Here is a 113370-nt window from a genome sequence, read left to right as displayed (position 1 = left end):
CCGCCATGGCCAGCTTGATCACCAGCTCGTCGCGCGGCGGATTCGTGCGCTCCACGGGGCGGACGAACCAGGACCGCAGCTCGGCCCGGCCGTCGTCCGTCAGCGCGTACAGCACGTGTCCCGCGTCGTCCGCACCCTGCTGTACGACCAGGCCGTCCCGTTCCAGCCGGGCGAGCGTCGTGTAGACCTGGCCGATGTTCAGCGGCCGGGTCGAGCCGGTGCGCGCCTCGAACTCGGTGCGCAGCCGCGAGCCGTAGCGGGGGCCGCGCTCCAGGAGAGCCAGCAGACCATGGCGTATCGACATGACCGGTCTGTACCCCGGTACACGCGTCGAGGACCGAGATGCCGGTGCGGGTTCGCCGTGTGAGGCTGAAGCCGCTGATCTTGGATCCCCCATACCGGGAGGGGGTCACCGACGTGACTCCGTGGCTTCGCACCCTTTGCGTGACCGGCCTGCTGCTGCTCGTGCCGGCAGGCCCCGCGCACACGCCCCACGCCGCCGCGTACGAGCCCGTCCCCGCCGAGTCGCGGGCCGGCAGCCGCGCGGGGGAGGGGCGCGAGCGGCCGGGGCGGGAGGCGGCGCCGACGGCCGAGGACAGCTCACCGGCTCACTCGGACAGCCCAGAGAGCCACGAGGCTTCGGTCGCGCCCGAGGCCCCCCGCCGAACGGCTCCGCCGTCCGCACCGCCCGCCCGCCCGGTAGACGCACACGAGGCCGCGGACCGCCCCGTACGCGCCGCGGAACCCGTCCTGAAGGTCCTCCCCCTCGGCACCGGCCTGGTCCTGATCGGCCTGGGCTCGGGCCTGGCATTCCTGGCCCTACGAGTACGCCGAAGCTGAGGCGCCCTTAGGGGCGCGGGGAACTGCGCAACGAGCCCTCACCGGCCCCTCCTGAGGGGCGCGGAGAACTGCGCAACCAGCCCCACCGACCCCTCCTGAGGGGCGCGGGGAACTGCGCAACCAGCCCTCACCGGCCCCTCCTGAGGGGCGCGGGGAACTGCGCAACCAGCCCCACCGACCCGCACCCAAGAACGCACCCCCGGCCCTCGACCCCGGGCCCGGCCGGCGGCCTACGGCGCCGTGAGCAACACCTTCCCCATGTGCCCGCTCTCCTCCAGCACCCGATGCCCCGCAGCCGCCTCACTCATCGGCAGCTCCCGATCGACCACCGGCCGCACATGCCCTCCGGAGACCAACGGCCACACATGCTCCCGTACGGCCGCCACGATCGACGCCTTCTCCCCGGCCGGCCGGGCCCGGAGCGAGGTCGCCGTGACGGCCCCCCGCTTGCCCAGGAGCATCCCGATGTTCAGCTCACCCTTGACGCCGCCCTGCATGCCGATGATCGCGAGACGCCCGTTGACAGCGAGCGCCTGGACGTTGCGATCCAGATACTTCGCGCCCATGTTGTCCAGGATGACGTCGGCCCCCGCCCCGTCGGTGGCCGCCCTGACCTCCTCGACGAAGTCCTGCTCGCGGTAGTTGACCAGCACGTCCGCGCCCAGCTCGGCACAGAAGTCCAGCTTCGCCCGGCTGCCCGCCGTGACGGCCACCTTCGCGCCGACGGCCTTGGCGAGCTGGATCGCCATGGTGCCGATGCCGCTCGATCCGCCGTGCACCAGCAGCGTCTCGCCCGGGCGCAGGTGGGCGATCATGAAGACGTTGGACCAGACCGTGCAGGCCACCTCGGGCAGCGCGGCCGCCTGGACGAGGCCGACGCCCTCGGGCACGGGCAGCAGCTGCCCGGCCGGGACGACCACCTTCTCGGCGTAACCGCCGCCCGAGAGCAGCGCGCACACCTCGTCCCCGACGCTCCACCCCGAGGTGCCGGGGCCGAGCGCGGCGATGCGCCCGGAGCATTCGAGGCCGGGATACGGGGACGCGCCGGGCGGTGGGTCGTAGAAGCCCTGCCGCTGCAGCAGATCGGCACGGTTCACCGCGCTCGCCGCCACCTCGACCAGCACGTCGCCCTCGCCTGGCGCCGGGTCGGGGACCTCGTCCCACACCAACGCCTCGGGCCCACCCGGTTTCGGAATCGTGATCGCTCGCATGCGGGCGAGGCTACTCCCGGCGGCCCGCCGCGCGGGGGTTCAGTCCTGCGGCAGCGGTTTCATGTCCGGCGCGACCTGGGTGTGCGGGCTGACCCGCACGATGGTGATCAGGCGGTCCGTCAGCTGCACCTTCCCGATGGCGGGATCGTCGTAGCCGAGCACCCGGTGCCCTCGTACGACACTCACCACCAGGTCCTCGATCTCGCGGACGCCCTTGCCGACCTCCGCCTTTATGACGGGCCGTTCCACCATGTCGAGACCGCTGCCCTGCTGGATGAGGTCCTCCATGACCATGCCGGCGCTGGGGCTGAGCACGGAGAGCCCAAGGAGCCGGCCGGCCGCGCTGGCGCTGGTGATGACGGCGTCGGCACCGGACTGCTTCAGCAGCGGCGCGTTCTCCTCCTCCCGCACGGCGGCGACGATCTTCGCCTTGCGGTTGAGCTGCCGGGCCGTGAGCGTCACGAGCACGGCGGTGTCGTCGCGCTGGGTCGCGATGATGATCTGCCGGGCGCGCTGTACCTCGGCCCGCAGCAGGACATCGCTGCGGGTGGCGTCGCCGACCACACCCGCGTAGCCGTCCGCCGTCGCCGCGTCGATCACCTTGGAGCTGGGGTCGACGACCACCACCTGCTCCTTCTTCAGGCCCGTCGCGCACACGGTCTGGATCGCCGAGCGGCCCTTCGTGCCGAACCCGATGACAACGGTGTGCTCCCTCAAAGCGGTCCTCCAGCGGTTCAGTCGCCACTCCTCCCGGGTGCGTTCGGTGAGAACCTCGAGAGTGGTGCCGACCAGGATGATCAGGAAGAGCACGCGCAGCGGCGTGATCAAGAAGATGTTGGTGAAGCGGGCGCCGTCGCTGACCGGGGTGATGTCGCCGTATCCGGTGGTGGAGAGGGTGACGGTCGCGTAGTAGAAGGCGTCGAGCAGGTCGACCGGCCCGTCGGAGTTGTCGGTGTAGCCGTCCCGGTCGAGATAGACGATGAACGCCGTGCCGACCAGGACCAGAAGCGCTATGACGACGCGCTTGGTGACCTGGCGCAGCGGGCGTTCCACCCGTTGGCGGGGCAGCTTCACCCGATGGGTGACCAGGCGTTCGCCCGCCTGGCGGGCGATCGCGTCATGGCCCGGAAGTTTCACGTGAAACACACCTCGATCCCGGCCATGGCCCAGGGAAGGTCCAGAATCTCCAGTTCCTGACCCGGCCGCGCGCCGCCCGGTGGGACGACGGCCAGCGCGTCGGCCACGGCGATGCCCCGCAGCATGGCCGGTCCGTTGTAGTGCAGCGGCACGGCCCGGTCCCCGCGCAGCACGACGGGAATCAGCCGGGTGTCGTACGGGTGACCGTGCACGGCGTCCTGGAGGGGCAGCGTGTACGGCTCCGGGGTGGCGCGTCCCGCGAGGGTGCGCAGCAGTGGCTCGGCGAGCGTGAGGAGGCCGGAGACCGCGGCGAGCGGATTGCCCGGCAGCCCGACGAAGTGCTGGTTCTCCTTGAGGCGCGCCAGGAGCATCGGGTGGCCGGGGCGTACCTTGACGCCGTCCACGAGGAGCTCGGCGCCGAGGCGCCGCAGGATGGGGTGGACGTGGTCGACGGGGCCGGCCGCGGTGCCCCCCGTCGTGACGACGAGGTCGGCGTCGGAGTTCCTGAGCGCCCTGCGCAGCGCTTCGGCGTCGTCGCCGAGTCTGCGCACCGCGATGACGTCCGCGCCGAGCGCGCGCAGCCAGGACGGCAGCATCGGGCCCAGCGCGTCCCGGATCAGCCCGTCGTGGGGCAGCCCTCGGGTGAGCAGCTCGTCACCGAGGACCAGGACTTCCGCGCGGGGCCGCGGCAGGGCGGAGACGGCGTCGTACCCGGCGGCGGCGGCGAGCCCGAGGACGGCCGGGGTGACCAGCGTGCCGGTTGGCAGCAGGGGGTCGCCGGAGCGGCACTCCTGGCCGCGGGGGCGGATGTCCTGCCCGTGCGGGACGTCCCGGGTCGCGTGCAGCCGGTCCTTCTCGTCGGTGCGGCCGTGCTCGCTGCGGAGCACGGCGGAGGCGTCCTGCGGGATCCGCGCGCCGGTGGCGATCCGGACCGCCTCGCCGTCGGTGAGCGGCGCGGGAGCGTCGTGACCCGCGAGCACTCCCCGCGCGCGTACGTCCCACGGGCCGGGTCCGGCGACCGCCCAGCCGTCCATCGCGGACGTGTCGAAGGACGGGAGGTCCGTGAGGGCGGTGAGCGGGGCGGCGAGGACGAGGCCAAGCGCGGCGTCCAGGGTGACGGAGACGGGGGTGTCCGGACGGCGTGCGGCCCCTCCGGCGACGGAGCGGGCCCGCTGCCAGGGCGTGGCGGTGTGGTGCTCGGTGGTGGTGTCCTTCCGGTCGCCGTCCTGCGCGGCCGGGGAAGGGACGGAACGGGAGGCTCCGGCGGTTCCGGAGTCGTCGGGCACCTGGGCACCGCCTTCCTTGACCAGGGCGAGGGCCTCCTCGACGTCGAGGTCGACCTCCTCGTACTGCCCGGAGGCGGTCATCCGGCGTCCGGGTTCGCCGGGGCGTCGGCGTCGGACCCGGTTTCCGCGGCCCAGCGCAGCGCCAGTGCCGTCGCCTTGCGGACGGCTTCCGCGACCGCTTCCGGGCCTCCCTCGGCCCGGCCCGCCGCGTAGCCGACGAGGAACGTCGTCAACGGCGCCGCCGGACGGGCCACGCCGTGAGCGGCGTCGCGGGCGAGGTCGAGCAGGAGGCCGGTGTCGACGTCCAGATCGAGGCCCAGTTCGTCCTTGACTGCGGTAATCCATTCATCCAACACGTGCCCATGCTCCCTGATACGTGCCCGGGCGGCGGCGATGTCGTCCCAGGTGTCGCAGTCGAAGGACGCGACGGGGTCGGTGATACGGGTCACAGCGAGCGCGCCGGTGAGCCGTCGCAGCGGCAGCCCGGTCAGTTCGCCGTGCTCGGCACGCAGGGCATCCAGCTCCCGCAGCAGCGCCGGACGGCGGTAGGCGGCCACGAGGGGCTGGTCGCGGCCGTCCCGGTCGGTCAGCAACACGCCCTCACGGCCGGCCTTGTGAAGGGCGGTCAGCAGCCTGCGCACCGTGTCCCGGTCCAGGAAGGGCAGGTCGGCGGAGAGCACCACGACGTGTTCGGCGGTGGTCTGCCGCAGGCCGGCGTCCAGCGCGGCGAGCGGGCCTCCGCCGGGAGGGTCCTCGCGCGCCCACCGTACGGGGTGCGCGGTGGGCCGGGGTTCCGCGACCACCACGGTGGTCACCGCGCCCGAGCAGGCGGCCAGGACCCGGTCGAGCAGCGCGCGGCCGCCCACGTGGACGCCCGGCTTGTCCGCTCCGCCGAGGCGGCGGGCGGCGCCCCCCGCGAGCACGACGGCGTCATGGCCGTCCCCGCCGGGTGCGCCGCGGGAACCGAGCGCACCGGAGGAACCGAGTGCGCTGGGAGGCTCGAACGCGGTCACCCCCCGAGTATGAGTGCCCGGTGGATCATTTCCACCCCCGTGCACAGCATGTGGACGGGGGTGGTGACGGGACCGTACGGATCCTGGCGGTCACAGGGTCCGCAGCAGCACCGCCGGCTGTTCCACGCAGTCCGCCACATACCGGAGGAATCCGCCCGCCGTTCCGCCGTCGCACACCCGGTGGTCGAAGGTGAGCGAGAGCTGTACGACCTGCCGCACCGCCAACTCGCCCTCGTGCACCCAGGGCTTGGGCACGATCCGGCCGACCCCGAGCATGGCCGCCTCGGGGTGGTTGATGATCGGTGTGGAGCCGTCGACGCCGAACACCCCGTAGTTGTTCAGCGTGAAGGTCCCGCCGGTGAGGTCCGCCGGGGTGAGCGTGCCGGTCCGGGCCGCCTCGGTGAGCCGGGCGAACTCCGCGCTCAGCGACTCCGTGTCCCGGGTGTGCGCGCCCTTCACCACCGGCACGACGAGTCCGCGCTCGGTCTGCGCGGCGAAGCCGAGGTGCACCTCGTCGAGCCGTACGACCTCGCGGGCGTCCGCGTCGACCGTCGAGTTGAGCTCGGGGAACCGCGCCAGTGCGGAGGTGCAGATCCGGGCGAGGAGCGCGAGGAGGGAGATCTTCGGCCCGCCGGCCTCGTTCATCCAGCGGCGCGCCCGCGTCAGTTCCGTCGCGTCGGCGTCCACCCAGCAGGTCGCGTCGGGGATCTCGCGCCGGCTCCTGGAGAGCTTGTCGGCGACGGCTCCCCGGACGCCCTTGAGGGGGACACGGGTGCCGGACGCACGGGCGGGCGCCGTGGTGGCCGGTGCGGGCGCACCGGTCGGGCTCTGCGGTGGCCGCACGGCGGACGGGGCGGACTGGGCGGACGCACCGGTCCGCAGCGCGTGCTCCACGTCCGCGCGCGTGATCAGGCCGTCGGGTCCGGAGCCCGCCAGCTGTCGCAGGTCGAGTCCGTTCTCCCGGGCCAGTCGGCGCACGAGCGGGGAGATCACCGGTACGGGCCCGTCGGCCCGGCGGCCGGAGCCGTCCCCGTCCACGGGCGGCGGCTCCTCCCGTACGGGACGCCGGACGGGGGTGGCGGGGCCGGCGGGCGGCGCCGCGGCCGTCCGGTCCACGGGGGAGGGCGTGCCGGGTGACCGGTGGCCCGCAGCCGCACCAGGCGCGGGCGGCCGTACCCGGCGGCGACGGGCCGCGGGCGCCTGTGTGCCGTACCCCACGAGCACATTGCCGGAGCCCTCGTCCTCGCCGCCGGACGTCCGGGTGCCGGAGACCGCGGCGCCCAGGGTCGCGGCGCCCGGGACCGCGGCGCCGGCGTCCGGTGCCGTGGAGGACGGTGCTCCGACCGCCACCGTGAGCAGGGGGGAGCCCACGGGCAGTTCGGTGCCCTCGTCGCCGTAGCGGGCCGTGACCACGCCGCCGTACGGGCAGGGGACCTCGACCATCGCCTTGGCCGTCTCGACCTCGACGACGGGCTGGTCGACGGCGACGACGTCACCGACCTGGACGAGCCAGCGGACGATCTCGGCCTCGGTGAGCCCCTCGCCGAGGTCGGGCAGCCTGAATTCGCGACTGAACATGTCGGAGGCACGGGTCATCGGCTCTGCGCCTCCCACTGCAGGCGCGCCACCGCGTCCAGGACACGGTCGACGCCGGGCAGGTGGTGCCGCTCCAGCATCGGCGGCGGATACGGGATGTCGAAGCCGGCCACGCGCAGCACCGGTGCCTCCAGATGGTGGAAGCACCGCTCGGTGACACGCGCGGCGATCTCCCCGCCGGGTCCGCCGAAGCCGCCCGACTCGTGCACCACGACGGCCCGGCCGGTGCGCCGCACGGACGCGCAGACCGTCTCGTCGTCGAAGGGCACCAGGGAGCGCAGGTCGACGACCTCCAGGTCCCAGCCCTCGGCCCGGGCCGCGTCCGCGGCCTCCAGGCACACGGGCACGGACGGCCCGTACGTGATGAGCGTGGCGCTGCGGCCCGGGCGGCGGACCACCGCCCGGCCGATCGGCTCCACGGCCTGCGGCTCGTCCGGGTTCCAGGAGTCCTTCGACCAGTACAGGCGCTTGGGCTCCAGGAAGACGACCGGGTCGTCCGAGGCGATGGCCGCGCGCAGCAGACCGTACGCGTCGGGGACCGTCGCCGGGGTGACGACGTGCAGCCCCGGGGTCGCCATGTAGTACGCCTCGGAGGAGTCGCTGTGGTGCTCGACACCGCCGATGCCGCCGCCGTAGGGCACGCGCACGGTGATCGGCAGCGGCATCGCCCCGCGCGTGCGGTTGCGCATCTTCGCCACGTGCGAGATCAGCTGCTCGAAGGCGGGGTACGCGAAGGCGTCGAACTGCATCTCCACGACCGGCCTGAGCCCGTACATGGCCATGCCGACCGCCGTGCCGAGGATGCCCGCCTCGGCCAGCGGTGTGTCCGTGACCCGGTCCTCGCCGAACTCCTTCGCGAGTCCGTCGGTGATCCGGAAGACGCCGCCGAGGGCGCCCACGTCCTCGCCCATGACGTGGACGGCCGGGTCGTCGGCCATCGCGTCGCGCAGGGCGCGTCCGAGGGCCTGGGCCATGGTGGCCGGCTTCACCGCGACGGTGGTCATCGCGCGTTTCCTTCCGGCTCGTACGCGTCGTCGTCCTCGTGCCGGCCCGCCTCGGCGTCCAGCTCGGCCCGCAGCTGCGCCTCCTGCTCCAGGAGGTGCGTGGTGGGCTGTGCGTAGACGTGCGCGAACAGGTCCATGGGGTCGAGCACCGGGTCCTGGTTCATGCGCTCGCGCAGGTCCGCGGCCATCGCCTCGGCGTCCTCGCGCACGGCGCGCACGGTGGCCTCGTCGAGCAGTCCGCGCTCGGTGAGTTCCTGTTCCAGGAGGGCGATCGGGTCGTGCGCACGCCAGGCGTCGACCTCCGCGTCGTCGCGGTAGCGCTTGTCGTCGTCGGCGTTCGTGTGGGCCTCCATGCGGTACGTCACCGCCTCCAAGAGCGTGGGACCGCCACCCGCGCGCGCGTGGGCGATCGCCTCGGCGAGGACCTCGTGCACGGCGACGACGTCGTTCCCGTCGACCAGCCGGCCCGGCATCCCGTACCCGACGGCCTTGTGGGCCAGGGAGGGGGCGGCGGTCTGCTTGGCGAGCGGGACGGAGATCGCGAAGCCGTTGTTCTGGACCAGGAAGACCACCGGGGCCCGCCAGACGGCGGCGAAGTTGAGCGCCTCGTGGAAGTCGCCCTCGCTGGTGCCGCCGTCACCGACGAGCGCGAGCGCGACCACGTCGTCCCCCTTGAGGCGGGCGGCGTGCGCGAGGCCCACGGCGTGCGGGAGCTGGGTCGCGAGCGGCGTGCACAGGGGGGCGACGCGGTGCTCGCGGGGGTCGTAGCCCGTGTGCCAGTCGCCCCGCAGGAGGGTCAGCGCCTGGACGGGGTCGAGGCCGCGGGCGACGGCGGCGAGCGTGTCCCGGTAGCTCGGGAAGAGCCAGTCGCGCTCCTCCAGGGCGAGCGCCGCGGCGACCTCGCAGGCTTCCTGACCGGTGGACGAGGGGTAGACGGCGAGGCGGCCCTGCTTGGTGAGGGCGGTGGCCTGCGTGTTGTAACGGCGGCCGCGCACCAGTTCCGCGTACAGCCTGCGCAGCAGGTCCGGGTCCGTCCGTTCGGCCGCCCGGGTGCCGAGGACGCGGTGGGGCAGCGCGTCGGGCAGCAGCGGCGCGGGGTCGGTGCGGGGCTGCCAGGCGGGCGGCGGCGTCGGCCGGTAGGCGTCTCGCTGCTCCATGACCGTCATGTCGGCACCTCCTCGTGGGAGTCGCTTGGAGAGGCGCGCCGTGAGTGACGCGTCTCACCTACCGATTGTTCGGTCGTCGGCACATTTTGGCTACAGGCACCTCCAGCCTGTGGACAAACGGTTCTGCACAGCCTGAGATGGACGCAGTACGTCCATGGTAGGGAAGCGGGAGGACATGGCACCTGAACAAATGGCCGAGGGCCCGGACCCCCGGTCGGCCCTGCCGCCGCCGCGTCCGCTCGACTCGATCGACCAGGACATCCTGCAGATGCTCCAGTCGGACGGCCGTGCCTCGATACGGTCCGTGGCCGAGCGCGTGCACGTGTCCCGTGCCAATGCCTACGCGCGGATCAACCGCCTCGTCGAGGACGGCGTCATCCGCGGTTTCGGTGCCCGGGTCGACCACGAGCGCGCGGGACACGGCACCTCGGCGTACATCACCCTCAAGATCGTGCAGAACACCTGGCGCACGGTGCGCGAGCAGCTCAGGGTGCTCCCGGGGGCGTCCCACATCGCGCTGGTGGGCGGCGACTTCGACGTCCTGCTCCTGGTGCACACACCGGACAACCGTGCCCTGCGCGAGCTGGTGCTCACGCGTCTGCAGGCCATCCCGGAGGTGCTCAGCACCCGCACGCTGCTGGTGTTCGAGGAGGAGGACCTGGAGCCGCAGGGATGACCGGGGCCCTTCGGGCCCCTTCTCCCCGTGCGGCCCGGAGCTCCGGACTCAGCTCTCCTTCCGCAGGCCCCCGAAGACCATCAGCACCACCGCGTCGGCGACCTCGCGTGCGCCCATGCCCCGCCCGTCCGGGCGGTACCACTCGACCAACGAGTTGATCATCCCGAAGACCAGCCGGGTGGCCAGCCTGAACTCCACGTCGTCGCGTACGTCCCCGTCGGCGGCCGCGGCCTTCAGGAGCGCGGCCACCTCGTGGTCGAAGTCCCGGCGCCGGTCCAGGGCCCAGCGCTCCGTGTCGGTGTTGCCGCGCACGCGCAGCAGCAGGGTCACGTAGGGCAGTTCGGCGGTGAGGACCTCGACCATGCGCCGCGTCACGTACTCCAGGCGCTCCACGGCACGCCCCTCGCGCGCGTGCTCCTCGTCGAGGATCCCGAAGAGTCCGTCGAGGGCCCGGCTGACGGCCCGGCGCAGCAGCTCCTCCTTGCCCGTGACGTGGTGGTATATCGACGACTTGGAGATGCCCGCCGCCTTGGAGAGGTGCTCCATGGAGGTGCCGTCGTAGCCGCGCTCGTTGAAGACCCGCACGGCCACGGACAGCAGCGTCTCCGGCGTGTAGGTGTCGCGCTTGGCGGTGGTCATGGGGTGCCCTCACGCTTCTCGGAGGCGTACGCGTGGCGGTAGAGCGCGAGGGACGGCGCGTAACGCCCCGACGGATCGCGCATGTGCAGGTCGTCCAGGACGTCGTAGGCCCAGCTCCGGCCGAGCCTGCGGCTCCACTCGAAGGGGCCCAGGGGGTAGTTGACGCCCTGGCGCATCGCCGTGTCGATGTCCTCCTCGGTGGCCACTCCCTTGGCGACGGCGTCGTGCGCCAGGTCGATGATGCGGGCCACCGTGCGGGCGACGATCAGGCCGGGCACGTCCCCGATCACGCTGACGTCCTTGCCGAGCGCCTGGAAGAGCCCGGTGGCCTCGGCGAGGGTCTGCGTCTGGGTGTCCTGCGAGTGGGACAGGGCGATCCGGGTCGCCCTGCGGTAGTCGAGCGCCAGGTCGAAGTAGACGACGTCACGGAACTCGACGGCCGTCTGGCCGTCCGCGAGGGCCAGTTGACCGCCGCCCGGCAGCACCAGGCGCGTGCCGTGGTCCTCCTCGTCCTCGCGGACCTGGATGCCCGCCTCGCGGATCAGCGCGAGCAGCTCGGAGGCGGGGCCCAGATCGCCCTCGGCGACGACGTACGCGGGCGGCGGGACCCGCTCCGCGGTGTGCGGCTCGGGACGCTCGCCGCCGTCCCCGTGGTCGTACCAGCCGTGCCCGGTCTTGCGGCCGAGCCGCCCCGACTCGACCAGCCGGCGCTGGGCCAGCGAGGGCGTGAACCGCACGTCCTGGAAGAAGGACTCCCACACGGAGCGCGTGACGGACTCGTTGACGTCCTGGCCGATGAGGTCGGTCAGTTCGAAGGCGCCCATCCGGAAGCCGCCCGACTCCCGCAGGACCGCGTCGATCGTCGCGGGATCGGCGGCCTGCGCCTCGTAGACCGCGAATGCCTCGGCGTAGAAGGGCCGCGCGATGCGGTTGACGATGAAGCCCGGGGTGTCGGCGCAGGCGACCGGGGTCTTCCCCCAGGCGCGGGCCAGCTCGTACGCGCGCGTGGCCGACGTGACGTCGGTCGCGAACCCGGAGACGACCTCCACGAGGGGCAGCAGCGGCGCGGGGTTGAAGAAGTGCAGCCCGACGAACCGGCCCGGGTTGCGCAGGGCGCCGCCGATCGCGGTCACCGACAGGGAAGAGGTGTTGGTGGCGAGCAGGCAGTCGTCCGCGACGACGTCCTCCAGCTCGCGCACCAGCTGCTGTTTGACGTCCAGTCGCTCCAGGACGGCTTCGAGGACCAGTCCCGAGTCGGCGAGTTCGGCGAGGCTCTCCGCGGGACGCAGCCGGGCGCGGGCGGCATCGCGCTCGGCGCCGGTCAGCCGGTCCTTCTCGACGAGCCGGTCGAGGCGGGCGCCGATCGCTTCGGCCGCCGCCCTGGCGCGGCCCGGCGCGGTGTCGTACAGCCGCACGGGGTGGCCGGCGACGAGCGCCACCTGGGCGATGCCCTGGCCCATGGTGCCGGTGCCGACGACGGCCACGGGGCCGGCGAGGTCGAGTGCTGTCATGCTCGCGATCCTCCCGCACGGGGTTTTCCACAGGTTCAGCGGACCCCCTTGTCCCGACCGATCGTTCGGTTACTCTAACTCTGTCCGGCTGTTTCTGCCCAGGTCATGAGCTCGACGAAGAGTTCTTGAAACGAGGAGATGGTTCCGCATGGCCGCCGCCGCACTGACCGCGCACGAGCTCGTCGCCAAGCACCGGCCCACCCTCGACCAGGCGCTGGAAGCGATGCGCACGCGCGCGTACTGGTCGCCGCATCCCGAGCACCCGAAGGCGTACGGGGAGAGCGGCAGCCTGGGCATGGCCGAGGGCAGGGCCGCCTTCGACGCGCTCCTCGGCAGCCGCCTCGACCTCGGCCAGCCCGGCACCGACGACTGGGTGGGCGGCGAGGTCTCGCCGTACGGGATCGAGCTGGGCGTCACGTACCCGCACGCGGACATCGACGTGCTGCTGCCCGCCATGCGTCTGGGGCAGCGCGCGTGGCGGGACGCGGGCGCGGAGGCGCGCGCGGTGGTGTGTCTGGAGATCCTCAAGCGGATCAGCGACCGCACGCACGAGTTCGCGCACGCGGTCATGCACACCAGCGGCCAGGCTTTCATGATGGCGTTCCAGGCCGGCGGCCCGCACGCCCAGGACCGCGGCCTCGAAGCGGTGGCGTACGCGTACGTGGAGCAGGTCCGCACCCCCGACACGGCCGAGTGGACGAAGCCCCAGGGCAAGCGCGACCCGCTCGCGCTGACCAAGCAGTTCACGCCGGTGCCGCGCGGTGTCGCGCTGCTCATCGGCTGCAACACCTTCCCGACGTGGAACGGCTATCCGGGCCTGTTCGCCTCCCTCGCCACGGGCAATGCGGTGCTGGTGAAACCCCACCCGCGCGCGGTGCTGCCGCTCGCCCTCACCGTGCAGGTGGCCCGCGAGGTGCTCGCCGAAGCGGGCTTCGACCCGAACCTGGTGGCGCTGGCCGCCGAGCGGCCCGGCGAGGGCATCGCCAAGACCCTGGCAACCCGCCCCGAGATCCGGATCATCGACTACACCGGCTCGACGGAGTTCGGCGACTGGCTGGAGGCCAACGCCCGCCAGGCGCAGGTCTACACGGAGAAGGCCGGCGTCAACACGGTGATCGTGGAGTCGACGGACGACTACAAGGGGATGCTCTCCAACCTCGCCTTCTCCCTCTCCCTCTACAGCGGCCAGATGTGCACGACCCCGCAGAACTTCCTCGTCCCGCGCGCCGGCATCCGCACGGAGGAGGGCCCCAAGTCGTACGACGACGTGGTCGCCGACCTCGCCGGGGCGGTCGACGGGCTCCTCGGGGACGACACCCGGGCGAACGCCCTGCTGGGCGCGATCGTGAACCCGGACGTGAAGGCCCGCGTCGAGGCCGCGGCCGGTCTGGGCGAGGTCGCCCTCGCCTCCCGGGAGATCGCCAACCCGGAGTTCCCGGACGCGGTGGTCCGCACCCCGGTGATCGTGAAGCTCGACGGCGGCAAGCCGGACGACCAGGCCGCCTACATGAGCGAGTGCTTCGGCCCGGTCTCCTTCGCCGTCGCGGTCGACTCGGCGGCCGACGCGGTGGAACTGCTGCGCCGGACCGTCCGCGAGAAGGGCGCGATGACCGTCGGCGCCTACACGACGTCGGAGGACGTCGAGGAAGCCGTCCGGGAAGCCTGCCTGGACGAGGCGGCCCAGCTCTCCCTGAACCTGACGGGCGGCGTGTACGTCAACCAGACGGCCGCCTTCTCCGACTTCCACGGCTCAGGCGGCAACCCGGCGGCCAACGCGGCCCTGTGCGACGGAGCCTTCGTCTCCAACCGCTTCAGGGTGGTGGAAATCCGCAGCGAGTCATAACCCCTGCAAGAGGCGCGAGGAACGGCGCGCCCAGCCCCCACGGACCCGCACCCGAACACGCACGCCCTCAGGGACGCGAGGAACGGCGCGCCGAGCCCCAACGCACCCGCAGCCAAACGCGCCCTCAGGGGCGCGGGGAACTGCGCGACCAGCCACCACGGACCCGCACCCGAACACGCGCCCCACTCAACCCCACCTACGACGCACTCCAGTGGAACAGCGTCATCGCCACACTGGTGGCCAGGTTGTAACTGGACACCTGCGCCCGCATGGGCAGCGACACCAAGTGATCGCTGCGCCCCCGCACAGCCCCCGACAACCCGCTCCGCTCCGAGCCGAAGGCGAGAACCGCGTCGTCCGGAAGCTTCAGCCCCCGGATGTCCTCCCCCTCCGGATCGAGCGCGAACACCGGCCCGGCAGGCAGCTCGTCCACGGCCACCCGCTCCACGGCCGTGGCGAAGTGCAGCCCCGCCCCACCCCGCACGACCGTGGGGTGCCAGGGATCGAGCGGCCCGGTCGTGACGACCCCGGTCGCGCCGAACCCGGCCGCGAGCCGGATCACCGCCCCGGCATTGCCGAGGTTGCGCGGCTGGTCGAGGACGACCACGGGCGCCGTACGGGGCGTGCGGGCCAGCGCCCGCAGGTTGGCCTCGCGCGCCGGCCGCACCGCGAGCGCGGCCACCGCGGTCGGATGCGGACGCGGCACGAGCGCCCGGTACGCGGACTCCGGGACCTCCGCCAGGAGGCCGCCCAGCGCGTCCCGTACGTCCGGCGCGAGTTCGTCGGCGAGGGCGAGCACCGCCGCCCGGTCGGTGGTGACGGCCACCCGGACCTCGGCCCCGAAGCGCACCGCGTGCTTGAGGGCGTGGAAGCCGTCGAGCAGCACGGCGGTGTCGGCGAGCCGGTGCCAGGCGCTCACGGGCTCGGGGTCACGGGACGTCATGCCGTGAAGCCTACGTGCGGCTCCTCGGCCGTCTCCGCGGGGCGAGGATCCTCCTCGGCCGACCCCGGCGGCGTACGGCCGAGGCGCGGACGCCCGAAGCACGTGCGCGCGACGCGGGACGACAGCCGTCCACGCGCGCGTGCCAGGCGCCCACGCGCCCCCGTCGCCCATCCGCCGAGGCGGCGCAGGAAGGACGTCGGCAGGAAGACCGCGTCCGCGGCGATCATCGCGAGCGAGAAGAACGGCAGGCCCAGCACGAGGGCGATCACGGCGTGCTCGGTCATCATGGCCGCCAGCAGGACGTTCTTCACCCGCCGGTTGAACAGCGTGAACGGAAACGCGACCTGCGCGACCACCGTCCCGTACGTCACCAGCATGACCAGGGCGCCGCTCGACGACAGCAGGTCGGACAGGGCGGGCCAGGGGGAGAAGTAGTCCAGGTGCAGCGGGTAGTACACGGCCGTGCCGTCCTGCCAGCGCGAGCCCTGGATCTTGTACCAGCCGGCGGTCGCGTAGATCAGACACGCCTCGGCCATGATCACGAAGAGGGCCGCGTTGTGGACGAGGTTGGCGACGACGTCGAGGAAGACGCGCGGCTGGACGCTCCGGGTGTACCGGCCGGCCAGCCACCACAGGCCCTGGGCCGCCCACAGCCCCCAGTAGACCGTCCGCCAGCCGCCGAACACACCCCCGTCGATCTTCCCCGCGAGCGTGGCGGCCGCCAGAGCGAGGCCGAGCACGGCCCACAGGGCGACACCGACCCGGTCCGGGCGGGAACGCCCGTCACGCGCGCGTGCCCCCGCCGCCCGGCGCTCGCGCCGGGCGTCCAGCGACCACACCTGGCCGCAGCGTGTCAGGACCAGGTAGATCGCCATCAGGTGGATGACGTTGTCGCCGCCGTCCCCCATGAAGATGCTGCGGTTCTGGAGGGAGAGCACGCCGAGCAGGAAGAGCACCGACATGGTGCGGGTACGCCAGCCGAGCAGGAACAGGATGCTGGAGAGCACGGCGAGCGCGTAGACGGCCTCGAACCAGATTTGGCCGTCGGCCCACATCAGGGCCGTGAAGGCGTGGTTGCTCGCGGTGAGCTGCTGGGCGAGGTCCCAGCTCCAGGGTCCGTCGGGCCCGTACATCTCCTGTCGGTGCGGGAACTCCCGCAACAGGAAGAGCAGCCAGGTCCCGGCGAAACCTATGCGGATCACCGCGGTCTGATACGGCCCCAGGGCCCGGCCGGTGAGCCGGGAGACGCCCCGCGCCACCGCCCGGTCCAGACGCTGCTCCCGGTCGAACCGCCCCGCCCACCCGACCGGGGCACTGCCATGGTCCCTCGGGCTGTCGTGATCGCCCGTGCTGCCGGGGTCGCCCGGACTGTCGTGAGGGCGCACGCTGTCGTGGTCGCCCGGGCTGTCGTGGTCGCCCTGACTTTCATGGCTGCTCGCGCTGTCGTGGTCGCTCATCGGGCGCTCGCCGCCGTCCCCGTGGAGTTCGTGGGCCGCGTCCCGGCCGCCCGGTCGGTCTCCGACACCGGCCACCAGGGCAGCTTCCGCAGGACGGGCTTGTCGGACACCTGCTCGTCGCTCCACTCCGGCGGCGGCACATTACTGGTCCGCGAGCGGACCTGTACCTGCTGGACGACCGCGCCCGCGCCGCCCGCCTCCTCGCGGTCGAGGCGCAGGACCACGATCCGGCGCAGATAACGCTCGGAGAGGTCGCCGCGCAGGCCGTTCGGACGGTTCGCGTCGTCGTGCGTGGCCACGAAGAAGTCCCAGGCCCGGCGCAGCTCGTTCTGCTGTGTGTGGCTGGGCAGCAGGTTGCCGTCGATGGCCCGGCCGTCCATCGCGGAGAGGTCGTACCAGCGGGTCGTCCTGATGGCGCCGTCCGTGGCCTTCACCTCGGCGCGGACCTGGACCGCGATGTTCTGCTGCAGCGGGTTGGGGGCGAAGAGCTTCCAGTTCTGCTCGAACTCCGGGTAGACCCAGTCGTCGATCGTCCGCCCGTGCTGCTTGCTGACCGTGTTGGACGGCGCGACATGCAGGAACACCATGCCGAGGTGGACGCACGCGGCGACCACGACGAGTGCGAGTGCGAGCGCGGCGGCGATCTGGAAGGGGAGCGAGAGGGCGGCGATTCCCCCGGGCGGCGGGGCGGCCGTGGGCTCGCCCGGCACGGGCCGGGCGTTCGAGCCCTCGTCGTACGCGTCCATTGCGCCCCGTCTTTCCATGCCGCCGCATGCCTGTCGATGTCTGCCGATGTCTACCGATATGTGCCACATGCCTGCCGCAGGTCGCCGCCCGTCCCGCGACGGCCGCACCGGAACGGTACTCAGGCCCACCCGTCCGGCACAGCCCCAGGGGGCACAGCGGCCCCGGTCGTCCACAGCGGTGGACACCTTACGGCCCCGCCCCCCGGGCGGACCGACGGCACCGAACGATCGGTCGGCCACCCGCACGACCGGCGATCGGACCACCGCCGCCGTTCCCTTCTTGTAGAACCTGTTCTATCTTGACGCTCCGCCAGGCCGGCCCGGCGAGCGAACTGGGAGGACGGGACCGTGGACTTCACCTTCACCGAGGAACAGCAGGCGGCCGTGGAGGCGGCGAGGGGGGTCTTCGCGGGGGTCGCCCCGGACGGCGTGCCGAGCCCCGCGCTGACCGCGGGCGCCGTCGCGGACGACTTCGACCGCGCGCTGTGGACCCGGCTCGCCGACGCGGATGTGCTGAGCCTGCTGCTCGACGCCCGCCACGGCGGCGCCGGCCTGGACGCCGTGGCCCTGTGCCTGGTGCTGCGGGAGTCGGCGAAGGTACTCGCCCGGGTGCCTCTGCTGGAGAGCACGGCGGCCGCCGTCACCGTACAGACCTACGGCGGCGAGGACCTGCGGGCCGACCTGCTCGCACGGGCCGGCCGGGGCGAACTGGTGCTGACCGTCGCCGCGCACGGCCGCACCGGACACGACAGCGCCGAACTCGCCGTGTCCGCACGGCAGGAGGGCGACACATGGGTGCTGGACGGACTGCAGACGGCCGTCCCCTGGGCGCAGAACGCCGACTTCGTCCTCGTACCCGCGCTGAGCTCCGGTTCGGGCCGCTCCGTACTCGCCCTCGTACCGCACGGCCACCAGGGCGCCGCGCTCGCCGAGCAGATCTCGACGACCGGCGAACGGCTCGGCGAACTGCGCCTGGACTCCGTACGGCTTTCCGCCCGGCATGTCATCGACGCCGACGGCGCCTGGGCGTGGCTGCGGAACCTGCTGGCCACCGGCACGTGCGCGCTGGCGCTCGGGCTGGGTGAGCGCGTACTCGCCATGACGAGCGCATACACCGGCAAGCGGGAGCAGTTCGGCTTCCCGGTCGCCACGTTCCAGGCCGTCGCCATGCAGGCCGCCGACCGCTACATCGACCTGCGTGCCATGGAGGCGACCCTCTGGCAGGCCGCCTGGCGGATCAGCAGCGGGGCGGGCGGGGCGCTGCCCGCGTCCGGTGACGTGGCCGTCGCCAAGATCTGGGCCTCCGAGGGCGTACGCCGTGTCGCGCAGACCGCTCAGCATCTGCACGGCGGCTTCGGCGCGGACACCGACTACGCGCTGCACCGGTACCACGCCTGGGCCAAGCACCTGGAGCTGTCGCTCGGCCCGGCGGCGGCACATGAGGAGGCGCTCGGCGACCTGCTGGCGGCACACCCCCTGGGCTGAGGCTTCGCTACAGCACGAACCCCGGCTTGCCCTGCGTGTCCACCACCGGGCGCCCCTCCGCTGCCCAGACCTGCATGCCGCCGGCGACGTTCACCGCGTCGACGCCCTGCTGGTTCAGGTACATCGCGACCTGTGCCGACCGGCCGCCGGAGCGACAGATCACGTTGACCCTGCCGTCCTGCGGCGCCGCCTCGGTCAACTCGCCGTAGCGGGCCACGAATTCGCTGATGGGGATGTGCAGTGCCCCTTCGGCGTGACCGGCCTGCCACTCGTCGTCCTCCCGGACGTCCAGCAGGAAATCTCCGTCCGCGAGGTCCTTGACCTCGACCGTGGGCACACCAGCTCCAGAACTCATGGCCCCGACGCTACCCGACCGGCCCCGCGCACAGGGCCGCTCCGCCGGAGGTCGGCTCAGGCACCGCTGCCGAGCAGGCCCGCCAGCTCGGCCTCGCGCTCGCTCACCTGCGTCAGCAACTGCTCGGCGATCTCCTCGAGCAGCCGGTCGGGGTCGTCCGGAGCGATCCTGAGCATCCCGCCGATCGCGCTCTCCTCCAGTTCGCGGGCCACGAGCGCGAGCATTTCCTTGCGCTGGGCGAGCCACTCGAGACGGGCGTAGAGCTCCTCGCTGCGGCTCGGCCGCCACTCCTCGGGCACGGGTCCGGCGGCCCACTCCTCGGACAGCTCCCGCAGGAGGGCCTCGTCCCCGCGGCCGTAGGCCGCGTTGACGCGGGAGATGAACTCGTCGCGCCGCGCGCGCTCCGTGTCGTCCTGCGCCAGATCGGGGTGTGCCTTGCGGACGAGTTCCCGGTAGAGCTTGCGGGCCTCGTCGCTCGGCCGCACCCGCTGCGGCGGACGCACCGGCTGCTCGGTCAGCATGGCCGACGCCTCCGGGGACAGGCCGTCCGAGTCGAGCCAGTCGTGGAACAGCTCCTCGATGCCCGGCATCGGCATGACCCTGGCCCGGGCCTCCTGCGCCTTGCGCACGTCCTCCGGATCACCGGTGCTCGCGGCCCGCGCCTCGGCGATCTGCGCCTCCAGCTCGTCGAGCCGCGAGTACATCGGCCCGAGCCGCTGGTGGTGCAGCCGGGAGAAGTTCTCCACCTCGACGCGGAACGTCTCCACCGCGATCTCGAACTCGATCAACGCCTGCTCGGCCGCACGCACGGCCCGCTCCAGCCGCGCCTCGGGCCGCTCGGCCCCGTCACTCCCGCCCCCGGCCCCACCAGCGGCCCCGGCCTCCGCCTCGACACCCGACTCCGAGGACGACACGCCCGCATCGGACACCCTTGCACCGGACGCCTCCACGTCAGGCGCCTCCGTGCCGGGCGCTTCAACGCCGCCCGCCTCGGCGTCGACCGCTTCAGCATCACGTGCCCCTGTGCCGGGCCCCTCCACATCAGGCGACCCGACGTCACGCGCCTCCGCGCCGGACGCCTCAACGTCGCGCGCCTCCGCGTCGACCGCCTCGGCGTGACGCGCCCCCGTGCCAGGCGCCTCCACATCAGGCGCCTCAGCGTCACGCACCTCCGCCTCGGACGTCTCCTCGGTGCCCGACCCACCGGCGCGCGACGCACTGGCACCGCCGCCGGCGCCGACATCGGCACGCGATTCACCGGCGCCCGGCTCCGCGGAGGGCTCGGACGACGGCTCCGACGGCGGTTCGGACGGGGACTGCTCAGCTTCCGGGGTGGTCACCCGCCCAGCCTAGGCCACAGCCCCGTCAGCCACCGGAACCCGCCCGGACAAGGGCGGGCGCACCCTCCCGGTCGGAAACGAGGGCGTACGCCCTCCCCGGTCAGACGCCCAGCTCCCCCGCGATCCGTCCCGCGCGCACCGCCGTCACCAGTTCCGTATGGTCGGCCTCGGTCCGGTCCGCGTAGGCCACCGAGAAGTCGGCGATCGCCTCGTCCAGTTCCTCGTTCTTGCCGCAGTACCCCGCGACCAGCCGCGGATCGGCACTGTGGGCGTGGGCCCGCGCCAGCAGCGCCCCGGTCATCCGGGCGTAGTCGTCTATCTGGTCCGCGGCCAGCGCCGCGGGATCGACGCTGCCCTTGCGGTTGCGGAACTGCCGCACCTGGAAGGGGCGCCCCTCGACGGTGGTCCAGCCGAGGAGGTTGTCGCTGACGACCTGCATGCGCTTCTGGCCGAGGACGACCCGCCGGCCCTCGTGCTCGACCTGCGGCACCGGGAAGCCGACCGCGTCCAGATGCGGCACCAGGACGGACGCACGCGCCTCCTTCACCTGGAGGACGAGCGGCTCGTCACGGTGGTCGAGAAGCAGCACCACGTACGAGCGTGTGCCCACGCTGCCGGTGCCGACCACCCGGAAGGCGACGTCGTGCACCGCGTACCGCGCGAGGAGCGGGAGGCGGTCCGGGGAGAGCGTGCCCAGGTACTCCTCCAGCGCCAGCGCGACCGAGGTGGCCTCGCCGTCCGGGACGCGGCGCAGCACGGGCGGGGCGTCGACGAAGCGGCGTCCGCCGCCCTCGACGCTCTCCGTGGACTTGGCCGCGAACCGCCCGCTGGTGTTGCCCCGCGCCTTCTCCGAGACCCGCTCCAGCGTGCCGAGCAGGTCGTGGGCGTCGGCGTGCGAGACCAGCTCCTCGTCCGCGATGGCGTTCCACGCGTCCAGGGCCGGGAGCTTGGCGAGCAGCCGCATGGTGCGCCGGTAGGAGCCGGCGGTGAAGTGCGCGGCCGTGCGGCAGGTGTCCTCGTCCGCTCCCGCCTCACGCGCGGCGAGCACCAGCGAGGTCGCCAGCCGCTTGAGGTCCCACTCCCACGGCCCGTGCACCGTCTCGTCGAAGTCGTTCAGGTCCATGACGAGGCCGCCGCGCGCGTCCCCGTACAGGCCGAAGTTGCCGGCGTGCGCGTCGCCGCAGATCTGTGCGCCGATGCCCGACACGGGCGTACGCGCCAGGTCGTGGGCCATGAGGCCGGCCGAACCCCGCAGGAAGGCGAACGGTGTGGCCGCCATCCTGCCCACCCGTATCGGTGCGAGCTCGGGGAGACGGCCGCGGCTGGACTCCTCGACGGCCGTCACGGCGTCCGGGCGGCTGCCGCCCGTGTCGAGCGACGCGTGCGAGCCGCGCGGGACACGTGCCCGGATGGCCTTGCCCTCTTCCTTGGACGAGCCCTCGGCCGGCCACCGCGCGAACCCGCGCACCTCCGGAATCCGTACCGCTCCGGTCACCGCACCACCGGTCTCGCTCACCCGAACCGCCTCCGCCGCCGCCACACACGAACATCAATGCGTGACGACCGTACCCCCGGGCGTCGATGATCGTGAGCCCCTGTGGACAACTCCCCACCTGTGGAAAACATCCAGTTCAGCGCCGTGACCGTGGCCGTCGCTGCCACCGCCACCCCATCGCCCACCGAGGCTGTCCTCGTGGCCGCGGCCGCGGCCGCCCCCGGTGGCCCCGGCTACTTCCGGAACTCCTCCGGACAACGGCCGTCCGCGGACAGGTACTTCTCCGCCCACGCGCCCAGTTGCGTGAGCGCGGGCTCCAGCGCGGATCCGGCCTCCGTCAGCCGGTAGGAGACGCGCAGCGGCGGCCCCTCGTCGACCTCGCGCACCACCACTCCCACTCCGGCCAGTTCCGTGAGCCGGTCGGAGAGCATCCGCTCGCTGATTCCGGGGATGGCCCGGCGCAGGTCGGCGAAGTGCACGGGGGCGGGCAGCAGCACGGCCACGATCGGACCCGTCCAGCGCTTCCCGAGCACCTGGAAGACGCGGGTGATCCCGTCGTCGACCCGTCTGCACGACGCAGCGTCGTGGTTTTCCTGCACCGCCATGCCTTCAGGGTACTGGTCCGTCCGTATGGGGATGAAAAAAAGTAAGCTCCTGTGTTATTCATAGTGACGTACTAAAAAGCAGCCCCCTTCGGGCACCCTCATCTGGAGATCCCATGGCCACCCTGTTGCACCTGGACTCGTCCGTCCTTCCCGTCACGGCCTCGGCGTCCCGCGCCGTCACGGACGCCTTCCGCAAGGCATGGGAGGAGCAGCACCCGGAGGGCACGGTCATCTACCGCGACCTCTCCGCGCACCCTGTCCCGCACATCTCCGCCGACGCCCACAGCGCCGTCTTCGCCGATCCGTCGGAGCACACCCCGGAACAGGCCGCGGCCTTCGCCGCGCGTCTGCCGTTCATCGAGGAGCTGGAGCAGGCGGACGCCGTCCTGATCGGCGCGCCCATGTACAACTTCTCGATCCCGTCGACCCTCAAGGCGTGGCTGGACAACGTGATCGTCGTGGGCCGTACCGCGGGCGACACCCCCTCGGCCAAGGGCACCCCGGTCACCGTCGTGGCCAGCCGCGGCGGCGCCTACGGGCCCGGCACGCCCCGCGAGGGCTACGAGTACGTGCAGAACTACCTGCAGTCCGTTTTGCAGGACATGCTCGGCCTCGACGTCGAGTTCATCGTCCCGGAGCTCACGATGGCCGCGCAGGTCCCGGCGATGGCGGAGCTCGTCCCGCTCGCCGAGGCGTCCCGCTCCAAGGCCCTGGAGGACGCCGCCGCCCGGGGCAGGACCCTCGCCGAGCAGCTGACCTCGAACGCCGCCTGACGCCCCACCGCGCCGCATCGCACGGAATCACACGGACGCGCGCGCCCGCCGCCATCGCCCACCGGCGGCAGCGTCACCGGCGCGCGCATCCTGCCGAGTCTCCCAAGGCCGGACCGAGTCACCCCGAGGCGGCCGTCCGCCTCGTCCGCCCCTACGCCCCCGCCAGCCGGTTGATCCCCTCGGTCTCCAGCACCCGACCCCGCGTCCGATCCCGCACCCGATCCCGTTCGCCGGCCCCGTCCCGGGCCACCGCGATCATCGCGAGGCCGACCTGTTCGGTCGTGGTGATCCAGCGGGGCGCCATTTTCCGCAGCACGGGCAGCAGACGCCCGGTCAACAGGTAGACGACGCGGTACGCCCTCGTCTTGGACGTGATCCCGTGCAGCGGCTGGATGAGTCCCGGCCGGAACATGTAGGCGTCCACGCCGTCGAGCGCGAGCAGCGCGTTCTCCGTCTCCCCCTTGACCCGCGCCCACATCACCCGCCCGCGCGCGGAGCTGTCGGTCCCCTGCCCGGACACGTAACAGAAGGTCAGTCCCGGGCTCCGGGCGGCGAGGAAGCGGGCCACGGCGAGCGTGAGGTCGTACGTGACCTCGCGGTAGGCGGCCTCCTTCATACCGGCCGACGAGACGCCGAGACAGAAGAAGCAGGCGTCGTACCCGGAGAGTTCGTCCTCGAGCCCGGTGAGGTCCGTGAGGTCGGCCCGCACGACCTCGCGCAGTTTCGGATGCGTGACCCCGAGCGCCGTACGGCCGACCACGAGGACGCTCTCGACTGCCGCGTCCCGCAGGCACTCCCGCAGGACCCCGCGACCGACCATCCCGGTCGCCCCGAAGAGGATCACCTTCATCGAGCTCACTCCCGTCGCATGGTCCGGACCGGCAGACTACGACGTCCCGACCGTGAGATACCTCACCGTCGCGAGGCGCCGGTTCGACCGTCAGCCCAGGAACCGCCGGTCCAGGAGCCGCCGGTCCAGGAGCCGCCGGTCCGGGAGCGGCCGGTCCGGGAGTCGCCCTACAACGAGAAACGGGCCCCCACCAGAACCTTCGTTCTGGTGGAGACCCGTCTCCGGTGGTGCGCGAGGGGGGAGTTGAACCCCCACGCCCTTTCGGGCACTGGAACCTGAATCCAGCGCGTCTGCCTATTCCGCCACCCGCGCATTGGGTGTGTCGTCCGTGTCCCACCTGGTGGGTGAGCGCCTTCCGACATGCAGAAGATTAGCACGCTGGCCGGGTGGGATTCACATCCGTTTCCGAGGGCCCGCGGAGCACGGCGGCGGTCGCGCCGGCCTCCGCGCCACCCCGCCGCCACCCCGCCTCCACCAGCGGGACCGCCTCCCGTGGCACCCCGGATCCCACCGCTCCCACCTTCCACGTACCGAGCGGAACCGGTTCACGTATCAACCTCGTACCGGTCCCGGCCATCTCCCCATGAGGGGGCCGGGGTCCGCTGCCGGGTGCGGGACACTGTGGTGAGGCCGCCTCTACGATCCTCCCCATACGGACTGCCGCGGGGGAGTTCGAAGAGGAGCTTCGGCGGGAACTCCGGGAGGGGACTTCAGTGGGCGTCGACATCTGTCGACCGGGCCGACAGGGGGAACCAGCCGATTTCCCGGCGCGTGGATACGATCAGTAAGCAGTACCAGGGCAACGACGAAGGAGGAGGTGCCCCATGGGAGTCCTGAAGAAGTTCGAGCAACGTCTCGAAGGTCTGGTCAACGGCACCTTCGCCAAGGTGTTCAAGTCCGAGGTCCAGCCCGTGGAGATCGCGGGAGCGCTCCAACGCGAGTGCGACAACAACGCCACGATCTGGAACCGCGACCGGACCGTCGTCCCCAACGACTTCATCGTGGAGCTGAGCACGCCGGACTTCGAGCGTCTCAGCCCCTACTCGGGCCAGCTCGGCGACGAACTGGCCGGCATGGTGCGCGACTACGCCAAGCAGCAGCGCTACACCTTCATGGGCACCATCAAGGTCCATCTGGAGAAGGCCGACGACCTCGACACCGGCCTGTACCGGGTCCGCAGCCGTACGCTCGCCTCCTCCGCCAACCAACAGGCCGCCGGCCCGCAGGCCGGCATGCCCGAGCGCGCTCCCGCGGGCCCGCCCCCGGCGGCCGTCCGCGGCCAGGCCGGTGGCTACGGCTACCCGCCCGCGGCCGCTCCCCCCATGCCTGCCGCACCGCCGCCCGGCGGGCGTCCGGGAGCCGCACCCGCAGGCCAGCGGCCTGCCGCGGCCCCGCAGCCGGGTGGCCGCACCCGGCACTGGATCGAGGTCAACGGCACCCGCCACCAGATCTCCCGCCCGACGCTGGTACTGGGCCGCAGCACCGAGGCCGACGTGCGGATCGACGACCCCGGCGTCTCGCGCCGGCACTGCGAGATCCGGACCGGAACGCCCTCGACGATCCAGGATCTCGGGTCCACCAACGGCATCGTGGTGGACGGACAGCACACCACCCGCGCTACGCTCCGCGACGGCTCGCGGATCGTCGTGGGCAGCACCACCATCATTTACCGGCAAGCCGAAGGGTGAAGCGGGGGCAATGTCAGAGCTGACCCTCACGGTCATGCGGCTGGGTTTCCTGGCCGTACTGTGGCTGTTCGTGATCGTGGCCGTGCAGGTCATCCGCAGCGACCTGTTCGGAACGCGTGTCACACAGCGCGGGTCGCGCCGCGAAGCCCAGAGGCCGCAGCAGGCCGCGCGCCAGAGCGCGCCACCGCCGCAGCGCCAGCAGACGGCGGCCGGCGGCGGCGGCCGTCAGCGCCGCGGCGCTCCCACCAAGCTGGTCGTCTCCGAGGGCATCCTCACGGGCACGACCGTCGCCCTCCAGGGGCAGACCATCACGCTGGGCCGCGCACACGACAGCACCATCGTGCTGGACGACGACTACGCGTCCAGCAGGCATGCCAGGATCTACCCGGACCGGGACGGCCAGTGGATCGTCGAGGACCTCGGGTCCACCAACGGCACGTATCTCGACCGGAATCGACTGACGACCCCCACGCCCGTTCCGCTGGGCGCGCCGATCCGCATCGGCAAGACCGTCATCGAGCTGCGGAAGTAGTGCTACGTCATGAATGAGCGCGAGCGGAGCGAGCGAGCAGCGGCGGTCCCCACGACGGATCCCGGCGCGCTCCCGACCGGAGGGTGGGCACCGTGCGGATGTACCCGGAGCCGACGGGCGAGGTGCGCATGAGTCTGTCACTGCGCTTCGCCGCCGGATCGCACAAAGGCATGATCCGCGAGGGCAACGAGGACTCCGGTTACGCCGGGCCCCGGCTGCTCGCGATCGCCGACGGGATGGGCGGCCAGGCCGCCGGCGAGGTCGCCTCGTCCGAGGTCATCTCCACCATCGTGGCGCTCGACGACGACGTGCCCGGCTCCGACATCCTCACCTCGCTCGGCACGGCCGTGCAGCGCGCCAACGACCAGCTCAGGATGATGGTCGAGGAGGACCAGCAGCTGGAGGGCATGGGGACCACCCTCACCGCCCTCCTGTGGACGGGACAGCGGCTCGGCCTCGTACACGTCGGCGACTCGCGCGCCTACCTGCTGCGCGACGGTGTGCTGACGCAGATCACGCAGGACCACACATGGGTGCAGCGCCTCGTCGACGAGGGCCGCATCACGGAGGAGGAGGCGACCACCCACCCGCAGCGGTCCCTCCTGATGCGCGCGCTGGGCAGCGGCGACCACGTCGAGCCCGACCTCTCCATCCGTGAGGTCCGCGCCGGCGACCGGTACCTGATCTGCTCCGACGGGCTCTCCGGGGTCGTCTCCCATCAGACGATGGAGGACACCCTCGCCAGCTACCAGGGCCCCCAGGAGACCGTGCAGCAGCTCATCGAGCTCGCGCTGCGCGGCGGCGGCCCCGACAACATCACCGTCATCGTGGCCGACGTCCTCGACATCGACGGCGGCGACACCCTCGCCGGGCAGCTCTCCGACACCCCGGTCGTGGTGGGCGCGGTCGCCGAGAACCAGCTCCAGGCGCAGGACAACGGCGCCATGCAGACACCCGCCGGCCGCGCCTCCGGCCTCGGCCGCCAGGTGCCCGGACAGGGGGGTGGCGGCGAGTTCGGCCCGCCCGGCAGCGGCGACACCACCGGTTACGTACCCGCCGGCGGCTTCGGCGGCTACTCCGACGACGACTTCGTCAAACCGCGCTCCGGGCGGAAGTGGCTGAAGAGATCCCTCTACATCGTGCTCACGCTCGGCGTCATCGGCGGCGGGCTGTACGGCGGCTACCGCTGGACGCAGACGCAGTACTACGTGGGCGCCAACGACGAGCACGTCGCGCTGTACCGCGGCATCAGCCAGGACCTCGCCTGGGTCTCGCTCTCGAAGGTGGAGAAGGACTACCCGAAGATCGAACTCAAGTACCTGCCGCCGTACCAGCAGAAGCAGGTCAAGGCCACGATCGCCGAGGGCGGTCTGAGCGACGCCGAGTCGAAGATCGACGAGCTCGGGACGCAGGCGTCCGCGTGCAGGAAGGACGCCGACCGCCGCAAGGCGGACAGCGACAAGAACGCGCCGACCGGTGAGGGCGAGGCCGGCGGGGTCACGGGAACCACACGGACCTCCGTCGCGTCCAAGGCCACACCGTCGCCGACACCGACGGCGTCCTCACCGTCGGGGCAGCCGTCACCCAACCCGTCCGAGTCCACGACCGCACCCACTCCCACACCCGGCCCCAGCCTCTCCGACGAAGAGCAGAAGCTGGTCTCGCTGTGCGGTAAGCAGTAAGCAGCCGTGAGGGGCCCTGTCACACGATGAGCAGCACTTCCAACTCGCCGACGCATCACACGTCCACGATCGGCTCGATCGGCACGCCGAGCCGGCGCAACACCGAGCTCGCGCTGCTGGTGTTCGCCGTGGTCATCCCGGTGTTCGCCTACGCCAACGTCGGACTGGCCATCAACGGCTCGGTACCGCCGGGCCTGTTGAGCTACGGACTCGGGCTCGGCCTGCTCGCCGGCGTCGGCCATCTCGTCGTACGGAAGTTCGCACCGTACGCGGACCCGCTGATGCTGCCGCTGGCCACGCTCCTCAACGGCATCGGTCTGGTCGCCATCTGGCGTCTCGACCAGTCGAGACGGCTGCAGCAGGCCGCCAACTTCTTCGAGGCGGCCCCCCGGCAGCTGCTCAACTCCGCACTGGGCGTCGCCCTGTTCGTGGTCGTGCTGGTCTTCCTCAAGGACCACCGCGTCCTGCAGCGCTACACGTACATCTCCATGGTCGGCGCGGTGATCCTGCTGCTCCTGCCGCTGGTCCCGGGACTCGGAGAGAACGTCTACGGCGCGCGGATCTGGATCTCGATCCCCGGTCTCGGCACCATCCAGCCCGGTGAGTTCGCGAAGATCGTCCTGGCGGTCTTCTTCGCCGGCTACCTCATGGTGAAACGCGACGCCCTGGCCCTGGCCAGCCGCCGCTTCATGGGGCTCTACCTGCCGCGAGGCCGTGACCTCGGCCCGATCATCGTCGTCTGGGCCCTCTCCATCCTCATCCTGGTCTTCGAGACCGACCTCGGCACCTCCCTGCTGTTCTTCGGCATGTTCGTGATCATGCTGTACGTCGCCACCGAGCGGACCAGCTGGATCGTGTTCGGTCTGCTGATGTCCGCGGCCGGCGCCGTCGGCGTCGCCTCTTTCGAGTCGCACGTGCAGCAGCGCGTCCAGGCGTGGCTCGACCCGATGCGCGAGTACACGCTCAGCCAGCAGGGCGTCGCGGGCCACACCGAGCAGTCCATGCAGGCCCTGTGGGCCTTCGGCTCCGGCGGCACGCTCGGTACCGGACTCGGCCAGGGCGACTCCGACCTCATCGGCTTCGCCGCCAACTCCGACTTCATCCTCGCCACCTTCGGCGAGGAACTGGGCCTGGCAGGCGTGATGGCGATCCTGCTGATGTACGGCCTGATCGTGGAGCGCGGTGTCCGCACCGCCCTCGCCGCCCGTGACCCCTTCGGCAAGCTGCTCGCCATCGGCCTGTCCGGCGCCTTCGCGCTCCAGGTCTTCGTGGTCGCCGGCGGCGTCATGGGCCTGATCCCGCTGACCGGTATGACGATGCCCTTCCTGGCCTACGGAGGTTCCTCCGTCATCGCCAACTGGGCGCTCATCGGCATCCTGATCCGGATCAGCGACACCGCGCGCCGGCCCGCGCCGGCCCCCGCACCCAACCCCGACGCCGAGATGACCCAGGTGGTCCGACCGTGAACAAGCCCCTGCGCCGGATCGCGATCTTCTGCGGGCTGCTCGTCCTGGCCCTGCTCATCCGGGACAACTGGATCCAGTACGTCCAGGCGGACTCGCTGAAGGAGGACACCAAGAACCGACGCGTCGCCATCGCGCGCTACGCCACACCACGCGGCGACATCATCGTCGACGGCAACCCGATCACCGGGTCCACCAAGACGAGCGGTGACGACTTCAACGACTTCGAGTACAAGCGCACGTACAAGGACGGCGCGATGTGGGCCCCCGTCACGGGCTACGCCTCGCAGGCGTTCGGCGCCACCCAGCTGGAGAGCATCGAGGACGGCATCCTCACCGGCAACGACGACCGGCTCTTCTTCCGCCGCACCCTCGACATGATCACCGGCAAGAAGCAGGAGGGCGGCAACGTCGTCACGACGCTCAACGCCGCCGCGCAGAAGGCCGCGTACAACGGTCTGCTGAAGCAGGGCAAGGGTGCCGTCGCCGCGATCGACCCGGAGACCGGCGCGATCCTCGCCCTCGCCTCCACGCCCTCGTACGACCCCTCGACCTTCGCCGGGAACTCCACCAAGGTCGACGGCAAGGCGTGGGAGAAGCTCCAGAAGAAGAACAACCCCGACAACCCGATGCTCAACCGGGCGCTGCGCGAGATCTACCCGCCCGGCTCGACCTTCAAGGTCGTCACGGCCGCGGCCGCGCTCGAGAACAACGTCTACGACAGTGCCGACGAGAAGACCGACTCGCCCCTGCCGTACACCCTGCCGGACACCACCACCGAGCTGAAGAACGAGGGGAACATCCCCTGCAAGGACGCGACGCTCCGCGAGGCGCTGCGGGTGTCCTGCAACACCGTCTTCGGCAAGCTGGGCGTCGACGTCGGCAAGGAGGACATGCTGGAGCAGGCCAAGAAGTTCGGCTTCAACACCGAGCAGTTCGTGCCGATCCGCTCCAGCGCCTCCATCTTCCCCGAGAAGATGGACAGGCCGCAGACCGCGCTCAGCTCGATCGGCCAGTTCGAGACCGCCACGACTCCGCTGCAGATGGCCATGGTCGCCTCGGCCATCGCCAACGACGGCACGCTCATGAAGCCGTACATGGTCGACAAGCTCCAGGCGCCGAACCTCGACGTCATCGAGCAGACCGACCCCTCGGAGATGAGCGAGCCGCTGTCCGAGAAGAACGCCCAGATCCTTCAGTCGATGATGGAGACGGTCGTCAAGGAGGGCACCGGCACCAAGGGCCAGATCAACGAGAGCGGCGTCACCGTCGGCGGCAAGACCGGTACCGCCCAGCGTGGTGTCGACAACAGCGAGAACCCGTACGCGTGGTTCATCTCGTACGCGAAACTCGACGACGGCAGCTCTCCGGTCGCCGTCGCCGTGGTGGTCGAGGACGAGAGCGCCAACCGTGACGACATCTCCGGCGGTGGTCTCGCCGCTCCGATCGCGAGGGACGTGATGAAGGCAGTCATCGACAGCAAGAAGTGACCCCGCTCACGTCCCCCTCACATCGGTGCACGTTGCGATACCGGTCCTGTATCGGGTGACGGTTGTGGCCAGGTCAGTCAAGGCGGTCCGGGTACGGTATGCCCGGACAGCACACCGCCGGACCACACGTCGTGTGGTCAGGACCGTCGGAAAAGGCTGGTAGGTAGCTATGGAAGAGCCGCGTCGCCTCGGCGGCCGGTACGAGCTGGGCCACGTGCTCGGCCGTGGTGGCATGGCGGAGGTACACCTCGCCCATGACACCCGGCTCGGCCGCACGGTGGCGGTGAAGACGCTGCGAGCCGACCTCGCGCGCGACCCGTCGTTCCAGGCCCGGTTCCGCCGGGAGGCCCAGTCGGCCGCCTCGCTCAACCATCCCGCGATCGTCGCCGTGTACGACACGGGTGAGGACTACATCGAGGGCATCTCCATCCCGTACATCGTGATGGAGTACGTCGACGGGTCCACGCTGCGCGAGCTGCTGCACTCCGGGCGCAAGCTGTTGCCCGAGCGCACCCTGGAGATGACCATCGGCATCCTCCAGGCCCTGGAGTACTCACACCGCGCGGGCATCGTCCACCGGGACATCAAGCCCGCGAACGTCATGCTGACGCGCAACGGCCAGGTCAAGGTCATGGACTTCGGCATCGCCCGCGCGATGGGCGACTCCGGCATGACGATGACGCAGACCGCCGCGGTCATAGGGACGGCGCAGTACCTCTCGCCGGAGCAGGCGAAGGGCGAGCCGGTCGACGCCCGCTCCGACCTGTACTCGACGGGCTGCCTGCTGTACGAGCTCCTCACGGTCCGCCCGCCGTTCATCGGGGACTCCCCGGTCGCGGTCGCGTACCAGCACGTACGCGAGGAGCCGCAGCCGCCGAGCGTCTTCGACCCCGAGATCACGCCGGAGATGGACGCCATCGTCCTGAAGGCGCTCACCAAGGACCCGGACTACCGGTACCAGTCCGCCGACGAGATGCGTGTCGACATCGAGGCGTGCCTCGACGGCCAGCCCGTCGCCGCCACGGCGGCCATGGGCTCGGTCGGCTACGGCGGTTACCCGGACGAACAGCCGACGACGGCCCTGCGCTCCTCGGACGGCCAGCACACCACGGTGCTGCCCCCGGCGAACCCGGACGACGGCGGCTTCGGCTACGACGACCGGGCCGGCCGGCGCCGTCAGCAGAAGAAGAACAACACCTCGACGATCCTCCTCGTGGTCGCCGGTGTGCTCGTGCTGGTCGGCGCGATCCTCATCGGCAAGTGGGCGTTCAGCGGGAACGGCGGGTCCGGGGACGACCCGTTCCCCGCGCCCAACTTCGTGAACCGGACCGTGGCCGACGCCAAGCAGATGGCGGCCAACCGCGATCTCGAACTCGCGATCACCGAGAAGCCGTGTGAGAACACCCCCAAGGGCAGCGTCTGCGACCAGACCCCGGGCGCCAAGACCGAGGTCCGGGCGGGTGACACCGTCAGGCTGACGGTGTCGACGGGCGCGCCGAAGGTGGCGGTCCCGAACGTCATCGACGATCCGGTGGCGACCGCCACCAAGAGGCTCGAGTCCGACAAGTACGAGTTCGTGGTCAAGACGGAGAGCAAGGAGTCCAGCGAGGAGCCGGGCACCGTCCTCGACCAGGACCCGCCCGCGGGCGACGAGGTGCAGAAGGGGTCCACGATCACCCTCACCGTCGCCAAGGAGAAGGAACAGGTCACCGTTCCGGACGTCGGCGGCCAGAGCTGTGACCAGGCCAAGGCCCAGATGCAGCAGAACGACCTCACCGGCAACTGCACCGAGGTGGAGACCGACGACCCGAACCTGGTCGGCAAGGTCATCACGACCTCGCCGCAGGCGAACTCGCCGGCGGACCCCGGATCCACGGTGAACATCCAGATCGGCAAGGCGAAGGAAGAAGAGGAAGAGGAGGAGCCTCAGAAGTTCGCCATGCCGAAGGTGACCCAGATGACCCTCGCGCAGGCCAAGCAGGTGCTCGCACAGAGCCAGCTGCAGCTCGGCAACGTCCAGGGCTCGCAGGACGACAACTCCATCGTCCTGGCCAGCGACCCGGGCCAGGGCAACGAGGTGAAGGCCGGCGACCGGGTCAACCTCGTCACGGTCGGCGGACAGAACAACGGCGGCAACGGCAACGGCGGCGGCTTCCTGGGAGGCTCCTCGGGCTGAGCCCACCGCGACCCCGCCGGACGACGACCGAGCCCCGGCCCCCTTCTCCAGGGGGCCGGGGCTCGGTCGTCCGCGGAAGCGGTCAGCGCAGTTCCGCCGGCGGTGTCCGCTCGTCGTCCACCTTTTCCACCCGGTCCAGCTCGCCCCAGACCACGTACCGGTAGCGGGACGTGTAGACCGGTGTGCAGGTCGTCAGCGTGATGTAGCGGCCCGCCTTCGTCCGGCCCGACTCCTTGGGGACGGGTGCGAGGACCTTGACGTTGAACTTCGACGTCTCGGGAAGGGTCGCGTAGACCTTGTAGACGTACCAGTTGTCCTTGGTCTCGAAGACGATCGCGTCGCCCTTGTCGAGCTTGTCGATGTCGTGGAACTTCGCACCGTGGCCGTCGCGGTGGGCGGCCAGCGAGAAGTTGCCCTTCTTGTCCTGCGGCAGGGCGGACTTGACGGGGTCCGTGTAGTAACCGGCGACGCCGTTGTTGAGCATCTTCGTGGAGGTGCCCTTCTTGACCAGCACCTCGCCGCCTCCCATCGCCGGGACGTGCAGGAAGCCGATGCCGTCCTTGGTGTCCAGGCCGACCGGGCCGCGGTCCTCGGCCCAGTGGTCGCGCACCTTGTCGCCCTGTTTGTCGGCCTCGCGGTCCGCGACCACGTTCGTCCACCACAGCGAGTAGGCGACGAAGAGGCCGAGGATCAGACCGGCCGTGATGAGGAGTTCGCCGAAGAAGCTGACCGCCGCCGCGATCCGGCCGCCGCGGCGCCGCGGCGCGGGCGAGGACGCCGGCGCGTCCGTGTGCTCTTCGTGGTCGGTCGTCGCTGCCACTGCGTTGTCCCCGTCTGGTGTCTCAGCCTGGTGTCTCAGGAAGGATCAGGATTGGTTGGGATGTCGTACGTCGTCTCAGCCGACGAGCGCGTCCGGTTTGCCCTTGTCCCGCGACCGTTCCTCGACCATCGTGCCCCAGACGATCATCCGGTACTTGCTGGTGAATTCCGGGGTGCAGGTCGTGAGAGTGATGTAGCGGCCCGCCTTCTTGAACGTCGACCCCTTGGGGATCGCGTCCAGGACGGACGTGTTGCTCGGCGCCGTCACGGGCAGGATCGAGGCCATCTCGTAGACGAAGTACGTGTCCTGCGTCTCGACGACGATCGGGTCGCCCGGCTTGAGCCGGTTGACGTAGCGGAACGGCTCACCGTGCGTGTTGCGGTGCCCCGCGAGTCCGAAGTTGCCCGTCTTGGCGTCGGGCATCGCGGTCTTCACGCCTTCCTCGGCGTAGTGCCCGACCATGCCGCGGTCCAGCACCCGCTTCTTGTCGATGCCCTCCGCGATCGGCACCACCACGTCGAGCTTCGGGATGTGCAGGAGGGCGAAGCCCTGGCCCGGCTCGAAGGTGCCCGGGTTCCGCTTGCCGTTCGCCCAGTCGTTCTGCAGGCTGCTCGCCGCGCTGTCGGCCTGCGCCTGGGCCCTTATGTTCGTCCAGTACAGCTGGTAGGTCACGAAGAGCAGCATCAGCACGCCGGCGGTGATGAAGACCTCGCCGATCGCCCGGCTGGCCAGCACGGCCACGCCAGGCTTCCGCGCCTTCGCCGCGCGCCGCGCCGCCGCGCGCGAGGTGGGCGCCTGCGCGATCTCGTCGCCCGTCGGCTCCTCGTACGCCTCGTCGGCGCCGCTCCCGGCTGCCCCGCCGTGCCGTCCATGGCGCCTGGAAGCCTTACGGCGGGCCGCGCGCCCGCCCGGGGCGGCTACGCCACCCGACGACGCCACGGGGCCCGCAGAGGGCGTGGAGGGCTTCCGCGGGCCGCCTGTGGACTCGGCGTCGGTCACGGGCAGCGCGACCGTCTCCTCGGCGGCCGGGGAGCCGCCGTACGGCCGCGCGTAAGCCTGGGGGCCCGGTACCGGCGCCGCGACGGGCCCGGTGGGGGCGTACGCCGCGTCGTACGGCGTCTGCGGCGCCCCCGGGTACGTGGGCTGCGGCGCCCTCGCGTACGGGGCCTGTGGCGTCCCTGCGTACGGCTGCTGCGGCTGCGCGTACGGCGGCTGGGGTCCGGTGTACGCCGGCTGCTGACCCGCGTGGGGAGCCCCCGCCTGCCCGTAGGGCTGCTGCTGGGGCTGCCGGGACTGCTGCGGCTGCGGCTGCGGCTGCGGGTAAGACTGCTGGGGCGGCGGCGTGTACGAGGCCCGCGGTGCGGAGTAGCCGTGCGCGGGCTCCGTGTGCGCGCCGCGTACCGGGTCCGCGTACGTCGAGGCGTTCTGCCCGACGCTCCAGTCCGGCGCGTACGCCTGGGGGTCGTACCACCCCTGCTCTGGCGCGGCCGGCCGGCGTCCGCCCGGCAGCGGGTCGCTGAGCGGGTCGGCCAGCCCGTCGACGGCGGCCCGCATCGCGTTGCCCGTCCGGCCGTCGTCCGGCAGCCCGGCACCGGGGCCCATGCCGTAGGCGCCCGGCGCCTCGAACGCCGCAGCGCCCCCGTACCCGGCGTCCTCGCCGTACGGGGCGGCACCGTCGCGCTCGGGGCGCAGGGCGGTCACGCCGTGACCCTGCCCACCACCGGGGCGAGCCCCGCCGACCTGGCCACGGCTCCCTGGTCGCCGCACTCCGCCAGCCAGTTGGCCAGCATGCGGTGGCCGTGCTCGGTCAGCACGGACTCGGGGTGGAACTGCACGCCCTCGACCGGTAGTTCACGATGTCTGAGACCCATGATGATCCCGTCGTGGGTACGGGCCGTGACCTCCAGGCCGGCCGGCACGGTCAGCGGCTCGGCGGCCAGCGAGTGGTAGCGGGTGGCGGTGAAGGGGGACGGCAGCCCCGCGAAGACACCTCGTCCCTCGTGCTGGACGAGGGAGGTCTTGCCGTGCAGCAGCTCGGGCGCGCGGTCCACCACGCCGCCGTACGCCACCTGCATCGACTGCATTCCGAGGCAGACCCCGAAGACGGGGACCCCGGTCGCGGCGCAGTGCCGCACCATCTCGACGCAGACCCCGGCCTCTTCCGGCGTGCCGGGGCCGGGCGACAGCAGCACACCGTCGAACCCGTCCTGTGCGTGCGCCATCGCCACCTCGTCGTTGCGCAGCACCTCGCACTCGGCGCCCAGCTGGTAGAGGTACTGGACCAGGTTGAAGACGAAGCTGTCGTAGTTGTCGACGACGAGAATCCGCGTGCTCACTGGTTGTCCACCGTCACATCGTTGAAGGGCAGCAGCGGTTCCGCCCACGGGAAGACGTACTGGAAGAGCACGTAGACCACCGCGAGGACCAGCACGATGGAGAGCAGTGCCTTGATCCACGTGTTCCCCGGCAGAAGCCGCCAGATAAAGCCGTACATGCCGTCCCTTCCGTCGCACCACGGCACCAGACTCACGCCGTACCCAACCAGACTAACGGCGTAGAGCCTTCGGTTTCCCAGCCTCCACGGCCTGGGTTGCGTCAAGGTGCGCCCAGACGATCAGCCGGTGGCTGTGACCCCATTCGGGTTCGCACGTGGTCAGCGTCAGATAACGGCCCTCTCGCGTGTACCCGGACTTCTCCGGAACGGGATCGATGACCGCTGTGTCACCGGGCAGCGTCCGGTAGGGCCTGTTGTCGACGCGGTAGGTGAACCACGTCGTGCCGTCGGTCAGCACCACCGGGTCCCCCGGGCGCAGGCGGGGGAAGTCCTTGAACGGGTCCCCGTACGTACGGCGATGGCCGGCGACGGCGAAATTGCCCCGCTCACCGAGCCGCGCGGTACTCGCGTAGTGGCCCAGGCCCTTCGTGAGGGTCTTCGTCTTCGTGCCTTCGAGCACCGGTTTGTTCCACGTGAAACCAAGCCGCGGGATGTACATGACGGCGAAAGGCTTGCCGTCCCGGTACGCGACGGGCTTCGCGGGAGCCGCACCCGGGCTGCCGGTCGGCCCGGGCCCGACCGGACCGGCGGACACCGAACCCTTCGCCCACTGCTCCTCCAGCTGGGCGATCTGGTCGTCCATCGCGGTGCCGGCCTTCACCCCCGTCCAGAACAGCACGTAGACGACGAAGAGCACGATCACGCTGCCGGCTGTGATGCACAGCTCGCTGAACGTCCTGACGATCACTCGCACCGACACACGTCCCCCAGCGGCAGCGGTTCACCTGTTCCACAGCCTTCTACCCCGACGGGCGGCGCGCCACAGACTCCGGGATTCCGGCTACTCCACGGGCTTCGCGTAGTGCAGATCCACCGTGCCCGTATAGCCGGGCAGTGTCGTCGTCCCGTTCTCCTCGACCTTCCAGCCGAGCCCGTAGACGTTGACATACACCATGTAGTTCTGGATCGCCGGGGACGCCGAGAGGGCCTTCTCCAGCTTCTCCGGATCACCGACCGCCTGGATCTTGTACGGGGGTGAGTAGACGCGGCCCTGGAGGATCAGGGTGTTGCCGACACAGCGGACGGCGCTGGTGGAGATCAGCCGCTGGTCCATGACCTTGATCCCCTTGGCTCCGCCCTGCCACAGGGCGTTGACCACGGCCTGCAGGTCCTGCTGGTGGATGACCAGGTAGTCGGGCTGCGGCTCGGGATAGCCGGGGAGCTTGGCCGTCGCGTTCGGCGGGGCGTCGTCCAGGGTGACGGTGAGGGCCTTGCCCTTGAGCTTCTGGGTGCCCGCGTTCTTCTCCAGGGCGGCGAGCTTGGCCGCCTCCGCCGCGGTGCTGCCGTTGTCCCGCTCGGCGAGGCTCTCGACGTCGTCGCGCAGCGATCCGTTGCTCTCGTCGAGCTGCCCGTTCTTGTGACTGCGCTCCTGGATGAGGTCGGAGAGCTTCAGCAGCGAGGCGTCCGTCCGGATGTTGGTGCCCTTGGCCGTGTCGAAGCTGGTGAAGAAGATCAGTCCGGCCAGGGCGAAGACGGCCACGGTCAGCAGCCGCACCGGCCTGAATCGCGGGATACGGTCAGGGCTGGATCCCGGCTGGGGGGAGTCGGCAGAATTGCTCAACGTACCCTTATCTCCTTCGGCGCCGCGGAAGCACTACGCTAACGGACGCCCGGGGGAGCACTAAGAGTCCCCTTGTACGCTGCCCCGGAGCAGCCCCGTTCCCTGCGCGGCCACGCAGCGCATCGACAGGAGAGACCCTCGTGCCGAAGTCACGTATCCGCAAGAAGGCCGACTACACGCCGCCCCCGGCGAAGCAGGCGACCAACATCAAGCTGAACAGCCGTGCCTGGGTAGCCCCGGTCATGCTGGCCATGTTCCTCATCGGCCTCGCCTGGATCGTCGTGTTCTACGTGACGGACGGTTCGCTGCCGATCGACTCGCTGGGCAACTGGAACATCGTGGTCGGCTTCGGTTTCATCGCGGCGGGATTCGGCGTCTCGACGCAGTGGAAGTAACTCCCGCTCGGCAGGTCGAGGGCTTGTACGGACTCCGTACAAGCCCTTCTCCGCAAGCCCTGGCCCAAGCTGTCCACTGAGTTATCCACAGGAGTTTCCACAGTGGGGAAAAGGTCGGAAGATCTGTGGATAACTCATCGGGTGTTGACGCCGGTGTGACTGACCTACCGGGATCCGGAAGCCTGTTCGCCCCCTGCCCTGCCTGGGAAAACCCAGGTCAGCGACAGGGGGCACACCTGTTCCCCCACAGCGTGCACAAGATCCGCCACGGTCTGTGGACAACGTGGACTTCCGAGGACGTGGACGAGCCCGCTCAGGTGAGCTGACCCGTCCTCACGAGGGTCATGACCACGACCACGAGCAGCACCAGCGCGCACGCGCCGTACTGGATGAGCGCCCGTCGCTCCCGGGGCGCGTGCACCATCGCATAGCCGATGAGGACACCGCCGACGAGGCCGCCGATGTGGGCTTCCCAGGCGATGTTGCTCCACCCGAAGGTGAAGATCAGGTTGATCACCAGCAGGGCGATGACCGGGCGCATGTCGTAGTTGAGCCGTCGCATCAGGATGGCGGTGGCGCCGAAGAGACCGAAGATCGCGCCGGAGGCACCGAGCGAGGGCTGGTTCGGCTCGGCGATCAGATACGTGAGCGCGCTGCCCGCCAGTCCGGAGACCCCGTACAGGGCGAGATAGCGGGCGCGGCCGAGCGCCGCCTCCAGGGGACCGCCGATCCACCACAGGCTGAGCATGTTGAAGGCGATGTGGATATAGCTCCCGTGCAGGAACATCGCCGTGACCATGCGGTACCACTGGCCCTCGGCGACACCCTCGACCTCTCCGAGGACCGGCACGAACGCCCGGCCGATCAGGTCGAAGCTGTCGGTGAAACGGTCGCCCACCCGGAGCTGGACCAGGAACAGGGCGAGGTTGAGCCCGAGGAGGATCTTGGTGACGAGCCGGGGGTCCGCGGCGATGGTGCCGCCCGCGAGGGTGCGGGGCTGGGTGGCGCCGGGGGCATGCCCCGTGCCGGAACCGTCCCGTACGCACTCGGGGCACTGGAAACCGACCGAAGCGCTGATCATGCACTCGGGACAGATGGGGCGCTCGCACCGCACGCAGCGGATGCCGGTCTCCCGGTCCGGGTGCCGGTAGCAGGTGGGCAGACTCGGGGAACCCTGCGGTCCCTGTGGACTGCCTGGCACCTGATCCATCGGGGACCCCCTCATCCTTCTGTACGCACGGGGTACGCAACGCACCGCCCCGCTCATCCTTACGGACGGGCGGGGCGTTTGGTTCCCTGTGGGAGCCCTCCGGCACAGGGCCGGGAGGGGCTCACCGACGGGTTTCGCCTCAGCGGGTCTCGACGACGACCGACTCGATGACGACGTCCTGGACCGGACGGTCGGTGCGCGGGTTGGTCTGCAGCGCGGCGATGGCGTCCACGACCTTCTGGCTGGCGCCCTCGGTGACCTCACCGAAGATGGTGTGCTTGCGGGTCAGCCACGCCGTCGGGGAGACGGTGATGAAGAACTGGGAGCCGTTGGTGCCCGGGCCGGCGTTCGCCATGGCCAGCAGGTACGGCTTGTCGAAGGCGAGGTCGGGGTGGAACTCGTCCTCGAACTCGTAACCGGGACCGCCGGTGCCGTTGCCCAGCGGGTCACCGCCCTGGATCATGAAGCCGCTGATCACCCGGTGGAAGACCGTGCCGTCGTAGAGCCTGTCCGTGGACTTCACACCCGTGGACGGGTTGGTCCACTCGCGCTCGCCCGTGGCGAGCTCGACGAAGTTCCGGACCGTTTTGGGCGCGTGGTTCGGCAGGAGCCGCACTTCGACGTCGCCGTGGTTGGTCTTCAGGGTGGCGTAGAGCTGCTCAGCCACGATCTGCCTTCCGTTGTCCTCTGTGACTACCCGATCCTCGCACGGACCGCGACGCCAGTCGTCCGTCACCGCCGTACGGCCCGCCACGGTCGCTTCACACCAAACAGGCGCGCATCACGGGGATCCGTGGCATTGTCGTCGGCAGCTCCTGTTGCACCGTATTGATCGGTTATTGCACCAAGTACGACCAGAGACACCATTTCATGACCCGGATGCCTGCCCTCGCATGCCCCGAAGCGCTCCGGCAGGCATGATCCGGATAAGGGTGGAAAGGCGAACTGTGACTTTCCGGGGGACGGCCCCGAGCCCCCATGTACGCCACCGAGGAGGAGGATCCCGTGACCCGCAAGGACAGCGTGCGCGCGGCGGCCGAGTCGGCGAAGGACAGCGTGCGGCACGCCGCGGAAGTGGTGGCGCCCTACGCCGACACGACAAAGGACCGAGCCACCCACTACGCGCATGAAGCACGCGTAAAGCTCGCGCCCAAGGTGTCGTCCGCCGCTCTCCAAGCCGCCGAACAGGCACGCACGCAGTACGACGCCCATCTCGCACCACGCCTTGAGCAGGCACTCACCCATGTGCCGCCGAAGGTCGACCAGGCCGCTCACGAGGCTGCGGTTCGTACCCGCAAGGCCGCTCGGCAGGCAGCGGAGTACTCCCGCCCGCGGCTCGAGCAGGCCAAGGCCGCGGCCGGACCCGCCCGCGAGGAGGCCGCGTCCCGCAGCGCGGCGGCACTGGCGGCACTGCGCGGCCAGGTCTCGGCCAGGGAGGTCGAGAAGCTGGTCCGCAAGCACGAAAGGCGGGCCAGGGCGGGCCGTCTCACCAAGCGGCTGGCCGTTCTGAGCATCCTCGCCGGCGGTGCTTTCGCCGCCTGGAAGTGGTGGGACAAGCAGGCCAACCCCGACTGGCTGGTCGAGCCGCCCGCCGCCACCGAGGTCGCGGAAACCGGTCGTCTGACGTCGGTGGACGGCAGCGGCCAGGAAGACCTCGACCCCGAGGTCCAGGCCAAGCAGGCCGAGGCGGAGGCTGCGAAGCAGCAGGAGCGCAGCTGACGCGACCGGCACGTCAGGCACCTCTGACGCGCTCGATTCAGACACCGCACCTGCTGAACGGCTGTGGGCAGGAGGCTGGAAGCCTCCTGCCCACAGCCGTGTTTCACGTGAAACGGCTACCGCTCGGCGCGATGACGTTTGCAACGGACCACCTGTGCAACATTTGCGCCAACTTGCCTAACGGAGCGGAGCGTTCTGGTTACGCATCTCCGTTCACGGCAGCTCACACAAGCCTTCACGACTCCTGCATGACACACCCACGTCACCTCGGCCCCCCGCATGACACCCGCACCACCCGGACTCCGAGTAATCATTTGCGCAAACAATTGCAAAGATCGCAACGAAATTCTTGTGATGCACTTCACCGGGCGCACGCCCCCTGGGGCTTGGCCCGAGAAAAGCATGCTCATTGCACGTTGACGGGGTCACGCCATCCCGTGGCGGACGGTCAAGTCCCGCTCCTCCCGGACCTGTTGAGCGGGCCGCCGCGAGACCGGGAGCGCGCGAAAAACGGCAGAGTTCGAAAAAATCCGCACCGGTGACGCGCCGGAGATCACGGCCTGGGATCAGGGCGCCCGCCGCAGACCCCACGAGAGCGCATCCCGCACCCTCACCTCACCCGCCGCATGACAAGAACCCCCTCCGACCTGCGTAAAGCCGGTCCGAGAGGGTTCTGTTCCGTGGAGCCTAGGGGAGTCGAACCCCTGACATCTGCCATGCAAAGACAGCGCTCTACCAACTGAGCTAAGGCCCCGAAAAGGCGGAATGCGCCAGAAGATCGCCCTCTGGACCACCACCGCAGACCAGAGTACCGGGTCACCCCCCGTATCTCGCAAAAGGATTGGGGGTCCCCGTGCGCGACCACTCTCCGTAAGATGCACGACGTGGTTCGCTAGAGCGAACCGCGGTACTTGGGGAAGCGATGGGGAGACGCACATGGACGCCGCACAGCAGGAAGCAACCGCGAGAGCCCGGGAGCTGCAGCGGAACTGGTACGGGGAGCCGCTGGGGGCGCTCTTCCGTAGGCTCATAGACGACCTGGGTCTCAACCAGGCCCGTCTGGCGGGGGTGCTCGGCCTGTCCGCGCCCATGCTGTCCCAGCTGATGAGCGGCCAGCGGGCCAAGATCGGCAATCCCGCGGTGGTCCAGCGCGTGCAGTTGCTGCAGGATCTCGCAGGTCAGGTCGCGGACGGCAGTGTGAGCGCCGCCGAGGCCACCGAGCGTATGGACGAGATCAAGAAGTCGCAGGGGGGCTCGGTGCTCAGCAACACCACGCAGTCGACGACCAGTTCGGGCGGCGCGCCCACGGTGAAGCGGGTGGTGCGCGAGATCCAGTCGCTGCTGCGCTCGGTGTCCGCGGCGGGAGACATCATCGAGGCGGCGGACACCCTCGCCCCGACGCACCCGGAACTGGCAGAGTTCCTCCGGGTGTACGGAGCCGGGCGCACTTCCGACGCGGTCGCCCACTACCAGTCCCACCAGAGCTGAGCACACCGCCCGGCAGCCGAACGCCCCGCCACCGGAAGCCTGTCGGGCTCTCCGGCAGCCGGAGGCACGGCAGCCGGGCACCTCGAAGAGGCCGCCGTACCGACCGCCGAAGGGGGAGCGACGCACGACCATGGGTGAGGTCTTCGCCGGCCGGTACGAACTGGTCGACCCGATCGGACGCGGGGGAGTCGGTGCGGTCTGGCGCGCCTGGGACCACCGGCGGCGCCGGTATGTGGCCGCCAAGGTGCTGCAGCAGAGCGACGCCCACTCGCTGCTGCGGTTCGTGCGCGAGCAGGCGGTGCGGATCGACCACCCCCATGTGCTCGCTCCCGCCAGCTGGGCCGCGGACGACGACAAGGTCCTGTTCACCATGGACCTCGTCGGTGGTGGCTCGCTGGTCCACCTGATCGGGGACTACGGTCCCCTGCCGTCGGCGTTCGTGTGCACCCTGCTCGACCAGCTGCTGGCGGGGCTGGCCGCGGTGCACGCGGAGGGGATCGTGCACCGTGACATCAAGCCCGCGAACATCCTGCTGGAGGCGACCGGCACGGGCCGCCCCCGGCTGCGGCTGTCCGACTTCGGCATCTCGATGCGTCTCGGTGAGCCACGGCTCACGGAGACCAACTACGTGGTGGGCACGCCCGGTTACGTCGCGCCCGAGCAGCTGCTCGGCGCGGACCCGGATTTCCCCGCCGACCTCTTCGCCGTGGGCCTGGTGGCGCTCTATCTCCTGGAGGGCGCCAGACCCGACGCCAAGGCGCTGATCGAGCACTTCGCGGCTCACGGCACCCCGAGCGCCCCCAAGGGCATTCCCGAGCCGCTGTGGCAGGTCGTGGCATCTCTCCTGCAACCGGACCCACAGGCTCGGTTCCGCACGGCCACGGGAGCGCGCAAGGCGCTCGTCTCGGCCAGGGAGCTCCTCCCCGAGCCCGGCTCCGACGACGAACTGATCGAGGTCTTCGACCAACTCGGTCCGCTCCCGGCGGGCTTCGGCCCCGAGGGCCCTCTCACCTCCACGAAAGCCGCCGGCCGACCCTGGGGAAACGGGGACCGGCAGGGAGTCGGAGAGGACGGGCCGCAACAGACGGACGGGGAGGAGCAGGGACAGCGGCAGGGACGGGGGCAGATACAGGGACAGGACCAGAGAGAAGCCGGGAGCCGCTCCACCGTGCCCCGGCGAGCAGGTCCGAACGCCCCGCCGCCGTCCCCGCTCCCGGGGACGGGCGCGGACTCCCCGGAGGTCCGCTCGGGCACCGCGCCGCCCGAGGCGCCGGCACACGGCAGCGCATCGTCCGAGGTCCACGCGGACGCCGTCTCCCCAGCCGGCGACTACTTTCCCGGGCGCCCTCCTCACGACCGCCCCTCCCCGGAACCGCCGACCGCAGACCCCGTCCCTCCGCGTCCCCCCGCGGCGTCGGAGACCGGCAGCTTCCATCTGCCGCCCCCGCCTCGGACACCCACTCCCCCCGCTCCGCGCGAACTGCCCGGTACCGCTCACTCCCCGTCGTCCCCGTACGAACCGACCCACGCGCCCTTCCCCCTCGCTCCGTATCCGGCGGCCCCGGCCTTCCCCGTGCCACAGCACCAGCCACAGCCTCACCTCCAGTCGCAGCCGCAGCCGCAGCCCCAGCGTGAGACAGCCTCTACCGCTTCGTACACCGCTCAGGACATTCAGGTTCCGTCCCAGCCGGAGCCGCAACCACAGCAGCAGTCCCCGTCCCAGGCCCAGGCCCAGACGCAGTCGGTCGCGCGGCACCGCGGTCGGCGGGCGCGCCGACGGCCGGGGCCGCCCGCGGCGGTGACGGTCTTGGTGCTCCTGCTCGCACTGGTCTGCTTCGCGATCGGCTTCTGGGCGCTGACGCGGATCTGAGCCGGCTCGGAAGCAATGGGTCACCAGGCCATCTGAGCACCGGGCCGACGGAGCACCGGGCCATCGGCGCACCGGCGCACCGGACCCGTCACCGGCCCCGCGGCCGCCCATACGTCCGGGCGGCCGTGCCGTCGGCGCCGGGCCCGGTTCCCTGGGCCACTGCTGCCGCCGCCCGCCGCCGGGCGATCACCGTCCACATCGCGAGTCCCAGGACGAGGACACACCCCGCACCGATCCCGCCCACGGCCACCGCCTTCATCGCGAGGTTCTCGTTCGAAGCACCGCCGTCCCCGCCGGTCGCCGCGTTGCCGCTCGCCGCGGCGTCCCGGTCCCCCGCGGTCACCTCGAACACCTCACGCGGCGCGGTGGCACCGCCGTACGCCGGGGCCTTACCGGCCGCGCCCCTCACCCCCACACGCAACGTCAGTTCGAACGGCCCGTCGCCGAACCTGTCGGCCATCCCCGCACCCAGGTGCACCGCGAGGTAGTACCAGCCGGCGAACCGCATACCGCCGACCTGGTCGTCGACGGCGTACCGGTTCTCGTACGCCACCGGGGGCAGCGGTTTCAGGGCAGCGCGCTGCCGCGTGCCGCCGTATCCGGTGTCGGCGTCGTCCACCAGCGCACGTACAGGGTTGTGGAGCGACACGACGAGGGCGTTCCCCAGGAAGCCGTCTCCGCTCGCCGGGCCCAGTTCGGCGGAGGCGTCGAACTGTTGGCCCCAGTCGACGGGAACGCGGTAGAAGAGCGTCTGCCCGGCCCGGATCCCGTCCTTCCAGACGCCCGGCTCCAGGGAACGCGCCTCGTTGAAACTCGTGCCGCCCGCACGGGTCCTGGCCGAACCCTCGGGCGCCTGCGGGGAGGCGGAGTCCCACACCTGTGGAGCGGCCGTCGGAGCGGCCTGCCTCAGCGCGGGCTCCGAGACGTACTGGAGTTCCAGCTGCCAGTCGCCCGCTGAGGACCCGCTCCCGCTCGTACGCTCGACGAGCACCGAGTACGTACCGGCGCCCTTGCAGGTGTACGTACCGGGTCCGGCCCTACGCGAGGCCCAGGCGGTGAGCGGTCGCGGGCTCTCGGTGGCGCCGAAGCGTGCGGCGCCGGCGTCCCCGGAGAAGCACTTGTGACCGTCGGGGTCCTGAAGGGACACCTTGATGCCGTCGGAGTACACGACCTTCGTGCCCGGCTCGGGAACGGCGGTGACGGACACGTACGCGCTGGACGTCTCGTCGAGCCGCAGCTCGTAGTAGAGCTTCCCGTCGTCCCTGATGGTGCTTCGGTAGGCCGAGCCGGGGGTCAGACGGACGGCGTCGGTGGACCGTGCCGCACCCTCGATCCGTTCGGCGTCGGCGGCGAAGCGGTACGGAGGGGGAGGGTCGGCCGCCGTCGCCCGTCCCGCCGGTGCCACGACCGTGAGCAGCGCCGCCACCCCGGTCAGGACCGTACGGCTGCGCCACCATCCCGTGCGCCGCCCCATCACGTGCCCCCTCGCCCTCGCCCTCACCCCGGTGCCGTCGTCCACGGCGCTCCCCTGGGTCGGCGCCGTCGCTGCTCCCACCCGGTCCCGAACGCCCGCGAAGCCTCGACCATCCTGCCCCTCCGACGGCCGCGTCACGTCTTCTTCGGGGACACAAGCGCTTCCTGTGACGTCCGGCCCGTCCCTGCGACCGTCACGTCACCCCTTTCCTCTCGGGGCCGGATCCGGTTCGTGTCGGGGCCGCATCCGGGGTCTCGTGTTGCCCGCGGGCCGCGGGCAACACAAAACCCCGACCGCGAGGCGGCCGGGGTCTGTACTGCGACTGTCTTCGATACTCACGAACCCGTGGGCACGGAGTCGGTCGCCTCCGTCCACAGATCCTGCTCGGCGCGATCCGCCTGGATCTGGCGGTACACGAGGAGCCCGCCGATGGCGGCCAGTGCGACCACGAGAAGCTTCTTCACCGCGCGACCTCGTCTTTCCTTGGCGTTGGGGACTTCTGGCGCCCGACTATACACACCGGCCGATACCGATCGGTGACCTGCGTCGGGAGCTCAACTGGCCTGCCGGAGGGCGCAGTAGCACGGGATATCTCCCGTACCTCTCCCGCTCCGATCAGAAGGTGATCACGCCTTCACAGAAAGACGCGACAGAGCGGTTGCACCACTCTTGTCGCATTTCTTTGCCGCTGCGCCCATATGAGTGGTGTTCATCAGAAGATCCCCGCGCCACGGGCGTCGGTCCGTCACCTCGCGGTCGACATACACATCATGAGGAAAGTACGCAAATCCACCCACCCGAAAGAGAGGGACCATGACCCGCAATCCGGTCATGAACCTGTGGGCCACGATCGTCACCGCCTTCCTCACGCTGTGCACGTCGCTCGGACTCATCACGACGACCGCCGCCGCTGCCGCTCTACCCGAGACGGAGACGGCACGCAACACGACCACTTCGCGAAACGCTGCGGTGCAGGAGGGACCCGTTCGGGCCCGGCCTCGGCCACACTCGCTGCCACCGACGATGAAGCAGCGGATCCACGCCGAGGCGCACGGTTCCTCACCGTCCTGCCGGCACCGTCCGCTGACGGACACCATGGCCACGGACACCGCCGTCACACACGACAGCGCCCCGGCCCCTGCCGCTGCCCGCACGGCCAGGACCGCCAGGACCGCCGCGACGACAGCCGTGGTCGACCGGCCGGACAGCACAGCGCCCCTCGCCGGCGCGACGGTCTCGGGTACAGGGAACTTCGGCACGGCAGACCGCGGTACAGCGGAGCCCAGGACGTCGGACCCCGGCGTGACCGACCCCGGTACGGCGAACCCCGGCGCGGCACACCTCCGCACGGCGAGCTCGGGCACGAGGACCACCGCCCCGGCGCCCGCCCAGGCGCCCGCCCCCGCACCGGTCAGCCCTTCCGGCGCCACCTGCAGGACGACCGGCGTCATCAGTACCCCTACCGTCGCCGCGGCCCCGACCACAGGAACGGATGTCGCGCAAGCCGGGGATACGGCGTCGTCGATGAACGCCGCACCCACCACGGATACCGCGCCCGTCACGAATGCCGCGCCCGCCACCGCCGTCGCCTTCCCCTCGCAGTCCTCGGCCCCGGCCCAGTTCTCGGCACCGGCCCCGGTACCAGCGCCGACCGCGGTCCGTGCCCCGGCTCAGGTCCTTGCCACGGCCGGCACAGCGACGCTGGGATGACCCCGGACCCGAGAGCTCGCTGCGGGCACAGACCGACGGTTTCGGCCAGACGAGCCCCGGCGGAGACACCGCGACAGGCCGACTCCGGACTCCGGTCAGGCCGGTCCACCACAGGAGGCGTCGACGGTGGCCAGGGCTGTCAGTTCACGCGGGAGCTCCACGAGCAGAGATCCCGCTCCGGGAGGGCAGCGGCATACCGATCGCACCCGCGCGCGTTCACTGGGTGAGGACTATTGGGATATTCAGTGAAAACGTGCCAGTCCGGAAAACGCCCCTTCGCACCACGCACGAGAAGCACGGATCGCCACCGTCCACCCCACCGACGGGGACCCCGTCAGGAGATGCGGCTCGGCTGGAGCATCGCTTCGGCGTTCTTGACCAGGGCACGTTGTCTCGATTCGGACAATTGCCGGTATGACTTGAGCAGTTGGGCTTCACATTTGTCTCCACTGGACCCAGGCACCGGTCGGCCGGCGGAGGCGAAGAACTCACGCGGCGTGGTCCGCACACCCCAGCGACGGAACACCTCGACCATCGCCCGCAGCCGTTCCGGATCGACGCGGGAGGTATCGCGCGTCCGGTTCATCCAGGCGTTCAACGTCGGATAGGAGATATCGGCTGCCGCGGCCAGGTCCTTCTGCGTCCTGCCCTGCGACTCACCCAGGAGGCGTTCGAGCAGCGCGGGCAGGTCCTCGCCCTCGACGCTGCGCTCCGGCTCCTGCCGGTCCGCCCGCGACCCCCGCTCTCAAGGTCGTCCGCGCCGACTCCGCCGATCCGGCCATCGCCCCGGATCCGCCCACGCCGACCACACCGACACGGCCTGGACCGCCGACGCCGCAGCAGGCTCCGCCACCGCTACGGCCCGCGCCCGCGCCCGCGCCCGCGCCCGCGCCGAGCGAGGCTGCCCCAGCAGAGGCACCGTTCCTCCGCACGATGCGGCGGCGCCCGCAAACCGGCCCGCACCCTCCTTGTCACCAGCAGCTGCGGCCCCTCTCCCACGCCCTCCCTGACGACCGTGCCGGGCGACGGCCCGTACGTCCCCGTGACCCGCACGCGCCCGGCAGCCCGTACGTCCCTGGCGTCCGGCGCGTGGCTCTCGTACGTACGGGACCGGTCACGTGGGAGGCCACGCAGCGGGCGGCGGCCCGGAGCGAGAAGTGAACGGAGTCCGGGCGGGGGGGGGAGCAGGCGCGGTCGGCGGTGGCGACGACCGGAGCAGGGCGTGGGAGTCGGACGCCCTGTGCCGGAACGAGGATCCGAGCTGTGGTTCTCCGACAGAACCCGTGCCATCGCCAGGGCCCTGTGCCAGTCGTGCGAGGTTCTCGCGGAGTGCCGAGCGGCTGTGCTGCGCCGGGAGGACGCACTGCCCGAGTGCGATCGGGGTGGCATCGTCGCCGGCCTGACCGGCCCTCAACGCCACGCGCTGGACAGGCGCCTCAAGCGGCCTCCGGCACCCCCGCCCGCGCCGCCGTCCCCGACCGGACCGGCGGCCCGTCTACCTGTCTACCCGTCGAGCTCGCGCCTTCGGTACGCGCTCCGCGTACCAGCGGCACGTCCGCAGGGGTGATGACCCCGTGGATGACGCTTCCCGGGCTCCCAACGCCCGCAGCGCCGGCCACTACCGGCGAACGGGCAGCACGCTCTTCCGCCCGGCCCCGGCCTGAGCGCCGCCCCGGCTGCGTCCATGACCCGGCACTTCGGAGAAGAAACGTCCGTCGCCGTCCTTCCGTCCACGCTCCCGTCTCCTTCCAGACCCACTTCGCCCCCCGGAGCACTCGATGTCCCCTTCCCCGGGCTCGCCCCCACCGCCGTCCCCTCTCCAGCCGACGGCGCGCGTACCTCCACGCCCTGCCCTGGCGCCGACGGCCGAGGCCGAACCCGAGGCAGCGCCCGTGCAGGCCACCCCACCGCCTGCGGCATCGCCCGCCGGGACGGCCTACCGAGCCCTCCCCGATCCCCGTCGCCCAGGGCGCTTCGGCCGACGTGGCCTCGACGTACCGGCGGGCTGGTTACGCCGCTCCCGCGACCGTCTGGGCACCCTTCTCCGGACTCCCCCCGCTGTCGCCCCGGATCCCGACGCGAGGGACGGGCTGGTCGACCGCCTCCGGCGCCTCGGGAGCGAGTTGCGGACGGCCAGAGCGCAGACTGCCCGCTGGCAGCGGCACGCCGACGCGTACGCGCGGGAGCGCGACAGCCTGGCGCACGAGCGGGCGTACCTCCTGGCCTGGCTGGCCGCGCTGCACCCGTCGTCAGCCGTCGTGGCGGCACCGGCACCTGACGGCACGGCGGGCGACCGGCACCTCCTGAGCCTCGTTGCCGGGGGCAGGTCGCTGTCCTGGGCCCTGGCGCCCGAGGACGTGTCCCTCTTCCGGCACGTGCGCCAGGCCGGGGAGACCGCCACGCGCGCGTGGCGTGACCCCCGGGAGTTCGAGGCGCAGTACGCGCACATTCACCGCCATACCCGCATGCTGGCCCTGGAGCATGATGTGGCCCGAGCCGTCGAGGAGCTGCGCCCCGGCGACTGACGCACCCGGCTACTGACCGAGAGCGGGGCCCCCGGCCCTCGAACTCCGGCCGACAAGCTCGCGAGGCACGTCGACCGGCCTGTGAGCGCCCCCTGCACATCGACAGCAGGGGGCACTGCGCGTCGTCCCGCGCCCGACCCGGAGCCGAACCGACCCGGAGCCGAACCGGGACAGAATAGGGAGACGGGATCTGAGCCCGAAAGCCACGCAAAAAGACCCCCGGTCATTCCCGACCGGGGGTCTTCGTAGTGTGGGGCTAACAGGATTTGAACCTGTGGCCTCATCCTTATCAGGGATGCGCTCTAACCAACTGAGCTATAGCCCCGCCGCGCTCTGCGGTGTATGTCCCGCGCGCTGACCTCTGAAGATTAGCGCACGACGGGGTCAGTCCCAAAATCGGTATCCGCGCCCCGCTCCGGCCTGCCCGAACCGTCCGCGAACGCGCCCCTCGACAGCGCGAAAGCGCATCCCGGAGAGGGATGCGCTCTCAGCGTGCGACGGTGGTGACAACGTTTACTCGTCCTCGGCGAGCGTGAGCTCGACACCGCCGACGAAGCCCGCGGAGAGGTTGTAGATGAACGCGCCGAGGGTGGCGAGCGCGGTGGCGAGGACGACGTCGATGACCGCGATGACCGACGTGAAGACGAGCACGCGCGGCAGCGACAGGAACGACTGCAGGTCGAAACCGTTCGACTCGTTCGAACCGGTCGCCTCGGAGATCGTGCCGCCCACCGTGGAGAAGACCCCCATGGCGTCCATGACCATCCACAGCACCGCGGCCGCGACGATCGTGCAGATGCCGAGCGCGATGGAGAGCAGGAAGCTGACCTTCATCACCGACCACGGGTCGGCCTTGGCCACCCGCAGTCGCGCCTTGCGCGTACGGGGCGTGGTGCGCGCCCCGGTGCGCGGCCTGCGGACCGCGGCGCCGCCGGCGGGCGCCGTGTGCGCCGGGTACGCCTGGGGCGGGTGGTACGGCTGAGCCGACTGCTGCGGCTGCCGTTCCCCCGGCAGGGGCGAGCCCGGAGCGGGCGGCACCGCCGTGCCCGCAGGAGCCTTCGGGCCGGGAGTTGCCGCCGGGCCCGGAGGCACCTGCGAGCCTGGGGCCGCACCGGCCGCGTACTGCGGCGTCTGTGGGCCTCGGGTGTCCGTCACAGTTCCCCCCTGGGATCCATGAGAGTCATGGGAGTCAGCCGCCTCCGTGACGGGGCCACGGCCGCCGTCCGTATCCGTATCGGTCGAACCGGCGCCCGTGGCTCCGCTCACGATGACTCACTCCTCGTTACTCGTCCGAGGACTGCTCGCCCTCGTCCGTGCCGCCGGTGCCGGCGACCGTCTCGACCTCGTCCGAGTCGTCGACCAGCCCGTCGACTTCCTCGGCCTCGCGACCGGCCTCGGCGTTGCGTGCGATACCGACGACGGCATCGCGCTTGCCCAGGTTGATCAGTTGGACGCCCATGGTGTCACGGCCCGTCTCCCTGACCTCGTTGACTCGCGTACGAATCACACCGCCGGACAGTGTGATGGCGAGGATCTCGTCGGTCTCCTCGACCACCAGCGCGCCGACGAGCGAGCCGCGGTCCTCGACGATCTTGGCGGCCTTGATACCCAGACCGCCGCGACCCTGGACGCGGTACTCGTCGACGGCGGTCCGCTTCGCGTACCCACCGTCTGTGGCAGTGAACACGAACGTACCGGGTCGAACAACATTCATCGAGAGGAGCTGGTCCCCCTCGCGGAAGCTCATGCCCTTGACGCCCGAGGTGGCACGGCCCATGGGACGCAGCGCGTCGTCCGTCGCGGTGAACCTGATCGACTGGGCCTTTTTGCTGATCAGAAGCAGATCATCCTCCGCCGAAACCAGCTCGGCTCCGATCAGTTCGTCATCGGAACCGTCCTCCGTCTCACGGAGATTGATCGCGATGACGCCGCCCGAACGCGGTGAATCGTAATCCTTCAGAGGCGTCTTCTTCACAAGCCCGCCCTTGGTGGCGAGCACCAGATAGGGCACCGCTTCGTAGTCGCGGATCGCGAGGATCTCGGCGATCGCCTCGTCCGGCTGGAAGGCCAGCAGGTTCGCCACGTGCTGCCCGCGCGCTTCCCGTCCGGCGTCGGGCAGCTCGTACGCCTTCGCGCGGTAGACGCGTCCCTTGTTGGTGAAGAACAGCAGCCAGTGGTGCGTCGTCGACACGAAGAAGTGGTCGACGATGTCGTCTTCCTTGAGCTTCGTACCGCGTACGCCCTTGCCGCCGCGCTTCTGCGAGCGGTAGTCCTCGGCCTTGGTCCGCTTGATGTACCCACCGCGCGTGATGGTCACGACGATGTCCTCTTCGGCGATCAGGTCCTCCATGGACATGTCGCCGTCGAAGGGCACCAGCTTGGAGCGGCGGTCGTCACCGAACTTCTCGACGATCGCGGCGAGCTCCTCGCTGATGATGGTGCGCTGCCGCTCGGGCGAGGCCAGGATTGCGTTGTACTCGCGGATCTTCGCCTGGAGCTCGTCGTGCTCGGCGACGATCTTCTGGCGCTCCAGGGCGGCCAGCCGGCGCAGCTGCATCTCGAGGATGGCGTTCGCCTGGATCTCGTCGATCTCCAGGAGGCCCATGAGGCCCTCACGGGCGATCTCGACGGTGTCGCTGCGCCGGATCAGCGCGATGACCTCGTCGATGGCGTCCAGGGCCTTCAGGAGGCCGCGCAGGATGTGCGCCCGCTCCTCGGCCTTGCGCAGCCGGAACTTCGTCCGGCGGACGATGACCTCGACCTGGTGCGTCACCCAGTGGCGGATGAACGCGTCGAGCGAGAGGGTCCGCGGCACGCCGTCCACCAGCGCCAGCATGTTGGCGCCGAAGTTCGTCTGCAGGTCGGTGTGCTTGTAGAGGTTGTTCAGGACGACCTTGGCGACCGCGTCCCGCTTCAGGACGATGACCAGGCGCTGGCCCGTACGCGACGAGGTCTCGTCCCGGACGTCCGCGATGCCGCCGATCTTGCCGTCCTTCACCAGGTCGGCGATCTTCTGCGCGAGGTTGTCGGGGTTGACCTGGTAGGGGAGCTCGGTGACCACCAGGCACTGGCGGTTCTGGATCTCCTCGACCTCGACGACCGCACGCATCGTGATGGAGCCACGGCCGGTGCGGTACGCCTCCTCGATGCCCTTGCGGCCCACCACCAGGGCACCGCTCGGGAAGTCGGGGCCCTTGATGCGCTCGATCAGCGCGTCCAGGAGCTCCTCGTGCGATGCCTCGGGGTTCTCCAGACACCACTGGGCGCCGGCCGCGACCTCGCGCAGGTTGTGCGGCGGGATGTTGGTGGCCATGCCGACCGCGATGCCCGCCGAGCCGTTGATCAGCAGGTTCGGGAAGCGGGCCGGCAGGACCGTCGGCTCCTGGGAGCGGCCGTCGTAGTTGTCCGTGAAGTCGACGGTCTCCTCGTCGATGTCGCGGACCATCTCCATGGAGAGCGGCATCAGCTTGCACTCGGTGTACCGCATGGCGGCGGCCGGGTCGTTGCCCGGGGAACCGAAGTTGCCGTTGGAGTCCACCAGCGGCATCCGCATCGACCACGGCTGCGCGAGGCGGACCAGCGCGTCGTAGATCGAGGAGTCGCCGTGCGGGTGGTAGTTGCCCATGACGTCGCCGACGACGCGGGCGCACTTGTAGAAGCCCTTCTCCGGCCGGTAGCCGCCGTCGTACATGGCGTACAGCACGCGGCGGTGGACGGGCTTGAGGCCGTCCCGCACGTCGGGCAGCGCGCGCGACACGATGACGGACATCGCGTAGTCGAGGTACGAGCGCTGCATCTCCGTCTCGAGCCCGACGGGCTCGACACGCAGGGAGAACGCGCTGTCCTCTTCGGGCTCGATCGGAGTGATCGGAGTGTTCTCGTCGGTCATTGCTGGTGCAGATCCTTTCTGACGCGGTCAGCTGAGACCGACTCAGATGTCGAGGAAGCGGACGTCCTTGGCGTTGCGCTGGATGAACGCGCGGCGCGCCTCGACGTCCTCGCCCATCAGGACCGAGAAGAGGTCGTCGGCCTGGGCGGCGTCGTCGAGGGTGACCTGGCCGAGGACACGGTGCTCCTGGTCCATGGTCGTGATGCGCAGTTCCTCGGCGTTCATCTCACCGAGACCCTTGAAGCGCTGGATCGAGTCCTCCCTGACGCGCTTGCCCGCCTGCCGGCCGAGCTCGATCAGGGCGTCGCGCTCACGGTCCGAGTACGCGTACTCGAAGTCGTCGCGGCCCCACTTGATCTTGTAGAGCGGCGGGCGGGACAGGAACACGTGTCCGGCCTCGACCAGCGGCCGCATGAAGCGGAAAAGGAAGGTCAGCAGCAGGGTGTTGATGTGCTGGCCGTCGACGTCGGCGTCCGCCATCAGGATGATCTTGTGATAGCGGAGCTTCGCGATGTCGAAGTCCTCGTGGACCCCGGTACCGAAGGCCGAGATCAGCGCCTGGATCTCCTGGTTCTGCAGGATCTTGTCGATCCGCGCCTTCTCGACGTTGAGGATCTTGCCGCGGATCGGGAGGATCGCCTGGTACTGGGGGTTGCGGCCGGACTTGGCCGAACCGCCGGCGGAGTCGCCCTCGACGATGAAGATCTCGCACTTGGTGGGGTCGTTCGACTGGCAGTCGCTCAGCTTGCCCGGCAGCGACGCCGTCTCCAGGAGGCCCTTGCGGCGGGTGAGGTCGCGGGCCTTGCGGGCCGCCACGCGCGCGGTGGCCGCCTGGATGGACTTGCGGATGATGTCCGCGGCCTCGTTCGGGTTGCGGTCCAGCCAGTCCGTGAGGTGCTCGTGCACGACCTTCTGGACGAAGGTCTTCGCCTCGGTGTTGCCCAGCTTCGTCTTCGTCTGCCCCTCGAACTGGGGCTCGCCGAGCTTGACCGAGATGATCGCCGTCAGACCCTCGCGGATGTCGTCACCCGTGAGGTTGTCGTCCTTCTCGCGGAGCAGTTTCTTGTCGCGCGCGTACCGGTTGATGAGACCGGTGAGCGCCGCCCGGAAGCCCTCCTCGTGCGTGCCGCCCTCGTGGGTGTGGATGGTGTTGGCGAAGGAGTACACGCCCTCGCTGTAGCCGCCGTTCCACTGCATCGCGACCTCGAGGGAGAGCATGCGCTCCTTGTCCTCGGCCTCGATGTCGATCACCGTGGGGTGGACGACCTCGCCCTTGCGGGAGTTGAGGTACGTCACGAAGTCGACGATGCCGCCCTCGTAGTGGTACGTGACGGTCTTGACCTCTTCGGGCTCGTCCGCCCCGGCCTCGTCGGCGCCCACCGTGGCCTTCGCCGAGTCGCGCTCATCAGTGAGTTTGATCGTCAAACCCTTGTTGAGGAACGCCATCTCCTGGAAGCGCCGCGAGAGCGTCTCGAAGGAGTAGTCCGTGGTCTCGAAGATGTCCCCGTCGGCCCAGAAGGTGACCGACGTGCCGGTCTCCTCGGTGGCCTCGTGCCGGACCAGCGGAGCCGTCGGCACGCCCAGCTTGTAGTCCTGCGTCCAGCGGTACCCGTCGGTCCTGATCTCGACGGCCACCTTGGTGGACAGCGCGTTCACGACGGAGACGCCCACACCGTGCAGACCACCGGAGACCGCGTAACCGCCGCCGCCGAACTTGCCGCCCGCGTGCAGCACGGTCAGCACGACCTCGACGGCGGGCTTGCCCTCGGAGGCGACGATGCCCACCGGGATGCCGCGGCCGTTGTCGACGACGCGGACGCCGCCGTCGGGGAGGATCGTGACGTCGATCGTGTCCGCGTGGCCGGCCAGCGCCTCGTCGACGGAGTTGTCGACCACCTCGTACACGAGGTGGTGCAGTCCGCGTTCACCGGTCGAGCCGATATACATGCCGGGTCGCTTGCGGACCGCGTCCAGACCCTCGAGGACGGTGATGGCGCTGGCGTCGTACGAGGCCGTGACCTCGCCGTTCGAGGTGTGGTCCTCGCTCCTCGCGCCCGCGTCGGTGGACGGGATGTTCTCGTTGGGGTTGCCGGAATCGGCCACGAAGCGCCCTTTCTGGCACAGCACAAGCCAAGCTCCGGGCCCCTCCGAGGAGGGTGGCCGGAGCGGCTGCGGCGTGTTACGTCGGTAAGCCTTTGTCAGCGTTGCTCGGTGTGTCCCACAAGTGGGGCGGGATTAGCTTCCAGTCTACCGGTAGCGCTGACAGTGATGGGGCTTTGCCGGTACCTGAGTCCGCATGTGCCGCCCTGAACCGGTCTCCACCGACTCCCCATATGCGGACCCGGGCCCAAAGAGGCGCAGAGCGGCACTCAGCGCTTCGGGGTGTCAACCCCCCGCTACGGACGGCATACCGTCCGGTCTGGCTCACCCGTAGGTGTCACCGGGACCCGTGCTGCCGGGGGCGCGCAAGGGGCCGTAGCGCTGGGCGGGACCACCGGGACCCAGGACCTTGATCAGCCTCACGGTGCCGTGCCCGAGGTCCTGGTTCAGGCGTGCGACCAGCTGCGGAGCGAGCAGCCGCAGGTTGGTGGCCCAGGCCGTCGAGTCGCACCGCACGACCAGGACACGCTCGTCGTCGTCGTACTTCTCCGGTACGCAGTGCTTGGCCAGGTCGTCCCCGACGATCTGCGGCCACCGGCCCATGACCCCGCCGACGGCGGCCGGGGTCTCCCAGCCGCGCTCGGTGATGAGCCGGTTGATGGCGGACCCGAGTGCCATCGGGTCGCGTCCGTCGGCGTGCGCGCCGGAGCGCAGGCCCCCGCGACGCGCCTGCTTCTTCTCCCGCGCGGCGTCCCCACGCGCGCGTGCCTGTTCCTTCGCCGCGCGCAGCGCCACGCGCGCGAGGTCGACCCCGGACGGCTCGGGCGGCTCGGCGGCCTTCTTCGGCCCAGGTGTGTTCTCGCTCATACGCGCTCCACCGCGCCCTCGGACACGGTGTACCGCGTCCCCGTCAGTACGTCCGGTACGTCGTCGTCGACCGCGGCCGTCACCAGCACCTGTTCGCCGGGGGCGACCAGCTCGGCGAGGCGTTCGCGGCGGCGGGTGTCCAGCTCGGCGAACACGTCGTCCAGGACCAGCACCGGCTCGTTGCCCTCGGCCCGCAGCAGGTCGTACGAGGCGAGGCGCAGCGCCAGCGCGAACGACCAGGACTCGCCGTGCGACGCGTATCCCTTCGCGGGCAGCTGGCCGAGTTTGAGCAGCAGTTCGTCCCGGTGGGGGCCCACGAGCGTGACGCCCCGCTCGATCTCCTGCTTGCGGGTCTCCGCCAGGGCCGCCATCAGCTGTTCGTACAGCTCCTCGCGCGCGTGGCCGGTGATCCCGGGCGAGGAGGGCCGGTACTCCAGGGCCACCGGGCCGCCGCCGGGTGCCAGCTGCTCGTACGCCTTGTCGGCCAGCGGCTGGACCGTGGCGATCAGGTCGATCCGCTGGGCGAGCAGCTCGGCGCCGACGCGCGCGAGGTGCTGGTCCCACACGTCGAGCGTGGACAGGTCCATCGTGCGGCCGCCGTGGCGGCGGGCCAGCGCCGCCGACTTCAGGAGCGTGTTGCGCTGTTTCAGCACCCGCTCGTAGTCCGAGCGCACGCCCGCCATCCGCGGCGAGCGCGCGGTGATCAGCTCGTCGAGGAAGCGCCGGCGCTCGCCGGGATCGCCCTTGACCAGCGCGAGGTCCTCGGGCGCGAACAGCACGGTCCGTACGATGCCGAGTACGTCACGGGGTCTGACCTGCGAGGATCTGTTGACGCGGGCGCGGTTCGCCTTGCCCGGGTTCAGCTCCAGCTCCACGAGTTGCTGGCGCTCGCCCTGGCGGATGTTGGCCCGGATGATCGCCCGGTCGGCGCCCATCCGCACAAGGGGCGCGTCGGAGGAGACGCGGTGACTGCCGAGGGTGGCGAGGTAGCCGACCGCCTCGACGAGATTGGTCTTCCCCTGTCCGTTGGGCCCCACGAACGCGGTGACGCCCGGGTCGAGCGGCACCTCGACCCGGGCGTAGGAGCGGAAGTCGGCCAGCGACAGATGCGTGACGTGCATGGTCGTTCGCCGACCTCCCCCAGAACTGTGGATCCGCGGAGCGGACCTGTGGACTACGTCTTCTCCCGGACTGCTCCCGGAATCCTCCGGGCCGCCTCCGGACTATTTCTTCTCGACGGCGTGGCCGCCGAACTGGTTGCGCAGGGCCGCGATCATCTTCATCTGCGGTGAGTCGTCCTGCCGGGAGGCGAACCGCGCGAACAGCGACGCGGTGATCGCGGGCAGCGGCACGGCGTTGTCGATGGCCGCCTCCACGGTCCAGCGGCCCTCGCCGGAGTCCTGGGCGAAGCCGCGCAGCTGCTCCAGGTGCTCGTCCTCGTCCAGCGCGTTGACCGCGAGGTCGAGCAGCCAGGAGCGGATGACGGTGCCCTCCTGCCAGGAGCGGAAGACCTCCCGCACGTCCGTGACGGAGTCGACCGCCTGCAGGAGCTCCCAGCCCTCGGCGTACGCCTGCATCATGGCGTACTCGATGCCGTTGTGGACCATCTTGGAGAAGTGGCCGGCGCCGACCTTGCCGGCGTGGACGAACCCGGCGTCGCCCTCGGGCTTGAGGGCGTCGAAGACCGGCTGGACCTTTTCGATGTGCCCGGCGTCGCCGCCGACCATGAGGGCGTAGCCGTTCTGCAGGCCCCACACGCCGCCGGAGACGCCCGCGTCGACGAAGCCGATGCCCTTCGCCTCCAGCTCCGCGGCGTGCTTCTCGTCGTCGGTCCAGCGGGAGTTGCCGCCGTCCACGACCACGTCACCGGGTTCCAGGAGCTCCGCGAGCTCGTCGATCGTGGACTGGGTCGCGGCACCGGCCGGGACCATCACCCACACCACACGCGGCCCTTCGAGCCTGTCCACAAGCTCCTTGAGACTGTGGACATCGGCGAGATCCGCGTTGCGGTCGTATCCGATGACGGTGTGGCCTGCGCGGCGGATGCGCTCGCGCATGTTGCCGCCCATCTTGCCGAGGCCGACGAGACCGAGCTCCATCAGGTTGTTCCTTCACTAGCGATGTGGCAGAAGAGCACTTTCGTACCTGCGTCCGAGCCTAAACCCGGACTCTCCTGCACACCTGTGGGCATAGCCGCTCAGACGTATGCCCGCACCCGCCGCCTTCACCTGCGGCTTTTCGTCAGCCGCTGAGCCGCACCGGCATGATCAGGTACTTGTACGCCTCGTCCGCCTCGGCGTCCAGGGCGGGCCTGCCACTGAGGAGCGCCGGCTTGGTGGACGTCGTGAAGGAGAGCTGCGCGACCGGGGAGTCGATGGCACTCAGTCCGTCGAGCAGGAACGTCGGGTTGAAGGCGATCGAGACGTCGTCGCCCTCCAGCTGGGCGTCGACCCTTTCCACAGCCTGTGCGTCGTCGCTGGAACCCGCCTCCAGGATCAGCACGCCCTGCTCGAAGCTCAGCCGCACCGGGGTGTTCCGCTCGGCGACCAGGGCCACGCGCTTGACGGCCTCCACGAAGGGGGCGGTCTCGATGACGGCGATCGAGTTGAACTCCGTCGGGAACAGCGAGCGGTACTTCGGGAGGTCGCCCTCCAGCAGCCGCGTGGTCGTACGCCGCCCGGCACCCTCGAAGCCGATCAGACCCTCGCCCGCGCCGGAGCCGGACAACGCCAGGATCACGCTGTCGCCGCTCGTGAGCGCCTTGGCGGTGTCCAGGAGCGTCTTGGCGGGTACCAGGGCGACGGCGGACGCCTCGGGGTTCTCCGGCTTCCACAGGAACTCGCGGACGGCGAAGCGGTAGCGGTCCGTGGACGCCAGGGTGACCGTGTCGCCCTCGATCTCGATGCGCACACCGGTGAGGACGGGCAGCGTGTCGTCACGGCCCGCGGCGATGGCCACCTGGGCCGCGGCGGAGGCGAAGACCTCACCGGGGACGGTGCCGGTCGCGACCGGCATCTGCGGCAGCGCCGGGTACTCCTCCACAGGCAGTGTGTGGAGGGTGAAGCGGGAGGAGCCGCAGACCACGGTCGCCCGTACACCGTCTGTGGAGATCTCCACCGGACGGTTGGGGAGGGCGCGGCAGATGTCGGCGAGCAGCCGGCCGGAGACCAGCACCGTGCCTTCCTCGTCGATCTCCGCGTCCACCGAGACGCGTGCCGAGACCTCGTAGTCGAAGCTGGAGAGGCTCAGCGCGCCCTCCTCGGCCTTCAGCAGGAGGCCGGCGAGCACAGGAGCCGGCGGACGGGCCGGGAGGCTGCGTGCCGCCCAGGCCACTGCCTCCGCGAGTACGTCGCGTTCCACCCGGATCTTCACCGTTGCCGCCTCCGTCTGTTGCCGGCGCTCTCGCCCTGCTCGGTCTTCGTCGTCTGACTCGGTGTCGCTCGGCCCACTGATGGGCAGGACGCCGGGGACCAGTCTGACGCACCGCGCTGACAGTCGGTGCCCTCCGGGGTCAAGTCGTGCCGAGCGGCTCCTGAGGTGCCGAGCGCGAGTTGTGCACAGCCCCGTCTTCGAAACGATTCCTGAGCTCTCTCTAGTTGTCAGTAGTAGTAGGGGCTGTGGATACCGTGGATAACCGCGTATTCGCAGGTCAGAGGCGGTTTTTTGTCCACCGTGCCTGTGGGTGGAGGCGGTGGATAACACGCCTCTTCTGTGGACGGCGAAAAGTTCTGCACACTCGGTGCACAGGCAAGGGGTACTTCTCCCCAGGGCCGTCCCCAGGTTTACCCACGTTCCCCACAGGCCAACCCGGCATCCTGGTGTGACGCCTTTCACTCGTGGCGGTGAGAGCGCGCGTCGTGTTGCCGAACAGTGGACAGCGATGTGGAGAAGCCGTCGATCACTGGGGACAACTGCCCCTAGCCTGTGGGTCACCGGTGGACAACTCCCCGCACAGCCTGTGGATCATTTTTTCGTCCACAGCCTGTGGAGATCGTTTGTCCACCAATCCACAGGCAGCTGAGCTGCGCTGATGTCTTTTCACCAGGACTGCCTGTGGACAGGATCGGGACAACTTCGCAGTCCCCAGGGTGTGGACGCGAGAAAGTCCCCGAATCTGTGGAGGAAGGCCGTAACCAGGCACGTAATCGAACAGCTGGTGGCGGTCGGGTAACGCCGAAACGGCTCCGGACACGCTCCGGAAGGCGTCCTGGAGCGTCGAAAGAGCCCTCCGCGGCCTCCGGAAGCCGGTCCTGAGGCCGCGTGCGGGAGCGGCTGTGAGCGCTCCAGGACGCGGTCCGCAATGGCGAAGGCGCCCTCGGGAACGAGTCCCGGGGCGCCCTCAGCGACGTACCGCCGCGCGTGTCAGCCGTTCTTGATCCGGTTCGTGAGCTCGGTGACCTGGTTGTAGATCGAGCGGCGCTCGGCCATCAGCGCGCGGATCTTGCGGTCGGCGTGCATGACCGTCGTGTGGTCGCGCCCTCCGAACTGGGCGCCGATCTTCGGCAGGGAGAGATCCGTGAGCTCGCGGCAGAGGTACATGGCGATCTGGCGGGCCGTCACCAGGACCCTGCTGCGCGAGGAGCCGCACAGGTCGTCCACCGTGAGACCGAAATAGTCGGCGGTGGCCGCCATGATGGCCGGCGCGGTGATCTCCGGGGACGAGTCCTCGCCGCCCGGGATCAGGTCCTTCAGGACGATCTCCGTCAGACCGAGGTCGACCGGCTGCCGGTTGAGCGACGCGAACGCCGTCACCCGGATCAGCGCGCCCTCCAGCTCGCGGATGTTCCGCGAGATACGGGACGCGATGAACTCCAGCACCTCCGGCGGAGCGTTCAGCTGCTCCTGCACCGCCTTCTTACGGAGGATGGCGATACGGGTCTCCAGCTCGGGCGGCTGGACGTCCGTGATCAGGCCCCACTCGAAGCGGTTCCGCAGCCGGTCCTCCAGCGTCACCAGCTGCTTGGGCGGCCGGTCGCTGGAGAGCACGATCTGCTTGTTCGCGTTGTGGAGCGTGTTGAAGGTATGGAAGAACTCCTCCTGCGTCGACTCCTTGTCCGCCAGGAACTGGATGTCGTCGACGAGCAGGATGTCCATCTCGCGGTACCGCTTGCGGAAGCTGTCGCCCTTGCCGTCGCGGATGGAGTTGATGAACTCGTTCGTGAACTCCTCGGAGCTCACGTACCGCACCCGGGTGCCCGGGTAGAGGCTGCGCGCGTAGTGCCCGATCGCGTGCAGCAGGTGCGTCTTGCCGAGGCCGGACTCCCCGTAGATGAAGAGCGGGTTGTACGCCTTGGCCGGCGCCTCGGCGACGGCGACCGCGGCCGCGTGCGCGAACCGGTTCGAGGCACCGATGACGAAGGTGTCGAAGAGGTACTTCGGGTTGAGGCGCGCGGTCGGCTCGCCGGGGCCGGCCGCGGGCGCCGGCTGCGCGGCCAGCGGGCCCGGTGCGCCGCTGGAGGCGGGCAGCGAGGAACCGACGGGGCCGCCGCGGTGGACATGGCCCATGCCGGACGGGGACGGCGGCTCGGACCGGTCACGCCGGTCCTGGCGCTGGTCGTAGTCGGAACGCGGCTGGTCGTAGTCGGGCCGTTGCTGCTCGTAGTCGGACCGCTCGTACGGCGAGCGGCCCGGCTGCTGCCGGTAGTCCCGCGGCGGGGAGGCGTAGGGGTCACGGTCCGGGAAGCCGAGCCGCTGCTGCTGCCATCCGTAGTCGTCCTGCGGGGGACGCGGCCAGGCGCCGGGGTCGGGGCGCTGGTAGTCGGGGTACGCGGGGCGGGCCGTCGGCAGCTGGTCCTCGTGGGACGGCTGCTGCTGGTCCTGGCGGCCCTGGGGACGATCGTCCATGCGGTCGTCCATGCGGTCGTCCGCCCGGTGCCTGCCGTATCCCCGGTAGCCGTCATGGCCCTGCGGGGACGGACGCTCGGGCTCCTCGTACCGGGACTGGGACTGCTGGACGGGCGGCGCCGGCGGTGCGGAGGACTCCCCGACGGAGTCGTCGACGGTGATCGCGATACGGATCGGACGGCCGCACTCGCGGCTCAGCGTGTCGCTGACGACCGGCGCCAGGCGCCCCTCCAGGACGCCCTTGGCGAACTCGTTCGGGACGGCGAGGAGCGCGGTGTCCGCCACGAGTGCCAGCGGTTGGCAGCGCTTGATCCAGTGCTCGTCCTTCGTTTCGACACCCTGCCCGCGGCCCTCACCGAGAAGTTGCTCCAACACGCGTGGCCACACTGCGGCAAGATCGGCAGGTACGTCAGCCACAGGGCACGCTCTCTCACGGGTCCCACGAACGTGTGATTCCTGGGACGGATTGGGGTGGAACTCGGTCGGCGGGGTGGACGAAGCAGCTGAAGCGGCCGGAACGAATGACATGGAGCGGGGAGAAGGGAACGAACCGGAGTCCGGCCACGGTAGTCAGGGCGACCCATGCGGTTCAAGTTGTTGTCCCCAGCCTGTGGACAGTGTCTCCCGGGCGGCGCTGGTTTGACCGGATGGCGCAGCCGCGCGTACCGTAACCAGGTCGAGTTGTCGATGGCTGCTGCCGCCTGCCTCCGATGGGCACAGATCGCGAAAAGTGATCGGGAAGCGGTGCACTCGGGCGTAAGCGAGCTACTCGTGGGCGCACGGTGACAGCCAAGACGGCACCCCGCAACTACCGAATCTTTCTGGAGCCCCCGAGTGAGCAAGCGCACCTTCCAGCCGAACAACCGCCGTCGCGCCAAGACCCACGGCTTCCGCCTGCGGATGCGCACCCGCGCCGGTCGCGCGATCCTCGCGAACCGTCGTGGCAAGGGTCGCGCCAGCCTGTCCGCCTGAATCACTTAACAGGTCATGACGTGCTGCCTACCGAGCATCGGCTGAGGCGGCGCGAGGACTTCGCGATCGCGGTACGCCGAGGACGCCGGGCCGGCCGCCCGCTCCTCGTCGTCCATCTGCGTAGCGGTGCAACGGACCCGCACGCGCCAGGGGAGAGCGCTCCCCCGACGCGTGCGGGTTTCGTCGTCAGCAAAGCCGTGGGTGGAGCCGTCGTACGCAACAAGGTGAAGCGTCGGCTTCGCCATCTGATGCGGGCGCGAGTGGCGCTGCTGACCCCCGGTAGCCTGGTAGTAGTACGAGCGCTGCCCGGTGCGGGTGACGCCGACCATGCCCAGCTGGCCCGAGACCTGGATGCCGCCCTGGAGCGGCTACTGGGAGGGGGCGCGCGATGAAGTACCCGCTGCTGGCTCTCATCAAGCTGTACCAGTGGACCATCAGCCCGCTGCTCGGGCCGGTGTGCAAGTACTACCCGTCGTGCTCCCGCTACGGGTACCTGGCCATCGACCGTCACGGTGCGATCAAGGGAACGGCACTCACCGCCTGGCGCATCCTGCGGTGCAATCCGTGGTCGCTGGGCGGCGTGGACCATGTCCCGCCGCGCAAGCGTCCGCGGTGGCACGAGATGCTGCGTAACGCCTGGCGCGCACGCAAGGGCGGGAACTCCGCCGCCGAACCGGCCACCGAGGGGCACGGTATGTCCAACCATCCCTCGAGCCCGGCCGCCGAGACCCCGTCCCATGCTCAAGGAGCCTGATTAGTGGACACGATTGCCAGTATTTTCAGCTTCATCACGACACCCGTTTCCTGGGTCATCGTCCAGTTCCACTCGGTGTACGGCGCCATCTTCGGCCCCGACACGGGCTGGGCCTGGGGCTTGTCCATCGTGTCCCTGGTGATCCTGATCCGTATCTGCCTGATCCCGCTCTTCGTGAAGCAGATCAAGGCCACTCGGGCGATGCAGACGCTGCAGCCCGAGATGAAGAAGATCCAGGAGCGCTACAAGAACGACAAGCAGCGCCAGTCCGAAGAGATGATGAAGCTGTACAAGGAGACGGGTACCAACCCGCTCTCCTCGTGCCTTCCCATCCTGGCGCAGTCCCCGTTCTTCTTCGCCCTGTACCACGTGCTGAACAGCATCGCGTCGAACGACACCATCGGCGTGATCAACAACCGGCTGCTCGAGAGCGCGCAGAAGGCGCACATCTTCGGTGCTCCGCTGGCCGCGAAGTTCACCGACAGCGAGTCCAAGGTCCAGGCGCTGGGCTCTTCGATCACCGACGTGCGCGTCGTCACGGCGATCATGATCGTCCTGATGTCGTTCTCGCAGTTCTACACGCAGCGTCAGCTGATGACGAAGAACGTCGACACCACGGTGAAGACGCCGTTCATGCAGCAGCAGAAGATGCTGATGTACGTCTTCCCGATCATGTTCGCCGTCTTCGGCATCAACTTCCCCGTCGGTGTCCTCGTCTACTGGCTGACCACCAACGTGTGGACCATGGGCCAGCAGATGTACGTGATCCACAACAACCCGACTCCGGGTTCCAAGGCCCAGGCTTCCTACCTGGAGCGCCTGCACAAGCGCGTCACGCAGCACGGGAAGACGCGCGGTCGTGGGGAGAAGGCGGTCGTCAAGGCCATCGTCGCGAAGGGCCGCGACCGCAACGAGTTCGAGCGGAAGTTCATCAACGGCCTCACGAAGGCGGGACTGGCGGCGCAGGCCGACGGCAACGTGGTGAAGAGCGAGGCGTCGACCGTGGTGGAGACCGAGGACGGTACTCCGGTGACGGGCGCGGCTCCCAAGCGTCAGCAGCCCAAGCGGCAGAGCAAGTCCCGGCGGCAGTCGGGCCCGGTCGGTGGGGCCAAGGCGGCGGGCGAGCCCGCGCCGAAGACCTCCCTCAGCAAGACCGACGAGCCGCAGGACGCCAAGCCGGGTCCCAAGCCGGCGGGCGGCAAGTCCGCGTCCGGTGGCACTCGCAGCAAGGCCCAGTCCGGACAGCGCAAGGGTCCGCAGCGGCCCAAGTCCCCGTCCAAGAAGTAAGAAGGAGTCCATCCCGTGACGGAAGGCACCACCTCCGCTGCCCCTGAGGGTGGCGACACCCTGACCCGCCTGGAGCAGGAGGGCGAGATCGCGGCCGACTACCTCGAGGGTCTGCTGGACATCGCCGACCTCGACGGCGACATCGACATGGATGTCGAGGCCGATCGCGCGGCTGTCTCGATCATCAGTGATTCCCACAGCCGTGACCTGCAGAAGCTGGTCGGCCGTGACGGCGAGGTGCTGGAGGCGCTCCAGGAGCTCACCCGCCTGGCCGTGCACCGGGAGACCGGGGACCGCAGCCGGCTGATGCTGGACATCGCGGGCTATCGCGCCAGGAAGCGCGAGGAGCTGTCCGAGCTGGGCGCGAAGGCGGCGGCCGAGGTCCGGAGCTCCGGTGAGCCGGTGAAGATGCAGGCGATGACCCCCTTCGAGCGCAAGGTGGTGCACGACGCCGTCAAGGCGGCCGGCCTGCGCAGCGAGTCCGAGGGCGAGGAGCCGCAGCGCTTCGTCGTCGTGCTCCCCGCCTGATCAAGTACGTCGTACTCCCGGCCCCGTCTGTGTTCGCAGGCGGGGCCGAACTTTGTCAGCCTGATAGTTCTCGATGGTTCCTGCTAGTAGTCAGCGCGCAGTGCGCTCAAGCGGTACGGAAGGACGGTCCCCGTGACGGAGGCAGCGGAGCTCCCCCCTGCGCCCGAGCAGGCCCAGGCGGTATTCGGTGATCGCTTCGCGGACGCGGTTCGTTATGCGGGGTTGCTGGCCGACGCGGGAGTTCAGCGCGGTCTGATCGGCCCCCGTGAAGTGCCCCGTCTGTGGGAACGACACCTGTTGAACTGCGCCGTGCTCTCGGAGGTGGTCCCCGAGGGTGTCACGGTGTGCGATGTCGGGTCCGGCGCCGGGCTTCCCGGTATCCCCCTGGCCCTGGTCCGCCCGGATCTCAAGATCACGTTGCTCGAGCCACTGCTGCGACGTACGAACTTCCTCACCGAGGTCGTCGAGCTGCTGGGTCTCGACCACGTCACCGTCGTCCGTGGGCGTGCCGAGGAGGTCCTCGGCACGCTGTCGCCGGTCCATGTGGTGACTGCCCGGGCCGTGGCGCCTCTGGACCGCCTCGCGGCGTGGGGCGTGCCGCTGCTGCGTCCTTACGGAGAGATGCTGCTTCTCAAGGGCGACACCGCGGAGGAAGAGGTCAAGAGTGCCGGGGCCGCCCTGAGCAAACTCGGAGCCGTGGACACCTCTGTGCTGCACGTGGGTGCGGGCGTCGTGGAGCCGCTCGCCACCGTGGTGCGTGTGGAGGTCGGCGAGAGCCCCGGCGGTGTGCGATTTGCGGCCAAGCGAGCCAAGGCGGCACGGACGGGAAGGACCAGGAGGCGTCGCTGACTGATCCGTCCTGACGAAGAGACGTACTCCACACAAGCTGCCCGACGCGGCTGGGCCGGAGTGTCGCGCGATGACGGCCCTGAGCGCTGTGCATCGTGTTTCACGTGAAACGTCGCTCACTGTTGCACGGCATCATCGGTCGCGGCGCTGCGGCCGAACCCCGCGACCGTAATCCTCTGGGATCCCTGGGATCTTTCAGGAAAAGGTCCTCTCCAGGCGTCGGCGCGTCCCCCGGAGAGGGCACGGAGTTGTCCACAGAGGTGGATTTCTCCACAGAAGCACGGGCCTCGCTGGTTCATGACCCCGAAGACATGGGAGGCTCTGTTCATTGCGAGCCTGAAGTCGAGGAGAGTGAATCCTTGCGGTCCGACGCCAACATCGCGGGACCGATGACCGATCCGGTCCCCGGTCCCCGAACCGAGTCGATCGGGGACGATGTTTCACGTGAAACACCGCCCCCGATGGACGACACTCCCATCGGTCGTGCTGCCCAACTTGCTGTGGAGGCTCTAGGTCGAGCCGGCGAGGGCCTTCCACGGCCCGAGCAGACCCGCGTCATGGTGGTCGCCAACCAGAAGGGCGGGGTCGGTAAGACCACGACCACGGTCAACCTTGCTGCCTCACTCGCGCTGCACGGCGGCCGTGTCCTCGTGATCGACCTGGATCCCCAGGGCAACGCCTCCACTGCGCTGGGCATCGACCATCACGCCGAGGTCCCTTCGATCTACGACGTGCTGATCGACAGCAGACCACTCTCCGAGGTCGTTCAGCCCGTACCCGATGTCGAGGGTCTCTTCTGTGCGCCGGCCACGATCGATCTCGCCGGTGCGGAGATCGAGCTGGTCTCCCTGGTGGCGCGTGAGAGCCGCCTGGAACGGGCGATCCAGGCGTATGAGCAGCCACTGGACTACATCCTCATCGACTGCCCGCCGTCTCTGGGCCTGCTGACGGTCAACGCGCTCGTCGCGGGCGCCGAGGTCCTCATCCCGATCCAGTGCGAGTACTACGCGCTGGAGGGCCTGGGACAGCTGCTGCGCAACGTCGACCTCGTACGGGGGCACCTCAACCCCAACCTGCACGTGTCGACGATCCTGCTCACCATGTACGACGGCAGGACACGCCTCGCTTCTCAGGTCGCCGAGGAAGTACGCAGCCATTTCGGTGAAGAGGTACTACGGACCAGCATTCCGCGCTCGGTCCGTATCTCCGAGGCCCCCAGCTACGGACAGACGGTGCTGACCTACGACCCGGGGTCGAGCGGCGCCCTCTCGTACCTTGAGGCGGCCCGAGAGATCGCACTGCGCGGAGCCGGCGTGGCCTACGACGCGCAGCATGCCCACATGGGCGTACCCAATGAACAGAGCATGGTGGAGGGGATCCAGTGAGCGAGCGACGGAGGGGGTTGGGCCGTGGTCTCGGCGCACTGATCCCCGCAGCCCCGACAGGGGAGAAGGCAGTGCCGCCGGCGATGGGCGGAGCGTCCACGTCGCCGGGAGCCGTGCCGGTGCTCACCGCGGAGCGCGGGGTGGCGGCGGCCAAGGTCGCCGCCCTTCCGTCGCCGCACGTCTCGCCGGAGACGGAAGAGCCGTCGACCAGCGTGTTCGGCGAGGCTCCGGCGGCGCCCGTGGGAGCCCACTTCGCCGAGCTGCCCATCGACTACATCACGCCGAACCCGCGCCAGCCCCGAGAGGTGTTCGACGACGACGCTCTCGCGGAACTCGTCACCTCCATCAAGGAGGTCGGGCTTCTCCAGCCGATCGTCGTACGGCAGGTGGGCCCGACACGCTACGAGCTCATCATGGGCGAGCGGCGCTGGAGGGCCTGCCGGGAGGCGGGGCTCGACGCCATCCCGGCGATCGTGCGTGCCACGGACGACGAGAAGCTTCTCCTGGACGCCCTCCTGGAGAACCTGCACCGGGCGCAGCTGAACCCGCTGGAAGAGGCTGCCGCCTACGACCAGCTCCTCCAGGACTTCAACTGCACGCACGACCAGCTGGCGGACCGCATCGGCAGGTCGCGCCCTCAGGTCTCCAACACGCTGCGTCTGCTGAAGCTCTCTCCCTCGGTTCAGCGCCGGGTTGCTGCCGGGGTTCTCTCCGCCGGTCACGCGCGGGCGCTGCTCTCGGTCGCGGACTCGGAGGAGCAGGATCACCTCGCTCGCCGCATCGTGGCCGAAGGGCTCTCGGTGCGTGCTGTCGAGGAGATCGTCACGCTGATGGGTTCGCGGCCACAGGCGGCTCCGCGAGCCAAGGGCCCGCGCGCCGGCGGTCGCCTCTCCCCGGCGCTGAGCGACCTTGCGACCCGCCTCTCGGATCGTTTCGAGACCCGGGTGAAGGTCGACCTCGGCCAGAAGAAGGGCAAGATCACCGTCGAGTTCGCCTCGGTGGAGGACCTTGAGCGGATCCTCGGCTCGCTCGCACCGGGTGAGGGACCGGTGCTGCAGAAGAGTCTTCTGGACGAGGACTCCGAAGAAACGGAGTCCTGAGTCTTCGGCGGGCCGGTGGATCCGACCGGCCCGACCAGCGGAGCGGGCCATGTCCGGTGTGTACCGGAACACGGCCCGCTCTTTGCTTTCAGGCGGTATCGAGGGAATCGCTTCGTGGATACGATGCGTCTGAGTAAGGCGCATTCACCTGGCAGCACCTTCTGTGGGGAGGCGGAGGCCATGCGAACGGTGAGCCGCACCGGACTGGTGAGCGCGGGCCTGGGGTTGGGAGCAGTCGGCGGGTTCGTCGGCAGCCTGCTCAGGGAACGGAGCGCTCTGACAGCCGCCCGCGACGCCGCGGGCGAGGGAAGCGAGGAACTGCCTTCATGGGGCGCCGGCTCGTACCGCTCACGCTGGACAACCTTCAGGACCTTCCCGAACGCTGTCGGGCGTGCGTCTTCTGGGAGTTGGACCCAGTCAGCGGCCAGGCAGCGGTAAAAGCAGGTACTCCCGATCTGGAGAAGGAGGCGTGGATCTCCGCCGTCCTGCTGGAGTGGGGATCCTGCGGCCGGGTCGTGTATGTGGACGACGTACCGGTGGGCTTCGTGCTCTACGCACCACCCGCCTACGTGCCGCGGTCGACGGCATTTCCCACGAGCCCGGTCTCGCCCGACGCGATCCAGCTGATGACCGCCTTCATCCTTCCGGAGTTCCAAGGGCAGGGGCTCGGACGCGTGATGGTCCAGACGGTCGCCAAGGACCTCCTGCGACGGGGATTCAAGGCCATCGAGGCGTTCGGCGATGCCCGGTGGAAGGAGCCGGCCTGCGTCCTGCCCGCCGACCATCTGCTGGCCGTGGGCTTCAAGACCGTCCGGCCGCATCCGACGTACCCGCGACTGCGCCTGGAGCTGCGGACGACGCTCTCCTGGAAGGAAGACGTGGAGCTGGCGCTCGACCGGTTGCTGGGAGCCGTACAGAAGGAACCGGTACTGCGTCCGTTGTAGAACTCGTCGTATGTGGAGCTCGCCGTGCCGGCCAGTGGGAATCGTTCGGTCGTCGGCTCGGGCTCATATGCGGATGGGCCAACCCGTTCGGGTTGGCCCATCCGTGTTTCACGTGAAACATCGTCGCTCGCGAGCGACAGTCCGAATTACTCGGCGATGAAGTCCTCGAGGTCGCGGACGATCGCGGCCTTCGGCTTGGCGCCCACGATGGTCTTGGCGACCTCGCCACCCTGGTAGACGTTCAGGGTCGGGATGGACATGACGCCGTACTTGGCGGCCGTACCCGGGTTCTCGTCGATGTTGAGCTTGACGATCTCGATCTTGTCGCCATACTCGGCGGCGATCGCTTCGAGGGACGGAGCGATCTGGCGGCACGGACCGCACCAGGCGGCCCAGAAGTCCACCAGTACGGGCTTGTCGCTCTTGAGGACGTCCTGCTCGAAAGAGTCGTCGGTCACGTGCTTCAGGGTGCCGGCCACGGCGGGCTCCTTAACTGGTTGGTGCGGTGGGGCGGATGGGGGGTCAGACAGTGGTCTTCTCGGGCTCCGCGACCTCGCCGTCCGCAAGGGCGGCGAGGAAGCGCTCGGCGTCGAGAGCGGCGGAGCAGCCGGTGCCGGCCGCGGTGATCGCCTGACGGTAGGTGTGGTCGACGACGTCACCGGCGCCGAAGACGCCCGTCAGGTTCGTCCGGGTCGAGGGTGCCTCGACCTTGAGGTAGCCCTCTTCGTCCAGGTCGAGCTGGCCCTTGAAGAGCTCCGTGCGCGGGTCATGGCCGATCGCGATGAACAGCCCGGTGACGGGCAGCTCGGACGTCTCGCCGGTCTTCAGGTTGCGCAGGGTCAGACCGGACAGCTTCTGGTCGCCCTGGATCTCGGCCACCTCGCTGTCCCAGACGAACTTGATCTTCGGGTCGGCGAAGGCGCGCTCCTGCATCGCCTTGGAGGCGCGCAGGGTGTCGCGCCGGTGGACGATGGTCACGGACTTCGCGAACCGGGAGAGGAAGGTGGCCTCCTCCATGGCGGTGTCGCCGCCGCCGATCACGGCGATGTCCTGGTCCTTGAAGAAGAAGCCGTCACACGTCGCACACCAGGAGACGCCGCGTCCAGAGAGGACGTCCTCCTTGGGCAGCCCCAGCTTGCGGTGCTGCGAGCCGGTGGTGACGATGACAGCCTTCGCCCGGTGCACGGTGCCTGCGGTGTCCGTGACCGTCTTGACCTCACCGCTGAGATCGACTGCGACGATGTCGTCCGGGATCAGCTCCGCACCGAAGCGCTCGGCCTGGGCCCGCATGTTGTCCATGAGCTCGGGGCCCATGACACCGTCCTGGAAGCCGGGGAAGTTCTCCACCTCAGTCGTGTTCATGAGGGCACCACCGGCGGTGACGGCGCCCTCGAACACCAGCGGCTTGAGCGACGCGCGCGCTGTATAGAGCGCCGCCGTATAGCCGGCGGGCCCGGAGCCGATGATGATCACGTTACGAACGTCGCTCACGGCTTGATTCCTCGTCTCTGGGGACTGCTACGTACGACCGGGGGAGCCTCTCTCAGAACCCTCACCCCACCCAACGGATCCTAAGGGGCGCGCATTCCCACTGTGCCCGGGCACACGGAGACGAGTCATCGCACGGGGAGTCAACGGTCGGCGGGGAATGGGCGACGATGGTCCGTGACGTGGCTGTGCGCGCTCAGTCCAGCGGGTAGGAGCGCTCCAGTAGGACCTTGCCGGCGGTGATCGACGGCTTGTCCACACAGGCGGAGTCGACGACGTACGCCGTGACCTGTGTCGGGTCGGTGGCGGCGTGAAGCACCACGAGATATGCCTCCGTGCCCTTGTAGGAGCCCTCCTTGGACGCGAGCGGAGTCGCGTCGCGGCCGATCCCCTGCGTGATGCAGACGGGGACGGAGTCCGTGGGGAGGTTGAGGATGCTCGGGCTCTCCTGGGACCCGGTGCCTTGTGGCTTGGCGCTGCGAGGGCCGCCGTCCTTCTTCTCCGCCTTTGCCAGCAGATCCTCGACCTGGACCTCCAGCTCCTTCCCGGCGAAGGTGGTGGCCGAGTCGGTCTGCTTCGGAGATGCCGCAGGATCGTTGTCCGAGCTGTCGCCCCCGAGTGACTGGAGGAGCACACCACCGAGCCCCAGCGCCGCGGCGGTGAACATGGCGCCCAGGACGACGGTCCTACGACGCCGACGACGGGGGCGGCTCACACGGCCCGGACCGGTGGCTCCGCGGGAATGCCCTGCGGGGCGGTCCGCCGCGGTCGATGTTTCACGTGAAACATGACCGCTTTCCTCGCCCTCTGCGCCCGTGCTCTCGCGTTCGTCGCCGGACCGTGAGGGTGAGGCGCCCGCGGACGACACGGCGTCTGCGCCGGCGGTGGGGGCCGTGGCATCGAGCAGGGCCTCGGCAGCGAGAGCGGCGTCGATGCGTCCCACGACGTCATCGGGCATGCGGAGCGGGCCGGGCAGCGTCCCGAGCATGCCGCGGATCTCTGTCAGCGAGTCGTGGACGTCGGCGCAGAGCGTGCAGTCGTCCAGGTGGCGTCGTACGGCTGCCGACCGGGACGCGGGGAGCAGACCTTCGGTGAGGTCGGAGATCTCCGTGACGTCCGGGTGCCCGGCCGTGTCTGTCGTGGATGTCACGCTCGCCCACCTCCGCCCTTCACAGCAGCTGAATCGCTTGGTCCGTCATGTGGTTCCGCTGCGGGTGGGACGGATGTCCCCTGCGTACGGTTCCTTCCCTCGCTCGACTTCTTGCCCGCTCTGTCGCTCCCGCCGTCCGTGCGCAGATGCTTGAGCAGGGGGAGGAGTCTGGCTCTGCCACGCGCACAACGGCTCTTGACCGTGCCGGTCGGCACGTCGAGCAGACTGGCGGCCTCTGCCACGGGATAACCCTGCATGTCCACGAGGACGAGTGCGGCCCGCTGGTCGACAGGCAGGGTGCCCAGCGCCTCCAGCAGCTCACGGTGCAGATCGTTGCGCTCGGCGGGGGCGGAGGCGGACTCGTGCGGCTCCAGGAGCTGCTCGAGGCGTTCGGTGTCGTCCACCGGAGAGGTCTTCCTGGAGGCCGCCTTGCGCGCTCGGTCCAGGCAGGCGTTCACCGTGATGCGGTGCAGCCAGGTCGTGACGGCCGACTGGCCGCGGAAGGTGTGGGCGGCCCGGTAGGCCGAGACGAGAGCGTCCTGGACGGCGTCAGCGGCTTCCTCGCGGTCGCCCAGTGTCCGCAGCGCCACCGCCCAGAGCCGGTCACGGTGGCGCCGCACGAGCTCACCGAAGGCATCGGGGTCACCGTCGACATGACGGGCGAGGAGGTCCTGATCGGTCGCCTCGCTGTAGGCGCTCTCCGCCATCGAACCCCCTCCCCCTCGGTGACTCTTCAGGCGGTCTCAGCCGGTGAACTTCACGTCGGTGATGCCCTGCTTGTAACCGGCGCCGCTGAACTGGTCGCCGGACGCCCTGGGCACCTCGGTGATCCAGACCAGAACGTACCGGGTCTTGACCGTCTTCTTGGCGGAGATCTTCAAGTCCGTGGACGTGGTCGTGCCCGACGCGATCTTCGTCATCGAACTGAGGGGGGCGGCAGACGACAGCGAGTCGGCCGCGTACAGCGAGGCCGTCGTGTGGTCGCCCGCGTAGTACAGCCCTATCGAGGCCGTCGACACCTCCTGTTCGGAGCCGAGGTCGTAGACGATCCCCACACCTGCCTTGAAGGGCGCCAGCGTGGGACCACCCCGGTAGGAGTACGTCCTCCAGTACGTGGAGCTGTCCTTGTCGTACGTCAGATCCGCGTCGTTGGCGTGCTGGGGCTTGCCGTCCGGGTAGTACTCCGCGGCGTCCTGGATCGTCAGCGGCTTCAAGGGCCTGGCCTCGATGCCGCTTTTGTCGTTCTCGTCCGTCGTCCGGGTGTTGCCCGTCCCGTCGGACTTCTCGTGATCCATGAGCGCGTCCGCGAGCTGCCAGCTGCCGAGGCCCAGTGCGGCGATCAGCAGCGCGGACACCGCCCACTTGAGGGCTTTGCCGGTGCGGGTCTGCAGCGGAGGCAGCGGCGCCGACAGTGACTGGGTGGAGCCCGGGTGCGGGGCGGGGCGGCCGTAGCTGCCCTGTTGGTACGTCGTGTGCTGGTACTCCGGCGGCGCCGTGAAGGTGGGCTCGGGCGGCCGGATGCGCGGCATCTCGCCGATGGCCTTCACCAGTTCCTCCGGCGTGGTGCACGGAGGTTCCTGGCGGGACGCGGTCGCGCCCTCGTTGGAGAGCGCGCGCATCGCGAGTTCCGACAGGCCGCGGTGCACGCCGGCCCGTACCTGGTCGGGCGCGATGAGGCCGACGTCCTTGGGCAGGCCGGAGAGGCCGTACGCGTCGTCCTCGTACGGCCAGCGCTGGGTGAGCGAGGCGTACAGGAGCGCGCCGATCGCTTCCGTGTCCGTGCGCTGCGGGGTGTCCGAGGAGATGCCTCGCAGGGCGGCGTTCACGGCGAGGCCCCGGATGCGCCACTGTCCGGACGAGGTGCGCAGCACGGCGCCCGGGGTCAGCTTCAGATGAGCCAGCCCTTCGCGGTGTGCGGCGGCCATCGCCTGGGAGACCTGGCTGACCATCTGGTACGCCTCGTGCACCTCCAGCGGTCCGGCAGCCAGGAGCGTCGTCAACTCCGTGGCGTCCGGCAGCCATTCGTGCACCACATAGACGAGGTCGTTCTCCTCGACCGCGTCCAGGACCTGGACGAACCGGGGATCGCCCAGCAGGGCGGACGAACGGGCCGCCGCCAGGACGGAGCGCGCTCGTGGATGGTCGGCGGGCAACAGGTGCACACCGACGGCGCGGCGGAGCTTCTCGTCCACCGCACGCCAACTGCTGAATCCGTCCAGACGGGTGACACACTCCTCCAGGCGGTAGCGTCTGGCGAGTTTGTGCCCACTGTGCAACTCAGGGGGTGACGTCCTGCCGGGGCTCTCGTTCCCCCCGCTCCCCTGCGCCTCTGCACTCTCCGAGCTGTCCGTGTCCCGCTCCCGGTTCTGGGCCACCCCGTCGGCCGTGGACTGGTCCGCCTTCGCGGTCAGCGGCTCATCGCCGCTGCTGTCCGCCACGTCGACGGCAGCCGTGCTCCGTTCCGCCACCGTCGCTCCTGCCTCCCCATCCGTTGCACGTCGTCCGACGCCCAAGCCAATTGTGCCCACAGTCCGTCCCTCTGCACGACACGCGGTCGCGAACGATGGTTGTGCGCCTACCCCGCTCTCAACGCCCAAGGCGCCCGCGGACCATGCCGACCATGCCGTTCAGTTCCTCGATGCGCATCCGCCGCGCCGCGACGAAGAAGACGCCGAGCAGTACGACGCCACCGCCGAGCAGGGCCGCGAACGAGCCGCCGACACCCTGTCCCAGCGTCTTGCTGATTCCGTAGCAGGCCGCGCCGCTGAGCAGCGCGGCCGGTACCGCCGCGATCGCGAGCCGCGCGTAGGTGCGCAGGACGCGGCCGCCGTCCAGGTCGCCGCCCAGCCGTCTGCTCAGCCGGCTCCAGGCGACTCCGACACCGATCGCGTAGGCGAGACCGTACGAGGCGGCCATGCCCGCGACCGCCCAGCGCGCGGGAAGCAGGAAGAAACAGAGCGCGGAGGCACTGGCGTTGACGACCGCCACGATGACCGTGTTGTAGAAGGGGGTGCGGGTGTCCTCGTACGCGTAGAAGGCGCGAAGCACGACGTACTGCACGGAGTACGGGATCAGGCCGAGGCCGAAGGCCATCAGCATGTAGCCCATGTTCGTCGCCTCGCCGGTTCCGGAGGCACCGAACATCAGCGTGCACATCGGGACGCCGAGAGCCACGAAGCCGAAGGAGATCGGCACGATCGCCACGGCCGTGGTGCGCAGGCCCTGGGAGATGTCGTCGCGGACGGCTCCGCTGTCGCCCTCGTGGGCGGAGCGCGCGAGCCGCGGCAGCAGGGCGGCCATCAGCGAGACCGTGATGATGGCCTGTGGAAGGCCCCAGATGAGCTGCGCGTTGGCGTAGGCGGCAAAGCCCGTGCCGTCGACCGGGGAAGCGTCACCGGCCGCGGTGGACAGCTGGGTCACGACGATCGCGCCCGCCTGGTTGGCGAGGACGAAGAGCACCGTCCACTTGGCGAGCATCGCCGCCTTGCCGAGTCCGTGGCCCTTCCAGTCGAAGCGCAGCCGCAGCCGGAAGCCGGTCTCCCGCAGGTACGGGATCATCGCGAGCGCCTGGACGACGAGTCCGAGCAGGACACCGGCGCCGAGCAGCCGTTCGCCCTCCGGCGGGATGGTCGAAACCTTCATCTCGGAGCTGGCCGCGGTGCCGTACACCCAGATGAAGAGGCCGAGCGTCACGATGATGACGATGTTGTTGAGGACCGGGGTCCACATCATCGCGCCGAACTTCCCGCGCGCGTTGAGGATCTGGCCCATCACCACGTGGATGCCCATGAAGAAGATCGTGGGCAGGAAGTAGCGGGCGAAGGTGACGGCGACGTCGTTGGCCGCCGCGTCGTCCGCGACCCGCGTCGACAGCGCCTGGACCAGGAGGGGCGCGGCGAGCACCGCGAGTGCGGTGAGCAGGCCGAGGACCACGACGACGAGGGTCAGCAGCCGGTTGGCGTACGCCTCGCCGCCGTCCTCGTCGTCCTTCATGGCACGCACCAGCTGCGGTACGAAGACGGAGTTGAGGCCGCCGCCGACGGTCAGGATGTAGATCATCGTCGGCAGCTGGTACGCCACCTGGAAGGTGTCGCCGAGCAGACCGACGCCCAGCGCCGCGACGATGAGCGCCGAGCGGATGAAGCCGGTGAGGCGGGACACCATGGTCCCGGCCGCCATCACCGCACTCGACTTCAGCAGCCCGGAGGCGCGGCCGCCGGACTTCTTCGCCGGAGCGGGAGCAGGCGCGGGCGCCGACGGAGCCGCGGCGGCCGGAGCAGGTTCCGCCGCCGGGGGAGGCACGACGGGCGGTCCGGCCGGAGGATGGACACCACCCTGCTGCTGGTCCCGGAAGAGGTGAGCGAACGCGTCCGGCTCGTGGCGCTGCTCGCCGGCCTGGGTCACCAGGTCGTCCACCCCGACGAACTGCGTCGTACGGGGATCGTCCCCGTACGGCAGGTACTGCGTGGGGGCCTCCGGCTCGGGCGCCGGGGTCTGTGCCCACACGCGGGGGTCGGGGGCGTACGGGGACTGGGGCGGCTGGGCGTAGAGCGGCTGCTGCGGCGGGTACGTGCCGGGCGGCGGCGGGGGATGCGCGGCACGGTCGTAGAGGGCCTCGGTGACGGGGTCCTGGGCGGACAGATCCTGCGCCCGGTAGGGATCCTGGGCGTAGGCGTCCTGGAAGTACACCTCGGCCGCAGGCTGCTGAGGCACCTCGCCGGGGTGCGGCGGGCCCTGCGGCGGGTCGTCGGGGTGGCCGGAGCCCCCCGCGCCCTGACCGCGGTCACCGTCGTACGGCGCGTTCATGGTTACCCCACCTCATCGTCCCCGGGCCCACCGGCCACGACATCGCTCAACGGTCCACTCTCTCACCCGTGCCGGACGGGTCGGTGATTTCCCGTGCGGTGTCCGGTGAAGGGTCACTCGGGTGCTCCGGGTCGTAGGCACCCGGCCCGGTGGTGGACGCCTTCTCGCGACCGCCCTCGGTACCGTCGGTGCCGGCACCGACGGCGACGGGGGTCGCGGTGTGCTCCGCTCCGTCGCCCGCGGGGACGTTCTCCGTCTCCTGCGCGGCCCGGCGGGCGGCCTCCCGCTTGCGCTGCGTGTACATCCGGAATCCGGCGAGCACGAGCAGCAGGACACCGCCGGCGATGACCAGCATCACCGTTGCCGTGATCTCGGTGACCCGCACGTCGAAGGTGACCGAGGGCCCGTACGGCCGGCCGTCCTGCGTGTAGAGCTGGGCGATCACCCCGGCCCGGCCGTTGGCGTGGGCGTTGGTGGTGAACTTCACCGACTGGCTGTGCCCGCCGGAGACGGCGACCGGGTGTTCCTGGAAGGCACCGTCACCGATGCTGAGCCGGCTCGGCTGGGTCGACGTCAGCCGCAGGACCAGGTGATCGACGCCCTGGACGAGGTTGTTCTGCACGGTGACCGGGATGGTGGCGCTGCGCCCGGAGAGCTTCGCCTCGGACTTGTCGATCAGTCCGACGCCCTCGGTGAGCCTCTTGAGGTACTGCTCCACGCCGTCGCGGTATGCCGCCGCCTCGACGGTCCGGCCCCGCCAGGAGGTGGACATCGACCGGTCCATGGCCCGGCCGAAGGGCGTGACCACACGGGACTTGTCCGAAAGGATCACCTGGAAGCTGTCGAGCTTCTTCTGCGTGCGCTCGATCTGCACGAAGGCATCCTCCGACAGCTCCCGATCGCGCAGCGAGCCGGGGTACGAGGACGCCGGCGGAACCCGGGTGGTGGCGCCGGAGTCCGGCTCGGTCCTGGTGGCCGCGGACAGATCGGCGGACTGCGACCAGTTCCCGTCCTGCAGCGCTGTCAGTGCCTGCGCCATCGTCTGGGCCTGGCTGGCGGTCGGCATGCGCTGCGGGGCGATCACGACGCTGCGCTGCTTGTCCGGGGCCTGGCGGGTGAGCATGAGGCTCTGGGCGAGGAACCGCTGCACGGCCAGCGTGGAGTTGCCCGCCACCGTCATGTCGCCCTGGAACGCCGTCGACAGACGGGCGTCCGCGACCACCGCGGTGATGCCGCCGCCGATGGGCCGCGCCGCCGAGGGCGTGTACGGGAGAGCACCGGTCTCCTTCAGGCTGTCGCTGCGGGAGAGGACGGTGTCGGCGCCGGCCGAGGTCGCGACCTTGACGATCGACGGGTCGATCGCGCCGTTCACGGGCCAGGCGTATTCCGTGCTGGGGGTGACGTGGAGGATGGACTCCACGGTCGTCCCGGCGACGGTGGTGGCGTCCTTGAGGTGGCTCAGCGATCCGGTCACGGCCGTGCCGCTGTGCGCCAGCGACGCCAGATCCGGGTCGGCGAAGGGGAGGGCGACGACTTCCTCGTCCTCGACCGCCTTCTCCAGTTCGCCGAGCCACTGCTTGGCCACCGCCTGGTGCGTGCCGGCCCTGGTCGTCGTGCTGGAGCCGTTCACCTGGACCCGGTAGCTGCGGGTCATCGCGTCGACGGAGGCCAGCAGGTCCGGGTCGATGACCCAGGTGATGTCGAGGTCCTTGCCGAGGCTGAGGAGCCGCTCCAGGCGACCGCCGGGGGAGAGCTCGGCGGCCAGGACGTCGTCGTCGGCGAAGACGGGCGTCTGCTGCTCGTTCGAACCCGTCTCGGCGGTCATGTGCGAGGTCGAGATCAGCGGCCAGAGGTACGTCGTCCGGCTCTTCGTGTCCGCGTCCTCCGGCTGCCACGGCAGGAAGCTCCGTTCGATGCCGAGGATCTGGTCGTACGGTGCGGTGGCGGTCCGGCCGGTGAGCGTGACACCGAGCTGGTAGACGCCGTCGGAGCCGAGATCCAGCCGGTCGACGGGCACGGAGATGCTGAAGGTCTGTGGGACGCCCGGCGCCAGCCTCGTGAACTTCGCCACGTACTTTCCGCCGACCTCCGTGCCCGCGTAGGGGTTGCTCCTCGGGGCGTCGTCGATCGCCGAGCGGCCGTTCAGCGTCGGGCCCACCCGCAGACCGACGTGCGCGCCGGTGACGGCCTGCTTGCCACGGTTGACGATCCGGCCCGAGACGGTGAGCGTGTCGTCCTCGGAGGGCACGCTGGGGCTGAGGAAGTCGAGGGACACGTCGACCGTGCGGGAACCGGTGACCTCGGCCGCGAGGCCGCGTTCCGAGGCGTACGAGGACCCGGACGTGGGTAGCTGGAATGCACCGGCGAGCAGAGGCACCCCGGCGAGCAGTGCTCCCGTGCGCCGCAGCCACCGGCGGGCAGGTGAGGGACTGGTCCCCTGGAAGTCTGCCGCCTCGGCCACGCGCTCGCCCGTCCCTCGTCGTCGTCAGTGGTCGTCGGAATGTGCGTCCACGCATGGTAACGATGTGCGCCGAGGGTAAGTGCCGCGGTCCGCTCCACAAGATCGGGAGAAGCTTCCGCGCTGCCCCTCTATGTGAGCGTATCTACGGCGGTGTCCCCACACGGAACAGGGGCGGCGCCTGTGCACGTTTAATGAAGGCGCCGCCGGGCGTGGGGGCCACGTACCCTTTTCTGTTGTGTCGAAAGCCAACGAAGACAGTCCCAGTGAGCTGAACCAGGTGCAGAGCCGCGCGGTGAGCGAGCTGCTGCGGGTGTCCCCCGTCGCCGATGAACTCGCCCGTCGTTTCCAGGAGGCCGGGTTCTCTCTCGCCCTCGTCGGCGGCTCGGTACGGGACGCCCTTCTCGGCCGGCTCGGTAACGACCTGGACTTCACGACGGACGCCCGTCCCGAGGACGTACTGAGGATCATGCGGCCGTGGGCGGACGCCCTGTGGGAGGTCGGGATCGCCTTCGGCACGGTCGGAGCGCAGAAGGAGGCCCGCGTCGGGGACGTCGACCAGAGCTTCCAGATCGAGGTGACGACGTACCGCTCGGAGGCGTACGACCGGACCTCGCGCAAGCCCGAGGTGTCCTACGGCGACCGCATCGAGGACGACCTGGTGCGCCGTGACTTCACGGTGAACGCGATGGCCGTGGCGCTCCCCGAGAAGGAGTTCATCGACCCGCACGGCGGACTCGACGACCTCGCCGCCCGAGTGCTGCGGACGCCCGGCACTCCCGAGTCGTCCTTCTCCGACGACCCGCTGCGGATGATGCGTGCCGCGCGCTTCGGGGCGCAGCTCGACTTCGAGGTGGCGCCGGGCGTCGTCGCGGCGATGAAGGCGATGGCCGACCGGATCGAGATCGTCTCGGCCGAGCGGGTGCGCGACGAGCTCAACAAACTGATCCTCTCCGCGCACCCGCGCAAGGGTCTGACACTGCTCGTCGACACCGGGCTCGCCGAGCGCGTGCTGCCCGAGCTGCCGGCCCTGCGGCTGGAGCGGGACGAGCACCACCGGCACAAGGATGTCTACGACCACACGCTGATCGTCCTGGAGCAGGCGATGGCGCTGGAGGAGGACGGTCCGGATCTCGTCCTGCGCCTGGCAGCGCTGCTGCACGACATCGGCAAGCCGCGGACACGTCGCTTCGAGGAGGACGGGCGCGTCTCCTTCCACCACCACGAGGTGGTGGGAGCCAAGATGACGAAGAAGCGGATGACCGCGCTCAAGTACTCCAACGAGCTGGTGAAGGACGTCTCGCGCCTGGTCGAGCTGCATCTGCGCTTCCACGGCTACGGCACGGGCGAGTGGACGGACTCGGCGGTCCGCCGCTATGTCCGTGACGCGGGCCCGCTCCTCGACCGTCTCCACAAGCTGACCCGCTCCGACTGCACGACACGGAACAAGCGCAAGGCCACCGCTCTCTCCCGCGCCTACGACGGCCTGGAGGAGCGTGTCGCCCAGCTTCAGGAACAGGAGGAGCTGGACGCGATCCGGCCCGACCTCGACGGCAACCAGATCATGGAGGTCCTGGGCATCGGACCGGGGCCGGCCATCGGCCAGGCTTACAAGTTCCTGCTGGAGCTCCGTCTGGAGGAGGGACCGATGGAGTACGACACGGCCGTGGCGGCGCTCAAGGAGTGGTGGGCGGAGCAGAACTGAGAATGCGGCCGGTCATGTTTCACGTGAAACATGACCGGCTACAGGAGCGGGATACGCCGAGGGCCGTTGTTTCACGTGAAACAACGGCCCTCGGCGTATGCGCGAGCTCCTACTTGGAGGAGTACTCCGACAGGCAGAGGGTGAAGTCGCTGCCGCCACCCGTCTCCGTGTACTCGGCGTACTTGGTGCGGTCGCAGCCCGAGTCGTTGCTCTTCTTCTGCTCGACCTTGTACGCGGCCTTGGAGTTGCCGCAGTCCACGACCTCGAGCTCCGGGTCGGTGGTGCTGTTCGGGTTGCCGATGCTCATGCAGTCGCCGACCTTGGCGCTCTGCGCGTCGTCACGGCTTGCCAGCCAGCCACCGACGGCGACTATGAGCACGACGACGGGGATCGCGAACCGCAGGTACTTCTTGAGGTTGCGCTTCGGCGGCTCGGGCGGGACCGGGGCGTACGGAGCGTTCGGCTGCTGCGGGTAGCCCTGAGGAGGCTGCTGTCCGTAGGGGTTCCCCTGGAGCGGCTGACCCTGGGGCTGGCCCTGGGGCGGCTGGCCCTGAGCGAACGGATTCTGGCCCTGGGGCGGCGGAGTGGTCACTTTGGGGGTCCCCCTCGAACGTAGGAGCGCGTGGCGCGAAATAAGACCCACGTAAGCTACCGGGCTCCACTGACAACTCCGTAACCCGGAGGGTCTCTGTGGCATTGATGTGACACTTACTGAAGCTTAAATCTGGCCATAGTGGCAGCAACTGCCCCGTAGATAACGGCCACCGTGACCACGAGCGCCACGGAACGGCCGTCCGGAGGCAGCATCAGGGCGGCCACCGCCGCCGCACCGACGAAGGCGACGTTGAACAGCACGTCGTAGACGGCGAAGATTCGGCCACGGAAGCCGTCGTCCACGGACGACTGGACCACGGTGTCCGTGGCGATCTTCGCGCCCTGTGTGGTGAGGCCGAGGACGAAGGCCGCGATCAGCATGGGGACCTCGGCGAACGAGAGACCCAGGGCCGGTTCCAGCACAGCGGCGGACGCGGCGCAGGCGATGATCCAACCCCCAGGACCCAGCCGGCTCGCGCCGGCCGGGGTCAGGACCGCGGCGACGAAGAAGCCCGCCCCGGAGATGCCCACGGCCAGACCAAGAAGGGCGAGCCCGTCGTCGTCGGGGCCGGACGACCAGGCGTACCGGCAGAGCATCAGCACCATGACCGTCAGCGCGCCGTAGCAGAACCGCATCAGGGTCATCGCGGCCAGCGCCCAGGCGGCCTCCCGGCGTGCGGGCTGCGCCAGATGGCGGACGCCGGCCGCCAGGCCGCGTGCGGTCCCGGCCAGTGCCGTGCTCAGTCGTGGCTGCACCTGCTGCCGGTCGGGACCCAGCAGGTCCGGGGCCAGCCGCAGGGAGGCGAACGCGGAGCACACGTACAGGGCCGCTCCCACAAGGACGACCGCCGCGTCGGAGTCGGAGCCGACGAGGCGTACGACGAAGGCGAGGCCGCCGCCGAGGGTCGCGGCGAGCGTGCCGGCCGTGGGTGACAGGGAGTTCGCCATCACCAGGCGCTCGGAGTCGACGACCCGGGGCAGGGCGGCCGACAGCCCCGCCAGCACGAACCGGTTGACGGCGGTCACACACAGAGCGGACGCGTAGAAGAGCTGGTCAGGGACGCCGCTCAGCATCAGGACGGCCGTCAGGCACGCGAGGAGCGCCCGCAGCAGGTTGCCGTACAGGAAGACCTGGCGGCGTCTCCAGCGGTCGAGGAGGACGCCCGCGAAAGGACCGACGAGCGAGTACGGGAGAAGCAGGACCGCCATGGCGGAGGCGATCGCGGCCGCCGATGTCTGCTTCTCCGGCGAGAAGACGACATAGGTGGCCAGCGCGATCTGGTAGACCCCGTCGGCGCCCTGGGACAGCAGCCGGACGGCGAGCAGCCGCCGGAAGTTCTGGAAGCGCAGGAGTACGCGCAGGTCACCCACGACAGCCATGGGTCACAGCCTGGCACAGGGAGAGGGCCCCCGGAGCAGTGCCCCTGGGACCCTCGTCCGCCGTGCGCGGGACGGGTCCTAGCGCTCGACCTCGCCCTTGATGAACTTCTCGACGTTGGCGTACGCCTCGTCGTCGAAGTACTGGACCGGCGGGGACTTCATGAAGTAGCTCGACGCGGAGAGGATCGGACCGCCGATGCCGCGGTCCTTGGCGATCTTCGCGGCACGCAGGGCGTCGATGATGACACCCGCGGAGTTCGGGGAGTCCCAGACCTCCAGCTTGTACTCCAGGTTCAGCGGGACGTCACCGAAGGCACGGCCCTCGAGGCGGACGTACGCCCACTTGCGGTCGTCGAGCCAGGCCACGTAGTCCGAGGGACCGATGTGGACGTTCTTCGCGCCCATGTCACGGTCGGGGATCTGCGAGGTGACGGCCTGCGTCTTCGAGATCTTCTTGGACTCGAGGCGGTCGCGCTCCAGCATGTTCTTGAAGTCCATGTTGCCGCCGACGTTGAGCTGCATGGTGCGCTCGAGACGGACACCGCGGTCCTCGAACAGCTTCGCCATCACGCGGTGCGTGATGGTGGCGCCGACCTGCGACTTGATGTCGTCGCCGACGATCGGGACGCCCGCCTCGGTGAACTTGTCCGCCCACTCCTTGGTGCCGGCGATGAAGACCGGCAGAGCGTTGACGAAGGCGACCTTGGCGTCGATGGCGCACTGGGCGTAGAACTTCGCCGCGTCCTCGGATCCGACGGGCAGGTAGCAGACGAGGACGTCGACCTGCTGGTCCTTGAGGACCTTGACGACGTCGACCGGGGCCTCGTCGGACTCCTCGATGGTCTCGCGGTAGTACTTGCCGAGCCCGTCATGGGTATGGCCGCGCTGGACCGTGACGCCCTTGTTCGGGACGTCGCAGATCTTGATGGTGTTGTTCTCGCTGGCGCCGATGGCGTCCGAGAGGTCGAGGCCGACCTTCTTCGCGTCGACGTCGAAGGCGGCGACGAACTCGACGTCGCCCACGTGGTACTCGCCGAACTGGACATGCATCAGGCCCGGCACCTTGGACGCCGGATCGGCGTCCTTGTAGTACTCGACGCCCTGAACCAGCGAGGCGGCGCAGTTGCCCACGCCGACGATGGCTACGCGAACCGAACCCATTCCGGTTGCTCCCTGTGTGTACTCGGTGAAGCCCTGAGCGGACTTCACGTGGCAGTGTCGTCGGACGGATCCGGCCCGGGGGTGTCCCCGGGCCGGGGCAGGCCGCCCGACTCCCCAGATGTGTTGTCCTGCTGAGCGGAGCCGTCGGGGTCGGGACGCCGCTGGTCCCGCCCCGCCCGCTCGCTCTCGATGAGCTCGTTCAGCCAGCGCACTTCGCGCTCCACGGACTCCATTCCGTGGCGCTGGAGCTCAAGCGTGTAGTCGTCGAGGCGCTCCCGGGTGCGCGCCAGTGAGGCGCGCATCTTCTCCAGTCGCTCCTCGAGCCGGCTGCGGCGGCCTTCGAGGACCCGCATCCGTACATCCCGTGACGTCTGGCCGAAGAACGCGAAACGAGCGGCGAAATGCTCGTCCTCGTACGCGTCGGGGCCCGTCTGCGAGAGCAGGTCCTCGAAATGCTCCTTGCCCTCCGCCGTCAACCTGTAGACGATCTTGGCGCGGCGCCCTGACAGGGGCGTCGCGAGTGCGTCCTCGGGGGTGTTCCCCGGCTCCTCGATCAACCAGCCGTTGGTGACCAGCGTCTTGAGGCAGGGGTAGAGCGTCCCGTAGCTGAACGCACGGAACACACCCAGTGACGTATTGAGGCGTTTGCGCAGCTCATAGCCGTGCATCGGGGACTCGCGGAGAAGGCCGAGGACGGCGAACTCGAGGATTCCGGAACGCCGGCTCATCGTCGCCTCCTCTCTGCCGCGGTCCTGCCGTGACGGTCTTTATGCCGTGCTGATGTATCGACTCGATACATCAGCACGATAGATCGCTCCGCTGCCTGCGACAAGAGGGGGCACGGTGAACGGCGTCACATCACTGATTCGTAGGAGGCAAGTTGCCTGGTTTGGGGTGAACTTCGGCGCTAGGCGGGTTTTGACGGTGCGTAGTCTGTGCGCCATGCAAACCACCGGGAACCGAGTGACGCCCGGGGACGTCCCTGTCCTCGGTGCGGTACGGATGAATGTAAAAACGACCGCATCCGTACTTCGGGGGGACCGGAAACCAGCCGCCGTTTCCAGGCGCGCTCAGGTGCGCCTGCCCGAGGAGTAATCGTTCGATGAGCGAGCACCGTCGCAAACCGCCGCAGCCGCAGGGCGGCGGACGTGCCGCGGCCCGACGCGGCCAGACCGGCTCGTCCTCCGGTCGCCGTGCGGCACCGCGGGGCGCAACCGAGTCTCCTTCCGATTCCTACGACTCGGGGGGTGAGGAACGCCCGTTCGGCAGCCGCGCGGAGGCCCGGCGGGCGTCACAGAGAGGCAGCAGCGGCGGAGGCCGGCGCAGAGCGGCCGACGGCGCCGGTCAGGGCGGCCACGGGGGCGGTGGGCGGCGCGGTGGTCCCGGCGGGCCGACCGGTCCCGGCCGGGGCCGCGGGCGCGGCGCCGTGCCACCGAAGAAGCGGCTCGTGGACTACCCGCGCGCGGGCAGGTACGGGCCGGCGCGCTGGGTGCCGTCCTGGAAGCTCGTGACGGGACTGTTCGTCGGCTTCTTCGGCGGCATGATGGCGATCGCCGGAGTCGCGTACGCGCTGGTGGGCATCCCGGACGTCGCCAAGACGGCCGAGGCGCAGAACAACGTCTACTACTGGGCCGACGGTACGCAGATGGTCGCCACCGGTGGTGAGACGAACCGCCAGATCATCGACTACGCCCGGATCCCCAAGGAGATGCGCTACGCCGTCATCTCGGCCGAGAACAAGACGTTCGAGAACGACCGGGGCGTCGACCCCATGGGCATCGGCCGGGCCCTGTTCAACATGGCCAAGGGCGGCGAGACCCAGGGCGGCTCCACGATCACCCAGCAGTACGTGAAGAACGCGATGCTGGAGGACCAGTCGCAGACGATCTCCCGGAAGTTCAAGGAGCTCTTCGTCTCGATCAAGGTCGGCGCCGAGGTCGACAAGGACGACATCATGGCCGGCTACCTGAACTCGGCCTACTACGGCCGCGGTGCCTACGGGATCCAGGCGGCCGCGCGGACGTACTTCGACAAGGACGCCGAGGACCTCAACCCGAGCCAGTGCGCCTTCCTGGCGGCGGTCCTCAAGGGCGCCACGTACTACGACCCGGCAGGCGCCGAGTCGATCGACCCGGCCGCCACGCCCGCCGCCAACCGCGAGCGCGCGGAGACCCGGTGGCGCTGGATCCTCGGCGAGATGGTCAAGGACGGGCACCTGGCGAAGTCGGAGCAGGCCAAGTACCCCGACTTCCCCACACTGCAGAGCCCGCGGTCCAACGCCCAGCTGGGCGGCCAGATCGGTTACCTCGTCGACCTCGCCAAGGCGTACATCGTCAACAACAGCGAGAAGACCGGGATCACCGAGAAGCAGCTCCGTGAGGGCGGCTACGAGATCCACACCACCTTCGACAAGAAGAAGGTGAAGCAGCTCGAGACCGCGGTGAAGAAGGTCCAGAAGGAGAACATCAAGCCGAAGGTCCGCCCGAGGACGGACGAGCACGTCCAGTTCGGCGGGGCCTCGGTGGACCCGAAGACCGGCGCCATCAAGGCCATCTACGGCGGTGAGGACGCGACCAAGCACTTCACCAACAACGCCGACCAGACCGGTGCCCAGGTCGGGTCGACCTTCAAGCCGTTCGTCCTCGCGGCCGCCATGAAGTGGGGCATCCTCGACCCCGACCTCGGGCGCACCCAGGCCCAGGACGAGAGGATCAAGGTCTCCCCCAAAAGCCTCTACAGCGGCAAGAACAAGCTGAAGATCGAGGACTACGACGGGACGGTCTGGAAGGACAAGGACGAGAAGGAATGGCTGCAGCGGAACGACGGTGACGAGTCGTACAACCCGCCCACCTTCCAGATCGACCTCCGTGAGGCGATGAGGGTCTCCTCCAACTCCGCGTACGTCCAGCTGGGCATGGACGTGGGCCTGGAGAAGGTCAGGGAGTCCGCCCTGGACGCGGGCATCAAGGAGAGCAGCCTGGCCAGCGCCAGCTTCCCGTCCTTCTCCATCGGTACCTCGGACCCCAGTGCGATCCGGATGGCCGGCGCGTACGCCACCTTCGCGGCGAGCGGCAAGCAGAACGAGCCGTACTCGGTCGACGAGATCACCGACAAGGACGGCACGGTCTTCCAGCACGAGAACGCGGCCAGGTCGAAGCAGGCGTTCACCGCCAAGGTCGCGGACAACGTCACGGACGTCCTCAAGACCGTCGTGGACGAGGGCACCGGTACCGCGGCGAAGCTGGACAACCGGCCGGTGGCGGGCAAGACCGGTACGACCGACGGCAACAAGTCCGCCTGGTTCGTGGGGTACACCCCGCAGCTCTCGACCGCGATCTCCATGTACCGCCTGGACGACGACGAGTCCAACAAGAAGCGCGAGTTCCTCGAGATGTACGGGACCGGTGGCCAGGACGAGATCCACGGCGCCTCGTTCCCGGCCGAGATCTGGCACGACTACATGGAGCAGGCGCTCAAGGGCGCGAAGGTCGAGCAGTTCCCGACGCCCGAACCCATCGGCGAGGTCGTCAACGACGTCCCGACCCCGACCCCGACCCCGACGCCCGTCGAGACGGAGGAGGAGAGCGAATCGCCGAGTCCCACACCGACGAAGACCGAGACGTCTCCCTCCCCCTCCCCGAGTGAGACCTGCGGCAACTTCGACTTCGAGTGCCAGGACACCGGCGGGACCAACAACGGCGGGACCGACGCCGGCGGTACCGACGGAGGTGTGAGCCCCTCACCCACGGAATCCGACGAGGAGGAAGAGGGCAACAGCAGAGGCGGCGGCAACGGCAACGGTGCCCTCTTCCAGGGGGCCGAGGGCTAGCCGGCCGAGCTGTTTTCCGGGCGCGAGGTGGCCGCCGACTCCGGTCGGCGGCCCTTTGCGTGTCCGGGCACCGTTCCGCTGGCCGCCCGACGGGCCCGAACCCGCCCGCCCCGGCGGATCCCCCGACACGTACGGCAGGATGTGCGGCATGCCCAGTGCAGAGACGACGCGCGCGAGCGTGCACGAGCCAGATCTGGTGCGGCCGACCAAGGAGGACCCGGTCGCCGCGGCCGGCAGTGAACTGTTCGGAGGCCCGCTCGGACGGCGCGCGCTGACGGGGACGTCCTGGTGGACTCCGGTGCGCATCGTCGCGCTCGTCGCGATCGGCATGTTCGCCCTCGGCATGGTGCAGAAGCTGCCGTGCTACGACGGTGCCTGGTTCTTCGGGGCCAGTTCCCAGTACACGCACGCGTGCTACTCGGACATCCCGCACCTCTACCAGGGGCGTGGCTTCGCCGACGGGCTCGTGCCGTACTTCGACAAGCTCGAAGGCGACATGGAGTACCTCGAGTACCCGGTGCTGACCGGCGTGTTCATGGAGGTCGCCGCCTGGCTCACGCCGGGCAGCGGCAGCATCCAGGACCAGGAGCAGGTCTACTGGATGGTCAACGCCGGGATGCTGATGGCCTGCGCGGCCGTCATCGCCGTCTGTGTGAGCCGTACCCACCGACGGCGGCCCTGGGACGCTCTGCTGGTCGCTCTGGCGCCCGCCTACGCGCTGACCGCCACCATCAACTGGGACCTCCTGGCGGTCGCTCTGACGGCCGCCGCGATGCTGATGTGGTCCCGGAGCCGTCCCCTCGCCTTCGGGGTCCTCCTGGGGCTCGCCACGGCCGCCAAGCTGTATCCCGTGCTGCTGCTGGGACCGCTGCTCGTGCTGTGCTGGCGGGCGGGCAGATGGCGTGAGTTCGGCACGGCCCTGCTCGGCGCGGCCGGCTCCTGGCTCGTCGTGAACCTTCCGGTGATGCTGCTGGCGCCCGAGGGGTGGTCGAAGTTCTACACGTTCAGCCAGGAACGCGGCGTCGACTTCGGCTCCTTCTGGCTGATCCTCTCCCAGCGCATGGAGACGCCGCTCGTCACGGACACCGTCAACACACTGGCCACGGTGCTGATGCTGGTCTCCTGCGTGGGCGTCGCGGCGCTTGCGCTGACCGCTCCGCGCCGGCCCCGCTTCGCCCAGCTGGCGTTCCTGATCGTCGCGGCCTTCATCCTCACCAACAAGGTCTATTCGCCGCAGTACGTACTGTGGCTGGTTCCCCTCGCCGTCCTGGCCCGCCCGAAGTGGCGGGACTTCCTGATCTGGCAGGCGTGCGAGGTCGCGTACTTCCTCGGGATCTGGATGTACCTCGCGTACACGACCAGCGGGGACGCCCACAAGGGGCTCCCCCAGGAGGGGTACCAGCTGGCCATCGCCGTCCACCTGCTGGGGACGCTGTACATCTGCGCCGTGATCGTGCGCGACATCTTCATGCCGGAACGGGACGTGGTGCGCCGTTCCGGTGACGACGACCCGTCGGGCGGCGTGCTGGACGGCGCGGAGGACGTCTTCGTCCTGGGCGCCGCCGCGCGTCCGCCGCGGCACGCGGCGCACTTCGAGGGCCCTTACGTGGAGTGGGGCAGCGGCGGCGAAAACGGGAGGAAATCCTAGTTCGCTCTGAGCGAACAGGGCGCGGGCGCTGCACGCGAAAGGCCGTACACGGTTTCCGTGTACGGCCTTTCGTCTGTGTACGGGCTCTCGGCCGTGGGGCTCCCTGGGACCCTGTGCCCCTGGTGGCTCTGTACGGGCTCCTCAAGGGCCTGTACGGGCCCTCCACGGGCTGTTTGCGGGGCGCCGCGCGGTCAGCGCTCGACGACGCGGTCGAACTGCGTGGTGGTGTGCCGCAGATGGGCCACCAACTCCTCGCCGACCTTCGGCTCGGGAGCGTCCGAGGGCACGAAGAGGATCGAGACCTGCATGTGCGGGGGCTCCGCGAACCAGCGCTGCTTGCCGCCCCAGACGAACGGCGAGAGGTTCCGGTTGACGGTGGCGAGGCCGGCCCGGGCGACGCCCTTGGCGCGTGGCATGACGCCGTGCAGGGCCTTGGGGGCTTCCAGACCCACCCCGTGCGACGTACCGCCCGCCACGACGACCAGCCAGCCGTCCGAGGCGACCTTCTGCTGCCGGTAGCCGAAACGGTCGCCCTTGGCGACGGCGGAGACGTCCAGGACGGCGCCGCGGTACTCGGTCGCGTCATGGTCCCCCAGCCACAGCCGCGTGCCGATACGGGCCCGGAACCGGGTCTGCGGGAACTGCTGCTGCAGCCGGGCGAGCTCGTCCGCCTTGAGGTGGCTGACGAACATCGTGTGCAGCGGAAGCCGTGCCGCGCGCAGCCGGTCCATCCAGCCGATGACCTCCTCGACGGCGTCCGAGCCGTCGGTACGGTCCAGGGGCAGGTGGATCGCGAAGCCCTCCAGCCGCACGTTCTCGATGGCGGCGTGCAGCTGCGGCAGGTCACGCTCGCTCACCCCGTGCCGCTTCATGGAGGACATGACCTCGATGACGACGCGGGCGCCCACCAGGCCGTAGACACCGTCCACGGAGGAGACGGAACGGATGACGCGGTCGGGCAGCGGTACGGGCTCCTCGCCCCGTCTGAAGGGCGTCAGCACCAGCAGGTCGCCGCCGAACCAGTCCTTGATACGCGCCGCCTCGTAGGTCGTGCCGACGGCCAGCACGTCCGAGCCCAGGCGGGTGGCCTCGTCGGCCAGCCGCTCGTGGCCGAAGCCGTAGCCGTTCCCCTTGCAGACGGGCACGAGCCCCGGGAACTGCTCGACCACGTGCTTGTGGTGCGCCCGCCAGCGTGCGGTGTCGACGTAGAGCGTGAGCGCCATGGCCGGACCTGGAACCTTTCTCGTGGCAGCGGTGTATCAGAGGTGTGAGGACGAATTGTGGTGCGTCAGCGGCGCGACATGTAGATGTCGAGCGCCTTGTGAAGCAGTTTGTTGAGCGGGAAGTCCCACTCCCCGAGGTATTCGGCGGCCTGCCCACCGGTACCCACCTTGAACTGGATCAGGCCGAAGAGGTGATCGGTCTCGTCCAGCGAGTCGGAGATGCCGCGCAGGTCGTAGACGGTCGCGCCGAGCGCGTAGGCGTCGCGCAGCATCCGCCACTGCATCGCGTTCGAGGGCCGGACCTCCCGCCCGATGTTGTCGGAGGCGCCGTAGGAGTACCAGACGTGCCCACCGACGACCAGCATCGTCGCGGCGGACAGGTTCACGCCCTCGTGCCGCGCGAAGTACAGCCGCATGCGGTTGGGGTCCTCGGTGTTGAGAGCCGTCCACATGCGCTGGAAGTACGCGAGCGGCCGTGGCCGGAAGTGATCGCGCAGAGCCGTGATCTCGTAGAGCCGCTGCCACTCCTCCAGGTCCTGGTAGCCGCCCTGGACCACCTCGACGCCGGCCTTCTCGGCCTTCTTGATGTTGCGCCGCCAGAGCTGGTTGAAGCCCTTGTGGACGTCCTCGAGGGACCGGTTGGCCAGCGGCACCTGATAGACGTAACGGGGCTGTACGTCGCCGAAGCCCGCCCCGCCGTCCTCGCCCTGCTGCCAGCCCATGCGCCGCAGCTTGTCGGCCACCTCGAAGGCGCGCGGCTCGATGAAGTCGGCCTCGATGTCGCGCAGGCGCTTCACGTCCGGGTCCTGGATGCCCCGCTTGATCGACGTGGCCTCCCAGCGCCGGATGATCACCGGCGGGCCCATCTTCACGGAGAAGGCGCCCTGCTGCTTGAGGTGCGCGAGCATCGGATCCAGCCACTCGGTCAGATTCGGCGCGAACCAGTTGATCACCGGGCCCTCGGGCAGATAGGCGAGGTAGCGCTTGATCTTGGGCAGCTGGCGGTACAGGACGAGACCCGCCCCGACCATCTCGCCGGACCTGTCGTCGAACCATCCGAGGCTCTCGGAGCGCCACTCCGCCTTGACATCTGCCCAGGCCGGGACCTGCATGTGGCTGGCCGCGGGCAGGCTCTGGATGTACGCCAGATGCTGCTCTCGGCTGATGGTCCTCAGGGTCAGGCTCATTCGGGGCGCTCCTCGGGCTGGTGTGTCCCCATGGGTACAGGGGCTCCGGCTCTCGCGCCGAAGCCTACTGCGCCCTGCGAGCGCCTCGTCTGGCTGTCTGCGTCCAGGGCCGCGACCGGTGCGCGGCCGGGACCTCCCGAGGTGTTGCCGGCGGGCGTGACGGGAGCCGGGAGGGCCGGCCGGGACCGCCCGGCTCCCGGCCGCCGTCAGCCGATCACGCCGCCGAAGAGACCGCCGTGTGCCATGCCGAGCAGGAAGCCCACGGCGGAGGCCCCCAGGCCCAGGATCAGCCCGAACCGCTCACGGGTCGTCTCGGAGACGAACTGCCCGTACGCGCCGGTGATGATCCCGATCAGCCCCGCCCACGAACTGAGCAGATGGAGGCTGTGGAACATCGCGGAGACGAAGGCCGTCGCTCCGAGGACCAGCGTCACGGCGAGCAGCGTGTCCTGGAGCGGGTGGGGCTTGTGGTCGGTGGCGAAGAGGGAACCGGCGGTGTTGGGTCGCAATGCCTGTGCCATGTGGCACCTCCTGCGGAAGGCGGCGCATCGTAGCGCCGTACACACCCGATGTGTACAGACTGACGCCCACCGGCCCCGGATTTCAACCGGGAGCCGGTGAGCGGGTAGTCTGTAGCGTCTGCACCGGTGTCTGCCCAGGCCACGACATGGATCCCCCGCTCAGTTCGCTGATCGGCGGCCCGATTGTCAGTGGCGGCCGATACCGTTGCGTACGCATCACAACCCTCCTGCCACGGAACGACCGTGGCCGCTGAGTCCAAAGGAGGTGGGTTACACATGCGTCACTACGAAGTGATGGTCATCCTCGACCCCGATCTCGAAGAGCGTGCTGTCTCGCCGCTGATCGAGAACTTCCTCTCCGTCGTCCGTGAGGCGAACGGAAAGGTCGAAAAGGTCGACACCTGGGGCCGTCGTCGTCTCGCGTACGAGATCAAGAAGAAGCCCGAGGGCATCTACTCGGTCATCGACCTGCAGGCCGAGCCTGCGGTCGTGAAGGAACTCGACCGCCAGATGAACCTGAACGAGTCGGTCCTTCGGACCAAGGTCCTCCGTCCCGAGACCCACTGAGCCCACCAGCTCAGCTGATCTCGGGCATCGAGTAGCAGCACCAAGCAGCCAGCAGCAAACCCGCCGAGAGGTTCCCCCATGGCAGGCGAGACCGTCATCACGGTCGTCGGCAATCTTGTCGACGACCCCGAGCTGCGCTTCACCCCGTCCGGTGCGGCGGTCGCGAAGTTCCGTGTCGCGTCCACTCCCCGCACCTTCGACCGTCAGACCAACGAGTGGAAGGACGGCGAAAGCCTGTTCCTGACCTGCTCGGTCTGGCGTCAGGCGGCGGAGAACGTCGCCGAGTCGCTCCAGCGAGGCATGCGCGTCATCGTGCAGGGCCGGCTGAAGCAGCGGTCCTACGAGGACCGTGAGGGCGTCAAGCGCACGGTCTACGAGCTGGACGTCGAGGAAGTCGGCGCCAGCCTGAAGAACGCCACGGCCAAGGTCACCAAGACCACCGGCCGCGGTGGCCAGGGCGGTTACAGCGGCGGTGGCGGTGGCGGCGGCCAGCAGGGCGGCGGCTGGGGCGGAGGCTCCGGCGGCGGTCAGCAGCAGGGCGGCGGCGGTACTCCCGCCGACGACCCCTGGGCCACCAGCGCCCCTGCCGGCGGTGGCAACCAGGCCGGTGGCGGCGGTGGCGGTGGCTGGGGCGGAAGCTCCGGCGGCTCCAGCGGCGGTTCCGGTGGCGGCTACTCGGACGAGCCCCCCTTCTAGGCCCAGCGCCGAGGGTGGGCCGTACCCACACTTCTTGATCAAACAGGAGAGACACACATGGCGAAGCCGCCTGTGCGCAAGCCGAAGAAGAAGGTCTGCGCATTCTGCAAGGACAAGGTCACGTACGTGGACTACAAGGACACGAACATGCTGCGGAAGTTCATTTCCGACCGCGGCAAGATCCGTGCCCGCCGCGTGACCGGCAACTGCACGCAGCACCAGCGTGACGTCGCCACGGCCGTGAAGAACAGCCGTGAGATGGCGCTGCTGCCCTACACCTCCACCGCGCGATAAGGGAAGGGTGACCGACCAATGAAGATCATCCTCACCCACGAGGTCTCCGGCCTCGGTGCCGCGGGCGACGTCGTCGACGTCAAGGACGGTTACGCTCGCAACTACCTGATCCCGCGGAACTTCGCTATCCGCTGGACCAAGGGTGGCGAGAAGGACGTCGAGCAGATCCGTCGTGCTCGCAAGATCCACGAGATCGCGACGATCGAGCAGGCCAACGAGATCAAGTCCCGTCTCGAGGGCGTCAAGGTCCGTCTGGCCGTCCGCTCCGGCGACGCCGGTCGGCTCTTCGGTTCCGTCACCCCGGCCGACGTCGCTTCGGCGATCAAGGCTTCCGGTGGCCCCGAGGTCGACAAGCGCCGCATCGAGCTGGGCGCGCCGATCAAGACGCTGGGCGCCCACGAGACGTCCGTTCGTCTGCACCCCGAGGTGGCCGCCAAGGTCAACATCGAGGTTGTCGCAGCCTGACCGCTGCGCTCGGCAGAGCTGAGAGAAGGGCCGCACCCGCTGGGGTGCGGCCCTTTTCCATGCGGCTGGTCCGTCGAGCCGGGTAACTGCTCGGGTGGACGCTCGGGCAGATGCGTTTCACGTGAAACAAGTCGGCGGGTGCGGCGGGTGCGGGCGTGGGGTGCAGATACGGGTACGTAATCAGATGCGCGGAGCGCCCGTTTCACGTGAAACGTCAGCGCGTGGCGCCCGTCACGATCCAACGACCCGAGCGGGTGCGCAGCCACAGTGTCAGCATCCGCACGGTCATCATGAGGGTCATCGCCGCCCAGACACCGGTGAGACCGCCACCGAGGGCCGGTATGAGCAGCGCCACCGGAGCGAAGACCGCCAGCGTGAGCAGCATGGCCCGCGCGAGGTACGGGCCGTCTCCCGCGCCCATCAGCACGCCGTCCAGGACGAAGACCACTCCACAGATCGGCTGGGAGAGCGCCACCATGAGCAGAGCGGGAAGAGCTGCGTCGTGGACGATCGAGTCGCTGGTGAACAGGGGGAGGAAAAGAGGGCGGGCGGCGATCACCAGGCCACCGAGTACGACGCCGACGGCGATGCCCCACTCCACCATGCGGCGGCATGCCTCGCGGGCTCCCTGGGTGTCGCCCGCGCCGAGGTAACGCCCGATGATGGCTTGCCCCGCGATGGCGATGGCGTCGAGGGCGAACGCGAGCAGGCTCCACAGAGACAGGATGATCTGGTGGGCCGCGATATCGGCGTCTCCGAGACGGGCGGCGACGGCGGTCGCGATCATGAGGATCGCGCGCAGGGAGAGGGTCCGGACGAGCAGCGGTGCGCCTGCCTGGGCACAGGCGCGTATTCCGGCGATGTCGGGCCGCAGGGACGCACCATGCTTGCGCGCTCCGCGGACCACCACGACGAGGTACGCCGCGGCCATGCCGATCTGGGCGATGACGGTGCCCCAGGCGGAGCCGGCGATACCCAGGTCCGCGCCGTAGACGAGACCCGCGTTCAGGGCGGCGTTGGCGAGGAAACCGGCGAGGGCGACATAGAGCGGTGTCCTTGTGTCCTGCAGGCCGCGCAGAACGCCGGTGGCAGCGAGGACGACGAGCATCGCGGGGATTCCGAGCGCCGAGATCCGCAGATACGTGATGGCGTAGGGGGCGGCGGTGTCCGAGGTCCCGAAGAGTTCCACCAGTGCGGGTGCGGCGGGCAGGAAGACGGCGATGACGGCGGCGCCGAGCAGCAGGGCGAGCCAGATTCCGTCCATGCCCTGACGGATGGCGGCCTGGAGGTCACCGGCTCCGACCCGTCGGGCGACAGCGGCCGTGGTGGCGTACGCGAGGAAGACGAAGATGCTGACGGCGGTGGCGAGGAGGGCGGACGCGACTCCGAGTCCGGCGAGCTGCGCGGTGCCGAGATGGCCGACGATCGCGGTGTCGGCCATGAGGAAGAGCGGCTCGGCGATGAGCGCGCCGAAGGCCGGAACAGCCAGCGCCACGATCTCGCGATCGTGCCGACGCCGGGCGGCCTTGGGGGCCACGGGAGCCTGTGTCATGCACATCAATCTAATCTTCCACAGGTAAGAGATGCAAGCGAGGAGCAACCATTACTGGCAAACTCGTGCGATGCCTCGGCGCACGCCATACGCGTCGATCTTGGCCCGACCTGAAAAGTTTTTCTTCTGCACAGCCGGTGGATGGGATAAGAGCAGGTCAGGGCGTGTGTGGAAAAGAGGCTGAGTGCTTGTTCACAGGGCTGTCCACCGGGTCGTGCACAGGTTTTGCCGAGTTCTCCACAGCATCGGGGCCGTCGTCCACATGGCCTGTGGATAACCAGATTGGCTGACGGTGCCCGCGGGCCTACCGTGGTGCGGCACCCTCTCCCTCCTCCGTCCTCGGAAACCTCGCAAAACCGACGCGTCAGAACCGGAGTTGGGCGTCTCATTTGTCAGTGTCGTGCCGTAGGAATGAGGGGCACGGCGAGGTCCGCTCGGCGGACGGGAGGAGGTGGCCCGGTGAGTATTTCCGAGCCCTTGGACGACCCGTGGGCCGACAGCGGTCCCAGTGATCGTCTGCCGGCCTCCCGCCGCCGCGACGGTGGCCGGGGTCGCGAGGACCAGCACGACCGCGGTTCGGACAACGGCGCCTGGGATGCCGCGGGTTCGTCCTTCGAGCGTGTCCCGCCCCAGGACCTGGATGCCGAGCAGTCCGTCCTCGGCGGCATGCTCCTCTCGAAGGACGCGATCGCCGACGTCGTCGAGGTGCTGAAGGGCCACGACTTCTACCGGCCCGCACACGAGACGGTCTACGGCGCGATCCTCGACCTCTACGCCAAGGGTGAGCCTGCCGACCCGATCACGGTCGCCGCCGAGCTCACCAAGCGCGGCGAGATCACCAAGGTCGGCGGCGCGTCGTATCTGCACACCCTGGTGCAGACGGTCCCGACGGCCGCCAACGCCGAGTACTACGCGGAGATCGTGCACGAGCGCGCGGTCCTGCGCCGCCTGGTCGAGGCCGGCACCCGCATCACGCAGATGGGGTACGCGGCCGACGGCGACGTGGACGAGATCGTCAACAGCGCCCAGGCCGAGATCTACGCCGTCACCGAGCAGCGCACGACCGAGGACTACCTGCCCCTCGGCGACATCATGGAGGGCGCGCTCGACGAGATCGAGGCGATCGGCTCGCGATCGGGGGAGATGACCGGTGTGCCGACCGGCTTCACCGATCTCGACCAGCTGACGAACGGCCTGCACCCCGGCCAGATGATCATCATCGCGGCTCGTCCCGCCATGGGTAAGTCGACGCTGGCCCTGGACTTCGCCCGGGCCTGTTCGATCAAGCACAACATGCCGAGCGTGATCTTCTCGCTCGAGATGGGCCGCAACGAGATCGCGATGCGTCTGCTGTCCGCCGAAGCCCGCGTGGCCCTGCACCACATGCGCTCCGGCACGATGACCGACGAGGACTGGACCCGGCTCGCGCGCCGGATGCCGGATGTCTCGGCCGCCCCGCTCTACATCGACGACTCGCCGAACCTGTCGATGATGGAGATCCGCGCCAAGTGCCGCCGCCTCAAGCAGCGGGCCGACCTGAAGCTCGTCATCATCGACTACCTCCAGCTGATGCAGTCGGGCGGCAAGCGCTCCGAGAGCCGGCAGCAGGAGGTCTCGGACATGTCGCGAAACCTGAAGCTCCTGGCCAAGGAGCTGGAGCTGCCGGTCATCGCGCTGTCGCAGCTGAACCGTGGTCCCGAGCAGCGCACGGACAAGAAGCCGATGGTCTCCGACCTGCGTGAATCCGGATCCATCGAGCAGGACGCGGACATGGTGATCCTCCTGCACCGCGAGGACGCCTACGAGAAGGAGTCGCCGCGCGCCGGCGAGGCGGACATCATCGTGGGCAAGCACCGAAACGGACCGACGGCCACCATCACGGTCGCGTTCCAGGGCCACTACTCGCGCTTCGTGGACATGGCACAGACCTGATGCCCGCGGCGAATCGAGCGCTGCGGAGGTAAATGCGCTCGACGTGGCAGGTGGGGGCAGGTGGACTTGCGCCATGACGACGACACCTGCGGAGACACCCGCGGAAGAACTGCTCCCCGCCACCCGCCGCGCCCTCCTGCACGCCATCGCCACCGCCCAGACGGAAGGACGCGCGCCGTCGTTGGTCGCGGCGGTCGTGCGGGGCGGGAGGACGGTGTGGCACGGATCGCGTACCTCGGTGGACGGCCACGGACCCGACGAGAACGTGCAGTACCGCATCGGCTCGATCACCAAGACGTTCACCGCCGTCCTGGTCATGAGGCTGCGCGACGAGGGCGTGCTCGACCTGGGTGACCCGCTGGAGAAACATCTCCCGGGCACCGGAGCGGGGGAGGCGACGATCGCGCACCTCCTCGCCCACACCGCTGGGCTGGCCGCCGAGTCTCCGGGCCCCTGGTGGGAGCGCACCCCTGGATCGCTGCGCCCCGAACTGGCCGACGTCCTGGGCGAACAGCCGCACCGGCATCCGGCCGGTCGGCGGTTCCACTACTCCAACCCCGGTTACACCCTGCTGGGCGCGTTGGTCGAGGAGGTGCGGGGCGCCCTCTGGGAGGACATCCTGCGGAGCGAGGTGCTCGAACCGCTCGGACTGCACCGGACGAGCGGACAGCCCCAGGCACCGCATGCGGGCGGCTGGGCGGTGCACCCCTGGGCGGACGTGCTGCTGCCCGAGCCGAGCGAGGACCTGGGGCGGATGGCGCCGGCCGGGCAGCTCTGGTCGACCAGCGGTGACCTGGCGCGCTTCGCCGTCTTCCTCGCCCGGGGTGACGACCGGGTGCTGAGCGCGGAGTCCGTACGGGAGATGTGTACGCCCTCCGCTCCGGCCGAGGTGGAAGAGGTGGCGGCAGGCGTCGCGTACGGCCTGGGGATGCAGGTCCTGCACCGGGACGGGCGGACCCTGGCCGGCCACGGGGGTTCTCTCCCGGGCTTCCTCGCCGGGCTCATGATCAGCGTCCAGGACGACCTGGCGGCCGTCGTGCTCGCCAACTGCACCTCCAGCCCGCCCGTGTCCGCGGTCGCCGCCGACCTCGTACGGATCGTCGCGGAGGCCGAGCCCCGGATCCCTGAACCGTGGCGGCCTCTGCCCGAGGTCGATCGGTCCCTACTGGAGCTGGCAGGGCCCTGGTACTGGGGGACACACGCGTTCGCACTGCGTCTGACGGCCGACGGGGACGTCACACTCGGACCTCTGGCGGGCAACGGCCGGCGCTCGCGATTCCGGGTCGGGGCCGACGGGACCTGGACGGGGCTCGACGGCTACTACGCAGGTGAGCTTCTACGGGCCGTGGAGGGCCCTGACGGGTCGGTGACCCACCTGGACCTCGGGTCGTTCGTGTTCACGCGGCAGCCGTACGGTGAGGGCGCTCCGGTGCCGGGCGGAGTGGACCCGGAGGGCTGGCGCGGGATCAAATAGCCGGTCCCTCTCACCTATTGCTTGCTGCGGTGCGACGTGCGGCGTCCTGTTTCACGTGAAACAGGACGCCGCACATGAGAACAGGACGCCCTGCGTACAAACAGGACGTCCCACATCACGCCGGAGACCGTGGATGCGTCGGCGGCGGGACGCACCTCAGAGCTGCAGTTTGAAACCGACGTGCGAGGCCGTGAAGCCCAGCCGTTCGTAGAACCGGTGCGCATCGGTGCGCGAGGCGTCGGAGGTCAGCTGCACCAACTGGCAGCCCTCGCTCCGGGAACGGTCCACGGCCCACTGGATGAAACGGGTGCCCAGGCCGCTGCCCCGCTCGTCGGCGTGGACGCGTACGGCTTCGATGATCGCGCGGGTCGCTCCCTTGCGGGCCAGCCCAGGAACGACGGTGAGCTGGAGGGTGCCGACGACCCGGCCCTCGCGCACGGCGACGACCACGTGCTGGTTCGGATCGCCGCTGAGGCGTTCCAGTGCGGCCAGATAGGGCGTCAGGTCGTCCGGTGACTCACGCTGCGCGCCCAGCGGATCGTCGGCCAGCATCGCGACGATCGCCGGGACGTCGTCCGCGACCGCCGGGCGTATCTCAAGATCTCCCATGGCGACAGCCTAGGCACGAGACAGCGGCTGCCGGACGGGTCCGCCCGGCACGGGCGCGTTCTGCCGCGGCCTGTTGCCTACGCGGGGGTGGGAACGCTCGCCGACTCCACGACGCGGACGAGCGGGGCCAGTTCGGGACTCTTGGCCGCTTCGTCCAGTGCCTCACGCAGTGCCGCGTCATTGGTGGGCCGGGCCTCGTCCAGGAGCTGCAGTCCCGCCTCGCTGACGTTCGTGTAGATGCCACGGCGGTCGGTGGGGCACAGGTAGCGCGAGAGCAGACCGCGGTCCTCCAGGCGGGTCACCAGACGGGTGGTCGCGCTCTGACTGAGGACCACCGCGTCGGCGACCTGCTTCATCTGCAGGTGACCCCCGTCGCCGTCGTGCTGGCGGCTCAGCACGTCGAGGAGTGAGTACTCCCGCACGCTCAGGTCGTGCCGGGCCTGCAGAGCCCGCTCGATGTGCGCCTCGATCCTCCCGTGCAGCAGAGAGAGGGCACACCAGCCCTGGGCGAGAGCGGTGAGTGCGGGATCCGTCGCTGTCATGGCTTTCCTCCGTCCCGGAGCGGCTGCTCACCAGGATAGGGCACGAGCGCAATAGCCTGCGCTTGCAAGTAACCCGCGTCTGCAACTATTGTGAGCGCACGTAAAATGCTCCTGCAATCTCCTGGGAAGGTCCTCCCTCATGCCTCTCGCGCTTCTGGCCCTCGCGATCGGGGCCTTCGGGATCGGCACCACCGAGTTCGTGATCATGGGCTTGCTGCCCGAGGTCGCGGGCGACTTCGGTGTCTCCATCCCCACCGCGGGTTTCCTCGTGACCGGCTACGCGCTCGGAGTCATGTTCGGCGCACCCCTCATGACCGTCCTCGGCACCAAGGTGTCCCGCAAGCGGATGCTGATGCTGCTGATGGGGCTGTTCGTCGTCGGCAACCTGCTCTCCGCCGTCGCCCCCACGTTCTCCGTCATGCTGATCGGACGCGTGGTCGCCTCACTGGCACACGGCGCCTTCTTCGGTATCGGCTCGGTCGTCGCGGCCGACCTCGTGGCGCCGGACAGAAAGGCCGGCGCCATCGCGATGATGTTCACCGGCCTGACCGTCGCCAACGTCGTCGGTGTCCCGCTGGGCACCCTCATCGGGCAGTCCGCAGGCTGGCGTGTGACCTTCACGGTCGTCGCCGCACTGGGCGTCCTCGGTCTGGCAGGCATCGCCAGGCTGGTGCCCGACATGCCCAAGCCGGACGGTGTACGACTGCGTCACGAACTGGCCGCCTTCAAGAACGTCCAGGTCCTGCTCGCGATGGCGATGACCGTCCTGGGCTTCGGCGGAGTGTTCGCGGCGATCACCTACATCGCGCCGATGATGACGCACGTCACCGGCTACGCCGACGGCTCCGTCACCTGGCTGCTTGTCCTCTTCGGCCTCGGCATGGTCGGTGGCAACCTCGTGGGCGGCAGGTTCGCCGACCGCGCCCTCATGCCCATGCTGTACGTGTCACTGGGCGCCCTCGCGGTCGTCCTCGCCCTGTTCACCCTCACCGCCCACAACAAGATCGCGGCGGCCGTCACCATCACCCTCATCGGCGCCCTCGGCTTCGCCACCGTTCCGCCGCTGCAGAAGCGCGTGCTCGACCAGGCACACGGCGCCCCGACGCTCGCGTCCGCCGTCAACATCGGCGCCTTCAACCTCGGCAACGCCCTTTCCGCCTGGCTCGGCGGCGTGGTGATCGCGGCCGGCATGGGGTACACCGCCCCCAACTGGGTCGGTGCCGTCCTCGCCGCCGCAGCCCTGCTGCTCGCCGTCCTCTCGGCCGCCCTGGAACGCCGTGCCGCCCCGGCCGGCCACTCGGCCGTCCCGGTCACCGCCGACGCCGAGCAGGCTCAGTCCGTAGGACAACGGGCCGGCATCCCCCACTGAGGCTCGGCCGTGAAACCCGTCTCAGTGCGAGGCGGGCCTCAGGACCGGCCGGAACCCCCACACAGCGCCACCGCGCACCTCACCTGGCAAGGAGACATGCCCCATGAGCACCACCACCGTCACCCCGCTGACCATTCAGGACGCCGAGGCTCTCGTCGCGGCCGCCCGCCGTGCCGCGGAAGCCGAAGACATCGCGGTCAGCGTCACGGTCCTCGACGCGGGCGGCCACCTGCTCGCCTTCCGGCGGGACGACCGGGCGGTCCTGATCTCGGGCGAGACCAGCACCCGTAAGGCGTACACGGCACTGCAACTCGACACCCCCACCGCGGACCTGGTCGAAGCCGTCCGTCCCGGAGGGCTCTTCCACACCCTGCCGACCGCGCTCGACCGCCCGCTCCTGTTCATCGCGGGCGGTGTCCCGGTCCATCGCGACGGCCGCCTGATCGGCGCGATCGGGGTCGGTGGTGGCGCGCCCCAGCAGGACCACACCTTTGCCGCCGCCGCGCTGAACACCCTCGTACAGCAGGAGAGCCCCGAGCGGTTCAGCCCGCGGCCACGGTGAGCGGGGCGAAGCGCCGGGTCCAGTCACCCGGCAACTCCCCGATGCCGTACGTCATGACCGCGTTGAAACTCAGGGGGGCGAGCCCGCGTTCCTTGGCCCACGCGAGCAACTCCTCATGCCGTACGTCGATGTCGGTACGCAGGGGACGGTCGGTGCAGGAGGCCAGCGAGGCGATGAGCGCCTTCGCCGTCTCGGTGTCCCGGGCGATCAGCGGGCCCACGACATGGCTGTCCATGTTCGGCCAGGCGGCGGCGTACCCGATGATCCGGCCGTTCTCCTCGGCGACGTGCAACTGGTCGGAGAAGGCCGGCAGCCGCGTGATCATGTGCGTCCGGTCCGCGCCGAAGACCTCCTCGTCGAGGCGGAGGATCGTGGCGAGGTCCCCGGCCGTGGCCGGACGGATGGCGGCCTCGTGCTGCGGGCCACCGGGAACGAAGTGGCCGCGGACCATCTCGGCCCGTCCGACGACCTTGAAGCCCAGCTCCTCATAGAGAGGGCGCCCGTACGGGGTGGCATGCAGCGTCAGCGGAGTCGTCCCCAGTTCGGCCACCACATGGCGCATGAGCCGGCGCCCGATGCCCCGGCGGGCGTGCTGCTCGGCTACCAGCACCATGCCGATCGCCGCCAGATCAGGTTGCTCCCGCGGTCCGTAGGAGGTGACGACGCAGGCGGTGACGAGGCCCCCGCCGGGGTCGTCGATACCGTAGCCGGTGCCGGCCGCGAGCAGCAGACCCCACTTGTGTTCCTCGCGGGGCCAGCCGCGGTTCTCGGAAAGGTCGGCGCAGGCGGAGAGATCCCGAGGCGTCAGACGGCGAATGGGCAGAGCGGCGGGGGAAGGAGTCGACACGCAGGTCAGGCTGTCTGACGGGTGGCTCCCGCGTCCACCGGTTTGCGGACGGCCGTACGGATCCTTTGCCCGCGCCGGGTCAGCCCCCATGGCTTGAGGACCGAGATCGCCGTCATGAAGAGATAGGCGGACAGCGAGACGACCGGCCCGAACAGGACGTCTCCGGGGTCGGGCAGTGGTCCACCCGCGGACACGACGGCGACCGCGGAACCGACCCCGGGGCGCAGGGCGAAAACGGTGGCCGTGGCCGTGGCCAGGGTCAGCCAGAACTTGGTGTAGACCCACCGGTGCCTCGCCAGGCCCCACGGTGTGCCCAGGGACAGCACCAGGCCGCTGAGGAGCGTGAGGAAGGCGAGGGGGAGCAGGAGCCAGTCGGCGAAGGTCTTCATGGCGCGGACGGAGGCTTCCAAGGTCGCCGCGGACCCGGTGGTGGTCGCGGTGATCCCCAGTGCGAGCAGCCCGAGCGTGAGCCCGAGCCAGGACGCGGACGCGGCGATGTGGACGACGAGGTTGGCCCGGCGTGCGGGGCGGCTTAGTTTCACGTGAAACACCGTGCCGGGCGCGAGCGTCCGGGGCGTCTGACGGCGGGAGTAAGTCCGCGTACTAGCCTCGGCGTACCCACCCGCGCCCACCGTGAGGGCGGGATCTGCGGGATCCTGGTGAATTGGTGTGCCCCGCCCGGTAATTGAGAGAAGCGACGGGACGTCCCCCCTATCAATTCCTGACGTAAGGAAGGTGGGACTTGTGTGCCGGACGGCGGCCGGTATGGTCGACTCCGGTTCGTGTCCGGCGCGGTGTCCGCACCTCCCGCCGGGCATTCCGCCGAGGTGAACACAGGGTATTGCAGCTTAACGGGACAGAGAGATCGAAGAATCGCATTTCCGGTTACGTGACCGGGTGTTGGTGCTGGGGTGGGATGCTGCGATGACGACAGTGCGGCCAATGTCACACTCTGGGCTCACTTGTCCGCGAAGTATGTGCTGACGCGGTTGAATGTGTCCCACGGGCTGACAAGGCGGAACGGGCGGAACGGGGCGAAGTAAGCAGTCTGCGGGGGAAAGCATGCACCTTCCGATCAAGAAGGTGCGCAGACCGACCGAAAGATGTTCGAGGCGAGGCACAGCATGGACGCTCCGACCACCACGTCGGCCGACAACGGCACTTCCGGGGGCGGCGGCGGAGGCGGCTGGTTCACGCCGCACACACCGCCGGAGCCGCCCTCGGGTGGTGAGCAGGAGGCCACCGAGGGGCGGCGTCTGGCCGGGCTGCGCCCTGTCGGCAGGTCCGTGGCGCGAGACGCCGGCCCGGACCGGCGAATACCCCGGCGCGCGGACTCCGGATCGGACTCCGAGAGCGCCGCCCGTGCCGGCTCGGCCACGCCCCCGGCGGCGTCCCGCGAGGCGATACCCTCCACGCCGTCGCACCCCGGGCCTCCCCCTCCGCCCCAGGCGCGCCACGCCCCTCCCGGCGCCGGCCGGGGCCCCGCCGTCCACCCCCCTGCTCCCGCCCCGGCCTCCGCTCCCGCGCCGGTCGCGGGCCCCACCTCGGATTCCGCCTCCACGGGGTCCGCCTCCGGGGAGCCCGCCCCCACGCGGCCCGCTCCCGCCCGCCCCGCCTCTCCCGACGCCGTGCTGATCCGCCGCACGATGGACGAGGTGGCGCCCGTCGCCGACAAGGTCACCTCGTACTTCTACGCGTTGCTCTTCGTGCGCCATCCGGACCTGCGCCCCCTGTTCCCCGCCGCGATGGACGCCCAGCGCGACCGGCTGCTCAAGGCATTACTGACGGCGGCCGAGCACATCGACAACACCGAAGTCCTTGTCGCGTATCTGCAGAACCTCGGTCGCGGCCACCGCAAGTACGGCACCCGCCCCGAGCACTACCCGGCCGTCGGAGAGTGCCTCCTCGGCGCGCTCAGCCGGTTCGCCGAAACGGTCTGGAACCAGGAGACGGAAGCGGCCTGGGTGAGGGCGTACACGACGATCTCCCAGATCATGATCGACGCGGCCGCCGCGGACGAACTGCGCGCCCCGGCCTGGTGGTACGCCGAGGTCGTCTCGCACGATCTGCGGACCGCGGACGTCGCTGTCGTCACGGTCCGGCCCGATCAGCCGTACCCCTTCCTCGCCGGGCAGTACACGAGCCTGGAGACCCCTTGGTGGCCACGCGTCTGGCGGCACTACTCGTTCGCCTCGGCACCGCGGTCCGACGGACTGCTGTCCTTCCATGTGAAGGCGGTTCCGGCCGGCTGGGTCTCCAGTGCGCTGGTGCACAGGGCCCGCCCCGGCGACATCATCAGGCTCGGCCCGCCCGCAGGTTCGATGACCGTCGATCACACCTCCGACAGCGGACTGCTCTGTCTGGGCGGCGGCACCGGTATCGCTCCGATCAAGGCGCTGGTCGAGGACGTTGCCGAGCACGGCCGACGGCGACCGGTCGAGGTCTTCTACGGTGCCCGCACCGGTCACGACCTGTACGACATCGACACCATGCTCCGGCTCCAGCAGAGTCACTCATGGCTCGCGGTGCGTCCGATCGTCGACCAGCAGGCGCACCTGCAGCTCCCGGACGCCATACGCGAGTTCGGTCCGTGGGACGCGTACGACGCCTACCTCTCGGGCCCGCCCGGCATGATCCGTAACGGCGTGGACGCCCTGCGGGACATCGGCATGCCGTCAGAGAGGATCCGGCACGACGCGGTGGAGGATCTCGTCGCGATCCGGGACTGACGAAGACCGGCACCGTGCGGGACGACGGTCGCCCAGGACCACACCGGGCCCGCGATGGCGAGCCGTCAGCCCAGATCGGGTGCGTGCATCGCCCGCAGGCCCTCGATGTTCCCGTCGAGATAGTGCCGCAGGGACAGCGGGACGAGATGGACGGAAGCGATGCCCACACGGGTGAAGGGGATCCGCACGATCTCGTACTCGCCGCTCGGCTCCTCGATCTCGGGGCCATGACGCAGCGAGAGGTCCATGGATTCCAGGCGGCAGACGAAGAAGTGCTGCACTTTCACCCCGGTCGAACTGCTGTCCTCGCCGATGTGCTCGACGGTGTCGACGAAGCAGGGCACGACGTCGGCGATCTTGGCACCGAGTTCCTCGTCCACTTCACGGTGGAGCGCGGCGACAACGGTGGCATCCTCCGGCTCCACCCCACCACCGGGCGTCAGCCAGTAGGGATCGACTCCGGGCTTGGTCCGCTTGATCAGGATCAGGTCGTCGCCGTCCAGCAGGACAGCCCGGGCGGTGCGCTTGACCACAGGACGATCGGTCATGGGAGGAATGTGGCCCGGTTGGTTCCACGTGAAACATCGCCGTCCCGACCAGGTGAGGCATCCACGTCACGACCAGCCGGCAGCGGCGTGCGTCAACCACTCGTGCGCCCGCGCAATGTGCGGCATGGCCAGGGTGCCGGTGCGTACCACCAGGAAGTACGTACGGAGTGGAGGCACCGCGGGCTCGGTCAGGGCGACCACCTCGCCCCGCTCCAGAGCCGGCCCGCACAGATAGCGGGGCAGTACCGCGAGTCCCGCGCCGGTGGCGGCGCAGGCGAGCACCGCGCGCAGGTCGGGAACGATGACGGTGCCCGACGCGGCGGGCAGGGAGTCGAAGACGGCAGCCCAGTAGCGGGCGATGAACGGCAACGACTCGTGCACCTCCACGACGGGCAGGTTCTCCAGCGCGAGCGCCCCCTCGCTCCGTAACCTGCCGGTGCCGATGTGGGTGACCCAGCGCGGGGCGGCGACCAGCACGTGCTCCTCGTCGCAGAGCGGAGTCGCGGTGAGCAGAGAACCCCGGGGGCGGGCCGTACTGATGGCCAGATCATGATGTCCGGCGGAGAGCCCCTCCAGCGTTTCCTCCGCATTGCCGAAGGAGGCCCGCAGGGCGAATCCGTGACCGTCGTTGCCGATCAGCTCGGTGAGTGCGGGCAGCGCGCGTTCGGCGGTGAATTCCGGCGGGCCGGCGAGGTGGAGGGTGCGGAGGGACGAGTCCGCGTCGAGGCCGGTCTCGGCGATCTCCACCAGGGCGTCGAGATGCGGAGCGGCTTTGTGGGCGAGTTCGTCGCCGATGGTGGTGGGGGTCACCCCGCGGGCCTGGCGCAGGAACAGGGGGCGCCCCAGCTGCCGTTCCAGCGTGCGGATCTGCGAGGTGACGGCCGGCTGGGACAGACCGAGCAGGGCGGCGGCGCGGGTGAAGGAGCCGGCCCGGTGCACGGTCACAAAGGTCCGCAGCAGGGCCAGATCCATGGCATCCCTTCCTTCTCCGACTCCTCGGAAGTCCCCAACTATAAATATGTCGATAGGTCTCTGTCGCTACCGTGATTGGACACTGACACAGAGTCAACTAGCCTTGTTCGCGCGGTTCTTCGCGCACAGAACCGGGACGGTCCGAGCCACGAGGGGGGAGGCTCGGACCGTCCGCTCCACGCAGTGTGGCCACCGGCCGGTCGTCAGAGGGCGCTCACTTCGCGGACTCGTCGAGCGCCCGCAGGACATCCGCCACCAGGTCCTCCGGATCCTCGGCGCCGACCGAGAAGCGGATGAAGCCCTCCGGGACCGCGTCGCCGCCCCAGCGGCCGCGCCGCTCGGCCGTCGACCGCACCCCGCCGAAGCTCGTCGCGTCGTCCACCAGCCGCAGCGCGTCGAGGAAACGATCGGCACGCGCGCGCGTGGGCAGCGTGAACGACACCACGCACCCGTAACGCCGCATCTGCCGCGAGGCGATGGTGTGCGAGGGGTCGCCGGGCAGCCCCGGGTAACGGACCCCGAGCTCCTCGCGCCAGTCCCGCAGTGCCTCGGCGATCACCAGCGCGTTCGCGTTCTGGCGGTCCACGCGCATCTGCAGCGTGGCGAGCGAGCGGTGCGCGAGCCATGCCTCCATGGGGCCGGGGATCGCCCCGACGATCTTGCGCCAGCGGCGTACGGCGGCCATCGCGGAGGCATCGGTGCCCGCGACGTACCCCAGGAGGACGTCTCCGTGCCCGGTGAGCTGCTTGGTCCCACTGGCCACGGAGAAGTCGGCGCCCAACTCCAGCGGCCGCTGCCCGAGCGGGGTCGCCAGGGTGTTGTCGACCGCGACGAGACAGCCGCGCGCATGGGCCGCCTCGACGAGCCGCCGCACGTCGCACACGTCGAGTCCCGGGTTCGACGGGGTCTCGATCCACAGCAGCTTCGCTCCGTCGAGGACGCCGAGCTGGGCGTCGCCGCCGGTCGGCGCGGTGCGCACCTCGATCCCGTACGCCTCCAGCTGTTCGCGTACCAGCGGCAGGACCTGGTAGCCGTCGTCGGGCAGCACGACCGTGTCACCCGCGCGCAGCTGGGAGAAGAGGACGGCCGAGATGGCGGCCATACCGGAGGCGAGGACGAGCGTCTCCACGCCGTCCCGCCCCGGAGCCTCCAGCTCGCCGATGGCGCGCTCCAGGTGGGTCCAGGTCGGGTTCTCGTCGCGTCCGTAGGTGTACGGGCCGGTGGGGTCGCCCGGCAGGTGGAAGTGCGCCGCGAAGACCGGGCCCGGGAGGGTCGGCTCGTGCTTGACCGGTTCGGGCAGACCCGCCCGCACGGCACGCGTGCCGTCGCCCGCTCCTTCGAAAGATTGCGTCATGCTGGCTGTTCCTCCACTTGCTCCCGCGCAGCGGCGAGCGGTCCGGCGCTCACCGCCTCCACCATCTCAAGACCCTTCTCGAAGCCGTCCACGCCCCCGTGGTTCCGGACGGCTCAGTCCTCGTCCGGGAGGACGACGTTCAGCGCCCAGGAGACGATCGAGATGATCAGGCCGCCCAGGACGGCGGTCCAGAAGCCGTCGACGTGGAAACTCAGGTCGAGCTTGTCCGCCAGCCACGAGGTGAGCAGCAGCATCAGCGCGTTGACCACCAGGGTGATCAGTCCGAGGGTCAGGATGAACAGCGGGAAGGTGAGGATCTGCACGACCGGCTTGACCAGAAAGTTCACCAGGCCGAAGAGCAGCGCGACGAGCAGGAGCGTGCCGACCTCCTTGCCGGTGCTGTCACCGGTCAGGGTGATCTTGTCGAGCAGCCATACCGCCACCGCCAGGGCGCCCGCGTTGGCGATCGTCTTGACTACGAAATTCTTCATGTGTCTGATCGTGGCAGAAGAGATCGACCACGAGCAGCGGGGCAGGGGCGGACAGGGCGATGAAAGCATTCCGGCTGGACGAACTGGAGGCGGAGCGCGCCGCCAACGACGGCGCGTACCTTCAGTTCCTGCGCGAGAAGAACATGTCGGTCGGCCTGTACGCGCTGGACGCGGGGACCCAGGACCCCCAGCAGCCCCACAGCCAGGACGAGGTGTACTTCGTGGTGAGCGGCCGTGCCGCGATCACGGTGGGCATGGAGACGACCCAGGTGGCGCGCGGCAGTGTCGTGTACGTGCCTGCGGGCGTGGCCCACAAGTTCCACCACATCAGCGAGGATCTGAGGGTTCTCGTGGTCTTCTCTCCGCCGGAGAGCTGACCTCCGTCTCAGGGTTCCCTAGGGGGACGGTCAGGGGAGGACAAGGGGTGCGAAGCCCCCGTCGGCACCCCTGCCGGGCCTAGCATCGAAGACAGGACATTCGAGACCCGCCGGCAGGGCGGAGCGGGCAGAGACCGCACTCGGACACGGGCAGAGAGACGAGGAACAGGGCGATGCGAGAGATCTTCGCGGGGATGCCGTGGTGGGTTAAGTGGGTCGCGGTGCCGGTCATCGCCCTGGTCGTGTTCGGCGGCCTGATAGCGAGCGTCGTCGGGTTCGTGATCGGCCTGCTGTTCAAGCTGCTGGTGTTCGTGGCACTGGTCGGTGGACTGATCTACGTCGTACGGAAGTTCATGTCGGGCTCGTCGGCCAGGAGTGACTGGTAGGCGGTCGGACGGGGATGGGGCTGGCCGCCGGAGTCACCGGAAGCAGGGGTCCACAGTTCCCTCGGGTGGGGGAAGTTTTCGACGCATACCGTGAGCGATCGGTGGCAGACGGTTAAAGTCCGGAACTCGACGCGGGGGTGACCCTCGCGAGCGGCGTTCCGATCCCTCCCGTGATACCCCCGCGCGGGCGGCCCCCCTCGTGCTTCGGGAGTGACCCTTGGCCACGGTTGACACCGCGCCGGCAGGACCGCAGGTTTTCCCCTCCGAACCGCACCCCACGACCCTCATCGGCTCGGTGCGGCGCGCGATGCGTCTTCTTGAGTCCGTCGCCCGTCATGAGCACGGAGCGCCCGCGAAGCAACTGGCCCGCGAGGCCGGGCTGGCCCTCCCCACGGCGTACCACCTGCTGCGCACCCTGGCGCACGAGGGATATCTGCGGCGCGAGAAGGGCCTGTTCTTCCTCGGCGAGGCCACCGAGCGCCTGAGCGGCAGCGGCGCCGAGCAGAAACGTCGCAGCGCGATGGCCGACGCGCTGGAGAGGTGGCGCGATTCGGTCGGTGCCCCGGTGTACTACGCGGTCTACCGCGACGGGGAGATCGAGGTCCAGTGCGTCGCCGACACCCCAGGCAACCCGGCGGTCGAGGAGTGGGCGGACTTCCGGGAGACGGGGCACGCGCACGCGATCGGCCAGTGCCTGCTGTCCCAGTTGGACGACGAGGCGCGCAGGGACCATCTCGACCGCTATCCCGTGCAGGCCGTCACGCCGTATACGGTGCGTGACGATCAGGCCCTGATGCGGCGTCTCGAATCGACTCGGCGCATGCAGCCCGTGATCGAACATCAGGAGTACGCGCTGGGCGCGGTCTGTGCCGCGATCCCGATCACGATGGGCGGTACGGCCGCCGCGGTGGCCATCTCCATGCCGTCCCACCAGGTCGATCGGCTGCTGCCGGCAGCACGCCGACTGCAGAGCGGGATCAGCGGACTGCTGGGAACTCTCGCCCTCTCTATCAGCATCTGAAAACTCACTCCTTGTGATCTGGTGTACACGTTGAGCAAGATGCCAGAAGTGTTTGGGTGGACGATTCCCGGCCATGGACGGCAGACGACGGGGTAGGCGATGCGCGAGTCAGTAGTACAGGCAGAGGTCATGATGAGCTTCGTCGTCTCGGAGGAGCTCTCCTTCCGAATTCCGGTGGAGCTGCGTTATGAGACCTGTGATCCCTATGCCGTGCGTCTGACCTTCCACCTGCCGGGCGACGCCCCGGTGACCTGGGCCTTCGGCCGTGAACTGCTGATCGACGGGGTGGGCCGCCCGTGCGGGGACGGAGACGTCCACATCGCTCCCTCCGACACCGACGGATTCGGCGACGTGCTGATCCGGCTCCAGGTGGGCGCCGACCAGGCCCGCTTCCGCTGCGGCACGGCGCCCCTGCTGGCGTTCCTCGACCGTACGGACCGCCTGGTACCGCTGGGGCAGGAACGCTCCCTCGCCGACTTCGACACCCACCTGGACGAGGCCCTGGACCGCATCCTGGCGGAGGAACAGAGCGCGGGGTAACAGCGCGGGGTGAGCAGTGCGAGGTGAACATCGCGGGGTCGGTGCG

At 69.8% G+C, this 113370-nt stretch carries 103 protein-coding genes and 3 tRNA genes (1 of these 106 running past the window's edge); 43 read left to right on the top strand and 63 right to left on the bottom strand.

The annotated features are described in order from the left end of the window. Positions 1-304, bottom strand: partial view of a PadR family transcriptional regulator gene (locus ACFYXC_RS17080; protein WP_389552142.1) — the 5' portion only. Its footprint begins 296 nt before the window's first position; only the first 304 of its 600 coding nucleotides appear in the window; it begins with the start codon at positions 302-304; its stop codon lies off the left edge, out of view. A gap of 113 nt (positions 305-417) precedes the next feature. Here ACFYXC_RS17080 and ACFYXC_RS17075 point away from each other — a divergent pair, with 113 nt between their 5' ends. After that, a complete protein-coding gene (locus tag ACFYXC_RS17075) occupies positions 418-840 on the top strand; it encodes a hypothetical protein (protein WP_389552140.1) in 423 nt (140 codons plus the stop codon). 230 nt (positions 841-1070) lie between these two features. Here ACFYXC_RS17075 and ACFYXC_RS17070 read toward each other — a convergent pair whose 3' ends face one another. The 7 genes from ACFYXC_RS17070 to pdhA all read right to left on the bottom strand — a co-directional run bounded on the left by ACFYXC_RS17070 (position 1071) and on the right by pdhA (position 9253). Beyond that, positions 1071-2051: an NAD(P)H-quinone oxidoreductase gene (locus ACFYXC_RS17070; RefSeq protein ID WP_389552137.1), complete on the bottom strand. Its 981-nt coding sequence runs from the start codon at positions 2049-2051 to the stop codon at positions 1071-1073. A 39-nt stretch (positions 2052-2090) separates the two neighbouring features. After that, positions 2091-3197 (bottom strand): potassium channel family protein, encoded by a 1107-nt coding sequence (locus tag ACFYXC_RS17065; protein ID WP_388917553.1) that lies wholly within the window; start codon positions 3195-3197, stop codon positions 2091-2093. Then, entirely contained in the window at positions 3185-4555 is a 1371-nt protein-coding gene (locus tag ACFYXC_RS17060) for a molybdopterin molybdotransferase MoeA (RefSeq protein WP_389552134.1), read from the bottom strand. Before ACFYXC_RS17060 ends, ACFYXC_RS17065 begins: the two co-directional genes overlap by 13 nt. Next, entirely contained in the window at positions 4552-5487 is a 936-nt protein-coding gene (locus ACFYXC_RS17055) for an NTP transferase domain-containing protein (RefSeq protein WP_389552131.1), read from the bottom strand. The genes ACFYXC_RS17060 and ACFYXC_RS17055 overlap by 4 nt, the downstream gene beginning before the upstream one ends. A 90-nt stretch (positions 5488-5577) precedes the next feature. Continuing rightward, a complete protein-coding gene (locus ACFYXC_RS17050; RefSeq protein WP_389552128.1) occupies positions 5578-7083 on the bottom strand; it encodes a dihydrolipoamide acetyltransferase family protein in 1506 nt (501 codons plus the stop codon). Beyond that, positions 7080-8087, bottom strand: a complete 1008-nt coding sequence (locus ACFYXC_RS17045; RefSeq protein WP_389552125.1) for an alpha-ketoacid dehydrogenase subunit beta — start codon at positions 8085-8087, stop codon at positions 7080-7082. The genes ACFYXC_RS17050 and ACFYXC_RS17045 overlap by 4 nt, the downstream gene beginning before the upstream one ends. Further along, positions 8084-9253 (bottom strand): pyruvate dehydrogenase (acetyl-transferring) E1 component subunit alpha, encoded by a 1170-nt coding sequence (gene pdhA, locus ACFYXC_RS17040; protein ID WP_389552122.1) that lies wholly within the window; start codon positions 9251-9253, stop codon positions 8084-8086. The genes ACFYXC_RS17045 and pdhA overlap by 4 nt, the downstream gene beginning before the upstream one ends. Before the next feature lie 190 nt (positions 9254-9443). On the opposite strand from pdhA, the gene ACFYXC_RS17035 reads away from it, so the two are divergent. Next, complete coding sequence (locus tag ACFYXC_RS17035) at positions 9444-9929, top strand: Lrp/AsnC family transcriptional regulator (RefSeq protein ID WP_388917965.1); 486 nt, start codon at positions 9444-9446, stop codon at positions 9927-9929. A gap of 48 nt (positions 9930-9977) precedes the next feature. Here the strand turns inward: ACFYXC_RS17035 and ACFYXC_RS17030 are convergent, their stop codons facing one another. Next, the gene (locus ACFYXC_RS17030; protein WP_388917534.1) at positions 9978-10568 is read right to left on the bottom strand and encodes a TetR/AcrR family transcriptional regulator; all 591 of its coding nucleotides are present in this window, start codon (positions 10566-10568) and stop codon (positions 9978-9980) included. Then, positions 10565-12079: a 3-hydroxyacyl-CoA dehydrogenase gene (locus ACFYXC_RS17025; protein WP_389552119.1), complete on the bottom strand. Its 1515-nt coding sequence runs from the start codon at positions 12077-12079 to the stop codon at positions 10565-10567. The genes ACFYXC_RS17030 and ACFYXC_RS17025 overlap by 4 nt, the downstream gene beginning before the upstream one ends. A 148-nt stretch (positions 12080-12227) precedes the next feature. Here ACFYXC_RS17025 and paaN point away from each other — a divergent pair, with 148 nt between their 5' ends. Next, positions 12228-13922: a phenylacetic acid degradation protein PaaN gene (paaN, locus tag ACFYXC_RS17020; RefSeq protein WP_388917528.1), complete on the top strand. Its 1695-nt coding sequence runs from the start codon at positions 12228-12230 to the stop codon at positions 13920-13922. Between the two features lie 196 nt (positions 13923-14118). On the opposite strand, the gene ACFYXC_RS17015 is transcribed toward paaN, so the two are convergent. From ACFYXC_RS17015 to ACFYXC_RS17005, 3 genes are read right to left on the bottom strand one after another with little or no spacing between them, the layout of a single operon-like run. Further along, positions 14119-14865, bottom strand: a complete 747-nt coding sequence (locus tag ACFYXC_RS17015) for a TrmH family RNA methyltransferase (protein ID WP_389552116.1) — start codon at positions 14863-14865, stop codon at positions 14119-14121. Next, positions 14862-16397 carry an HTTM domain-containing protein gene (locus ACFYXC_RS17010; protein WP_389552113.1) on the bottom strand — a complete coding sequence of 512 codons (1536 nt, stop codon included), beginning with the start codon at positions 16395-16397 and terminating at the stop codon, positions 14862-14864. Before ACFYXC_RS17010 ends, ACFYXC_RS17015 begins: the two co-directional genes overlap by 4 nt. Then, positions 16319-17068 carry a DUF5819 family protein gene (locus ACFYXC_RS17005; protein WP_389552110.1) on the bottom strand — a complete coding sequence of 250 codons (750 nt, stop codon included), beginning with the start codon at positions 17066-17068 and terminating at the stop codon, positions 16319-16321. Before ACFYXC_RS17005 ends, ACFYXC_RS17010 begins: the two co-directional genes overlap by 79 nt. Positions 17069-17416: 348 nt before the next feature. Here ACFYXC_RS17005 and ACFYXC_RS17000 point away from each other — a divergent pair, with 348 nt between their 5' ends. Then, positions 17417-18553, top strand: coding sequence for an acyl-CoA dehydrogenase family protein (locus ACFYXC_RS17000; protein ID WP_389552107.1), 1137 nt, complete (start codon positions 17417-17419; stop codon positions 18551-18553). A gap of 7 nt (positions 18554-18560) precedes the next feature. On the opposite strand, the gene ACFYXC_RS16995 is transcribed toward ACFYXC_RS17000, so the two are convergent. From ACFYXC_RS16995 to ACFYXC_RS16980, 4 genes are all read right to left on the bottom strand, one after another. Beyond that, on the bottom strand, positions 18561-18890 hold the full coding sequence (locus ACFYXC_RS16995; RefSeq protein ID WP_388917959.1) for a rhodanese-like domain-containing protein: 330 nt from the start codon (positions 18888-18890) through the stop codon (positions 18561-18563). Positions 18891-18964: 74 nt separating this feature from the next. Continuing rightward, the gene (locus tag ACFYXC_RS16990) at positions 18965-19729 is read right to left on the bottom strand and encodes a J domain-containing protein (RefSeq protein ID WP_389552821.1); all 765 of its coding nucleotides are present in this window, start codon (positions 19727-19729) and stop codon (positions 18965-18967) included. Between the two features lie 619 nt (positions 19730-20348). Beyond that, the gene (locus tag ACFYXC_RS16985; protein ID WP_389552105.1) at positions 20349-21764 is read right to left on the bottom strand and encodes a DUF2252 domain-containing protein; all 1416 of its coding nucleotides are present in this window, start codon (positions 21762-21764) and stop codon (positions 20349-20351) included. Between the two features lie 212 nt (positions 21765-21976). Further along, a complete protein-coding gene (locus ACFYXC_RS16980) occupies positions 21977-22348 on the bottom strand; it encodes a winged helix-turn-helix transcriptional regulator (RefSeq protein WP_389552102.1) in 372 nt (123 codons plus the stop codon). Between the two features lie 113 nt (positions 22349-22461). Here ACFYXC_RS16980 and ACFYXC_RS16975 point away from each other — a divergent pair, with 113 nt between their 5' ends. Beyond that, positions 22462-23121: an FMN-dependent NADH-azoreductase gene (locus ACFYXC_RS16975; protein ID WP_389552099.1), complete on the top strand. Its 660-nt coding sequence runs from the start codon at positions 22462-22464 to the stop codon at positions 23119-23121. A 151-nt stretch (positions 23122-23272) separates the two neighbouring features. Here the strand turns inward: ACFYXC_RS16975 and ACFYXC_RS16970 are convergent, their stop codons facing one another. Beyond that, positions 23273-23971, bottom strand: coding sequence for an NAD(P)H-binding protein (locus tag ACFYXC_RS16970; RefSeq protein ID WP_389552818.1), 699 nt, complete (start codon positions 23969-23971; stop codon positions 23273-23275). A 225-nt stretch (positions 23972-24196) separates the two neighbouring features. After that, positions 24197-24283, bottom strand: a tRNA-Leu gene (locus ACFYXC_RS16965). Positions 24284-24795: 512 nt separating this feature from the next. Here ACFYXC_RS16965 and ACFYXC_RS16960 point away from each other — a divergent pair. The 6 genes from ACFYXC_RS16960 to pknB all read left to right on the top strand — a co-directional run bounded on the left by ACFYXC_RS16960 (position 24796) and on the right by pknB (position 33002). Next, a complete protein-coding gene (locus ACFYXC_RS16960; RefSeq protein ID WP_388917504.1) occupies positions 24796-25659 on the top strand; it encodes an FhaA domain-containing protein in 864 nt (287 codons plus the stop codon). 10 nt (positions 25660-25669) lie between these two features. After that, on the top strand, positions 25670-26191 hold the full coding sequence (locus ACFYXC_RS16955) for an FHA domain-containing protein (RefSeq protein ID WP_388917501.1): 522 nt from the start codon (positions 25670-25672) through the stop codon (positions 26189-26191). Positions 26192-26289: 98 nt separating this feature from the next. Further along, a complete protein-coding gene (locus tag ACFYXC_RS16950; RefSeq protein WP_388917953.1) occupies positions 26290-27873 on the top strand; it encodes a Stp1/IreP family PP2C-type Ser/Thr phosphatase in 1584 nt (527 codons plus the stop codon). 26 nt (positions 27874-27899) lie between these two features. Beyond that, positions 27900-29339 carry an FtsW/RodA/SpoVE family cell cycle protein gene (locus ACFYXC_RS16945; RefSeq protein ID WP_388917498.1) on the top strand — a complete coding sequence of 480 codons (1440 nt, stop codon included), beginning with the start codon at positions 27900-27902 and terminating at the stop codon, positions 29337-29339. After that, the gene (locus ACFYXC_RS16940) at positions 29336-30826 is read left to right on the top strand and encodes a peptidoglycan D,D-transpeptidase FtsI family protein (RefSeq protein WP_389552094.1); all 1491 of its coding nucleotides are present in this window, start codon (positions 29336-29338) and stop codon (positions 30824-30826) included. The genes ACFYXC_RS16945 and ACFYXC_RS16940 overlap by 4 nt, the downstream gene beginning before the upstream one ends. 169 nt (positions 30827-30995) lie before the next feature. After that, a complete protein-coding gene (gene pknB / locus ACFYXC_RS16935; RefSeq protein ID WP_388917492.1) occupies positions 30996-33002 on the top strand; it encodes a Stk1 family PASTA domain-containing Ser/Thr kinase in 2007 nt (668 codons plus the stop codon). Between the two features lie 82 nt (positions 33003-33084). Here the strand turns inward: pknB and ACFYXC_RS16930 are convergent, their stop codons facing one another. The 6 genes from ACFYXC_RS16930 to ACFYXC_RS16905 all read right to left on the bottom strand — a co-directional run bounded on the left by ACFYXC_RS16930 (position 33085) and on the right by ACFYXC_RS16905 (position 37937). Then, the gene (locus tag ACFYXC_RS16930) at positions 33085-33822 is read right to left on the bottom strand and encodes a class E sortase (protein WP_388917489.1); all 738 of its coding nucleotides are present in this window, start codon (positions 33820-33822) and stop codon (positions 33085-33087) included. Positions 33823-33897: 75 nt separating this feature from the next. Continuing rightward, positions 33898-35424 (bottom strand): class E sortase, encoded by a 1527-nt coding sequence (locus ACFYXC_RS16925; protein ID WP_389552815.1) that lies wholly within the window; start codon positions 35422-35424, stop codon positions 33898-33900. Positions 35425-35519: 95 nt separating this feature from the next. Then, the gene (locus tag ACFYXC_RS16920) at positions 35520-36158 is read right to left on the bottom strand and encodes an aminodeoxychorismate/anthranilate synthase component II (protein WP_388917486.1); all 639 of its coding nucleotides are present in this window, start codon (positions 36156-36158) and stop codon (positions 35520-35522) included. Next, the gene (locus tag ACFYXC_RS16915) at positions 36155-36316 is read right to left on the bottom strand and encodes a hypothetical protein (protein WP_210881475.1); all 162 of its coding nucleotides are present in this window, start codon (positions 36314-36316) and stop codon (positions 36155-36157) included. Before ACFYXC_RS16915 ends, ACFYXC_RS16920 begins: the two co-directional genes overlap by 4 nt. 52 nt (positions 36317-36368) lie before the next feature. Continuing rightward, a complete protein-coding gene (locus ACFYXC_RS16910) occupies positions 36369-37070 on the bottom strand; it encodes a class E sortase (RefSeq protein ID WP_388917947.1) in 702 nt (233 codons plus the stop codon). An 87-nt stretch (positions 37071-37157) separates the two neighbouring features. Then, positions 37158-37937 (bottom strand): DUF881 domain-containing protein, encoded by a 780-nt coding sequence (locus ACFYXC_RS16905; RefSeq protein WP_389552088.1) that lies wholly within the window; start codon positions 37935-37937, stop codon positions 37158-37160. Positions 37938-38077: 140 nt separating this feature from the next. On the opposite strand from ACFYXC_RS16905, the gene crgA reads away from it, so the two are divergent. Continuing rightward, positions 38078-38332, top strand: coding sequence for a cell division protein CrgA (crgA, locus tag ACFYXC_RS16900; RefSeq protein ID WP_055517312.1), 255 nt, complete (start codon positions 38078-38080; stop codon positions 38330-38332). 313 nt (positions 38333-38645) lie between these two features. Here the strand turns inward: crgA and ACFYXC_RS16895 are convergent, their stop codons facing one another. Together ACFYXC_RS16895 and ACFYXC_RS16890 are read right to left on the bottom strand one after the other, a co-directional pair. After that, on the bottom strand, positions 38646-39542 hold the full coding sequence (locus ACFYXC_RS16895; RefSeq protein WP_389552085.1) for a rhomboid family intramembrane serine protease: 897 nt from the start codon (positions 39540-39542) through the stop codon (positions 38646-38648). Positions 39543-39681: 139 nt separating this feature from the next. Then, positions 39682-40209, bottom strand: coding sequence for a peptidylprolyl isomerase (locus ACFYXC_RS16890; protein WP_389552082.1), 528 nt, complete (start codon positions 40207-40209; stop codon positions 39682-39684). A gap of 338 nt (positions 40210-40547) precedes the next feature. Here ACFYXC_RS16890 and ACFYXC_RS16885 point away from each other — a divergent pair, with 338 nt between their 5' ends. Beyond that, positions 40548-41261, top strand: coding sequence for a DUF5324 family protein (locus ACFYXC_RS16885; protein ID WP_389552079.1), 714 nt, complete (start codon positions 40548-40550; stop codon positions 41259-41261). Positions 41262-41942: 681 nt separating this feature from the next. Here the strand turns inward: ACFYXC_RS16885 and ACFYXC_RS16880 are convergent. After that, a tRNA-Ala gene (locus ACFYXC_RS16880) sits at positions 41943-42015 on the bottom strand. Between the two features lie 182 nt (positions 42016-42197). Between ACFYXC_RS16880 and ACFYXC_RS16875 the strand changes: the two genes are divergently transcribed. Both ACFYXC_RS16875 and ACFYXC_RS16870 read left to right on the top strand, forming a co-directional pair. Next, positions 42198-42749, top strand: a complete 552-nt coding sequence (locus ACFYXC_RS16875) for a DNA-binding protein (protein WP_151477241.1) — start codon at positions 42198-42200, stop codon at positions 42747-42749. Positions 42750-42879: 130 nt separating this feature from the next. Continuing rightward, positions 42880-44619, top strand: coding sequence for a protein kinase (locus tag ACFYXC_RS16870; RefSeq protein ID WP_389552076.1), 1740 nt, complete (start codon positions 42880-42882; stop codon positions 44617-44619). A gap of 88 nt (positions 44620-44707) precedes the next feature. On the opposite strand, the gene ACFYXC_RS16865 is transcribed toward ACFYXC_RS16870, so the two are convergent. Next, entirely contained in the window at positions 44708-46093 is a 1386-nt protein-coding gene (locus ACFYXC_RS16865; protein WP_389552073.1) for a hypothetical protein, read from the bottom strand. 335 nt (positions 46094-46428) lie between these two features. Then, positions 46429-46557 (bottom strand): DLW-39 family protein, encoded by a 129-nt coding sequence (locus ACFYXC_RS16860; RefSeq protein WP_213089207.1) that lies wholly within the window; start codon positions 46555-46557, stop codon positions 46429-46431. Positions 46558-46906: 349 nt separating this feature from the next. Here ACFYXC_RS16860 and ACFYXC_RS16855 point away from each other — a divergent pair, with 349 nt between their 5' ends. After that, a complete protein-coding gene (locus ACFYXC_RS16855; protein ID WP_389552071.1) occupies positions 46907-47803 on the top strand; it encodes a DUF6344 domain-containing protein in 897 nt (298 codons plus the stop codon). A gap of 334 nt (positions 47804-48137) precedes the next feature. On the opposite strand, the gene ACFYXC_RS16850 is transcribed toward ACFYXC_RS16855, so the two are convergent. After that, positions 48138-48467, bottom strand: coding sequence for a helix-turn-helix domain-containing protein (locus ACFYXC_RS16850; RefSeq protein ID WP_389552811.1), 330 nt, complete (start codon positions 48465-48467; stop codon positions 48138-48140). Positions 48468-48818: 351 nt separating this feature from the next. Here ACFYXC_RS16850 and ACFYXC_RS16845 point away from each other — a divergent pair, with 351 nt between their 5' ends. Together ACFYXC_RS16845 and ACFYXC_RS16840 are read left to right on the top strand one after the other, a co-directional pair. Then, entirely contained in the window at positions 48819-49370 is a 552-nt protein-coding gene (locus tag ACFYXC_RS16845; RefSeq protein ID WP_389552070.1) for a WhiB family transcriptional regulator, read from the top strand. Between the two features lie 556 nt (positions 49371-49926). Further along, positions 49927-50328, top strand: coding sequence for a hypothetical protein (locus ACFYXC_RS16840; RefSeq protein ID WP_389552067.1), 402 nt, complete (start codon positions 49927-49929; stop codon positions 50326-50328). Between the two features lie 251 nt (positions 50329-50579). Here ACFYXC_RS16840 and ACFYXC_RS16835 read toward each other — a convergent pair. From ACFYXC_RS16835 to dnaA, 9 genes are all read right to left on the bottom strand, one after another. Next, a tRNA-Ile gene (locus tag ACFYXC_RS16835) sits at positions 50580-50653 on the bottom strand. Between the two features lie 188 nt (positions 50654-50841). Then, a complete protein-coding gene (locus ACFYXC_RS16830) occupies positions 50842-51594 on the bottom strand; it encodes a DUF3566 domain-containing protein (protein ID WP_389552064.1) in 753 nt (250 codons plus the stop codon). 16 nt (positions 51595-51610) lie between these two features. Further along, positions 51611-54217 (bottom strand): DNA gyrase subunit A, encoded by a 2607-nt coding sequence (gene gyrA / locus ACFYXC_RS16825; RefSeq protein WP_389552061.1) that lies wholly within the window; start codon positions 54215-54217, stop codon positions 51611-51613. Between the two features lie 42 nt (positions 54218-54259). Continuing rightward, on the bottom strand, positions 54260-56320 hold the full coding sequence (gyrB, locus tag ACFYXC_RS16820; RefSeq protein WP_389552058.1) for a DNA topoisomerase (ATP-hydrolyzing) subunit B: 2061 nt from the start codon (positions 56318-56320) through the stop codon (positions 54260-54262). A gap of 321 nt (positions 56321-56641) precedes the next feature. Then, the gene (locus tag ACFYXC_RS16815; protein ID WP_389552055.1) at positions 56642-57184 is read right to left on the bottom strand and encodes a DUF721 domain-containing protein; all 543 of its coding nucleotides are present in this window, start codon (positions 57182-57184) and stop codon (positions 56642-56644) included. Further along, positions 57181-58305, bottom strand: coding sequence for a DNA replication/repair protein RecF (gene recF, locus ACFYXC_RS16810; protein WP_388917443.1), 1125 nt, complete (start codon positions 58303-58305; stop codon positions 57181-57183). The genes ACFYXC_RS16815 and recF overlap by 4 nt, the downstream gene beginning before the upstream one ends. A 102-nt stretch (positions 58306-58407) precedes the next feature. After that, positions 58408-59283 carry a phosphogluconate dehydrogenase (NAD(+)-dependent, decarboxylating) gene (gnd, locus tag ACFYXC_RS16805; RefSeq protein WP_389552050.1) on the bottom strand — a complete coding sequence of 292 codons (876 nt, stop codon included), beginning with the start codon at positions 59281-59283 and terminating at the stop codon, positions 58408-58410. Positions 59284-59425: 142 nt separating this feature from the next. Beyond that, on the bottom strand, positions 59426-60556 hold the full coding sequence (gene dnaN / locus ACFYXC_RS16800; RefSeq protein WP_388923268.1) for a DNA polymerase III subunit beta: 1131 nt from the start codon (positions 60554-60556) through the stop codon (positions 59426-59428). A gap of 990 nt (positions 60557-61546) precedes the next feature. Next, positions 61547-63445 carry a chromosomal replication initiator protein DnaA gene (gene dnaA, locus ACFYXC_RS16795; RefSeq protein WP_389552046.1) on the bottom strand — a complete coding sequence of 633 codons (1899 nt, stop codon included), beginning with the start codon at positions 63443-63445 and terminating at the stop codon, positions 61547-61549. Positions 63446-63862: 417 nt separating this feature from the next. Between dnaA and rpmH the strand changes: the two genes are divergently transcribed. The 9 genes from rpmH to ACFYXC_RS16750 all read left to right on the top strand — a co-directional run bounded on the left by rpmH (position 63863) and on the right by ACFYXC_RS16750 (position 70847). Next, positions 63863-64000, top strand: coding sequence for a 50S ribosomal protein L34 (gene rpmH, locus ACFYXC_RS16790; RefSeq protein WP_006381191.1), 138 nt, complete (start codon positions 63863-63865; stop codon positions 63998-64000). Positions 64001-64020: 20 nt separating this feature from the next. Then, entirely contained in the window at positions 64021-64392 is a 372-nt protein-coding gene (rnpA, locus tag ACFYXC_RS16785; protein WP_389552043.1) for a ribonuclease P protein component, read from the top strand. After that, positions 64389-64754, top strand: coding sequence for a membrane protein insertion efficiency factor YidD (yidD, locus tag ACFYXC_RS16780; protein ID WP_388923260.1), 366 nt, complete (start codon positions 64389-64391; stop codon positions 64752-64754). The genes rnpA and yidD overlap by 4 nt, the downstream gene beginning before the upstream one ends. A gap of 3 nt (positions 64755-64757) precedes the next feature. Beyond that, on the top strand, positions 64758-66041 hold the full coding sequence (gene yidC, locus ACFYXC_RS16775; RefSeq protein WP_388923257.1) for a membrane protein insertase YidC: 1284 nt from the start codon (positions 64758-64760) through the stop codon (positions 66039-66041). 15 nt (positions 66042-66056) lie between these two features. Next, the gene (locus ACFYXC_RS16770; RefSeq protein ID WP_388923254.1) at positions 66057-66569 is read left to right on the top strand and encodes a protein jag; all 513 of its coding nucleotides are present in this window, start codon (positions 66057-66059) and stop codon (positions 66567-66569) included. Between the two features lie 132 nt (positions 66570-66701). Continuing rightward, on the top strand, positions 66702-67418 hold the full coding sequence (rsmG, locus tag ACFYXC_RS16765) for a 16S rRNA (guanine(527)-N(7))-methyltransferase RsmG (RefSeq protein ID WP_388923249.1): 717 nt from the start codon (positions 66702-66704) through the stop codon (positions 67416-67418). Between the two features lie 311 nt (positions 67419-67729). After that, entirely contained in the window at positions 67730-68803 is a 1074-nt protein-coding gene (locus ACFYXC_RS16760; protein WP_389552039.1) for an AAA family ATPase, read from the top strand. Then, positions 68800-69903, top strand: a complete 1104-nt coding sequence (locus ACFYXC_RS16755; protein WP_388923243.1) for a ParB/RepB/Spo0J family partition protein — start codon at positions 68800-68802, stop codon at positions 69901-69903. The genes ACFYXC_RS16760 and ACFYXC_RS16755 overlap by 4 nt, the downstream gene beginning before the upstream one ends. A 326-nt stretch (positions 69904-70229) precedes the next feature. Beyond that, on the top strand, positions 70230-70847 hold the full coding sequence (locus ACFYXC_RS16750) for a GNAT family N-acetyltransferase (protein ID WP_388923240.1): 618 nt from the start codon (positions 70230-70232) through the stop codon (positions 70845-70847). Positions 70848-70993: 146 nt separating this feature from the next. Here ACFYXC_RS16750 and trxA read toward each other — a convergent pair whose 3' ends face one another. The 7 genes from trxA to ACFYXC_RS16715 form a co-directional block, all read right to left on the bottom strand. Further along, the gene (trxA, locus tag ACFYXC_RS16745; RefSeq protein ID WP_190203100.1) at positions 70994-71326 is read right to left on the bottom strand and encodes a thioredoxin; all 333 of its coding nucleotides are present in this window, start codon (positions 71324-71326) and stop codon (positions 70994-70996) included. Between the two features lie 43 nt (positions 71327-71369). Beyond that, positions 71370-72338 (bottom strand): thioredoxin-disulfide reductase, encoded by a 969-nt coding sequence (gene trxB / locus ACFYXC_RS16740; protein ID WP_389552034.1) that lies wholly within the window; start codon positions 72336-72338, stop codon positions 71370-71372. A gap of 193 nt (positions 72339-72531) precedes the next feature. Then, positions 72532-73485: a hypothetical protein gene (locus tag ACFYXC_RS16735; RefSeq protein ID WP_389552031.1), complete on the bottom strand. Its 954-nt coding sequence runs from the start codon at positions 73483-73485 to the stop codon at positions 72532-72534. Then, entirely contained in the window at positions 73482-74192 is a 711-nt protein-coding gene (gene sigM, locus ACFYXC_RS16730; protein WP_388923231.1) for an RNA polymerase sigma factor SigM, read from the bottom strand. The genes ACFYXC_RS16735 and sigM overlap by 4 nt, the downstream gene beginning before the upstream one ends. Positions 74193-74228: 36 nt before the next feature. Further along, positions 74229-75953, bottom strand: coding sequence for a protein kinase family protein (locus ACFYXC_RS16725; protein WP_389552028.1), 1725 nt, complete (start codon positions 75951-75953; stop codon positions 74229-74231). Between the two features lie 118 nt (positions 75954-76071). Next, positions 76072-78291: a murein biosynthesis integral membrane protein MurJ gene (murJ, locus tag ACFYXC_RS16720; RefSeq protein ID WP_389552025.1), complete on the bottom strand. Its 2220-nt coding sequence runs from the start codon at positions 78289-78291 to the stop codon at positions 76072-76074. Positions 78292-78337: 46 nt separating this feature from the next. Further along, the gene (locus ACFYXC_RS16715; protein ID WP_389552022.1) at positions 78338-80752 is read right to left on the bottom strand and encodes a DUF6049 family protein; all 2415 of its coding nucleotides are present in this window, start codon (positions 80750-80752) and stop codon (positions 78338-78340) included. A 235-nt stretch (positions 80753-80987) separates the two neighbouring features. Between ACFYXC_RS16715 and ACFYXC_RS16710 the strand changes: the two genes are divergently transcribed. Then, a complete protein-coding gene (locus tag ACFYXC_RS16710; protein WP_389552019.1) occupies positions 80988-82454 on the top strand; it encodes a CCA tRNA nucleotidyltransferase in 1467 nt (488 codons plus the stop codon). Positions 82455-82563: 109 nt separating this feature from the next. On the opposite strand, the gene ACFYXC_RS16705 is transcribed toward ACFYXC_RS16710, so the two are convergent. The 4 genes from ACFYXC_RS16705 to ACFYXC_RS16690 form a co-directional block, all read right to left on the bottom strand. Continuing rightward, entirely contained in the window at positions 82564-83046 is a 483-nt protein-coding gene (locus ACFYXC_RS16705) for a hypothetical protein (RefSeq protein WP_388923215.1), read from the bottom strand. Between the two features lie 116 nt (positions 83047-83162). Further along, on the bottom strand, positions 83163-84428 hold the full coding sequence (locus ACFYXC_RS16700; protein ID WP_388923212.1) for an MFS transporter: 1266 nt from the start codon (positions 84426-84428) through the stop codon (positions 83163-83165). Positions 84429-84506: 78 nt separating this feature from the next. Continuing rightward, the gene (locus tag ACFYXC_RS16695; RefSeq protein ID WP_388923209.1) at positions 84507-85589 is read right to left on the bottom strand and encodes an inositol-3-phosphate synthase; all 1083 of its coding nucleotides are present in this window, start codon (positions 85587-85589) and stop codon (positions 84507-84509) included. Between the two features lie 44 nt (positions 85590-85633). Continuing rightward, a complete protein-coding gene (locus ACFYXC_RS16690) occupies positions 85634-86317 on the bottom strand; it encodes a helix-turn-helix transcriptional regulator (protein ID WP_389552016.1) in 684 nt (227 codons plus the stop codon). Between the two features lie 374 nt (positions 86318-86691). Here ACFYXC_RS16690 and ACFYXC_RS16685 point away from each other — a divergent pair, with 374 nt between their 5' ends. After that, a complete protein-coding gene (locus ACFYXC_RS16685) occupies positions 86692-89418 on the top strand; it encodes a transglycosylase domain-containing protein (RefSeq protein WP_389552014.1) in 2727 nt (908 codons plus the stop codon). 139 nt (positions 89419-89557) lie between these two features. Then, complete coding sequence (locus ACFYXC_RS16680; protein ID WP_389552809.1) at positions 89558-91066, top strand: glycosyltransferase family 87 protein; 1509 nt, start codon at positions 89558-89560, stop codon at positions 91064-91066. A gap of 191 nt (positions 91067-91257) precedes the next feature. Here the strand turns inward: ACFYXC_RS16680 and ACFYXC_RS16675 are convergent, their stop codons facing one another. From ACFYXC_RS16675 to ACFYXC_RS16665, 3 genes are all read right to left on the bottom strand, one after another. Then, complete coding sequence (locus ACFYXC_RS16675; protein WP_388923197.1) at positions 91258-92289, bottom strand: alanine racemase; 1032 nt, start codon at positions 92287-92289, stop codon at positions 91258-91260. Positions 92290-92354: 65 nt separating this feature from the next. Then, positions 92355-93476 (bottom strand): peptidoglycan bridge formation glycyltransferase FemX, encoded by a 1122-nt coding sequence (gene femX / locus ACFYXC_RS16670; RefSeq protein ID WP_388923195.1) that lies wholly within the window; start codon positions 93474-93476, stop codon positions 92355-92357. Positions 93477-93682: 206 nt separating this feature from the next. After that, the gene (locus ACFYXC_RS16665) at positions 93683-93997 is read right to left on the bottom strand and encodes a hypothetical protein (protein WP_389552011.1); all 315 of its coding nucleotides are present in this window, start codon (positions 93995-93997) and stop codon (positions 93683-93685) included. 276 nt (positions 93998-94273) lie between these two features. Between ACFYXC_RS16665 and rpsF the strand changes: the two genes are divergently transcribed. From rpsF to rplI, 4 genes are all read left to right on the top strand, one after another. Further along, positions 94274-94564, top strand: coding sequence for a 30S ribosomal protein S6 (gene rpsF, locus ACFYXC_RS16660; protein WP_028804085.1), 291 nt, complete (start codon positions 94274-94276; stop codon positions 94562-94564). A 78-nt stretch (positions 94565-94642) separates the two neighbouring features. Beyond that, complete coding sequence (locus ACFYXC_RS16655) at positions 94643-95260, top strand: single-stranded DNA-binding protein (RefSeq protein WP_389552009.1); 618 nt, start codon at positions 94643-94645, stop codon at positions 95258-95260. Between the two features lie 57 nt (positions 95261-95317). After that, positions 95318-95554, top strand: a complete 237-nt coding sequence (gene rpsR / locus ACFYXC_RS16650) for a 30S ribosomal protein S18 (protein ID WP_003949403.1) — start codon at positions 95318-95320, stop codon at positions 95552-95554. Positions 95555-95572: 18 nt separating this feature from the next. Further along, complete coding sequence (gene rplI, locus ACFYXC_RS16645; RefSeq protein ID WP_388923185.1) at positions 95573-96019, top strand: 50S ribosomal protein L9; 447 nt, start codon at positions 95573-95575, stop codon at positions 96017-96019. Positions 96020-96233: 214 nt separating this feature from the next. Here rplI and ACFYXC_RS16640 read toward each other — a convergent pair whose 3' ends face one another. Next, complete coding sequence (locus ACFYXC_RS16640; RefSeq protein WP_389552006.1) at positions 96234-97580, bottom strand: MATE family efflux transporter; 1347 nt, start codon at positions 97578-97580, stop codon at positions 96234-96236. Between the two features lie 450 nt (positions 97581-98030). Between ACFYXC_RS16640 and dnaB the strand changes: the two genes are divergently transcribed. Then, the gene (dnaB, locus tag ACFYXC_RS16635; protein ID WP_388923178.1) at positions 98031-99503 is read left to right on the top strand and encodes a replicative DNA helicase; all 1473 of its coding nucleotides are present in this window, start codon (positions 98031-98033) and stop codon (positions 99501-99503) included. A gap of 73 nt (positions 99504-99576) precedes the next feature. Next, the gene (locus ACFYXC_RS16630; protein WP_389552002.1) at positions 99577-100977 is read left to right on the top strand and encodes a serine hydrolase domain-containing protein; all 1401 of its coding nucleotides are present in this window, start codon (positions 99577-99579) and stop codon (positions 100975-100977) included. Between the two features lie 156 nt (positions 100978-101133). On the opposite strand, the gene ACFYXC_RS16625 is transcribed toward ACFYXC_RS16630, so the two are convergent. Continuing rightward, positions 101134-101586, bottom strand: a complete 453-nt coding sequence (locus tag ACFYXC_RS16625; RefSeq protein WP_388923172.1) for a GNAT family N-acetyltransferase — start codon at positions 101584-101586, stop codon at positions 101134-101136. 77 nt (positions 101587-101663) lie between these two features. Beyond that, positions 101664-102128, bottom strand: a complete 465-nt coding sequence (locus ACFYXC_RS16620; RefSeq protein ID WP_388923169.1) for a MarR family winged helix-turn-helix transcriptional regulator — start codon at positions 102126-102128, stop codon at positions 101664-101666. A 139-nt stretch (positions 102129-102267) separates the two neighbouring features. Between ACFYXC_RS16620 and ACFYXC_RS16615 the strand changes: the two genes are divergently transcribed. Next, positions 102268-103497, top strand: a complete 1230-nt coding sequence (locus ACFYXC_RS16615; protein ID WP_388923166.1) for an MFS transporter — start codon at positions 102268-102270, stop codon at positions 103495-103497. Positions 103498-103600: 103 nt separating this feature from the next. After that, positions 103601-104059: a heme-binding protein gene (locus ACFYXC_RS16610; protein WP_388923162.1), complete on the top strand. Its 459-nt coding sequence runs from the start codon at positions 103601-103603 to the stop codon at positions 104057-104059. On the opposite strand, the gene ACFYXC_RS16605 is transcribed toward ACFYXC_RS16610, so the two are convergent. Next, a complete protein-coding gene (locus tag ACFYXC_RS16605; RefSeq protein WP_388923158.1) occupies positions 104040-104906 on the bottom strand; it encodes a GNAT family N-acetyltransferase in 867 nt (288 codons plus the stop codon). The genes ACFYXC_RS16610 and ACFYXC_RS16605 overlap by 20 nt on opposite strands. A 5-nt stretch (positions 104907-104911) precedes the next feature. Continuing rightward, positions 104912-105448 carry a DUF2269 domain-containing protein gene (locus ACFYXC_RS16600; RefSeq protein ID WP_389551997.1) on the bottom strand — a complete coding sequence of 179 codons (537 nt, stop codon included), beginning with the start codon at positions 105446-105448 and terminating at the stop codon, positions 104912-104914. 582 nt (positions 105449-106030) lie between these two features. On the opposite strand from ACFYXC_RS16600, the gene ACFYXC_RS16595 reads away from it, so the two are divergent. Continuing rightward, complete coding sequence (locus ACFYXC_RS16595) at positions 106031-107635, top strand: globin domain-containing protein (protein ID WP_389551996.1); 1605 nt, start codon at positions 106031-106033, stop codon at positions 107633-107635. A 65-nt stretch (positions 107636-107700) separates the two neighbouring features. Here ACFYXC_RS16595 and ACFYXC_RS16590 read toward each other — a convergent pair whose 3' ends face one another. The 4 genes from ACFYXC_RS16590 to ACFYXC_RS16575 form a co-directional block, all read right to left on the bottom strand. Next, positions 107701-108183 (bottom strand): NUDIX domain-containing protein, encoded by a 483-nt coding sequence (locus ACFYXC_RS16590; RefSeq protein WP_388923149.1) that lies wholly within the window; start codon positions 108181-108183, stop codon positions 107701-107703. A gap of 66 nt (positions 108184-108249) precedes the next feature. Beyond that, positions 108250-109155 (bottom strand): LysR family transcriptional regulator, encoded by a 906-nt coding sequence (locus tag ACFYXC_RS16585; RefSeq protein ID WP_389551992.1) that lies wholly within the window; start codon positions 109153-109155, stop codon positions 108250-108252. Positions 109156-109369: 214 nt separating this feature from the next. Next, entirely contained in the window at positions 109370-110509 is a 1140-nt protein-coding gene (locus tag ACFYXC_RS16580; protein WP_389551989.1) for a cystathionine gamma-lyase, read from the bottom strand. Positions 110510-110622: 113 nt separating this feature from the next. Next, a complete protein-coding gene (locus ACFYXC_RS16575; protein ID WP_388923141.1) occupies positions 110623-111000 on the bottom strand; it encodes a phage holin family protein in 378 nt (125 codons plus the stop codon). A 59-nt stretch (positions 111001-111059) separates the two neighbouring features. Between ACFYXC_RS16575 and ACFYXC_RS16570 the strand changes: the two genes are divergently transcribed. The 4 genes from ACFYXC_RS16570 (at position 111060) to ACFYXC_RS16555 (ending at position 113324) form a co-directional block, all read left to right on the top strand. Beyond that, a complete protein-coding gene (locus ACFYXC_RS16570) occupies positions 111060-111377 on the top strand; it encodes a cupin domain-containing protein (RefSeq protein ID WP_388923138.1) in 318 nt (105 codons plus the stop codon). Between the two features lie 173 nt (positions 111378-111550). After that, complete coding sequence (locus tag ACFYXC_RS16565) at positions 111551-111763, top strand: DUF5326 family protein (protein WP_388923135.1); 213 nt, start codon at positions 111551-111553, stop codon at positions 111761-111763. Positions 111764-111980: 217 nt separating this feature from the next. Further along, positions 111981-112784 carry an IclR family transcriptional regulator gene (locus tag ACFYXC_RS16560; RefSeq protein WP_389551984.1) on the top strand — a complete coding sequence of 268 codons (804 nt, stop codon included), beginning with the start codon at positions 111981-111983 and terminating at the stop codon, positions 112782-112784. Between the two features lie 99 nt (positions 112785-112883). Further along, entirely contained in the window at positions 112884-113324 is a 441-nt protein-coding gene (locus ACFYXC_RS16555) for an SsgA family sporulation/cell division regulator (RefSeq protein ID WP_389551981.1), read from the top strand. The last annotated feature ends 46 nt before the right edge of the window (positions 113325-113370 follow it).

The organism is Streptomyces sp. NPDC002701 (assembly GCF_042889045.1).
Taxonomy (GTDB): Bacteria; Actinomycetota; Actinomycetes; order Streptomycetales; family Streptomycetaceae; genus Streptomyces.
The sequence above is the reverse complement of the archived record's forward strand: the minus strand, read 5'-3'. Positions and strand labels throughout refer to the sequence as shown.

What these genes read in the sequence shown, in the direction of transcription:
- ACFYXC_RS16895 (WP_389552085.1), bottom strand. Translation starts at nt 39,542, where the DNA reads ATGGATCAGGTGCCAGGCAGTCCACAGGGACCGCAGGGTTCCCCGAGT.
- ACFYXC_RS16690 (WP_389552016.1), bottom strand. Translation starts at nt 86,317, where the DNA reads ATGAGCCGGCGTTCCGGAATCCTCGAGTTCGCCGTCCTCGGCCTTCTC.
- ACFYXC_RS16610 (WP_388923162.1), top strand. Translation starts at nt 103,601, where the DNA reads ATGAGCACCACCACCGTCACCCCGCTGACCATTCAGGACGCCGAGGCT.
- ACFYXC_RS16565 (WP_388923135.1), top strand. Translation starts at nt 111,551, where the DNA reads ATGCGAGAGATCTTCGCGGGGATGCCGTGGTGGGTTAAGTGGGTCGCG.
- ACFYXC_RS16950 (WP_388917953.1), top strand. Translation starts at nt 26,290, where the DNA reads ATGTACCCGGAGCCGACGGGCGAGGTGCGCATGAGTCTGTCACTGCGC.
- ACFYXC_RS16580 (WP_389551989.1), bottom strand. Translation starts at nt 110,509, where the DNA reads ATGACGCAATCTTTCGAAGGAGCGGGCGACGGCACGCGTGCCGTGCGG.
- ACFYXC_RS16955 (WP_388917501.1), top strand. Translation starts at nt 25,670, where the DNA reads ATGTCAGAGCTGACCCTCACGGTCATGCGGCTGGGTTTCCTGGCCGTA.
- ACFYXC_RS16630 (WP_389552002.1), top strand. Translation starts at nt 99,577, where the DNA reads ATGACGACGACACCTGCGGAGACACCCGCGGAAGAACTGCTCCCCGCC.
- ACFYXC_RS16700 (WP_388923212.1), bottom strand. Translation starts at nt 84,428, where the DNA reads ATGGCTGTCGTGGGTGACCTGCGCGTACTCCTGCGCTTCCAGAACTTC.
- ACFYXC_RS16925 (WP_389552815.1), bottom strand. Translation starts at nt 35,424, where the DNA reads ATGGGCCCCGGTGCCGGGCTGCCGGACGACGGCCGGACGGGCAACGCG.
- pdhA (WP_389552122.1), bottom strand. Translation starts at nt 9,253, where the DNA reads ATGACGGTCATGGAGCAGCGAGACGCCTACCGGCCGACGCCGCCGCCC.
- ACFYXC_RS16575 (WP_388923141.1), bottom strand. Translation starts at nt 111,000, where the DNA reads ATGAAGAATTTCGTAGTCAAGACGATCGCCAACGCGGGCGCCCTGGCG.
- ACFYXC_RS16875 (WP_151477241.1), top strand. Translation starts at nt 42,198, where the DNA reads ATGGACGCCGCACAGCAGGAAGCAACCGCGAGAGCCCGGGAGCTGCAG.
- recF (WP_388917443.1), bottom strand. Translation starts at nt 58,305, where the DNA reads ATGCACGTCACGCATCTGTCGCTGGCCGACTTCCGCTCCTACGCCCGG.
- gyrA (WP_389552061.1), bottom strand. Translation starts at nt 54,217, where the DNA reads ATGACCGACGAGAACACTCCGATCACTCCGATCGAGCCCGAAGAGGAC.
- ACFYXC_RS17070 (WP_389552137.1), bottom strand. Translation starts at nt 2,051, where the DNA reads ATGCGAGCGATCACGATTCCGAAACCGGGTGGGCCCGAGGCGTTGGTG.
- ACFYXC_RS16680 (WP_389552809.1), top strand. Translation starts at nt 89,558, where the DNA reads ATGTGCGGCATGCCCAGTGCAGAGACGACGCGCGCGAGCGTGCACGAG.
- yidD (WP_388923260.1), top strand. Translation starts at nt 64,389, where the DNA reads ATGAAGTACCCGCTGCTGGCTCTCATCAAGCTGTACCAGTGGACCATC.
- ACFYXC_RS17060 (WP_389552134.1), bottom strand. Translation starts at nt 4,555, where the DNA reads ATGACCGCCTCCGGGCAGTACGAGGAGGTCGACCTCGACGTCGAGGAG.
- ACFYXC_RS16815 (WP_389552055.1), bottom strand. Translation starts at nt 57,184, where the DNA reads ATGAGCGAGAACACACCTGGGCCGAAGAAGGCCGCCGAGCCGCCCGAG.
- ACFYXC_RS17050 (WP_389552128.1), bottom strand. Translation starts at nt 7,083, where the DNA reads ATGACCCGTGCCTCCGACATGTTCAGTCGCGAATTCAGGCTGCCCGAC.
- rpsF (WP_028804085.1), top strand. Translation starts at nt 94,274, where the DNA reads ATGCGTCACTACGAAGTGATGGTCATCCTCGACCCCGATCTCGAAGAG.
- ACFYXC_RS16695 (WP_388923209.1), bottom strand. Translation starts at nt 85,589, where the DNA reads ATGGGTTCGGTTCGCGTAGCCATCGTCGGCGTGGGCAACTGCGCCGCC.
- ACFYXC_RS16760 (WP_389552039.1), top strand. Translation starts at nt 67,730, where the DNA reads ATGGGAGGCTCTGTTCATTGCGAGCCTGAAGTCGAGGAGAGTGAATCC.
- ACFYXC_RS16615 (WP_388923166.1), top strand. Translation starts at nt 102,268, where the DNA reads ATGCCTCTCGCGCTTCTGGCCCTCGCGATCGGGGCCTTCGGGATCGGC.
- ACFYXC_RS16915 (WP_210881475.1), bottom strand. Translation starts at nt 36,316, where the DNA reads ATGTACGGCTTTATCTGGCGGCTTCTGCCGGGGAACACGTGGATCAAG.
- rpsR (WP_003949403.1), top strand. Translation starts at nt 95,318, where the DNA reads ATGGCGAAGCCGCCTGTGCGCAAGCCGAAGAAGAAGGTCTGCGCATTC.
- ACFYXC_RS16595 (WP_389551996.1), top strand. Translation starts at nt 106,031, where the DNA reads ATGGACGCTCCGACCACCACGTCGGCCGACAACGGCACTTCCGGGGGC.
- ACFYXC_RS16750 (WP_388923240.1), top strand. Translation starts at nt 70,230, where the DNA reads ATGGGGCGCCGGCTCGTACCGCTCACGCTGGACAACCTTCAGGACCTT.
- ACFYXC_RS16675 (WP_388923197.1), bottom strand. Translation starts at nt 92,289, where the DNA reads ATGGCGCTCACGCTCTACGTCGACACCGCACGCTGGCGGGCGCACCAC.
- ACFYXC_RS16555 (WP_389551981.1), top strand. Translation starts at nt 112,884, where the DNA reads ATGCGCGAGTCAGTAGTACAGGCAGAGGTCATGATGAGCTTCGTCGTC.
- ACFYXC_RS16665 (WP_389552011.1), bottom strand. Translation starts at nt 93,997, where the DNA reads ATGGCACAGGCATTGCGACCCAACACCGCCGGTTCCCTCTTCGCCACC.
- ACFYXC_RS16975 (WP_389552099.1), top strand. Translation starts at nt 22,462, where the DNA reads ATGGCCACCCTGTTGCACCTGGACTCGTCCGTCCTTCCCGTCACGGCC.
- ACFYXC_RS16585 (WP_389551992.1), bottom strand. Translation starts at nt 109,155, where the DNA reads ATGGATCTGGCCCTGCTGCGGACCTTTGTGACCGTGCACCGGGCCGGC.
- ACFYXC_RS16865 (WP_389552073.1), bottom strand. Translation starts at nt 46,093, where the DNA reads ATGGGGCGGCGCACGGGATGGTGGCGCAGCCGTACGGTCCTGACCGGG.
- ACFYXC_RS16570 (WP_388923138.1), top strand. Translation starts at nt 111,060, where the DNA reads ATGAAAGCATTCCGGCTGGACGAACTGGAGGCGGAGCGCGCCGCCAAC.
- rplI (WP_388923185.1), top strand. Translation starts at nt 95,573, where the DNA reads ATGAAGATCATCCTCACCCACGAGGTCTCCGGCCTCGGTGCCGCGGGC.
- ACFYXC_RS16685 (WP_389552014.1), top strand. Translation starts at nt 86,692, where the DNA reads ATGAGCGAGCACCGTCGCAAACCGCCGCAGCCGCAGGGCGGCGGACGT.
- ACFYXC_RS17045 (WP_389552125.1), bottom strand. Translation starts at nt 8,087, where the DNA reads ATGACCACCGTCGCGGTGAAGCCGGCCACCATGGCCCAGGCCCTCGGA.
- pknB (WP_388917492.1), top strand. Translation starts at nt 30,996, where the DNA reads ATGGAAGAGCCGCGTCGCCTCGGCGGCCGGTACGAGCTGGGCCACGTG.
- ACFYXC_RS16620 (WP_388923169.1), bottom strand. Translation starts at nt 102,128, where the DNA reads ATGACAGCGACGGATCCCGCACTCACCGCTCTCGCCCAGGGCTGGTGT.
- gnd (WP_389552050.1), bottom strand. Translation starts at nt 59,283, where the DNA reads ATGGAGCTCGGTCTCGTCGGCCTCGGCAAGATGGGCGGCAACATGCGC.
- femX (WP_388923195.1), bottom strand. Translation starts at nt 93,476, where the DNA reads ATGAGCCTGACCCTGAGGACCATCAGCCGAGAGCAGCATCTGGCGTAC.
- ACFYXC_RS17030 (WP_388917534.1), bottom strand. Translation starts at nt 10,568, where the DNA reads ATGACCACCGCCAAGCGCGACACCTACACGCCGGAGACGCTGCTGTCC.
- ACFYXC_RS16655 (WP_389552009.1), top strand. Translation starts at nt 94,643, where the DNA reads ATGGCAGGCGAGACCGTCATCACGGTCGTCGGCAATCTTGTCGACGAC.
- ACFYXC_RS16855 (WP_389552071.1), top strand. Translation starts at nt 46,907, where the DNA reads ATGACCCGCAATCCGGTCATGAACCTGTGGGCCACGATCGTCACCGCC.
- ACFYXC_RS16970 (WP_389552818.1), bottom strand. Translation starts at nt 23,971, where the DNA reads ATGAAGGTGATCCTCTTCGGGGCGACCGGGATGGTCGGTCGCGGGGTC.
- ACFYXC_RS16945 (WP_388917498.1), top strand. Translation starts at nt 27,900, where the DNA reads ATGAGCAGCACTTCCAACTCGCCGACGCATCACACGTCCACGATCGGC.
- ACFYXC_RS17035 (WP_388917965.1), top strand. Translation starts at nt 9,444, where the DNA reads ATGGCCGAGGGCCCGGACCCCCGGTCGGCCCTGCCGCCGCCGCGTCCG.
- ACFYXC_RS17015 (WP_389552116.1), bottom strand. Translation starts at nt 14,865, where the DNA reads ATGACGTCCCGTGACCCCGAGCCCGTGAGCGCCTGGCACCGGCTCGCC.
- ACFYXC_RS16590 (WP_388923149.1), bottom strand. Translation starts at nt 108,183, where the DNA reads ATGACCGATCGTCCTGTGGTCAAGCGCACCGCCCGGGCTGTCCTGCTG.
- murJ (WP_389552025.1), bottom strand. Translation starts at nt 78,291, where the DNA reads ATGAACGCGCCGTACGACGGTGACCGCGGTCAGGGCGCGGGGGGCTCC.
- ACFYXC_RS17025 (WP_389552119.1), bottom strand. Translation starts at nt 12,079, where the DNA reads ATGACAGCACTCGACCTCGCCGGCCCCGTGGCCGTCGTCGGCACCGGC.
- ACFYXC_RS16870 (WP_389552076.1), top strand. Translation starts at nt 42,880, where the DNA reads ATGGGTGAGGTCTTCGCCGGCCGGTACGAACTGGTCGACCCGATCGGA.
- ACFYXC_RS16625 (WP_388923172.1), bottom strand. Translation starts at nt 101,586, where the DNA reads ATGGGAGATCTTGAGATACGCCCGGCGGTCGCGGACGACGTCCCGGCG.
- paaN (WP_388917528.1), top strand. Translation starts at nt 12,228, where the DNA reads ATGGCCGCCGCCGCACTGACCGCGCACGAGCTCGTCGCCAAGCACCGG.
- ACFYXC_RS17005 (WP_389552110.1), bottom strand. Translation starts at nt 17,068, where the DNA reads ATGGACGCGTACGACGAGGGCTCGAACGCCCGGCCCGTGCCGGGCGAG.
- sigM (WP_388923231.1), bottom strand. Translation starts at nt 74,192, where the DNA reads ATGGCGGAGAGCGCCTACAGCGAGGCGACCGATCAGGACCTCCTCGCC.
- ACFYXC_RS16960 (WP_388917504.1), top strand. Translation starts at nt 24,796, where the DNA reads ATGGGAGTCCTGAAGAAGTTCGAGCAACGTCTCGAAGGTCTGGTCAAC.
- ACFYXC_RS16980 (WP_389552102.1), bottom strand. Translation starts at nt 22,348, where the DNA reads ATGGCGGTGCAGGAAAACCACGACGCTGCGTCGTGCAGACGGGTCGAC.